This window comes from Dongia sp. (assembly GCF_041906375.1).
GTDB lineage: Bacteria > Pseudomonadota > Alphaproteobacteria > Dongiales > Dongiaceae > Dongia.
On record NZ_JAYRJJ010000003.1, the window covers coordinates 1 to 115343 of the forward strand.

Sequence of the window (115343 nt, forward strand, 5' to 3'; positions counted from 1 at the left end):
TCATCTTCAGTTGCCATCATTTAGTTGGGCACTCTGAAGAAACTGCCGGTGACAAGCCGGAGGAAGGCGGGGATGACGTCAAGTCCTCATGGCCCTTACGGGTTGGGCTACACACGTGCTACAATGGTGGTGACAATGGGGAGCGAGGCCGCGAGGCCAAGCCAATCTCAAAAAGCCATCTCAGTTCGGATTGCACTCTGCAACTCGAGTGCATGAAGTTGGAATCGCTAGTAATCGCGCATCAGCATGGCGCGGTGAATACGTTCCCGGGCCTTGTACACACCGCCCGTCACACCATGGGAGTTGGCTTTACCCGAAGCAGGTGTGCTAACCGCAAGGAGGCAGCCTACCACGGTAAGGTCAGTGACTGGGGTGAAGTCGTAACAAGGTAGCCGTAGGGGAACCTGCGGCTGGATCACCTCCTTTCTAAGGAAGCTTAAGGGCAGGGGTCTCACAACCCTCTTTGAGCTTTACTTACAACTACTGAAAACCACTCAAGACACTTGGCTCTGCGGGAGCAATCCTGCGGATCCGCCGTCTGCGTATCCCTTCTCGAAGATAGATGCTTGGGCGTCGTCAGCATTGCTGATGAAGCCCGGCAGCGGAGTTTTACTCCGTCGGGGCCGTAGCTCAGTTGGGAGAGCGCTAGCTTTGCAAGCTTGAGGTCGTCGGTTCGATCCCGATCGGCTCCACCAGGAGCTTTGATGGGACGTCTATCTTCGGAAGAAATGGGCTAGTAGCTCAGCTGGTTAGAGCGCGCGCTTGATAAGCGTGAGGTCGGAAGTTCAAATCTTCCCTGGCCCACCATCGTTTGCGCGAGCCGCTTTAGCTGGTTCGAGCCGTATAAGTTTGAGGACGAGAGCACCGGGCTACGGTTTGGTGCATGTCTTTGAAAAGCTGTTTGTCATTGTAGATCTGATGCAAGCGACCACGGGCGGTCTTTCCGTATAAACCGCATGTGGGTGGCTGCGAAACTCACCTAAGCGTTGGCTTTGGCCAATGGTTGGGGGAGGGAAGCTGTCATCTACTTGAGCCTGTGGTCGTATAGATTACCAACTGAACTGCTGAGTGTGCCGAGGCCTTTGGTCTCAGCTTGTGAGATTGAAGGTGAGTATCAAGCGCGTTAAGGGCATTTGGTGGATGCCTTGGCATTGAGAGGCGATGAAGGACGTAGCACGTTGCGATAAGTCACGGGGAGCCGCGAGCAGGCTTTGATCCGTGAATTTCCGAATGGGGAAACCCCACCGTAAGGTGATCCTTATCTGAATACATAGGGTAAGGAGGCAAACCCAGGGAACTGAAACATCTCAGTACCTGGAGGAAAGGACATCAACAGAGACTCCGCTAGTAGTGGCGAGCGAACGCGGACCAGGCCAGTGGTATTTAGTCTTCGAACCAGAACCGTCTGGAAAGGCGGGCCATAGTGGGTGATAGCCCCGTATGGGTAGGAAGGCTTTATATCCTTGAGTAGGGCGGGACACGTGAAATCCTGTCTGAACATGGGGGGACCACCCTCCAAGCCTAAGTACTCCTCAATGACCGATAGTGAACCAGTACCGTGAGGGAAAGGTGAAAAGCACCCCGATGAGGGGAGTGAAATAGTACCTGAAACCGAATGCCTACAAGCAGTGGGAGCCTCCTTGCGGGGTGACCGCGTACCTCTTGTATAATGGGTCAGCGAGTTCGTCTTACGAGCGAGCTTAAGTCGATAGATGAAGGCGTAGCGAAAGCGAGTCTGAATAGGGCGACCATAGTTCGTAGGATGAGACCCGAAACCGGGTGATCTATCCATGGGCAGGCTGAAGGTCGGGTAACACCGACTGGAGGGCCGAACTCGTAACCGTTGAAAAGGTTTGGGATGACCTGTGGATAGGGGTGAAAGGCCAATCAAACTCGGAAATAGCTGGTTCTCCGCGAAATCTATTTAGGTAGAGCGCCGGATGTTCACCGTTGGGGGTAGAGCACTGGATGGGCTAGGGGGGAGCGATCCTTACCAAACCTAACCAAACTCCGAATACCAACGGGTTATAGTCCGGCAGACAGACGGCGGGTGCTAAGGTTCGTCGTCGAGAGGGGAAGAGCCCAGACCGCCAGCTAAGGTCCCCAAGTCATGGCTAAGTGGGAAAGGATGTGGGAAGGCCAAGACAGCCAGGAGGTTGGCTTAGAAGCAGCCATCCTTTAAAGAAAGCGTAATAGCTCACTGGTCTAGTTAAGCCGTCCTGCGCCGAAAATGTAACGGGGCTAAAGCCATGCACCGAAGCTGCGGGTGTGATCAAGGTAGCGTCCTTGATCACGCAGTAGCGGAGCGTTCCGCAAGCCTGTGAAGGTGTGGCGCGAGCCATGCTGGAGGTAACGGAAGCGAGAATGCTGACATGAGTAGCGATAAACAGTGTGAGAGACACTGTCGCCGTAAGTCCAAGGGTTCCTGCGCAAGGTTAATCCGCGCAGGGTGAGCCGGCCCCTAAGGCGAGGCCGAAAGGCGTAGTCGATGGGAACCTGGTTAATATTCCAGGGCCTGCTGGAAGTGACGAATGCCGTATGTTGTACCCGCTTATCGGATTGTGGGTGCAGCGAAGGTGTTCCGGGAAATAACTCCAGCGTATAGACCGTACCCTAAACCGACACAGGTGGACTGGTAGAGTATACCAAGGCGCTTGAGAGAATGGTGTTGAAGGAACTCGGCAAATTGCCCTCGTAACTTCGGGAGAAGAGGGCCCCATCTGCAGGCAACTGCGGGTGGGGGGCACAGAGCAGGGGGTGGCGACTGTTTAACAAAAACACAGGGCTCTGCGAAGTCCATAAGACGACGTATAGGGTCTGACGCCTGCCCGGTGCTGGAAGGTTAAGAGGAGGGGTGCAAGCTCTGAATCGAAGCCCCAGTAAACGGCGGCCGTAACTATAACGGTCCTAAGGTAGCGAAATTCCTTGTCGGGTAAGTTCCGACCTGCACGAATGGCGTAACGACTTCCCCACTGTCTCCAACACCAACTCAGCGAAATTGAATTCTCCGTGAAGATGCGGAGTACCCGCGGTTAGACGGAAAGACCCCATGCACCTTTACTATAGCTTTGCAGTGGTATTAGGGAATGAATGTGTAGGATAGGTGGGAGCCTATGAAGCGCCGGCGCCAGTCGGTGTGGAGGCAACGTTGAAATACCACCCTTTGGTTCTCTGATATCTAACCGCGTCCCGTTATCCGGGACCGGGACCCTGCATGGTGGGTAGTTTGACTGGGGCGGTCGCCTCCCAAAGAGTAACGGAGGCGCGCGATGGTGGGCTCAGGCTGGTCGGAAATCAGCTGTCGAGTGCAATGGCATAAGCCCGCCTGACTGCGAGACTGACAAGTCGAGCAGAGACGAAAGTCGGTCATAGTGATCCGGTGGTCCCACGTGGACGGGCCATCGCTCAACGGATAAAAGGTACGCTGGGGATAACAGGCTGATGACTCCCAAGAGTCCATATCGACGGAGTCGTTTGGCACCTCGATGTCGGCTCATCACATCCTGGGGCTGGAGCAGGTCCCAAGGGTATGGCTGTTCGCCATTTAAAGTGGTACGTGAGCTGGGTTCAGAACGTCGTGAGACAGTTCGGTCCCTATCTGCCGTGGGTGTTGGAGTATTGCGAGGATTTGCCCCTAGTACGAGAGGACCGGGGTGAACGTACCTCTGGTGTACCGGTTGTCGTGCCAACGGCATCGCCGGGTAGCTATGTACGGTCGGGATAACCGCTGAAAGCATCTAAGCGGGAAACCCACCTCAAAACTAATACTCCCTATGAGAGCCGTGAAAGACCATCACGTTGATAGGCCGGATGTGGACGTGCAGTAATGTACGGAGCTAACCGGTACTAATCGCTCCACTGGCTTGATTCTCATCTTCATACTTGCAATGCACACGAGACTGATCGGCCTCGGCACATTCAGCAGTTCAACTTTGGTAATCTAAACTCTGCCGCCTTCGCGGCAGGGGCATTCGGCCTTCGATGACCTGGTGGTTATGGCGAGGGGCCTGCACCCGATCCCATCCCGAACTCGGCCGTGAAAACCCTCAGCGCCAATGGTACTTCGTCTCAAGACGCGGGAGAGTAGGTCGCCGCCAGGTCTTCAAAGTCCGAATAGCAATCAGCATCAGATCAATCTCCCTACGCCAGGGCGTCGGGAGACAGGCAATCACAAACTCCAAAGGCGCGCTTCACACAAAGCGCGCCTTTGCTACTTCCAGCCGACTTAACGCGGGATGGAGCAGCCCGGTAGCTCGTCAGGCTCATAACCTGAAGGTCAGAGGTTCAAATCCTCTTCCCGCAACCATTAAAAGACGCCCCGCGCCCAAAACGCGGGGCGTTTCGATTCCAAGGTCCAGTGAGCGCTGAACGCGATAGCACGCTCAAACGACCATGCGTCATCATGACCGAAATACACAGACGGGGGCGGCCGACAGGTCGCCGGCCTTTAGGGCTCATTTCCCGGCCCATTGATGCAGGGCCAGGATTCTGGCGCTATCAATCCTGCGGGCAATTTCGTCTTGGCGTCACCACAGCTCTTGCTGAGTTGATCTTGCGTCATGCCATTCGCCAGAGAGAGGTCGGCTCCTTGGAGATCGGCCAGATACAGGTCAGTATTTCGCAGATTGGCGCCTTTGAGCAGCGCATTGCTGAGGTTGGCGCGTGCCAAATAGGCGTTCTGAAGATTGGCACCGCTCAAATCGGCGCCGACAAGAATGGCCCGTCCAAGTTCGGCCCCTTCCAGAAGGCTTCCTGTCAGCTTGGCATTCGTAAAGTCGACACGATGGAATTCAGCCTTGGAGAGATGGGCTGAACTGAGATCGGCTCCCCGCAAGTCGGCACGATCCAGCATCGCCTTGCTGAGATCGGCCCGGCTCAAATTTGCGCCAGAGAGCTTTGTTCTTACCAGAATGGCGTTGCTCAAATTGGCGCCGGTGAAGTCTGTGCCGGAAAGATTGCTCTTTGTGAAATTTGAACCGACCAGATTGGCACCGCGAAAGTCATCATTCGCCATCTGGCGGTTCAATTTGAGGCAGCCTGACCAATCCACGCCGGGGCCGGGCCGATCATTGCAATCGGCGAGACTGGGCGAGGCAATGACACAGCTCAGCAGCAGCGCCACCAGCTTGATCAGTACCGGACACCTTGTCTGTCCTGAAAACCCCATCGTCGATTTCCCGTCGCCGCGCCTGCTGCATTGCCTGATTTCCATGGGAAACCCCAGCTCTATACCCAGTGTAGCCATCACCGCGGCCGCCGGCAGCAGCAATTTGTCCCTGATGAGTACGACTTTATTACCAACCAGAAGCCCATCTCCCGGCATTCTGGCACCAGCAGGCGGGTGCCAGAATCCCGCCAGAAGATGATGTGAGGCCACCTTGTTTGCCCATGAACTGCCTGCCCAATCCACGACAGACAGACCCCAAATCGCCAAGATCAGCATCGTTATTTCCGCCTGCAACCGGCCAGCCCCCCTCAAGGAGGCGGTTGAAAGTGCATTGCATCAGACCTACCCGAACACCGAGGTGATTGTGATCGACGATTGTTCTTCAGTCGATCTGATGGCTGCTCTGGCTCCTTTTGAGGGCAGAATCGCCTATCACCGCAACACCCAGCGTTCCGGTCCGAGTGCTGCGCGCAATGTTGGCGTCAGGCTCGCCGACGGGGAATATGTCGCATTTCTCGACGACGATGATGTCTGGCTGCCGAATAAGCTCGAGGTGCAGCTGGCGGCCATGGGCGATCAAGATGCGTCGGTGACCGGTTTCTCTGTCCTAGAGACCGGGCGAGAGGTTGTGCGGCCAGTGACGCACATCGATACGGCCAAGCTGCTTTATGGCAACAAATTTGCGGGAACGACCGGATTCATGGCTAAACGGGCGAGGCTTCTCGCCGAGCCCTTCGACGAGGCACTGAGCTGGGGTGAAGATTGGGATATCTATCTTCGCTATGCGCAGCGGCAACCGCTTGTCTACGTTCCGCGCCCGCTCTTCCTGCGGCGAACCGGCAACAATGACAGTATTACCAAAAGTCTGAAAAAAGTTGCGACCGGCAAGGAAGAACTCTTCATCAAATCGCTGCAGAAGCATCGCGCCTTGCTGGGCGAGACGATTTTTCATCGCCGCGTTGCCGGCATCAAACTCTCAAATCTCAAGTTCAAGGATGACAAGGCTTCGATCATCTGGGATTGCATGAAGAGCGCCGGCGCGCTGCCCACGATCTGGTGGTTGGCCTATAAGACCATGCGCGGTGACGCACGTGTCTGATGCACGGATGCCAGATCGTCCAGGCGGCATTTCGGTCGTCATCCCTGCCAAGAACCGTGAGCACGTGCTGGCCAGAGCCATCGGAAGTGCTTTGGCGCAGAGCTGGCCGCCGCAGGAGATCATCGTTGTCGATGACGGGTCGAGCGATCGTACCTTCGACGTCGCGCGCGGCTTTGAAGGCCATGAAAAGATAGCGGTCCGCGTCATCAGGAATCTCGCGTCAGTGGGTGCGCCTGAGGCGCGGAACCTAGGCGCGCGCGCTGCCGGCGGGACGTATCTTGCCTTTCTGGACTCCGACGATGCCTGGGCCCCGAACAAGCTCGAAATGCAGATCCAGGTGATATCCCGCGACCCAGGAATCGTCGCCGTCTTCAGTGGGGTTGCATATCGTCGGGGCACCAGGGTTCGGCACAAGATCATCGAGCAGACGGTCATATCGCAACATCAGCTGATGCGGCACAATGTCATCGGGCCGACTTCTTCATGCCTCGTCGCCGCTGATGCCTTCCATGCGGTCGGTGGTTTCCGCAAGGATATGCCGAGCTGCCAGGATTGGGAGTTGTGGCTGCGCCTGTCGACGGCCGGTGCGTTGCACATGGTGCCGGAAGCATTGCTCCATTACTACTATGATGGCACAGGGCAGATCTCCGCCAACCCGGCCAAGGTAATGGCCGGGCACCGGATGGTGTTCGAGACGGTCTATGGCATGCTGTCAGGCCAAGACGCGGCAATTCGCGAACTTCGGGCGGAGCATGAGATGCTGCTTGCAAAGATCAACGCCATGACCTTCTACGATGCGGGTGCAACCTTCAGCCATTTGGCGCGGGCATTGGCGTCGTCGCTGGCGCCGCGGTTTATGGCGCGCGCCTGTCACTATGGGTTGCGGGTGACATACCACAAAGCCCGGCTGGCCCTTAAATCGGTCGACCGGCGCTGAGAGTGCAGCACCGGTCCCCGGACCTTCAACCGGCGACGACCAAGGCAGCTTCCTGATCACCCAGTAACACAGCTGGCGCAGCGTATTCGGCGGGTGCCTCGAAGCGTGCGAACGCCACAGGCGGCTCGTCTCCGATGATCGAAATGACCAGCTCGGCGCCGCCGGCAGCGCCATCCGCATCAACCCCACCGGGAACGTCAACATCGCCATCGGCATCGCGCGTGCCGTAGTGGAAGATGATGCTCGTATCCTCGGAAATGGCGCCCGGGGTGAACGAATAGCCGCCGGTGTCAAAATTGAAAGTCATACGGCCGGACTCGGTGTCAAATGACACCTCGCGACCGGAAATGGAGACATTGCTGCCGCCGACATTCTCCTGCGTGACCGTCGCGGCACTCCCGTCCCAGCTGAATGTCACGTCGTATCCATCATCGGGACTGTCATAGTTGAATGTATAGATGTGGGTGGCGCCGTCGCCGGAGACATCAGCCGCGCCGGGCGAGCCATTGTCGCCGAGACCGGACGTGTCGATCCCGCTCAGGACATTTCCGGTAATGGCCACTCCCTCGACCGTGCCAACCAACTCTGATCCGAGATCAAGCGGGTCGGTTACGTAGATGACTTCCCCGGCAGGGACATTGTTGCCATCGGGATTGGCGACATGCGTCAGGTCAGGATCAGGCAGGCTAACGCTGCCAATATCATCGCCGATGCCGACCGCGTAGACGTGATCGACGCCATTGCTGGGATTCTCGAGGAAATCGTTCCATTCCGCCCTATCGGTCGCGCTGAGATGGTTCCCGAATCCGCCACCCCAGGTCGGCTTGCCGTCGGACAGGAAGTAGACGACGTTGTCGACATCGCCATCCAATTTGCCTGGGGCCGTCCAGGCGGTTGCCGCCGCTTCAAGGGCGGCATCGTAATTGGTGACGCCGCCCGCGGTCAGTGCATCAATGGCGGCAATCGCGTCGGCCACGCTGCCCCAGTCGAAGGCAATTGACGCGCCGATACTGAAGGCAACGACGGTGACGCGGACATCACCCAGGGTTTCGTATGTATGCAGGAGATTGCTGAGAGCCGACTTGGCGATGCTGAGACGCGACTGCACGCCGGCCGCACTGGAATCCGCGTCTTCCTTCATCGAGCCCGACACGTCGAGCACGATCATGACATTTGTGTCGCGATAGCGATTTTCACGCCCGCTGTTGGCGTCGTTGTAGTTGATGGGCGCCAGATCCTCGGTGTCGTCGACAGTAAGCGGTGCCGCATCGTCTTGCGGATCGTAAAAAAGCTGAGCCCGTTCGACGACGGTATAACTCAACGCAGTGGGGTGGAGGCCACCTATGGCCTTGAAGCCATCGATTCCGGGAGCCGGATCGAAGGGAGAAAAGATACCCCCGTTGTTTTCCGGACTGTCCCCTGCATCGCCAGCTGCGGGGCCAGCTGCGGTTGCTATATCGAGATTGGGATCCGTCGCCGCGATCTCCGCGGCAACGTCAACCGGCACGCCATCTGACCCGACAATTTCAACGAGCCCGATCTCGCTGGCGTCGGTGTAGCCTTGCAGAATGATCGTTACGTCGCCCGATTTGATCGCGAGATTGCCATTATCGGTACCCAGGCGCGCGTCCAGGCCGTCGGCCGGGAAAGGGAGCTCAATCGTTTCGTTGGCGGTAACGGGAACGCGCACGACATTCTGTCCATCCGGTACCTCGACCTTCACGACGCCGGGCTCAGCGGATTGGGTGAGAAAAGCGCCCCCGATATCGCCTTCGTGAACGGTTGCTTCTGCGGCGGTACCGGAACCGGAACCGAGGTTTGAGTCCATGTTCATCGCTCGCTCCATGCCTGAATTTTGAGCTGCATTAAGGATCGCTGCACTGCGGAATCTTTATCGGCGACAAGCTAACCCGCGCACGCTCGGTTCAGTCAACGCTCTCTTACATAAAACAGGTAAGAATATCCGTCTTTTACATTTTAATACGTTAAGAGAATAAACTTGTCACAGCTTTATGATGTTTGGCGCCGTAAGTGCCATGTGCGGCATCGCTAGCTCTACACATCAGTGTCAGATTTCAATAAAGTCCGAAATATGCCGAATTATTATATATTTAACGACCTGTCGCGTTTGGTGTTAGCTCGACCAAACGCCGCAGAGCCCAACGATTTCCTCAATCTTCCCTGAGAGATGCGCGGCCGAGTGCGCCCGTAATACCGGAATATCACAGATGATAACGTGATTAGTCTAATAGCTGACTGGCCGATCACAGGGCAAAAGTCTAGCATCCTGCGGGCCGAAAAAATTCTTGCTGCGCTGCCGAAATGGCACACGTTGCGCCGCGCCAGATGCGGAAGACTTTGGTGAAGCCAGGCCGAGGACAAATGACAGAAGCCAAAAGCCAGAAGATGCGAATCTGCGTGACCGGATTGCGAGGTCTACCCGGCGTCATGGGTGGGATCGAATCACATTGCGAACAGATTTTTCCGCGTCTCGCCAAGTTGGGTGGCGATTTCGACATTACGATTGTCGGCCGCCGTCCCTATGTCGGCAACAAAGCCTATGATTGCCAGGGTATCCGGGTCGTGCCCTTGCCGGCGGCAAGAAACAAGTATCTCGAGGCGATCAGCAATACGACGCTGGCTGTCTTCTACGCCCGTTTCCTTCTTAAGGCGCATCTAGTCCACATCCATGGAATTGGCCCAGCCCTGCTGGGACCGTTGGTGCGCATACTAGGCATGAAACTGGTCGTCACACATCATGGCCAGGATTTTGCGCGCGCCAAATGGAACGCCCTGGCCAAATGGGTGTTGCGCCTTGGTGAGCGATGCGCGATCAAGGCTGCGCATCGTGTTATTGTCGTATCGAAATCAGTGACGGAGGAGTTGCGCCGCCGATATCAAGAGCGACAAGTGCGCATCTCCTACATTCCAAACGGGGCAACGGAATTGGCGGCCGATCCCGCCATAGGCGAAGAGATGGTGCAACTGCGCGCCCTGGGTCTGAAGCCGGGTGGCTATGTGCTCGCCGTCGGCCGACTGGTGCCAGAAAAGGCATTCCATCTCTTGATCGATGCGTTTCGCGCAGCCAAACCCGATTGCAAGCTCGCGATTGTCGGCCGCGCCGATCACGACGACGACTATTCGCGCAAGCTATTGGCTGAGGCCGGCGACGACGTGGTGTTTTGCGGATTCCAGAGGCATGGCGTTTTACGGATCCTCTACCGCAATGCAGGCCTGTTCGTTCTGCCATCCACCCATGAGGGACTGCCCATTGCGGCGTTGGAGGCGGCCAATTTCGGCGTGCCGATGATGCTGAGCGATATCCAGGCCAATCTCGACATTGGCCTTGGCCCCCAGAACTACTTTGCCAGCGGTCACGTTCATGCCTTGGCCGCGAAGTTACGCCAGGACTTCCGATCGTTCCAGATCGATGCCCAGGAGATTGGGCGACGCTTCGATTGGGACGCCATCACGGAGGCGACGCAGAAAGTCTATGCTGATCTTGCTGCCGCTTGATATGCAGGTGACCGGGAGTAACAACTGGCCATGCTGACCCAATCGGCCACAGCCAGATCCATATCCGTTGGCCGTGTCGCGCCGGGCGCTGGACCGTGGCTGCTTGCTGCCCTCAATTGTGGACTCATCGCCGCCGTCTTCCATCAGTCGATCGCAGCGACGCTCAGTACGTGGCTGCATTCGCCGGAGTACAATTACGGCCCGCTGGTGCCCTTCATTGCCGGCCTCATGATCTGGCGCGACCTTGTGCGCAGCGACCGGCATCGGCGTGGCGGCTGGCTGGGTGCCGGTCTGGTTGGCCTGGGGCTTATTCTTGGCCTGGTCGAGGCCTTAAGTCAGACGCGATTTCCCGGCCAGGTCGGGCTTTTCATGGCGCTGATAGGTATATTCATCGCCTGGCAAGGCGAGGGCCGCGCACGCGCCGTCTGGCCGGGATTGGTCTTTCTCATGTTCGGACTGCCCCTTGCCAATGGCATACAGGTGATACTGACCAGCGCATTGCAACTGGTCTCGTCGATCGGTGCAGTCGCCCTCATTCGCGCCGCAGACATTCCGGTCCTCCGCCAAGGCAATGTCATTGACCTCGGGGCAATTCAGTTGCAGGTGGCTGAAGCCTGCAGCGGCCTGCGCTATCTTTTCCCGCTGGCGACGTTCTCGTTCCTCTGTGCCTATCTCTTCGACGCCCATCCGCTGAAGCGACTTGCCATCTTCCTTTCCAGCATTCCCATAACCATTGCGATGAACATCGTACGCATTGGCGCTACAGGTCTGCTCGTCAATAATTTCGGCGTCGCGGCGGCGGAGGGGTTCTTTCATGACTTTGAAGGCTGGATTGTCTATTGCGCCAGCCTCGCGATCCTTTTCGCTGAGATGAAGCTGCTCTGCTATATCGGCGGACAAAGCCGGTCCTTGCTGACGCGATTGGATCTCGAATTTCCGGCGCTGAAGCGCAACGTGCCTCAGGCGCTCAAGAATGGGACGTCCACCGTCGACTGGGCCAGTATAACCGTCGCCGGACTCACGATAGCCACGCTGCTGCTCACCATAGGAATAGGCGGTCGCACCGAGTTCAACCCGTCTCGAACATCCTTTTCGCTCTTTCCCCGGCAGATCGGTGCTTGGCGTGGCTTGGAGGCACCAGTCGACGCACCATCATTGGCCGCCTTAAATGCCACCGATCACCTCAGCGTCAATTTCGTGCGCAATGACGCGGACTTGGTCAACGTCTGGTCGGCCTACTACCTTTCTCAATACAGCGGCAATGCGGCGCACTCGCCGCTGGTCTGCATCCCGGGCGGCGGCTGGCAGATCGAAGCCGTGGGACAGACCATGATCCCCTATGGCGCTGGCGCAACAAGTTCGGCGATTGCGATCAATCGACTGATCATCGCGCAGGGCAGTACACGGCAGCTGGTCTACTACTGGTTTGTCGAGGGTGGCATCGTTGAGACAGACGAATACCGCGCCAAGGCGCGCCTTTTCACCAATGCCGTATTGCACAATCGACGCGACGGGGCGCTGGTGCGACTGATCACGCCGATCAATGGCGGCGATATTGCGGCGGCGGACGAATTGCTGGGCAGTTTCGTCGGCGAAATGCTGCCGATGCTCCCGCAATTCATCCCGTGACGGCGGCGATGCGCATGTATGAAGTCAAGAAGAAAGTATAGGCGATATGGCCATGGAAGCGGATGACCGACTGATCAACATCGATTTGGTGGGCGCACTTCGTCGTCGCAAATGGTATGGCATCGCATGCGCAGCATTTGGCATGGTGGCCACCGTAGGCGTCGTCATGAATTTACCGGCGACCTACCGATCGACCGCCACAATCCTGATCGAAGAGCCAGACGTGCCGGCGGATCTCGTCAAGTCGACTGTATCGACTTTTGCCAATGACCGATTGCAGGTCATTCAGCAACGAGTGATGACCAGCCAGCATCTCAATGAGATTATCGAGCGTTTCGGGCTCTATCCGGAAATGCAGCAGAAGATGCCGCGCTCGGCCATTATCAACGGCATGCGCGGAAACGTGACGATGGAGGTGGTGAGCGCCGATCTGTCGGGGCAGCAGAACCGCAGCCGCCAGCAGAACCAGGCGACGATTGCTTTCAATCTCTCCTTCGATCACAACGATCCCAGCGTTGCTCAGCAGGTGACGAACCGGCTGACCGACATATATCTTGCCGAAAATGACAAGACCCGTCAGGAGAAAGCCGCAGGAACGACCGTCTTCCTGACCGAGCAAGCCGACAAACTCGCCGCCGATGTGCAGAATATCGAGAAGCGCCTGCTCGAGCTCAAGTCGAAATACAATGGCAGCCTGCCGGAACAGTTCAATTTCAATACCCAGCTGCTGAACCAGGCTCAAGCCCAACTGCTGCAGAGCCGCAGCGATCTGCAGGTACTGACCGATAAGAAGATCTTTCTCCAGAACCAGCTGGCAACGGTCAGCCCCTATACGCCGATGATGTCCGACGGACGCCCGGCGACGCCGCAGGCGCAGTTGCTCTCGCTCGAACTGCAATATAGCGACATGTCGGCTAAATATGGCGAGAAGCATCCCGATGTCGTGCGCCTTCAGCGCCAGATCGAATCGTTGAAGGGCCAATTGGGCCAAGTCGACAATGCAGCACTCGATCGCGCCAAATTCGATGCGTTGCAGAGCAAGTTGAATGAGGCTCTCCAGCGCTATGGGGAGCAGCATCCGGACGTACAGAAATTGCGGCGGCAACTTGCCGATCTCCAGGAAGCCGCTGCCACGGCGCCGAAGATCTCCAAGCTGACCGCGCCGCAAGGTCCCCCTGACAACCCGGTCTATATTCAGTTACAGAGTCAGCTGTCGGACGCCAACGCCCAGATAGGTGGTATCCAGGCGCGGATTGCAACGCTGGAAACCAATGTAGAGGATCTACAGAGCCGCATTCTGCAGACCCCGGCTATCGAAAGCGAATACAACTCGCTGCGAGACCAGCATCAGGCCGCGCTGACACGGTATCAGAGCTTCAAGGATAAGGAAGCGGATGCCCAGGTCGCCGAGAATATGGAGCAGCAAAGCAAAGGGGAGACGTTCTCCGTCATCGAGCCGCCGCAATTCCCCGACATGCCTATTTCGCCGAACCGGAAGCTGCTCTATTCCGCAGGCCTGCTGCTGTCGTTGATGATCAGCGCGGGTGTCATGCTGGCGCTGGATCTGCTCGACTCACGCATCTATGACGGCCGCAATCTCCTGTCCGTATTCGGCGAAATGCCGTTGGTGTCCGTTCCCTATATCAAGACCCACGCCGAAATCAGTGCCCGCAGGTGGAAGTATGCGGGCATGGCCAGCCTCAGCCTGCTTTGCGCCATTGGCGTGACGTCATTCCTCTACATCAAATATCAGCCGCCGCTTTGATTGCATCAACGCGCGGACAAGGAGGTCATTTTAGATGAGCGCTGGCACGAGCATTTCAGCAGACGGCAAATTGTCTCCGGGCGATGCAGCGGCTCGGCCGACCCCCGGTACAATCGATGATCTAGCCAGGCCGCATACAGCCGGCTGCGCCCGCAGCCTTTCGGAGCTGAAGCGGTGGCTGAAAGCGGATCTCTATCGATATGCCGGAAACGCCACGCTGAAATCCTTCCTCCGGCATTTCCTCTTTACGCCTGGATTCAAGTATACGGTCTGGATGCGTACCTGCGGCTACTTCCGGGTCAAGCCGTGGGCAAAACTGCTGCTGCTATATCCGCTCTCCAAATGGATCCTGCTTCGGTGCCGCTATAAATACGGAATCGTCATCCCTGAATACACAATTGTTGGGCCTGGACTGTTCATCAATCGCTTCGGCGGCATTTATGTGAATGGTGATGCGGTGATTGGCTCCAATGTGAACTTCACCCACGGCATCATGTTGGGACAAGCCAATCGGGGCAAATATATGGGATCGCCGGTCGTGGGCGATCGTGTCTTCCTTGCCTCTGGTGCCAAGGTCATCGGCCGCGTGCACCTGGGAGACGGTGCGGTTGTTGGCGCAAACGCCGTCGTTACCAAAGATGTACCGGAGAATGGGGTCGTCGGTGGTATTCCAGCCAAGGTGCTGTCGATGCAAGGATCGGCCGACTATGTCAATCGTGTAGCGCCCTTATCGTGAGTCATGCATCATCGCACGGTATTCTTGTCGAGGTGATAGGTTTCGGTCCGCAACTCGCCGTTCACGGCAACGTCATGCAATTCGACCGTGCCCGTGGCGTTGGTCCTGGCGAGTCCGGCTTCGCCGGCAAGCTGGATAGAACCACCATGCAGACGAACGATCGGTGGCTCCCCGCGTTTCAGCCTGTTCAGTCCGAGGGCAAACGTGCCGTCTCCAGCCTGCAGCTTGGTATCGACGACGTCACACTGACCGGACACCTGAATGCAGCAACCCTCTGTCGCAGCCCGCGTCACGGGGCGGATGAATGTGCAATTGCGAATGAGGTTCTTGCCCGCGGACCACACTCTCGCGCCGAATTTACAGTCTTCGGACGAGCTGTCTTCGATGGTCACGTCGACAGTCTTGAGGTCGAAGGCGGCATCCCCCATAGAACTGCCATGGCAGTTCCGGATTCTGACGCGCTTGGTCCCCTTCTCACAAACAATTCCATCGCCCTGGGTGTATCCGGGAGACCCGTCTGGCAAGGTCTTGGTGCTGATTGCGTTCTTCAACAGGATGTTCTCGAAGAGAATATCGGCACCCTTCTCGACGGCGATGAGCTGGCATACGTTCTTGGCACCAGCATCCAGATGGTTGGCGTCGAGATCAAGGTCGCGCAAGGTCGATTGCGACAGATTGTGAAAGCGTGCGAAACCGCGAATAATGCCGAAGGCGCGGCAGTTGCGCACGGTGATATTGGTGAGCCGAGACCCTTCGTCCGCTTCGATCACGCGGCCGACACTGACGGCGTCGACGTCGGAGAAGGTTATGTCGTCGAAATCGGCCGATCTGATCTTACCAGACCTGAACTTGAAGAATCCATCTGCCGAGGTGCCTTCCATACGGAACCCAGCCAGGAGGATATGCGAGGCGTCGTTTTCTATGCCAATGAAGAAGGGTGGGCCTTTCGTCTTGCCGAATGTCTTGACGGACCAGGGCGCCACGCTCCGGAATTGCATGTCATCGCCGGCAACACTTGGCAGGTTAAGCCCTTCGACGCCTGCGGTTGCGCCAGCCGCGATAATGATTGGTGCATCATTGCTACCGGACTTGCGCACAAAGACCTGGGGCTTCTTCCGGCCGAGCTCGTAAACAAAGGGCTTCGCCGGATCGACGCCTATGAGAAGTGCGTTGCCCGGCATGACAAGTGCCTGAGATTTCGACAGCCTCTCGATCGGCATGGCATTTTGCCAGCTGCGCCCGTCATGGGCGCCGGCACCCCATCGGGTGAAATACATCGCCGACCTCGCGCCGTTGATGGCTTTGGTGGTCTCCGTGGAGAAGCCATCGGCCCGCGCCGCCTGCGCCGTTTTAGGGCCGAAGGCGAGCAGACTCGCCGCCAAAAATCCACCGACGAATTGCCGCCGACCAGGTCGAAGGCTGCCTGTGTTTTGCGGCCATTGATGATCGCCCTCGGTTTCGTTCATCCCGCCCATGCCATGCCTTCCATATGTTCTATCTTTCGAGAAGACTGGGGGCCGTGCCCACCCCTGTCAACGCATCGGGCGGGGCAATTCCGTGACAAGGCACGAAAGCGGGTAAACGGGCAGAGGCGCCGCCGCGCCTTTCGATATGCTGACGCGACACTTATGTCTCCGGCGGGCAATGCTGCAATGTGGATCAGGTGGTGCGTCTGAGATGACTGAAGGTCTTGCATTTGGCGCGACGCTACCAGCGTGGCTTCTCTACCCAGCCACCTTGGCAATTCTACTTGTGCTGTGTGTCCGGCTTTGGCGTGTTCCCAGCGTGATTGCGGCGTTTGCCTGCTTCGCCCTGGCCTTTCGCTATCTTGCGTCAGCCCATCACACATTTACGTTCAGCGCCTCACCAATCGGTCTTTCGTGGAATGCACTTGGATCATCGGCGATATTCCTGCTGGGACTGGTGCTGATCAGAAGCCGGCATCTGCTGCTCAAGCAGCTCGTGCCGTGCTACCTGCTGATTGCCATTGTTGTTCTCAGTGGCCTTGCCAATCATACAATTCCAAAGATCATCGATGTTGGGGTTAAGTTCGGCTATCTCGTGATCATGACGATCAGTGTCTACGAGGGCCTGCAATCCCTCGGCGAGAAACGGATGACAAACCTGCTATTGTGGGCCTTCATAACCCCCTTGGGTTTTCAGGCGCTCTCGATCCTGTTCCATATCGTAAAGGCAAGTGAAGGCGACGGGTCGGTCAGCTATATTGGCGGCTACAATCACGAAGCCGCTTTCTCGATCGTCCTTGCCACGGGACTGGTAATTGCCTGCTTTGCAAACGGGATGCCGTTATGGCGAAGGTCATTGCTGTTGATTGTTTTTATGGGCGGGATTGTGGCGGCGAACTACCGCACCGCGATTCTGGCCTTTGCCCCGCTCATCGTCACTCAGTTCAATCTGGATATAATTGGCCGCTTCTCGCCGCGTCAGCGCAGTATCATCGGCATTGCGGTGCTGGCTTTAAGTGCGGTTGCTGTTTTAGGCATTGCCTGGGTGTTCCGGGAACGCTTTCAAGATGTCGCCACGGTGCTGGAATCGGTTGACGATCTCATCAAGCCGCAGGCGGAATATACAATAGAGCAGAAACAACTCCTTTCAGCTCGCCCCTATATTTGGAGCGCATATATCGAGGCCTATATCAACGGCACTCTACGCAATCACGTTGTAGGATTTGGTCCGGATGCCTGGATCGGCACCATGTCGGTCTATGCCCACAACACTCTCATTTCTGCGATCTACGAGTATGGAATCCTGGGTGTTGTGGTCTTTTGTGCGCTTTGGGCAACGATGTTCTATACGGCTTTACGCACGCCAGCGGGCGTGCGCGGGCGGTTGATCGCTGCACATCTGAGCTTTCTGCTATTGAACATGGCAACCATGCCGCATTGGATGCTGGAAGGCGACATTCTATATGGCGTGCTTTGCGGCTACACGCTCTACATGTTGCGCCGATCTGCCGATCAGAAGGCTCACGATCGAAGAGAAGGGGGACTCGAGGCAAAGGGCCGGCAAGCGGGGGCGACGATGGGTGTCCTCGCACGACCACGTCCCAACATCCTTAAGCCCTAGTTCCGGGCGAGGCCTGCAGACAGTACTTTCGCATCATCAAGGCCCCGGAAGTCGGGTTGGCCGGCCAAGGCATTACCCAGCACAAGCCTGGCTCTTTCATTGAGCTTTTTGCGCGAGAGCGCGACCGCGTAGTGATAAAGCATCTGTTGATCTTTGGGGGTGAGCGAGGTCGCTTTTTCCAGCAAGATTGTGGCGTCGTCGATATTGTCGAGACGCAGTTGGACCCAGCCGAGTGTGTCGATCAGTGTTGCATTGTTGCTGTCGCGGAAAACCTCAACAAGAAGCCTCGCCCGATCCAGGAGAACTTTGTCGGTCGGCCAGATGTCTGCGATGAGCAGGGCAAGATTGTTAGAGGCAACTATGTTGCCGGGCCACCTTGCCAATATGGCTTCGTAGGAAGTTCTCGCGCCTTCAAAGTCCCCTGCGAGCTCTTGCGCAATGGCGAGGCTCTCGGCGACGAGGCTGTCGTTGGGAAAGATCTGCGCTGTCTTTCTCAGGAGGCCAAGGGTGCCGACCTTATCGCCACGTTGCTTCAGTATGAGGGAAAGATGCAGGTATGCAGCCCGGTTGTGGGGCGCCGCCGCGATGGCACGCCGCAACAGATCTTCGGCTGTGTCGATGTCGCCATCGCGTTGACGCAGGTCAGCCAGGAGAATGAGTGCGTCTGCATCCTGAGGAGTCTTCGTGATACGACCGGCCAAGAGAGTCTCGGCTGCGTCATTTCCCGCGGTATCGACGTCGCCGCCGCTTCCGGCTCGGCGTTGGGCGTCTATCAAGGTGGGTCCAATGATGGCGAAATCTCGGCCGAGATCGAGAGCTGCCTTCAGTTCTCTTACCGCCGACTGATAGTCTTGGCGCGCGAGTGCCGCCTCTCCCAGAATTTGATGGCCTATTGCCGCCGTATTGGAATCGGCGAGGAGCGAACGCCCAATGACTTCACCTTTATCCCCGTGCCTGGAATAGGTCAGAATCTGCGCCTTGCTGAGCTGTAGATCTGTCATGTCCGGGCGCAACAGGAGCGCAGCGTCAAGATGTTGAACAGCTTCATCCGGCGATTTTGAGGCAAGCAATCCGGCAAGCTTCACATGTGCGTCGACGCTATCGGGTGCAACGTTGACAAGGGTGCGCAAAGTGGCCACCGCCAACTCGCGCTCATTCGCGGCAAGATAGGATTGTGCCAGGAGGCCCAGGGCAATCGAAGAGGTCGGCTCAGCGCTCAACACAGACCTGGCGTCAGCAATCGTGCTGTCGTATTTAGCCTGGGTAAATTGGATGGTGGCGCGCAGCAGCAATGCGTTACGGTTGCCGCTGTCTTCCTTGAGGATCGCGGCAAGCTGGCTGAGCGCATCCTCAGTGTTGCCGCGCATTTGCGCGACATGGGCCAATTCGACGCGGATCTCAAGCTGGTCAGTGAGGTTGGGCGATCGATCAATCAGCGAATCGAGCAGTTGTTCCGCTTCATCCAATTGTCCTGCCTTCATATGCAAGCGTGCCAGAAGTAGATCGTAAGTCCTGTTTCCTGGAGCGGCGGCGATGGCCGCTTTCGTCGCATCGATAGCTTTCTCTGCGCCTACCGTGCGCTCCAGGAATGCAGCATAGGCCTCGATCAATGAATCAGGCGACTTGCTCTTGTGAATCGCATCGACGAACACATGCTGAGCTTCGCTCGTCTTGCCGTCGCTATCGAGGCTCTTAGCCAGGTCCAGAACGAAACGAGGGTTGTCAGGAGCAATTTCGATCAACTTGCGCAGGGTGTCAGTTACGCCTGCCTCATTCCCCTGATCACGGAGCAATGCGAGCCTCATGCTCCAAAGCGGAATACTGGCAGGTGCTGTCAGTAGGCCGCCATCGATCAGAGTCAAGGCTTGATCGAATTGCTTCTGGCGAGCACGCTGGCTGGCGAGTACCGCAAGCGCATCCGGATCATTCGGTTTCAAGGCAAGGGCCGCGGTTGCTTCCATATCCGCCTCCGCGAGTTTGCCATCCATCAAGAGTGCCGCGGCGCGCATCGTGTGTCCATCCGCGTCGGAAGGCGAGAGCGCTATAAGCTTGTCGGCATGAAGCAAAGCCCTTTCGGGATTGGCGCCCAGCAGCGCGTGCTGGCCCAGTTTCAGATGGGCGTCACGATTCCCGGGATCCTGCATGGATACCTCTTGGAATGCAGATATCGCTGCTGGGAAATTGCCCTGACGTTCGAGAATCAGGCCCACATAGTATCGGGCCTCCGTGCCGGTCGGGTTGATTTGGAGAGCGTTCCGAAACTCGAGCATCGCCTTCACCAAATCCCCGTTGGCATAGAGTGCCTTGCCATTTTGGAGATGAGCGGCCTCTCGCTCCTGTGGTGATCCGCAAGCCGCTAGCAGGATAGTGACTGCGATGACGATCAAGCGAAGAGTACTTGCGGCAGGTATCATGAAGGTCTCTTTTCGCAAACGTCGTGACACGCGCCGTAAGAAGTCGGAGAATTTGTCCATTGCACGTGTCCATAGCGGTACGCTTCGCATCAGCACAAGAATCAGCACAAGATGGGACAGAAACAGACGACAACAGTCCCCAAGCAAGAGCGGACGCGAGCACACGGTGCAGCAAAATCGTGCGGTGCCTGCGGAGAGTCAAGATACGGGAAATTGTCGCTTCGGAAATTGTCACAGCAAAGGTGCAGAGACGCCACAACAGTCAATAGCAGCTAGTGTTAGGGTGTGGCGTAGTAGATCCCTGAACGTCGTCTGATCGGTTGGCGATTGCGCGGGGTATTGATCGACATTGGCAGGGAAACACATTGGCAGGGATACTATGAAAAAGATAACCGCACTGCTCTTTGCTGCCGGCTTGTCGCTCGGCGTTGCTCAAACACCAGCCGCTGCGTCCAGTTTCGATCTGGGGACTCTTAGCACGTCCGCGAGTTCGACTGGCTTCGTTGCCAACTTTGGCAGCGGGATCAAGACATTTTCCGACACGATCTATTTCTCGCTCGCCAACGTCAGCAACACTCTGGTCGGCGAAATCACCGACCTCGGCACGATCTTCGGCCAGGTCGTGGACAGCGTGAACCTCACGCTCGACCTCTTCAGCACCGCTGATACGACAAGTTCGTTGGGCAACTATACCGATCCTTCCGGGACCGGCATCAGCTTCAACTATGCTGATCTCGCGGCCGGCGACTATTTCTTCCGGATTGCGGGCGATAGCGCTCCGACCGGCAACGCCTATAATTACGCCTTCAATGTCAAGGTCACGGAGACTCCAATACCGCCGGCGCTCCTGCTGTTCGGCACCGCCTTGGGTGGTATGGGCATTGCAGCTTACCGCAAGCGGAAGACCTCCTCCGCTGAGCAGGTTTAACTTAGTTCACCCAGCCAACGGTCTACAGGCGACACCCCCAGAGTGGCTCTGGGGGTTTTGCTTTGTGTTGTGCTGCGAATCGCCGCGACGGTACGGTGAAAGGAGAGAGATAGTCCATGCTTGTGTTGGTGACTGGCGCTGCCGGGTTTATCGGCTCCTATGTGGCGAGGGCGCTTTTGGATCGCGGGGATGAGGTCCTTGGGCTCGACAATCTCAATGCCTATTATGACGTCAATCTCAAGGAGTCGCGGCTTGCTAAACTGCGGGAGAACCCTCGATTTACGTTTGTCGCCGGCGATATCGCACGGCACCGAAGTGTGGACGAAGCGGTCGCCGCTCACCGCATGTCAATCTCTGGAATTGTCCATCTGGCAGCTCAGGCAGGCGTTCGACACTCGATCGATCAGCCGCTGGACTATTTGAGCGCAAATCTTGCGGGCCACCTCAATATGCTGGAACTTGCGCGAAACTTGCCTCGGCTTCAGCATATGGTCTATGCGAGTTCGAGCTCGGTCTACGGTGCGAGCCAGCGTGTCCCCTTCGCCCTTGATGATCCTGCCGATCAACCGGTGTCGCTTTATGCCGCGACAAAGCGCGCCGATGAGTTGATGAGCGGATCCTATGCCAGTCTCTATCGAATCCCCCTGACTGGGCTACGTTTCTTTACTGTCTACGGGCCAGCCGGGCGGCCTGACATGGCTTATTTCAGATTTACAGCGTCAATTCTCACCGGCCGGCCAATCGAGTTGAATGGCGATGGCACTCAAAGCCGCGACTTCACCTATATCGACGATATTGTAGCGGGCGTCATTGCGGCCCTTGATCGTCCGCCGTCAGGCACTGTACCGCATCGACTCTACAATCTTGGGAATGACCAGCCTGAGAAATTGTCGCATCTTCTGGCCTTGATCGAGAAGGCTTGTGGGCGTCCGGCCGAAATAAACTATTTGCCGTCCTCACCCGGTGACGTACCTGCAACGTGGGCCGACATATCTGCGAGCCGTACCGACCTGGGCTATCTGCCAAAGGTTGCTTTGTGCGAGGGTGTACCGCGCTTTGTGTCTTGGTATCGAGGCTTCGCAAGAATGTAGATGCCGCAAATCCAGAGCCTCACTTGTGATGACAAAGTCACAGGAGATCTCTCGGCGCAGAATGTTGTGCCACCACCATTCTGTATTTCCCGGAAAGACTTGTCGATGATGCTAAAAGATTCCGCATCGCTGCCCAATAGTCGAGCAGCGCGCTTAAGACGATTCAGATTTGTCTCTCCCCTCTGATACCTCCGCGCTTATCAGCGTATTCGCGCGAGGCTATAGTGCGGTTTCGCACATGCAGCAATCCTAAGCCGTTATTGGACGTCGTCATCAAGGGAGTCTTGAATGGAACAGATTGAAAAGGCGATGGCGCGTGCAAGAGAGTCGCGGTCCAGCAATCTGAAACAGCTCCGCCCCGCGAATGCCATCGGCCACCGTACTTCCATCAACGGCGTTACGCCGAGCTACACGGAGACAGCGATAGCGCCCCAGGACGGACGACGGATCCGTGAAGGACGCGTCGTTGCTGACGCGATTGGACATCCGGTATCGGATACCTACCGCCTGTTGCGTACCCAGGTTCTGCAGCGGATGCGCGCAAATGGCATGACGACGCTGGCGATCACGAGCCCGGAAAGTGGCGCCGGCGTAACAACAACCGCTGCCAACCTGGCCTTAGCTATCGCGCTCGATGTCAATCAGACAGTCCTTCTGGTCGATTTGAATCTGCGCGATCCCGGGGTGCACCGAGAATTCCATCTGACCCCTCAAGCCGGAATCGACGACTATCTACGCGGTGACGTAGAACTCAGGGATTGTCTGATCTGTCCGGGTGTCCCGCGCCTGGTTATTCTGCCAGCCCGCTTGCCGAACGGCGAAGCCGCCGAAGTGCTCAGTTCCCCTCGCATGGCGGCGCTCGCACGGGAGTTGCATAGTCGCTACCCGGACCGCATCATCATTTACGACATGCCGTCACTGATTCCATCAGGTGACACGCTTGGGTTCCTCCCAAATGTCGAGGCCGTTCTCCTCGTCGCGCGCAGTGGCAGGACCACTAAATCCGAGATCGAGAAATCCGCCAGCCTCCTCGGCGCAAAGCCGATTGTGGGAACATTGCTGAATGCGCGTTGAACTGATCGATAGCCAGCGGGCAGAATTCTGCCGGCGAAAGGGTAGCTGCGATGTATGAAGAGTTCTTCGGCCTGAATGAGAAGCCCTTCTCGCTTTTGCCAGATCCGGACTTTCTCTTCCTCAGCAGCAAGCATTCCATTGCCCTCAGCATGCTGGAGTATAGCTTGGCGGGGCAGGCAGGTTTCTGCGCAATTACCGGGGAAATTGGTTCTGGCAAGACAACATTGATTCGCACCTTGCTGCGGCGAATGGACCGTGGCGTCCGGCTCGGGCTTATTTCCAATACGCACAGTTCGTTGAGTGGCATCACGGCCTGGGCTTTGTCAGCTTTTGGCCACAATCCGAAAGGTAAGTCGAGCGCGGAAATTCACCAGGAACTGATGCTGTTGCTGATCGATGAATATGGCGCCGGCAAAAGGTCCGTGCTGATTGTCGATGAAGCGCAGAACCTGACGATGGATGCGCTGGAGGAGTTACGGCTGCTCTCGAACATCAACGCGGATAAGGATTTGCTACTGCAGATCATTCTCGTCGGCCAGCCGGAGCTCCTTGAAAAGCTCCGCAGTCCGGAATTGTACCAATTCGCACAGCGGATCAGTGTCTCCTACCATTTGGCCCCGCTTAGTTGCGCTGAAGCATTGCACTACATCACGCATCGGCTGCGCGTTGCAGGCGCGACCGCGCCAATTTTCAACGACATGGCTGTCGGTGGCATCCAATACTTCTCCGGCGGCGTCCCGCGCCTCATCAACTCAATCTGCGACATGGCCATGGTCTATGCCTATGCAGATCAACGGAGCGAAATCGACCTTGATCACGTATTCCGGGTCGTCGGGGATCGCATGGCGAACGGAGTCGCCGTCTTTGCCGGTATTGGCGGACCGGAGGATCCGACGGTGGTCAAGGAGATTACCGCCCTGATTCGCATTGCTGCCGAAGCGCGATCCAGCTTGCCGCCGGTTCCTTTGCCAGCGCTCCCACCAGAGCGGGTGGAGGCATCCCGCGCAACGCGCCCCCTGGCAGCGGCTGCCAATGACATCAGCGAAGATTACAGGAGAATTGCGCTGCCGGATGATATTCGTCGGTCCTGGTTCCGGCGCACCTTCCTACGGACGAACTAGTGCAATGCGGCCCCAGGAGCAAATCGAGGCAAATGGCGGTGGCGTTAGTCCTCGCAATACCGCGCGGAGAACAAAGATCATTGTCATCAGCATGCCAAATGCATTGGATCGACGGACACGATTCACTGAACGAGCTGAAGGCGGCGCTGTTCCTTGGGAGTTTTTTCAAGCCCATTCCGAACTGCATGCTTCGCTTACCTATGACGAGACAGAAGCTCTTCTATCCCACGGGCGGCTTTTACGGCCGGGAGAGCTCGGTTGCTATTCAAGCCACTATGCAGCCTGGGGCCAATTGCTTGCAGACGATGTCGATCAGTATGTGATTCTGGAAGATGACGTCATCGTGGACTGGGAATATCTGAGGAAAATCATCGAGAGTGATCTGACCAGCCTGAAGATCGACTATTTGCGGCTCTATTATAAATTCCCCGTCAGGCAAATCGTTGTCGTGAATGGATTTATCGATCGATCAAAATCTTTGGTCGAGTTGGCTGACCACGCCTACGGGACGCAAGGCTACCTCATTACAAAAGCGGCGGCATCGAAATTGCTGGCGCATTGCCGCATCGTCCGGCGACCCATCGACGATGAAATGGATCGAACCTGGGCGCATGGCGTGCGCAATCTTTGCGTATTCCCCTTTCCACTCATTGAGGAATCTGGAGCTTCGACGATCGGAGTCAGTCGCTTCGAACGCACCGTGCTTCCCGCCCGTCTCAGGTTGCGGCGGCGTATCCGTCGCTTCGTGGAAAGAATGCGCCTCAGAAAGGCCAAAGCACTCCTGCGGCTACGGCATGCGCTCGCACATTGACGATCATCGAAATGCCGAGCCAAGTCGGACTGGCGATGCCAAGCGAAATGGGCCGCCTATAGTGGGAGCCGAGAATGACAATCAAGGCTCATACGACAGCGAGCTGCGGCGCAAGACACGGGTGTCGATTCTGTGGGTTGCGGTGCGACTGGCGTCGAACCAGCTGTTCGCCTTCATCGTTTTTGTCGTTCTCGCGCGTATTCTGTCGCCGCACGATATCGGTACCTTTGCCATTGTGACGCTGTTCTCCGAATTTGGCCGAATTCTCGCCAACGGTGGACTTGTGAACTACATCGCACGGACCCGAACGCTTTCACCCGAGCTGCTCGATACGATATACTGGGCAAACATGGCCCTTGCCTGCGTCACCGCGGCGACCGTCATTCTGTTGGCTAACCCCGTTCTTGCTGCCTTAGGCCAACCATACGCCGCGCACCCGCTCATGGTTGTTGCGGCCCTCTTGCCTATCGTTGCCGCCGGCGCCTCGCACGCGGCGCTCTGCATGCGTCAGTTCAGCCACAAATCCCTGGCGATCCGTACCGCCATCAGCGGGACGTGCGGCGGCGGGGCGGCGATTGTGGCGGCCTATTTCGGATGGGGCATCTGGAGCCTGGTGGTGCAGCGCGTGGTGACCGAGATCCTCAATACCTTTGTGTCCTGGCAGGCCTATCGCTGGACCCCTGGCCGCAAATTCGACCTTGAGAAATTGAAGGAGGTCTGGGGCTTTGGCGCCAACATGGCCTTTGCCCAGGTCATTTTTCTATTCCTGGTGCGAATCCAGGATCTCATCATTGGTGCCACCATCGGTGCAGCCGCTGTGGGCATCTATCGTACCGCTTGGCGCATGACCGAACTTGTGACCAACGGCGCGATCCAGCCGTTTACCACGGTGGCCATCCAGACCTTCTCACGCTTGCAAGACAACCACGCGGATTTGGTAAAGGCATACCGCAGCATGATTTTGGCGAGCTCCATGGTGTCGTTTCCGGCTCTGGTCGGGTTCGGTGTCATTGCACCGGATGCCGTTCCGGTCATCTACGGCTCTCAGTGGGTGGAAGCCGGCGCGTTGGCTCAGATATTTGCATTGATGGTTGTTCCGTTTACGCTGAACTATTTCGCCTCGCCGATGCTGAGCGCTGTTGGGCGGGGGGCTGACATGCGAACCTTGTCGATCCTACAGCTTAGCCTCACCTTGGGCATGACCTGGATCGCCGCTCCCTATGGCATCGTCGCCGTGGCTTGCGCCTATGTGGCGCGGGCCTATCTTACCTTTCCTATCAATCTCTGGCTCTTGAAGAAGCGCGCTGGCATTGCCTACGCTGAGACAGTGCGGGCCAGTATGCCGCCCTTTCTCGCATCCTGTCTGATGGGAGCCGGGGTGTGGGTATTCATGCATTTTGCGCGTGCGCATTTTTCCAGTCCCCTGCAACTCGTGCTCGTCGCGGTCGTTTTCGGGTTTGTGCTCTATGCAAGCCTGTTGCCGGCAATTTCAGCAGATGCACGCCGAATGCTTATGCGTCGATTTGCCAAGCGCAGGTCAGGCGGCGGGGGCGATCAATGAAAGGAAATGACATGGAAGAGCCAATCGGCAACATGGAGTTGATCCGCAAGTTGCAGGCTCGCATCGACGAAGTCTTGCGTCCCCTGATTCCGGCCGGTCAGGTCGCTGTGGTGGATTTTCCCGACTATGCGAATGTGGGTGATTCAGCCATCTGGCTTGGGCAGATCGAATTTCTGCGCTCCCGTTTGGGGGTGGCACCATCCCATTGCAGTTCGATGAAGAGCTACGCAGCGGAGAAGTTGCGGGCTGAGGCACCCAATGGGCCAATACTCATTAATGGGGGCGGCAATTTCGGGACTCTCTGGCGCCATCATCACGCCTTTTTCCTGCGTCTGCTGCAAGATCATCCGGGTCGGCCGATAGTGCAATTGCCCCAGTCCATTTTCTTCGACCCACCGGAATCGGCCGATGAAACGGCGCGCGCGATTGCGCGACATGGCGCTTTCACTTTGGTGGTGAGGGATCAAAGATCCCTGGCCTTTGCCCGGGAGAAGTTCGATTGCCCGACCTATTTCTGCCCGGATATGGCCTTCTTCATCGGCGCTACTGAACCCACCAAGGCGCGGAAGAACTTTCTCTGCCTGATGCGGTCGGACAAGGAGAAGGTGGCTGGCCCTGACTTGCCCGCGATACCAGAGGGCAGCGAGGTGACGGATTGGCTTGTTGAATCACGTGGATCCCTGCGTCTTGCTCGCTGGACGGGGCGGCTGGACGGCATGTTGCACGGTGTCAACGCGACCGTGTCTGCGTTCAATGCGCTGGCCCGGAATCGTTTCCGGCGGGGTGTCGATATCCTGTCGCGCGGGCGCGTGATCATAACGGACCGGCTGCACGCGCATATCATGGCGACATTGCTTGATATCCCACATGTGGCTCTCGACAATTCATATGGAAAACTCGGCGGCTTTATCGATGCCTGGACGAGCGATTACGTGGGGTTGCGCCGCGCAGCGACCGTCGAGGATGCGCTGACGGAGGGGCGAGCGCTGCTTGCGACCATGGCGCAAAGTGCAGCGCGCTAAAGCGGTCAATTGCTGGTGAAGGGCCAGGGACAATGAAAAGTAGCCGAGTGGACGTAACGCTGTCGCGGCGCCACGTCATTTTCATCATCAACTCCTTGGCCGGCGGTGGCGCGGAACGGGTCATGAGCACATTGCTGCGCGCATCCGAAGACGAACGGCGGCAATCGGATATCACGCTTGTCCTGCTGGATCGTGAACCGGCAGCGTATGAGGTGCCCGGCTGGATCAATGTCGCACAGCTGGACTGCCGTGGCAGCCTCTGGCGCAGTGTCATTCAGCTCTTTCACTTGCTCCGCGAGATCGAGCCGGATGTTGTGTTGAGTTTCCTTACCCGGTCCAATATTGCCGCCGTGATCGCCTGTCGGGCGCTGAGTATTCCGGTGTTGATCAGTGAGCGCGTCAATACCAGCAGCCATCTGGGAAAGGGCGTCGGTGCACAAGTGGCGCGACTGCTGGTGCGCTATTGCTACCCGCTAGCGCGCCGCATTGTCGCTGTATCTCCGGGTGTGGCAGATGATCTCGCCAGCTCGTTCGGAGTAGCCCGCGAGAAGCTGGTCGTGATCGCCAATCCGATTGATCTCGACAACATTCGCGGACAGGGTAGAGCAACTCCTAGCATCGTACCCGAGCGTCCCTACATATTTGCGATGGGTCGTCTCGTGCGGAACAAGAATTTTTCCATGCTGATAGAGGCCTATGCACGCGCTGGCATGAGCGAAGATCTGCTGATTCTGGGTGAAGGGCCCGAACGCAGCAATCTATTGGCTTTGGTCGAGCGGTTGGGATTGCAGGGCAGGGTGCACATGCCGGGTTTCTGTGCCAATCCGTTTGCAGTATTGCAGCATGCAGAACTATTTGTCCTGCCATCCAGTGCCGAGGGGTTCCCCAATAGCCTGCTTGAGGCCATGGCACTCGGTGTTCCTGTCTTGTCGACCAATTGTCTGTCGGGGCCTGCAGAAGTGCTTGCGGAAAAGGCGCGGGAAGAAATTCCGGAGGGCGTAACGGATGCGGCACATGGCATCCTTGTGACGACAGACCATGTCGAGCATATGGCCGACGGCCTGCGGGCGATGTCGGATGCCAACCGGCGCCGCTGCTACGCGGAAAAGGCCGCCAAGCGTGCCGGGGATTTCAGCGTTGCACGCGCAAAGAACGCCTATTGGAATGTCATAAACGCAGCATTGCGCCCGACGGGAAGTGCAGCGGCCTCCGCCGTCAGCGCTCAGTAGCCGTCCCAGGCCCAGGTTGGCAGTTCATAGCGCAGCGTGAGAAATACCGAGTTGGACATCGCTGACTCATTGTTTTCATCATAGAGTTTGTAGCGGTAACGGTATTCCGCAACCAGGCTGACCTGGTCCGTTAGGGCCCAGGCCAATGAGGGGCGTATGGCAGCGTAGCGCGACTCATCCTCGTCCGTCCGACCACTGCTTTCGAGCCCGGCATAGTCATAGGTGTCAACATAGTCGAGGTTGAAGGCAAAGGTGGTGAGTGGCGTCAACTTGTGGCTGAGCCCGAGTGTCGCGCGATTGCGGGTGGTCTGTTCGCCGTCACTTGAAGGTTCCGAATCGTGGGACAGGGATATATGCCCGGATGTCCGCTCATTCAGTTCATACTTTGCGTTGAATTTAAGCCTGTAGCCGAGGCCACCGTCGCCATCATCTTCGGTCGAATCCGGCCCACTACCATTCTCGATGCTGTATCCGAGGCCGGCCGCGCCGGTGATTGTCAGGCGCTCCGATGGCGTATATCCATAACCGATCAGGCCACTCACCGTATCAGTGGTGGCGTCGCCCAATTCGTCCGGCACAAAGCGGAAATAGGAAATATTGGCCGTAACCTGATCGATTTCGCTTAAGCGATGCCGATAGTCGAGCGTACCGCCAAAATATTGATAGTCGGTCTTTTCAGAACTGTCATAGGTGACGGAACTATAGCTCCCGCCCAGCTTCATTTCGTCGACCGGAGACAGCAGATAGGTCCAATTCGGCCGTACTTCCCAGAAGGTAATGCCGATCTTCTTGTCGATGAACCGGTCGGTCTCTTCCTGTTCCGATTTGAGGGTCGTGTCGCGGATGAAGCTGCTATTAAGCCCCAGCGTACTCCGCTCCGTAACGGCTTTCTTGATGTTCAGCCGGATGCTTTGATCTTGAGAATTGAACTCTGAATGATCGAGATATTCGGTGAAATCGAAGCGGCCGCCAAGCGAAACGTCGAGCGTTGGCGACTGCCGCGTCAGTCTAAGCGCCGGCGTTGTGACGGAGCCGACTGTTTCAATTTCGTTGTCCCGCCCGAGCAACAGGTTGTCACTGTAGAGAAATTGCTGCGACAAGCTAGTGTCGAGCTTCCATTCCTGGGCCTGGGCAATGTCGCAGAGCCATGGCGACAATAGAAGAAATGCACTTGTGAGGGCCGGGCGTGGCATCTTCCACCGGCTTGTCGTGCGGCATGCCATCCCCACTAGAAGCCAAATCCGGCTTGCGGTACGACCACCACGTCGCCGCCTCGCAACAGGATGTTGCTTTCCAGGTTTTCGCCATCTTCGAGGGCCGAATAGTCAAACAGGATAGCTGATTGCTTCCCTGCAGCGTCGCGGCGCAGGATCTTGATGTCGTCCTTGCCAGCGAATGGCGTGAGGCCTCCGGCAAGGCTCAGTGCCTGCATGACGTCTAGCCGCGTGTCGAAGGCGAAGGTGCCGGGCTGCTTGACCTGGCCGATGACCGAGATGGAATTACCGATCGCCTTCAACATCGAAACGGTCACTTCGCTGTCGGTAAGATTGGGGAAAAACTGACTCTGGCGCAGGCTATCAGCGATTTTGGCCTGCAGCTCGCGCAAGGTAAGGTCGAGAGCATTGATGTTGCCGGCCAAGGGGAACGATAGCCAGCCATCCGGCTGGACGACGACGTCCTGATTCAAGTTTTGCTCGCCATAAACCGAGATGTGTAGTTGATCGCCGCCATTGATCCGATAGGCGGCGTCTTCGGCCACCGCTGAGCCAGTTACGGCAGCGAGGGAAATGAAAAGGGCGAAAAAGGGCAGCGCGATATGACGCAGCATCGACAACCTCTCAACGGATGTTGGTGCCCAACCGGGCGTATGTTGGCATGTCTTCCGGCGCCGCTCAAACAGGTGCATCACCAATTGTAGATCGAGGTCCCAAAGGTTAAAGGCGCGGGCTAATCGAATCGAGCGACACCGGAGCCACAATGAAAGTCGCGGACCCACATTCATGGCCTTTGGAGGCTGTTAAAGGTTGAGACATTTTGGGGATGTTTATGATCAGGGCTTATCCTTCTCGCCGCGGGAACGAAAGAACCTCAGCTGCGTTTGTGCTGGGTTTGCGTGATCGTGCCCATTGAGTCGACAGTCATGCGCAAAAACTGATCATCGTGCGGGTTGTGCTTCCAAGTAACTGTGCGTTTCCTGAAAATATTGCGGCAGAGTATTTCTCTAGCTGCGATTTTCTCTCAGGCTTGTAACACCCATTTCCATCGCCATCGAGCATCATCGCGGCCAAGTTGAATTCGAGTGCGACGGGTATTTGACACTTTGCTCACCTTCAACGCTGCGACAGCATCTGCTTGCATCTGCGATGAAGCGTCGGGCCATACCATGGGAGCTGTTGCATGGCTCCAGTCATCTTCAATGACCGACTGCAAATTGTGATGAAAAATACAAAAAAAAGAGCACCGGTTACAGCTTCACTGGGAAAGGGATCAGCCGTTCAGGGGAGAATGACAGGTGTCGCCATGCTACAACTGCACATTGCTCCGAACTTGCGTTCGAACCAGGCCATCGCTGCGCCCGCCAATGACGTGCGAGGCAACGGATTCAGCTCAGTCCGCTTAATTCCGCGCGATCCAAAGCTCGGCGGCGTCCTTCTGGCGATTTGTGATATTTCTGTGTTTTTCGCGACTATGGTCGCTATTACAGGCGCGTTACTGTCCGTCGGCACGGACATACTGCAAACGAACCTGCCACATTTCTTCGTGACCTCCGCCCTGAGCTTCTTTCTGGCACACGCCTTTGCTCAGTCTTACAAGGCGGAAAGCTTATCGCGTATTTCGAAGATCTCGCGGACGGAGTTCATTCTGAAACCGGCCATGTTAACCGGGGTTGCCGCCGCCATTGCCTTTGGTCTCGAGACGCTTCTTGGGCGCAGCATACCGCTCAATGAAACGCGCTTGCTTCTCGGTCAAATCCCGCTCGAGGTGCATTTCGCCCTGTTTGCAGCGCTCGCGGTTGCCTTGGAAAGGGGTGCTGCCTATGCCTTGCTCAGTCGTCTGCAGGCCGCCGGTTATCTGGCCACCAATATCGTCTTGTTCGGTGCAGATGCCATCGGCCAGCGCCTGATGCGGGTGGTTCGCGACGACTATGCCGATTCGGTCCAGGTGCGCGGCATTTTCGACGACCGCCTGCAGCGGGTGCCATTGGACCTGCATGGCATCCCCGTACGCGGTGGTATCGATCAATTGGTCGATCTGGTGCAGAACACGCCCACGATCGACAAGGTGCTGGTTGCCCTGCCGATGGGTGCTGAAGATCGCATTCTTCACCTGCTGGCACGGCTGCGACATCTGCCGGTCGATGTGGCCCTGGTGCCGGAATTCATCGGTGTCCGGGTCGACAAGCAGGTGATCCGGGACGCGCACCCGCCTTTTCTGAACCTCAGTCGCAGGCCCCAATCCGGGCTCGACCGAGTGGTGAAGCGCAGCTTCGACATGGTGGCTGCCGCCGCGGCCTTGATAGTCCTGTCGCCGCTGCTGCTGACCTCGGCGCTGGCGATCAAAGTCAGTAGTCCCGGCCCCGTCTTCTTCCGGCAGCCGCGCATGGGCTTCAACAATCGGAAGTTCAACGTATTGAAGTTCCGCTCGATGTATAGCGACTGTGCCGATCTTGAGGCACGCCAGCAAACCCGGCGCGACGATGCCCGCATCACGCGCGTGGGCGCCCTGCTGCGCAAGACCAGCATTGACGAATTGCCGCAGCTGATCAACGTGCTTAAGGGCGATATGTCACTGGTCGGCCCTCGGCCCCATGCTTTGGGTATGCAGGTCGGCAACCGCCTGTGTGACGAGATCGTGCGTGAATATGCCGTGCGGCACCGCATGAAGCCCGGTATCACTGGCTGGGCGCAGGTGCACGGCCTGCGCGGCGCGGTCGATGTGCCGGAAGTGCTTGAGGCACGCGTGCATCACGATATTTTCTACATCGACAATTGGTCCTTTATCTTTGACCTGCGCATTCTGCTGATGACGGTCATCGAGCTGGTCAGGCCGCGGAACGCCTTCTGATCCCTTTTCAATGGTGTCGAGCTTGTTCCGGCCGGGAATGGCGGAGGCAGGGGGCTGGCTCGGCTGTCGTCAAATTGCCTCTCCTCCGCTGCAATAATCTTCCGGGTGCCCGCAATCTTGCCACTTTTCCCCGAGAACCTGCTCCCGCGCATGTCGCGCATAAGAGAAAGTTGAGGAGCTATCGTGAGCACATTGTCTGCTGCCCTTGCCCTGCGGCCGGGGCCTTCCATCGAGCGACTTGCCACCATGGGCGGTGGCATCGCCGGGACCTTTCACGTCGCTATCATCATGGACGGTAATGGCCGCTGGGCCCGGCATCGCGGCCTGCCGCGCACCATGGGGCACTATTTCGGCGCGGAGGCGGCGCGGCGCATCGTGCGCGCGGCGGCGGGGGCGGGGGTCACCCATCTCACCCTGTTCGGCTTCTCGTCCGAGAATTGGCGCCGGCCGAAGGTGGAAGTCGACTATTTGATGGGCCTGCTGCGCGGATACCTGCGCAAGGATGTCGCCGGCCTGCATGAGAATAACGTGCGCCTCAGCGTCATTGGCACGCGGGAGGAGCTTGCGCCCGACATCGTCCGCCTGATGGAACAGGCGGAGGCGCTGACAGCGCGGAACACCGGTCTATACCTCACCATCGCCCTCAATTACGGCGGCCGGGCCGACATCGCCGCAGCCGCCCGCCATCTGGCGCAGGAAGCTGCCGCCGGCCGGCTCGACCCGGCGGCAATCGACGAGGCGACCGTGGCCGGTGCGCTGCCAAGCGCCCATCTTCCCGATCCCGACCTCCTGATCCGCACCAGCGGAGAGCAGCGGATCAGCAATTTCCTGTTGTGGCAGATGGCCTATGCGGAAATGCTCTTCGTCGACCGATATTGGCCGGATTTCACGGCCGAGGATCTTGCCGTGGCTCTGGCCGCGTTCAAAAGGCGGGATCGCCGCTTCGGCGGCAATGTGTGAATATGATATATGCAGAACGGGCCGGCGCGGATTGCCGACTCCTCAGGACAGGGTGAATAAATGAAGATTGCCGTCATTGGCACGGGCTATGTGGGTCTCGTCTCCGGCGCCTGCTTTTCGGAATTCGGCTTCGACGTGGTCTGCGTCGACCAGGATGCGGGCAAGATCGAGCAACTCAAGGCGGGCAAGATCCCGATCTACGAGCCCGAACTCGACACGCTGGTGAAGAACAATGTCGATCGAGGCCGGCTGTCCTTCACCACGAACCTCCCTGAAGCCATGGTCGGGGCGGCCGCGGTTTTCATCGCCGTCGGTACGCCGAGCCGGCGCGGCGACGGCCATGCCGATCTCACCTATGTCTATGCCGCAGCCGAGACCATCGCTAAAGAGATCAAGGATTACACGGTCATCGTCACCAAATCGACCGTGCCGGTGGGCACCGGCCGCAAGGTGGCGGAGATCATCCGCAAGACCAATCCGGCGGCGAAGTTTGACATGGCATCCAACCCGGAATTCCTGCGCGAAGGGTCGGCCATCAACGACTTCATGCGCCCCGATCGGGTCGTCATCGGCTGCGAGACCGATGCTGCCCGCGCGGTGATGCGCCAGCTTTATCGCCCGCTCTTCCTCATTGAGACGCCGATCCTCTTCACCAGCCTGGAAACGGCCGAACTCATCAAATACGCCGCCAACTCCTTCCTGGCCCTCAAGATATCCTTCATCAACCAGATATCGGACCTATGCGACCTGCTCGGCGCCAACGTGACCGATGTCTCGCGAGGGATAGGGCTCGATGGCCGCATCGGTTCCAAGTTCCTGCATCCGGGCCCCGGCTATGGCGGCTCATGCTTCCCCAAGGATACCTTGGCGCTGATGAAGACGGCGCGCGACGTGCATTCGCCGCTGTCCCTGGTTGAGGCGACGGTCAGCTACAATGACGCGCGCAAACTGCAGATGGTGGACCGTATCGCTGCTGCCCTGGGCGGTTCGGTTGTCGGCAAGACCATCTCGATCCTCGGCCTTACCTTCAAACCGAATACCGACGACATGCGCGATTCGCCCAGTCTCGTCATCATCCCCGAACTGATCGCCCGCGGCGCCAAGATCCGGGCCCACGACCCGGTCGGCATCGAGGAGGCGCGCAAGCATATGCCCGATATCGACTATCGGCAGGATGCTTATGACACGATGAGCGGCGCTGACGCCGTCGTCATTCTCACCGAATGGAACAGCTATCGCGCCCTCGACCTGGGGCGCGTCAAGACCTTGATGAAGGCGCCTGTGCTGGTCGATCTGCGCAACATCTATCGGCCGGACGAAATGGCGGCCTTCGGCTTCAACTACAGCAGCCTTGGCCGCCCGCGGGCACTTTGACCGACAAGGACGGAAAGCTGGCAAGGAGCGAAAGGATTTGGAGACAGTGAAAGTCCTGGTTACCGGCGGCGCCGGCTATATCGGCAGCCACACCTGCCTAGCACTTTCGACCATGGGTTTTGAGCCCGTGACGCTCGACAGTCTCGTCACCGGCCATGCCTGGGCGGTGCAATGGGGCAAGTTTGAAAAGGGCGATGTACGCGACCAGGATTTCGTCTCGGCGCTTCTCGACAAGCACGAGATTGAAGCTGTCCTCCACTTCGCGGCCCTGTCGCTGGTGGCGCAATCGGTGGTCGAGCCGCTGCGCTATTACGACAACAATGTCTCCGGCACGCTGGCTCTGCTCGCTGCAATGAAGCGCAGCGGTGTCCGCAAGTTGGTTTTCTCCAGCACTTGTGCCGTCTATGGCGTGCCGCCCGGATTGCCGATCCGGGAGGATATGCCGACGGCGCCGATCAATCCCTATGGCCGCACCAAGCTTGCCGCTGAAAATGCGATCATGGATGCGGCCCAGGCGGGTAGCCTTGACGCCGTCATCCTGCGCTATTTCAACGCTGCCGGGGCCGATGCCGAATTGCGCATCGGCGAGGCGCATGTGCATGAAAGCCATCTCATCCCGCTTGCCATCCACGCCGCCCGGCTGAAGGGCGAGCCGCTCAAAGTGTTCGGCACCGACTACGATACGCCCGACGGCACCTGCCTGCGCGATTATGTGCATGTGAGCGACCTCGCCGATGCCCATGTGGCGGCGCTCAATTTCATCATGGGGCATGCGCGTGGCCACCGATTTAACCTCGGCACCGGGAAGCCTGCTTCCGTGCGCGAGGTGCTGAAGGCCGTGGAGGCTGCCACGGGACATCCGGTCCCCTATAGCGAAGCGCCGCGACGGGACGGCGATCCGATGGCGCTCTATGCCGCCAACGACCTCGCCAGAGACCGGTTGGGCTGGCAGCCACGCCACCTGGACATCGTTGAGATCGTGAAGAGTGCCGTCGACTGGGATGCCAAATACGTGGATGGCCTGGCGGAATCGGCCTAGATGAGTGGCTGGCAACGCATATTATGCTTCGGCGCATGGCTGCTGGCCATCGCTGCCGTCATAGCAGGCTCTCTCTCGCCTGATCTGCGACCGCCATCGGGTGGCGTGATCGATAAATGCCAGCATGTCGGTGCCTATCTCGTGCTGTCGGGCCTGGCCATGACCGCTTTCGTCGGCCAGCGGCGCCGTGTCCTTGCGCTGGTGTTCCTCTTTCTGCTGGGCGGTGCCATCGAACTCGCCCAGGGCTATTTCGGCGGCCGCGAAGCGTCCGCTTTCGACCAACTGGCCAACAGCCTGGGTATCCTCCTGGGTGCGGTTGCCTTTACCTGGACCATCCGGCTGCGGCGCAGCGCTTTCTGAACCGCGATTGGCTATTGAAGTCTGCCCCCCACATCTAGGATGATCACCCCGCCGCGCCGGGATACGGTCGCTGGCCCAATCGCTCCTGGCCAACGGGGCGCACGTACCGGGGGAAATCATGCTGACCGACAGTTTCGAGGTGTTTGACGATCGTTTCCGTCGCTATGCCGGTGGCAATGTGCGTCTGGAAAAACTGTTCACCGGCTGCCGCTGGGCGGAAGGGCCGGCCTATTTCGCGGCCGGCCGCTACCTGATCTGGTCGGACATCCCCACCGACCGTATCATGCGCTGGGACGAAACCGACGGTTCGGTTTCGGTTTTCCGCAGTCCTGCCTATCACACCAACGGCCATACCGTGGACCGTGAAGGACGCCTGGTTTCCTGCGAACATCGCGGCCGCTGCGTGTCCCGCACGGAACATGACGGCTCGCGCACGGTTCTGGTTTCGCATTATCAGGGGAAACGCCTCAATTCCCCCAACGATCTGGTGGTGAAGTCCGACGGGACCATCTGGTTCACCGATCCCAGCTACGGCATCGACAGCGAATATGAGGGCGACGCCGCCCCATCCGAGATCGGCGCCTGCCACGTTTACCGCTATGATCCGGCGACCCAGGGCCTGACGGCGGTTGCAACGGATTTCGAGAAGCCGAACGGCCTGGCCTTTTCGCCTGACGAAAGCCTTCTCTACGTGGCGGATACGGGTGCCACCCATGTGCCCAACGGACCGCGCCATATCCGTCGCTTCAGCGTCTCTGGCGACGGCAAATCGCTCAGCGGCGGCGAGAAGTTCGCCGAGTGCCAGGTGGGGCTCTTCGACGGATTCCGCATCGACGTGCACGGCAACATCTGGACCAGCACCGGTGCCGGCGTCGATTGCTATGCACCCGATGGCACCTTGATCGGCCGCGTACGCGTGCCGGAAGTGGTCGCCAATGTCTGTTTCGGCGGTCCCAAGCGCAACCGCCTCTTCATCTGCGGCACGACTTCCCTCTATTCGATCTACGTCAACACGCAAGGCGCCCTTCGCCCCTAGCGCTGAGGCGAGAGCCGCCACGAGCTTTCCGAGCCGCGGGCCGAGATCTTCTCGCTCGCTATCAGTTGATCGCGGCCGATAGACAAGCGCGGCCGGCCCCGGCCGGCTATGCAACGTTTGTCTTACAAATGATCAGTAGACTCATGAAACCTCCCCGTATTAGCCTCTCTGTGGGAAATTTCCCGGGGGATGGGGCGGTCCGCCGGCGGTCAAAGTCGGCTGGCGCCCATATTTGATGGCGTCTTGGGATGAATATCCGCTCAGTCTTTGCGCGTTTGGATCAAGAAAAGATCGTCTTGGCGATCGCCGCAATCGTCTTTGTCGTGGCGGCCGTGGCTTTGCCGGGCTTCTTCACCACGGCAAACCTGGTCTCAATCGTCCGCAGCGTCTCGGTCCTCGGCATCCTGGCGGTTGGCATGGCCATCGTCATTATCGGCCGGGGCATCGATCTGTCGGCTGTCGCCATCATGGCCATGTCGGTCGCCTGGTATCTGCAGATGCTGGGTGACGGCACGCCAAGCCATATTGCGCTTCTTGTCGCGCTCGGTGCTGTCCTGCTGATCGGCCTCGCCAACGGCTTCCTGGTTGCCTATGCCGACGTCCCGCCGATTTTTGTCACCTTGGCCAGCGGCGCCTTCGTTTTCGGCTTCGTGCGGTCGCAGCTCATCACCCAGGATGCCGTGCCGGTGCCGCCGCAGCATTGGATCGAAATCCTCGGTCGCTCGCGCTGGCTCGGCATTCCGATCGAGGTCTTCCTCTTTTCGGCGATCGTCTTCCTCGCCTATCTCTTCCTGCGTTTCACCAAATGGGGGCGCTACGTCTATTTCGCCGGCGACAATCCGATGGCGGCCCGCAATCTCGGCATCCCTGTGCGGCCGATGATTCTGCTGCGCTACGTTCTTTCGGCCATCATCGCCTTCACGGCGGGCATTCTCACGGCTTCCAGTCTGCTGTCGATCAATACTCGTGTCGTCAATTCGACCCTGCTCTATGACATCGTCCTCGTGGCCGTCATCGGTGGGATCGGCCTTTCCGGCGGCAAGGGCGGCATGCGCAATGTCATCGTCGGCGCCTTGCTGATCGGCATCATGCTGAATGCCATGACCATTCTCGACATCTCCAATCTCTATCAGAACCTCATCAAATCGACGATTCTGCTTGTGGCGATCATCATCGATGGTGTGCTCAACCCCCGCGATGAGCAGACGGCGCAGCAGGGCGATATCTGAAGAAACTTGAACCAACCGACAGACAGGAAAGGTGCCAAATGATCAGCTTCAAGAAGACTCTCATCGCCGCGACGGCGTTGATGACCATCGCCTTCGGCAGCGTTGCCGTGGCCCAGGAAGATCCGGGCCCCGCAGCCTATGCCGCGGCGCTTAAGGACAAGCGCGTGGTCATGGTGCCGATGGCCATGGGCTTCGATCTGGCCCAGGGCTGGGCGGCCTATCTCAAGAAGGAAGTCGAAGCTTTCGGCGGTGTGTTCGAGACCCGTGACCCCAATTGGAGCATCGAAGCTGGCGCCCAGGCGATCACCGAGGCCATCTCCTCCGATCCCAAGCCGAATGTGCTGGTAGTTCATTCACCCGACCTCAACTCCTACGCCAAGCTGTTCAAGAAGGCGCAGAAGGAAGGTATCTACGTCGTTGCCATCGACAACCCGGTCAACTATCCGGTCGATGCCTTCATCGGCTCGGATTGGGATCGTCTTGGCCAACTTGAGGCCGAGGCAGCGATCAAGGCCTGCGGCGAAAACTCGTCGAAGCAGATCGGTCTGGTCCAGGGCGACCAGGTCAATGCGTCGAGCCTCTATCAATATGCCGGCATCATGAAGGTGTTGGAGAAGAACCCCGACTTCAAGGTGGTGGCCAAGCCCGATTCCAATTGGGATGCGACCACGGCGCGCAACGTCACCACGACCATGCTGCAGCAATTCCCGGATATCTGCGCCATCATCGACTTCTGGGATGGCGACGCGACAGGCACGGCTGCCGCGATCCGCGAAGCCGGCAAGCAGGACAAGATCGCCCTGGTAACGACCGGCGGCGGTGAAAAGGTCGATTGCGATGCGCTGGAGAACGGTACCTTCACCGCGGTCGTGATGACCGAACTCCACAACCAGTCGCGCGACATCAACGCGATCCTCAAATACCTGCTGCAGAGCGGGCAGGCTCCTGGTTCCGCGTCGACCTATATCTATACTTTGGAAAAGGCGACCACCAAAGCCGACCTCAAGCCGGCCACCTGCTGGGATCTGAAAGCCCTGCAAGCCGGTCAATAAGCGGCCACCTTGGGGCAACGCGGCCGGCCTTCATGCCGGCCGCGTTGTCGCATCAATTCCGGGAATATCCATGTCGTTACGGGAAACGCTGCAGCGCTGGCGCTACAATTTTATCCCCGATCATCTGATTGGCGAGATTCTGACCAAACGCTGGACCGACAGCGCCATCCCCTTTCTGGCCCTTGTCGTCACGGTAGCCGCATTCGGTACCGCCATATCCGGCTTCTTCAAACCCGCCTCCTTGAGCGATTCCACGCGGCAGCTCGGCGAATTCTCCATCGTCGTGACGGGCCTTACCATCGTCATGCTGGGTGGCGGCATCGACCTCTCGGTGGGATCGATCTTCGCCCTTGCCGCGTTTTCTGCGGTCTCATCGTTGTTCATTTTCGATCTGCCGGTCTGGGTCGCTCTCCTGGCGGCAATCGCAGTTGGTGGCGCCTTCGGTGCGCTCAACGGTTTCCTCATCGGCTATGTGCGCCTGCGCGCCTTTCTCACAACCCTGGTCACCTTCATCATCGGTCGTGCCGTCTACGATATTCTGGTGGTCAATTTCGCATCCAAGGTTCAGCTCTCCGACGTCACCTCGGATCTCTGGGATTTCATTGGCGATGGTACCGTGTTCGGTGTCGCCATCAGCGTCATCGTGGCACTTGTCATTGCCGTCATTGCGCACATCGCCCTGACCCGGTCGCGGCCCGGCTGGCATATCCTGGCCGTCGGCGGCTCGCGGCGCTCGGCGCACAATGCCGGTATCCGCGTGCGCGAGACGGTCTTCATGACCTATGTCATCTCCGGCATCTGCTGCGGCATTGCCGGCTTCCTCTTCGCCTGCCGCCTGAGCGGTGCCGGGCCGGGAACCGGCCTAAACCTTGAGATCATGGCGCTCACGGCAGCCGTTGTCGGCGGCAACAGCCTCGGCGGCGGACGCGGCTCGATCGTCAAGGGGTTGATGGGCGCCGTCATCGTCCTGGTGATGACCAACGGCCTCATTCGCCTAGGGTTCGGGACGGGCACCAATCAGATGGTGCTGGGCCTGATGCTGGCCGCCGCGGTGACGCTTGATATCCGCTGGCTGAAGAATCGCCACAAGGTCCTCAACGAGGTCTATGTGGCACCGATCTATCACCGCATGGGCGAAACGCAATCGGCCGAGCCGGATTCCGGCTCGCCCTACGCCCTCGATAACCGCCTTGCCGGCACCCAATATATCGGCCTTGGCGAACTCGAAGGCCCGGAGGATGTCATCCTTGACGAGGATGACAATCTCTATTGCGGCACGCGGCATGGCGAAATCATCCGCTTCTTCGCACCCGACTATAAGAAATCCGAGGTCTTCGCCCATACCGGCGGCTTCCCGCTCGGTCTCGCCTTCGACAAGGCCGGCAATCTGATTTCCTGCGTCGGCGCCATGGGGCTCTATTCAATCTCCAGGGACCGCGTCGTCACCAAGCTGACGGCGGAAACGCGGCGCAGCTGGACCTCGGTCGTCGACGATGCGCGGTTGCGCGATCCCAATGATTGTGACGTCGCTCCCGATGGTCGGATCTTCTTCACCGATTCCACCAAGCGCTACGACGCCCATGATTGGGCGCTGGATTCGATCGAAAGTCGCGCCACTGGCCGGCTGCTCTGTTACGACCCGAAGACCGGCAAGACGACGACCCTGCTCGACAACTATCTCTATGCCAACGGAGTCTGCATCGCCCATGACGGCAAGTCGCTGTTCTTTGCCGAATCCTGGGCCTGCCGCGTGCATCGTTATTGGTTCGACGGGCCCAAGGCGGGGCAGGTCGAATGTGTCATCAAGGACATGCCGGGCTATCCCGACAATATCAACCGTGCGTCGGACGGTACCTATTGGATGGCCTGGCTCGGCATGCGGACGCCGAGCTACGACCTGTCGCTGCGCCATCCCGGCATGCGCAAGCGCATGACCCGGCGCCTGCCGCAGGATGAATGGCTTTTCCCCAATATCAATACCGGCGGCATCGTCAAATTCGACGAGACCGGCCGGATTGTCGAGGCGCTGGGCGATCTTTCCGGCGTTTCGCACCCGATGGTGACATCCATGCGCGAGCATAAGGGGTCACTCTTCGTCGGCGGCATTCTCAACAACCGGGTGGGGCGCTACCGGATTCCGGGCGCCAATCCCGAATGGACCGGCATCCGCTCATATTGGGGAGGGGCCAAATGATCTTCGACCCGATCCTCGATCTCTTTCGCGGCAAGGCCGTCACCATCCCGCCCCTCGACGGTGCCTTCCGCCCGAACAATGCGCTGGATGAGGCAGACCTCAGCCTGCAGGTCACAGCACCGGACAATCTCACCGTCCATGGCAGCCGGTTGTTCTTCACCTCGGGTGGCGATCTCCTCGAACTGGTGCAGGGCGAGGCCACGGCGCAGGTGCGGGGAAGCTACGATTGCGACATCAGTGCCCTTGCCAGCTCGCCTGGCGGCCATCTCGCCGTAGCGCTCGATGACGGCAGGCTCTTCGTCGACCAGCGCGAAATCAAGCTGCCGCCGAGCGTCAAATGCCTGACCGCGATGAGCTTTGCCGATGCGACGACGCTCCTGCTCTGCAATGGCTCGGCCACGCATCGGCCGGGCGATTGGGCGGTCGATCTCATGACCCGCCAGGCCAGCGGATCGGTCTGGCGCTTCGATCTCGCCACCAACAACGCTGCCTTGCTGGCCGGTAATCTGGCTTTTCCAAATGGCGTGTTTGCGACCGATGGCGGGGTCATTGTTGCCGAAAGCTGGAAGCATCGACTCATTTGCCTCACCGATGGCAAGGTCTTGCCGCTGCTCGAAAAACTGCCGGGCTATCCAGCGCGGTTAACACCTGCCTTGGGGGGCGGTGCTTGGCTCAGCCTCTTTGCCCCGCGCAACCGGCTGGTCGAGTTCGTCCTGCAGGAAGAAGCCTATCGGCGCGACATGATCGCGTCGGTGCCACGCCCCTATTGGATTGCACCCAGCCTGACGTCGGGGGCGAGCTTCCTCGAGCCGTTGCAATGCGGCGGCATCAAGACCATGGGCATTCACAAGCCCTGGTCGCCGTCGCGCTCCTATGGCCTGGTGGCGCGCCTTGATACCGACCTGCGGCCGGTCGCTTCCTATCACAGCCGCGCCAATGGTGCGCGCCACGGTGTAACCAGTGTAGCCGAGTACGGTGGTTACGTCTGGGTTGGCGCCAAGGGCGGAAACGCGCTTCTCAGCCTGTCGCAGAAGGGGTGACAAATGGACCCGATCATTGAGATGCGACAGATCACCAAGGCCTATCGCGGCGTTCCTGCCGTGAAGGACATCGATTTCGACCTTTTCCGGGGCGAGATTCATGCCCTCCTGGGTGAAAACGGGGCGGGAAAATCGACCCTCACCAAGGTCATGGCGGGAGTCGTGGAAGCGACGAGCGGCGAGATGCGCTACCGGGGCAAGGTTGTCAAATTCGCCTCGCCGCACGAAGCCTTGCAGGACGGCATCGCCATGGTGTTTCAGGAAACCAGCCTGGTGCCCTCCATGACCGTGGCGCAGAACCTCTATCTCGGCGAGGAGAAATTCCTCAACCGCTTGCGCGGCATCTACATTTCCGCCCAGCAATTCCTGCAATCGCTGAATTTTCCGGTCGATCCGATGGCGGTTGTGGAAACGCTGGGTGCTGCGAAACGGCAGATGGTCGAAATCGCCCGCGCCGTCCATCACAAGGCGGAAGTGATCATCTTCGACGAGCCGACCGCCACCCTGACTCCGGAAGAGAAGCGCCATTTCTTCGCGCTGATGCAACGGCTTAAAAGCCGCGGTGTCTCCATCGTCTTCATCAGCCATGCGCTGGAGGAAGCTCTCGCCCACGCCGACCGCATCACCATCATGCGCGATGGCGAGCATGTCATCACGGGGAATGCCAAGGATTTCGACCGCGAAAAGATCGTCCGCGCCATGGTCGGCCGCGCTTTGTCGGACGAGCTTTACGGCAAGCAGCGCGATGCGGCAAAGCTCAGGAAGGCCGGCGCCAAGGTGCTGTCGGTCGAGGATATTTCCATGGGTGCCGTGGTCCGCAACAACTCGTTTTCGGTCTTTGAAGGGCAGATCACGGGCGTTTTCGGCCTTATCGGGTCGGGCCGGACGGAGACCTTCAAGATCATCTCCGGCATCTACAAGCGCAATTTCCTGCGCGGCGGCGAGGTGCAGCTGAACGGCGAACCGGTCCGCTATGTTGTGCCGCGCGAGGCGGTGAAGGACGGCATCGTCTATGTGACCGAGGATCGGAAAAGCGAAGGCTTCTTCGAGACCATGTCGATCGCCGAGAACCTCTTTTCCGGCCTGCTCGCTTCGGGCCGCGAGAAGCACAGCTATGTAAGCTTGCGCGAAATGCAGGAGCTGGCGGCGGAATGGAAAGGCACTCTCAACATTAAGGCCATCAACGACAATGCCCGCGTGGTTGAGCTTTCCGGCGGCAATCAGCAGAAGGTCGTGATCGGCAAGGGGCTGGTGCAGAAGCCCCGCATCATCATCTTCGACGAACCCACCCGTGGCGTCGATGTCGGCGCCATCGCCGAAATCCATCAATTGATCAACCGCCTGGCCGATCAGGGTCTCGCCGTGGTGGTGATCTCATCCTATCTGCCGGAAATCATGAATCTTTCCGACCGTATCCTGGTCTGTCGCCAGGGCCGCATCGTCGAAGAATTTTCGCCGATCGATGCGACGGAGGAGAAAATCATGTACGCCGCAGTGCATTGAAAAGGAACGCGAACCATGGCGACCGTAAAACTACCGACCATTGCCGAAGCCGAGAAAAATCCGGCGGTAAAGGAAGTCTATGACGACATCCGCGCGACGCGGAAATCGGACTTTATCAACAATATCTGGCGCGGGCTCGCCAACAGCCCGGATCTGCTGAAGCGGATCTGGTTGCAGATCAAGGCGGTCATGGCGACGCCGAGCGCGATCGACCCGCTGACCAAGGAAATGATCTATATCGCTGTCTCGACCGCCAATGCCTGTTCCTACTGCGTGCATTCGCACACAGCCGCCGCGCGTGCCAAGGGCATGACCGACGAACAGCATAGCGAATTGATGGCGATCATCAGCCTGGCCGGGCAGACCAATCATCTGGTGACGGCGATGCAGATTCCCCTGGATCCGGAATTCGAGGTCAAGTCCTAGCCCAGGCGCCTACGTGGCGGCGGTCGAAGGCGACTGATTTGATCACCGCATAGACCTCCTTGCCGGGGTGGAGTTCCAGGTGCCGGACCGATTTGGGCGTGACGCGCGCCAGGAAATGGCCGCCGTCATGGTCAAGCTCCACGTTCACCATGCCGCCGTCATCGTCGCGCAGCGCCACGATGCGGCAGGGGACGATGTTGAGGGCGCTGATGTCGGTGGGGCGGCTGAGGCTCAGCATCACGTCCCGCGCCTTGATCTGGATGCGCAGCGCCATGCCGATGGGCGCCGCCAGCGCCGGAATGCGTAATTCGCCGAGCGGTGAGACGAGGACACTGAGCTGATCCTCGACCTCATGACGGGCGATCGTTGCGTCGATCAGGGATCCGGCGCCGCTTTCGTCCTGGGCCGTGAAGGGCAGCAGGTCGAGGCGGCCGAGGATATCGGCCGCCGCTCCGCTGGCGATCGATTTGCCGTCGGCGAGCAGCACGACCGAGGTTGCAAGGCGTGCAATCTCGGAGACGGCATGAGTCACATAGATGATCGGCACCGCGGCATCGTCGCGCAGGCGCTCGAGATAGGGCAGAATCTCGCCCTTGCGGTCATCGTCGAGCGAGGCGAGGGGCTCGTCCATCAGCAGGATGTCGGGATTGGAGAGGAGCGCGCGGCCGATGGCGACGCGTTGCTTCTCACCGCCTGAAAGATTGAGCGGCCGGCGCGTCAGCAGGGCGCCAATCCCCAGCATCGACACCACGTGATCGAAATTTGCCGACCCGCGCAGCTTGGCGAACCAGGCACCGTAGAGCAGGTTCTGCTTGACGGTGAGATGTGGGAAAAGCCGCGCTTCCTGAAAGACGTAGCCGATGCGCCGTTGATGCGCCGGCAAATCGATTCCGGCCTCGCTGTCGAACAGAACGCGCGGCCCGATCTTGATACGGCCGGAATTCGCGCGCATCAGACCCGCCATCAGGTTGACCAGGGTGGTCTTGCCCGAACCTGAGCGGCCGAAAAGGGCCGTGATTCCGGCCCCGCTCACGAAATCGGCGGCGAGGTCGAAAGTGCCGATGTGGTGCCGGAGGCTGATCTCGATACTCATGCGCCCACCACCTTGCGGGCGATGCGGCGTGCCAGCAGTTCCGAGAGGATGAGCGCCCCCATGGATATGGCGATGGAGATGATGACCAGGCGCATGGCCGCCGTCTCGCCGCCGGGCACATTGGTATAGGTGTAGATGGCAGTCGGAATCGTCTGCGTCTCGCCGGGAATATTAGAGACGAAGGTGATGGTGGCGCCGAACTCGCCCAAGGCCTTGCCGAAGGAAAGGATGGTGCCGGCAATGACGCCGGGGAGGGCCAAAGGCAGAGTGATGGTGCAGAAAACCCAGATGGGTGAGGCCCCTAGCGTCGTCGCTGCCGCTTCCAGCCTTTGATCCACCAGTTCGATGGAGAGGCGGATGGCGCGCACCAGCAGCGGAAAGCCCATGATGCCGGCAGCCAGGGCCGCACCCGTCCAGCGGAAGGCGAACACGATGCCGAACCATTGGTCGAGAATTTCGCCGATCGGCCCCTTGCGGCCAAAGAGGAGCAAGAGAAGATAGCCGGTCACGACCGGCGGCAGGATGAGGGGCAGATGGACGAGGCCGTTAAGCAGCGTCTTCCCCCAGAAGTCTCGCCGCGCCAAGGCCCAGGCCACCAACAGCCCCGGCAGCAGGCTTGCCGCCGTGGCTGCCAGGGCGATCTTCAGGCTGAGATGGATCGCAACGAGTTCTTCCGGGGTGAATGACGGCACGAAACCTACTTCAGGATTTTGAAACCTGCCTTTTCGAACAGGGCCGTGGCAGCCGGTGACTTCAGGAAGCTGAGGAAGTCAGCCGCGAGCGGCGCCGTCGATCCGGTCAACTGAGCGATAGGATAGATGATCGGCTTGTGCGAGTCCTCCGGGAAAGTATCGATTACCTTCACCTTGGGATCGGCATTGGCATCGGTCTGGTAGACGATGCCGAAGGGCGCCTCGCCGGTCGCGACCAGGGCCAGGGCTGCCCGCACATTCTCGGCCTGCGCAACCTTGCCCTCGACATGGGCCCATACGCCCAGTTTTTCCAGCGAAGCCTTGCCGTATTTGCCGGCGGGGACGGCCTTCACATCGGCCATGGCGAGCTTGCCGTTGCCCACGGCACCGGCAAGATCGAAGCCCGGAGCGATCTTCAGCGCAGCCGCGCTGTCGGCCGGCGCCACCAGCACCAGCGTATTGCCCAGCCAGTTGCTGCGCGTTCCGTCCTTCACCTGCTTGGCTTTTTCGACATGATCCATCCAGTCGAGATCGGCCGAGATGAAGAGGTCGGCGGGTGCTCCGCTTTCGATCTGCTTGGCCAGCGCCGAACTGCCGGCATAGGAAATGGCGACGTCGCCGCCTTTCTCTGCCTTGAAGGCGGCGGCAGCATCGTCGAGCGGGCCTTTGAGGCTGGCGGCAGCGAAGACGATGATTTTGCCGTCTTCGGCCTTGGCCAATTGCGGCGTAGCGGCAAAGGCGGTGACGGCAATTGCCGCAGCAAGAAGCGAACGGCGTGTAAAGAAGGCGATCATGGATGGCTCCCCGGTGTTTCGTTGTAGTCAGCCGTATATATCGGATTTGCCCCTGCCGTCAAAGCCGATCTGATCGCCTTTCGCGTGACTTCTTGCGCCGCCTTGTCCTAAGATCGGTGCCGATTAGTCATTTGTTTCAAAAGGCTTGAGAGGAATTTGCGATGGCGCATGACGCACCGGCTGCGGCTTCAGGTCCCACCAGGCTGGCGATCCGCAATATCGGCCTGATCCTCAGCGGCGATATCGCCAACCCGATCCTCGCCGGGGATGCGGTGCTGGTCGAAAACGGCAGGATCAGCGCCGTCGGCCGCGAGAAGGATCTGCATCTGGACGGCGCCGATACGATCATCGATGCCCAGGGGACGGCCCTGGCGCCGGGCCTCATCGACAGCCATGTGCACCCGGTTGCTGGCGACTGGACGCCGCGCCAGAACCAGATCGGCTGGATCGATTCCTCGCTCCATGGCGGCGTCACCACCATGATCTCGGCCGGCGAGGTGCACATGCCGGGTAGGCCCAAGGATATTGTCGGCCTCAAAGCCATGGCGATCTTTCACCAGCGCTCCTTTGCCGCTTTCCGCCCCGGCGGGGTCAAGGTGCATGGCGGTGCGCCCGTCATCGAGCCAGGCATGACCGAGGAAGACTTCAAGGACCTGGCGACCGCCGGGGTGAAGCTGCTCGGCGAAATCGGCCTCGGCGGCGTCAAGGACGGCATCACGGGTCGCCAAATGGCTGAATGGGCGCGCAAATACGGAATCCAGTCGACCATCCATACCGGCGGGCCGTCGATCCCCGGTTCCGGCCTCATCGACAAGGACGTGGTGCTCGAAGTCGATGCCGATGTGGTGGGTCATATCAATGGCGGCCATACGGCCTTGCCCGACAGCCAGATCCGCTGCATCTGCGAGGGCTGCAAGCGCGGGTTGGAGATCGTGCATAACGGCAACGAGCGCGCCGCGCTCTATACGCTGCGTACGGCCAAGGAAATGGGTCAGCTGGAGCGCGTCATCCTCGGCACCGATGCGCCGGCGGGGTCCGGCGTGCAGCCGCTCGGCATCCTGCGCATGGTCTCGATGCTGTCGGCGCTGGGCGACATCCCGGCCGAGATCGCCTTCTGCTTTGCCACCGGCAACACGACCCGGATGCGGAAGCTCGATACCGGACTGATCGAAAAGGGCATGGCCGCCGACTTCGTCTTCCTCGACAAGGCGCAGCATTCGGCAGGCAAAGATCTGCTGGAATCCGTGCGTCTGGGCGATTTGCCCGGCGTCGGCATGGTCGTCATCGACGGCATCCCCCGTATCCAGCGGAGCCGCAATACGCCGCCAGCCACGAAGATCCCGGATCTGGTGAAGGGGAAGCTGGGGTAAGGTCGCGCCGTCGGCTAACTGATCGCCTTCAATAGTGCAATCACTTGCGCCCGCTGGTTTGCATCGAGCGGGGTCATCGTTTCTTCGGTGATGGCGGCGGCGATGGGGAAGCCGCGTTCGGCTTCCTTACGGCCGGTTTCGGTGAGTGCCACGAGAACGCGGCGGGCGTCGTCGGGGTCGGGACTGGTTTCGATATAGCCCCGCGTGCCCAGCCGGTCGACGACGCCTTTGATGGTGGCAGCGTCGAGAGCCACCAGGCGGCCCAGCTGGTTTTGCGAGGTGGGGCCAGTCTCATAGAGCTTGGCGAGTGTCGCCCATTGCGGGGCAGTGAGGTCGTTGCCGAAGGCGGCGGCGAAGATAGCGGTATGGCGCTGGCTCACCTTGCGGAGGATAAAGCCGATCTGGTCGTCCAGCGCGTAATGGCGGTCCGCATCCGGCATTTTCGGGCGTTGCGGGTTTGCCATCAGCGCAAACCGTCTTCGCCCTTGATCTGGTCCTTGGTGAGGCCACCCACGCGCGGCAGCGGCCGGCCGCTATCGGTCACGGCGACGGCCACCATGATTTCATTGGCGCGCGGCGCGTCGTTGACGCGCACTTCCATGCCGTCGAAATGGCTGCGCACAAAGGCAGCGTCCTTGTGGCCCAGCGGAATGTCGAGCACCACGCCAAGCCCGCCCCGCTTCTTGGAGGAAGGAATGAGGGCGGCGCCTTTGCCGAGCACCTTGCGCACGGGCGTGCCGAGCTTGGGATGCAGGATGGCGGCGGCATGCTCCAACTCGCCGTTCTCGCCGACGGCGGCAGCCTTCCCATAACTTTCGGCCTTGGCGCCGTCGATGCCGAGTGCCGCCACGGCCTTTTCAGCCAGCAAGGCGCCCAGTTCCTCACCGATATCCATCAGCGGCGTCAGATCCTCGACATATTTGCCGGCAAAGGGATTGGCGATGATGGCGACGGCCGCAGCGCGGCGGGTCGGCGGATTGATACCTTTCTCCATCTCGCGATGCGTTTCCTCGACGAAGGTGACGATCTTCCGGATCTCGGCTTTCATCTCAGTCCATCCTCTCCCTTGATCTCGCTGGCTTTGAGGCCGCCGACGCGCGCATGAATGCGGGGGCCGGTCGTCATAACCAGGGCCAACAGCAATTCGTCGGCGCGCGGCGCGTCATTGAGGCCGACTTCCATCGCATCGAAATGACTGCGCACATAGGATGCGTTGATATGCGTAACCGGTATGTCGAGCCGCGTTCCCGGCCCGCCGACCTTTTTCGTCGAGGCGACAATGGCCCTGGTATCGCCCAGCACTTCGCGCATGGCATAGCCGCCGGGGACGTGCCACAGGGCGGCGTGTTCCGCCTCGCCATTGGAGCCGGCGATGGCGCCTTTCCCATACCCCTCGACGATCTTCGGATCGCCGCCCAGGGCCGCCACCATGTCGCGCGCCATGGCGAGACCCAGCGGCTTCAGATCGTCCATGAAGCCAGCAATATCCTCGACATACCGGCCGGCGAAGGGATTGCGGATCACGGCGATGGCGGAAACGCGCTTCAATGGCTTGGCTGCGCGCGGGCCACCTTCGTGAAAGATCTCCTCGACGGAGATCAGGCGCTTGCGGATCTCAACTTGCGGCATGGGCTTCGACTTCCTTGGTTCGCCCGATGGTCGTCATCAGGCCGGGTGATGTATGAACCAGCCGGGTCTGGCCAGAAAGATGCAGGGCCGCGGCGTGGATCTGGCCGCTGGCCTGGAGACTATCGGCAAAGCGCACGCCACGGGCAAGGGCACGGGCGATTTCGGCCTTGCTCAGTGTCCCGACCGCGCGCGTCACCAGGCGCGGGCCCAGATCGCTGTCAGGCTGCAGGGAATCTGCCGGCACGCGGATGATGCCCGGATGGTTGGGGAGATCCACCGCATTGGCGATCATCGTGGCGGCTGCATCGGCGCAAGGGGCATCGGCGGCCAGGACCGTGACCGCATCGGCGATCCCCAATGAAAAGCTGCGCCCGTGGCGACCGCTGGTGGCGATGCCGCGAACCTTGTCGCTGTGCCTGATCGCAAGTTTGCCGAAGAGGCGCGGCTGGTCGGGCCGGTCGACCATGCCGATCTCGAAGGTAGCGCCTTCATCCAGATGCAGTGCGATATCGCCGCCATTGTTCACATAGGCACGCGCGAGGGGCGCTGCCGAAACCATGGCGTTGAGAACCGCCTCGGCCCCGGCGCCGGCAACGGCGACCATGGGCGTGATGAAATACTGGGCGGCATAGGGTTGAGCGGCTTCGGTCATGCGGCGCGCGACGGCACCTTGCGGTGACGCGCTGTCCTTGGTGAGGCGCTGGCGCAGTTGCGGCAGTTCGGCGCAAAGTTCATCGAGCAAGGTCGCAAATCGCTCGCAGGCCGCATCATAGGCGGCGTCGATCGCGGCCGGAGCACCGTCGGCCTGGATGATAAGGTCGATCGGCCCGTCCTGCAGATGCAGGCGGCGCCCGTCTGGCAGATATCGCGCCTGCTGCCGCTTGCTCATGCCGACCGGTCCGTGCGGCTATGGAAGGTGAGCGGCCACGGCGCTTCGCCATGCTGTGTCACCTGGTGGCGCTTCAGTCCGTCGGCGGAGAGCGCGGAGAGGCGCTGCACATGATCCATATGGCCGCCGAGCGCCGCGTAATCGTCGAGGCGCAGGGTGAATTCGATCGGCGCCACCAGGGCCGGCGTCGGTACATAGCCGAAGGCGTTCTGCGGCAGCAGGGTCACATCTACCATGAGCGTGATGCCGCCGCCCGGCCAGACATAGGCCGGTGCGCCGCCGCAGGTCACGAGGGTAAGGGCGCGTTTCACCGATTGCGTCAGGCGCACGGGGTTTTCGGTGACGCCCGCGCGCAAGCTCCCGCCGGCGCCGCCCATGAACAGCACGGTGGAAAGGGCCGGCTCGCAATTTTCCTTGATGCGTGCCACGGAATCCTGCAGCGGCCTGGGCAGATCGCGTTCGACCGGCTTCAGCGCTTCGTCGAGCACGAAGTAGGCGGCATGTTCTCCCGTGGTGCTGACCATCAGCATGCTGCTGCCTGGCCGCGCCACCTTGGGGTCGAAGGGCAGCAGGATCGAAAGCGGGTCGGAAATGTCCGTGCCGCCCCAGCCGGTGCCGGGCTCCGCCACCTGGAAATAGCGTCCCGGCGTCGATTTTCGGCCGCGCATCCTGATCCCGGTATCGGGAATCCCGAGCAGCTTGCCGGCCTGATGTTCGGAGAGAACGCCGGTGATATGGTCGTCGACCACCACCACCTCGTCGACCTTGCCCTGCCATTGCTTGGCGAACATGCCGATGGTGGCGGAGCCGCAACCGACACGCATGCGCTCCTCGGCCACGCCGTTGACGATCGGCGCCTTGCCGGCGGCGACGATGACGGTGGCACCGCCGTCGATGGTGAGTTCGACCGCTTCCTTGTTGCACAGGGCCAGCAGCGTGTCGCAGGTGACGCGGCCCTCCTTCTTCGATCCGCCGGTGAGGTGGTGGACGCCGCCCAGCGAGAGCATCTGCGAGCCATATTCGCCGGTCGTGACGTGGCCGACCGCCTCGCCCTGCGCGCGCACGGTCGATTGTTCCGGGCCCAGGAACCGATCGGTGTCGATTTTGATTTTGACTCCGCAATAGCTGAAGATGCCCTCGGTCACGACGGTGACCATGTCGATGCCGTCAACTTCCGCGGCAACGATGAAAGGCGCCGGCTTATAGTCCGGATAGGTCGTGCCGGCGCCGATGGCGGTGACGAAGGTGCCGCCGGCATGAAGAATGTCGCCGTCCCATTCGGCCATCTGTCCGCCGAAAGGCACCACGGCTTGGCCTTCGGACAGCGCCTGGCTCAGCAGGATATGCGGATCGACGCGGACAAGCTCGCCGGCCCTGTTGGCATAGCGGTCACAGGCGCCGGTCTGGCCGTCGCGGATATAGCAGAGCACGGGGCAGGCATCGCAGCGGATCTTGCCGTCGATGATCTTGGGTCCGACCTCGTTCGAGACGTCATTCATCGGGGCTTCGCTCATGGCTGGGCCTCCCTGATCGCGGCGCGGATGCGGTCGGGTGTCGCCGGCACGCGCGTCAAGCGGATTCCGGTCGCATCGGCGATCGCGTTGAGAATGGCGGGTGCCGTTGGAATAAGCGCCTGCTCGCCGATGCCCTTGGCGCCGAACGGACCGACCGGTGAGGCGTCCTCGATGAGGATCGATTCGACCGGCGGCACATCGCCGATGGTGGGAATGAGATAGTCATGCAGGTTTTCACCCCTGCCGGGATGGAATTCTTCCATCAAGGCCAGGCCGATCCCTTGCGCAATGCCGCCCTCGATCTGGCCTTCGATCAAGGTCGGGTTGACGGCGCGGCCGACATCATGGGCGGCGGTGATTTTGATGAGTTGCACGGTGCCGAGTTCGGTATCGACCGCAAGCTCCACCAGATGTGCGCCGAAGCCATAGACGGCATAGGGCACGCCCTGGCCGTCGGCGTCGAGCGGGCTGGTCGGCGGATCGAACGTTTCTTCGGCGGCCAGCACATAGCCGCGCGCATCGGGGGGCAAGGCGGCGAGATCGATCGGATGGGCGACGCTGCCATCCTCAACGGTGATGCGGCCTGGCGTGAAGTGCAGGGCCGCCTCCGGGCCCGCATTGGCGAGACGCAGGATTTGCCGGCGCAAAGCCTCGCCCGCCAGCTGCGCCGCCTTCCCCGTGACGAAGGTCTGGCGCGAGGCGGAGGTCTTGCCGCAATCGGGGGTGAGGTCGGTGTCTGCGCCAATGAGATCGAAATTCCCAAGCGGCGCGCCAAGTGCATCGGCGCAAAGCTGGGTGATGACGGTGTTCGAGCCCTGTCCGATATCGACGGCGCCCTGATGCAGGGCGAGACGACCGTCGGGCTTCAGGCCCAGTCGGATGGTGGAGGGGTTGGGCAGCGAGGTATTACCGCAGCCATACCACATGCCGGCGATTCCGACGCCGCGGCGAACATGCGTGGGACGCGCGTTGGCCGCCTTGGCATCAGCGTGCGCGCGCTGCCAATGCGGCTGCAGGCTTTCAAAACAGGCGCGTATGCCGGTGCCGGGACCGAGGATCTGGCCGGTGACGGTCGGCTGGTCCGGCCCCAAGGCGTTCTTCAGGCGGAAGTCGAGTTTGTCGATCCCCAACTTCTCGGCCAGCATGTCATAGAGCTGCTCCTGCGCGATGGCGGCCTGGGGCACGCCGAAGCCGCGAAAGGCGCCGGCGGGCACCGCATGCGTGTGGATGGCCCGCGTGCGTGCGCGGTAGTTCGGCACGAAATAGGGGCCTGAGGCGTGGACGGGAACGCGATTGGCGACAGTGGGACCCCAGGAGGCATAAGCGCCGGTGTTGAAATCGCCAGCGAAATCGAGCGCCGTGAGCTTGCCGTCCCGCGAAGCACCGACGCGCACATGCATGTGCCCGGGATGGCGCTTGGTGGTGGTGGCGATGGATTCGGGCCGTGAATAGACCATGCGCACGGGCCGTTTGAGATGCCAGGCCGCCACCGCGATGAAAGGCTGCACGGAGAGATCAAGCTTCGAGCCGAAGCCGCCACCGACCGCGGTCGGGATGATCCGCACCGCCTCCGGCGCGATGCCCAAAATCTTGGCGACGTCGTCGCGGTCCATGTAAGGGGATTGTGTGCAGGCCTGCACCTCGATGCGGTCACCCACGCGCCGCGCGATGCCGGCCTCGGGTTCGATATAGGCATGCTCGACGAAGCCGGTGTCGAAGACGCCTTCGACCATCGCGTCCGACGCGGCCAACGCCGCTTCGGCATCGCCGCGCTCGACGCGACCACGGACCAGGACATTGTCGGCGCGGTTCTCGTGCAGCAGCGGCGAATCTGCGGCCAGGGCCGCATCAAGGCTAAGGATTGCGGGCAGTTCCTCCCATGTCACGGGAAATTGCCTCAGATCAAGCGCCTCGATCGCCCGCGCATCACCGACGATGGCAGCGATGGCTTCACCCTTGAAGCGTGTTTGGGCCACGGCGAAAACCGGCTGGTCGGCGAAGGGCCCGATGACGCCATAGCAATTAGGTCCCGGCACGTCGGCTGCGGTGAAGATGCGGTGAATGCCCGGATGCGCCCGCTGATAGGCAGCCAGATCGCCCAGAGTGAAGCGGGCATGGTGATAGGGCGCGCGGATGGCGCGCAGCAACAGCGCTTCCGATTCATGCCCATCGGCGCCAAACATGTCGGCGCCGGAAACCTTGCGCATGCCATCCAGGCGGTCGATGCGCGCGCCCACGGCGGCACCAGATTCCGGCAGTGACGGTGCGGGATGGGTGGAGCCCACATCCATCACCGCGGCGATGATCTTGCGATAACCGGTGCAGCGGCACAGCACGCCGCCGAGCGCATCCTTCACGGCCGCCTCGTCCGGTGCCGGATTTTCCGCGAGCAGCGCGGTGGCTGCGATCAGCATGCCGGGCGTGCAGATGCCGCATTGTGCGGCGCCATGGCGCAAAAAGGACTGCTGCAGCTTCGCCGCCATGGGCGATCGGTCGGGCAGGCCTTCAATGGTGGTGACGCTACGACCGCTCACCTGGCCGGCCGCCATCAGGCAGGCGCAGACCGGTTTGCCGTCGAGCAGCACCGTACAGGCGCCGCAATCCCCCGCATCGCAGCCGATCTTGGTCCCGAACAGGCCCAGATCGTCCCGCAGCACATTGCTCAATCGCCGCTCCGCCGGGGTCGCCACCGCAATCTTGCGGCCGTTGAGCGTGAAGGGGATGGCTGCGCTGCTATCGTGCATGGTTCACGCCCCGCCGCTTTTGGCGAAGCAATCCTGAATGGCTCGCCGTACCAAGGTGGCGGCGGCATCGCGTCGATAGGTGGCTGTCGCGCGCACATCGTCGATCGGTGACAGAGCCGCCAGCCTGCCGGGTTTCACGGCGGCGGCAATCTCGCTGACCGTCCGGCAGCCGATGAGCACTTTTTCCAGGTCGCCCAGGCGCTGGGCCACCGCCGAGCAGGAACCGATAGCCACGCGCGCATCGGCTATGGCGCCGTCAGCGTCGCGCCGGAGGGCGATGGCGATCATGGCAATGGAGATGACGAGATAGCGCCGGGTGCCGAGCTTGAGAAAATATGTGGCGAGGTCGTCCGCGGCACGCGGCACTAGGATGGCCGTCACGATCTCATCCGTGGCGAGGTCGGTCTGCCGGTTGCCCCGAATGAAATCTGCCAGTGGCAGCGTGCGCAATCCCCGCGCCGAGGCGATTTCGATCCGCGCGTCGAGTGTCAGGAGGGGCGGCACGCTGTCGGCGGCCGGAGAGGCATTGCAGAGATTGCCGCCGATCGTGCCGCGATTCTGGATCTGGATGGAGCCGATTTCGCGAGCGGCCGCCTTCAGCGCATCGAAGCTGCCGGGCAAGGGGGCGGCCACGATCTCGCTCCAGGTCGCACCCGCCCCGATGCGGATCAGGTCGGGCCCGAGGGTAATCGCGGACAATTCGGCCAAATGCGCAATGTTGATGACTGGGCGCGTCTCGGGCGCTTGGGCAAGGCCCGGGAAGAAATCCGTGCCGCCGGCGATCAATCTGCCCCCATGCTGGGCAAGCAGGTCGATGGCTGCGTGGAGCGATGCCGGCTGCAAAAACATGGCGGGCGCAATGTCTCCGGGATTGGCTAATTCATTTGTATGCAAATGATTGTCCTGCCGAGCGGCTTTAGCGTCAAGAGGCTAAGTGGCCGAGATGCCGATTGCGCGGAATCGCCAAATCCCCAAAGAATGATGGCCCCTTTCGGATTGCAGTATGATTCCTGGCAGAGATTTTCCCGGCAAAACGGCCCTGGTGCTGCTCACTTCCCTCGCGGTGGTCATCAGCCCTGCGTTGGCCTTTGCCCATACCGGCGAAAGCGGCTTGGTGCTCCTGCTGCCGACTGACTATTACCTGCTGGGCGGGACGCTGGCGGTGCTGGCGTCCTTCTGTCTCATCTTCTTGTGGCCGGCCGCGCGCCTCGAACGGCTCTGCGCGGCGTCGCTGCCGATCGGCAGCTTGCGGGTTCCATCGCAAACCGCGATCAGCGCCATCGCCTGCCTGTTCCTGACAGCGCTCATTCTCAGCGGCCTGTTCGGTAGCCGCGACCCGCGCAGCAATCCCCTGCCGGTCACGATCTGGTCCGTCTGGTGGGGTAGTTTCGTGTTTGTCCAGGCGGCCTGCGGGGACCTGTGGTACTATCTCAATCCCAGCATTGCGCCCAGTCGCCTGGTTCGGTCGCTGTTGCGCCGGCCGGCGGCGCTGCTGCGGTACCCGGGCTGGCTCGGCCATTGGCCGGCGATCCTGAGCTTCGGCTTCTTTTCATGGCTGGAACTGGTCGACCTGGCGCCGGACGACCCAACAAGGCTCGCGCGCTTCGTCCTGCTCTATCTCGGAGTCACCATCGCGGGCATGGTGCTCTTCGGCGAGGACATCTGGCTGGCGCGGGGTGACCCGTTCAGCTTCTTCCTGCGCCTGTTGGCGCATCTCTCGCCGATCGATCCCCGGCCCATGCCGGCGGATCCGGCCCGGCGGCGGCTTTTTCTGGTCCTGCCGGGAAGTCGGCTGTTTCATCTGCCGGCCTTGACGCTCAGCGGCACGCTTTTTGTTCTGATGACCTTGAGTTCCGTGTCATTCGACGGCCTCAGCCGGACCTTTCGTTGGCTGAGCCTTGCCGGAATCAACCCGCTGGAATTCCCCGGCCGCAGTGCCGTACTGGCGTTCAATACAACCGGGTTGTTCGGCGTTTGGCTCGTCGTTGCCGCCGCCTATCTCGGTGTCATCGCCCTGGGACAATTGATCAATCCGACGTGGAGGTTGGTCCGGGCCGCCGGCCTGCTTGTCATCAGCATCGTGCCGATAGCACTCGCCTATCATTTCGCGCACTATCTCACGATCCTGCTGATGGAACTGCAATATGTGGTCCAGATCTATGGCGACCCGCTCGACCGAGGCTGGAATCCGCTTGGACTGCAGCCCAATTTCGTCACGGCCTCCTTTCTCAACGACTATCACGCCGTCAGCATCATCTGGAACCTGCAGGCGGGTGCTGTCGTGCTGGGACATCTCGTTGCCGTCGCGGTGGCGCATGTGCTGAACGCCCGCCTGGGTGGAACCGGCTGGCGCGCGGTGGTAGCGCAGGTGCCGCTCGCCATCCTGATGGTGCTCTACACGCTGTTCGGCTTATGGCTGCTGGCTGCACCCAATATCGGCTGACGCAGCCTTATTGAGTTTTGCGCCCTGCCGTGTTCTAGTTGGTGACATCATTTGTGTGCAAACGGTCGCCATAAGACCGGCACGCCGCATTGAACTGCCATATCGATTCTGGGTCCACTCACGACAGGGAGTAGTGCGATGAATCAGAAGACGCCGCGCTCCGGCGCAAAAAAAGGCCTGATCACAAGACGTTCCGCGCTGAAAACCATCGGCGCTGCCAGCGCCCTGGGCCTCGCCCCGGGTTATGTGCGCTATGCCCAGGCGCAGACCTCCGAGCCGCTGAAACTCGGTTTCCAGCTCCACAGCACCGGCATCGGCGCTGCCTATGGCCGCTGGTATGACCGCACCACCCAGGCGGCGGTAAAGCTCATCAACGAGGCTGGTGGCATCGCCGGGCGGCAGGTCGAGATCATCACGGAAGATGACGGCACCGATCCCAAGCGCGGCGCCGAAGTGGTCGAGAAATTTGCCAGCCAGCACAAGGTCGACATTGTCTTCGGGACCCTTTTCTCCCATGTCGTGATCGGATCGGCGCCCCGTGCCGGCGAGCTGAAAATGCCCTATTTCGTGGTGAGCGAGGGCTATCACGTCGCTTCTGGCGCCCTAAACCGCTATGTCTTCCAGCCCGGCATCACCGATGTGCGTTCGCAGGTCAGTTCCATGGCGCCGTGGATCGCCGGTAATCTGGGCAAGAAGGTCACCATGATCTTCCCCGACTACGCCTTTGGCCACGACCACCGGGACTTCTTCACCGCGGCCATCGAGAAGCAGGGCGGCAGCATCGCGGCACTCCTGCCGATCCCGCCGACGGAAACCTCCTATACGAAATATTTCCCGCAGATTCCGGCGGAAACCGAAGTGATCTATCACGTCATGGTCGGTCCAGGCGTGCTCACCTTCGTCAAGGAGATGGGGGAGCATTTCGGGTCGCAGCGGCCGCAGATTTTCGGCTTTGTCGACTCGCTGGAAGCGGTTGATCTCGCCAGCCCGGGCCTCGAATTCCTCGAGGGGACCTATTTCTGGGAATCCTACCCGCGCTATGTCGGTGCCAAGCAGGCGCCGGAAGACAAATTCTACCGTGAGCATGTCGGCGTCGATCGCAATGGCGCCAGCGTCGCCGACCCAAAGGATATTTCAACCTTCTCGCACATGTTCGGCTGCTGGGAGACGCTCTATGCCATCAAGCAGGCGGTCGAGGCCAGCGGCTATAAATCGCCGGCGGACAAGGCGGCTCTCATAGAGGCGACCGAGGCGATTACTGGCTTTGCTGCCGGCAACGATCATCCGCAAGGCGAGAAGACCTTCGATGGCAAGCGGCATCAATGCTATGGCCATCAGTTTATCTCCAAGGTCGAAGGGCAGAAGCTCAACGTCGTACACAAGACCTCGATTGAGGACGGCATGTACGAGAACGATACCGACTACACCAAGCAGCCGCTCTAGGCTGAGGTTTCGTGAGCGGGGGCGGCGATCGGCCGCTTCCGCCTTTTCTTTCGGAGTCTGCCGCCTTTGAGTCTGGGGCCGCATCTGCTGCTGGCATTGTTGGAAGGAACAGTCGCGGCCTTCGTTCTGGCCGTGACGGCGCTTGGCCTGTCGCTGGTTTTCGGCGTCATGCGCATTGTCAATGTGGCGCATGGAGAGTTCTTCATGTTGGGCGCCGTGCTTGCCTGGTGGATCACGTCGCTGGTACCTGAAGCCCCTTTCTGGGGCTTTCTGCTGGCTCTCGCGATGGCGCCGCTCGGTGTCGGCGCCATCGCCGTTCTGGCTGATAGATTCGTTCTGCGGCGCCTCAATTACCAACCCGAGGCAACCATCGTCGCCACGATCGGCCTGCTTTACATCCTGCAGCAGGCGGTGCTCAGCATTTACGGACCGGAGGCGCGGCCCGTGGTGGCGCCGATCAATTTCCGCATCGTCTTTCCCTGGTTCGGCTATTCCGGCTACAAGCTGGTTGTGGTCGGTGCCGCTACCTTGCTGCTGATCGCGGCCTGGTATGGGGTCACGCGCACCAAATTCGGCCTCATCATGCGCGCCACCCAATTCGATGGGGAAACGGCGCAGGCATTCGGCATCCCGGTTGCGCGTGTCTATGCCGCCGTCTTTGCCCTGGGCGCCATGCTCGCCGCCGCTGCCGGTGTCCTGGTGGTGCCGCTACAGCAGGCGCATTATTTGATGGGCCTTGATCCGTTACTGCTTTCTTTCATCGTCGTCATCATCGGGGGGCTCGACAGTCTCAAGGGCACGATTCTCGCCGCTTTTATCGTCGGCCTTTCCGACGGTATCATCTCGGTCTTCTTCTCGCCGACCCTGGCCAAGATCATCGCTACACTGGCCGTGTCGCTGGTGCTGGTCTTCAGGCCCCAAGGCCTGTTCGGGAGCAAGGCGCGATGAATGCGGCCACCAGGGCGCGTCGTATCCTCTTGCTCCATGGTGGGCTGCTGGCGCTCCTGTTCCTGTGCCAGTTCCTGTTGCCCGACTATCATCACACCAATTTCGTCAGCATCATGGTCCTGGCCGTCTATGCCATGGGCTACAATCTGCTGGTCGGCTATACCGGCCTCCTCAGCCTCGGTCATGCGATGTTCTTTGCCGCGGGCCTTTATGGCGCCGGCATGGGCGTCTACTATTTAGATCTGCATCCCGTGCTTGCCTTCATCATCGGTTCGGCGGCCGGACTGGTCCTTGCCGTCGCCATCGGTCTGGTGGCCTTGCGCACCACGGGTGTCGCTTTCATGATCGTCACGATGATGTTCGCCCAGGCCGCGTTCCTGGTGACGCTTTATTTCAACGACATCACCCATGGCGATGAAGGATTGACTCTGACCCAGGCAGCGCGTGGCTTTGCGCTGTTCGGGTTCACCATTGACCTTACCAATCCCGACCTCCGGTACAATCTTGCCTTGGCGCTCTTTGCCGGGGCGCTGGTGTTGACTTTGATGGTCGTCCTTTCGCCCGTCGGCCGCATTCTCATCGCCATCCGCGAAAACGAAGAGCGGACCAGGATGCTGGGCTATGACGTGCGCCGCTACAAGCTGGCGGCGTTGGGCATGTCCGGGCTGCTGTCGGGTGCCGCTGGTGCCGCCTACGTTCTCTTCTTCGGTTATGTCGGATCGAGTTTCGCCGCCATTCAGTATTCGATCTATCCGCTGCTCTGGGTGCTGCTGGGCGGTGTCGGTACGGTCATTGGCCCGATCATCGGGACGCTGCTGATGTTCTACCTGGTCGAAATCTCGCGCGACTATACCAGCAGCTACATGATCGTCGTCGGTGTCCTGCTGGTCCTGCTGGTATTGTTCTTTCCAAAGGGCATTGCCGGCACCCTGCGGGCGCGGGGGCGGAGCTGGATTCCATGAGCTTGCTTGAAACCAAGGGGCTGGCGCGAAGCTTCGGTGGTATCCAGGCCGTGGCCGGCATGGATATCGCCCTGGCGCCAGGCGAAATACGCGCTGTTATCGGGCCCAACGGCGCCGGCAAGACGACCTTCGTCTCGATGATCTCCGGCCGGGTCACCCCCAGCGCCGGCTCGATCACCTTCGAGGGCCGGGACATCACGGCGCTGAAATCCTGGGAGCGTGTCTTGCAGGGCATCGTCTATACATTTCAGATCACCAGCGTCTTTCGCAATCTGAGTTGTTTCGACAATGTGGCCCTGGCGGCGCAACGGCATTTGAGCCGCGATATTTCCTTTTGGCATCAGCCGGACCAAGCGACGGTCCGGGCCGACACGGAAAGCGCGTTGGCGCGGGTCGGCTTGACGACACGCATCGATGAATTGGCCGGCGAACTCTCCTATGGCCATCAGCGCCTCCTCGAAGTGGCGATGGGGCTCGCCTTGCAGCCCAAGCTGCTCATTCTCGACGAACCCACGCAAGGCCTCTCCGAGCAGGAAATCTCCGGTTTCTGTGCGCTGGTGAAAGAGATCGCCCGGGGCGCCACTATCCTGCTGATCGAGCACAATATGGATGTGGTGATGGAACTGGCCCACCGCATCACCGTCATGAATAACGGCACGCTGCTGGCCGAGGGAACCCCGGACGAGATCATGACGAATGCCGACGTGCAACGGGCCTATCTGGGAACTTGATGCTGAAGATCGATCGCATCAACTGCTTCTATGGCAATGTGCAGGTCCTGCGCGATTTTTCGCTCGACCTCGCACCGGGCGAGGTGCTGTGCCTGCTGGGACGCAATGGTGCCGGCAAGACGACGGCGCTGAAGGCCATCATGGGCCTGGTCAAGGCGCGCAGCGGCAGCATTATGCTGGATGGCATGGACCTGACACAGCTGCCGCCGCATGAGGTGCCGAAACAGGGGGTCGGCTATACGCCGCAAGGGCGACGGCTCTTCTCCGAACTGACGGTCGAGGAGAATCTGCAGATAGGCCTGATGACGCGCGACAAGGGCGGCGACACGCTGGCGCGGGTGCTGGACCTCTTTCCCTTGCTCAAGGAGCGGTTGCGCCAGCGATCCGGCACCTTGAGCGGCGGCGAGCAGCAGATGCTGGCAACAGCCCGGGCACTCTGCGTCGAACCCAAGGTGATGCTGCTCGACGAACCCACCGAAGGGCTGATGCCGATCATGATCGGCAAGATATTGGAGATCGTGGCGAAGTTGAAAGAATCCGGCGTTGCCACCATTCTGGTCGAGCAGCGGGTTGAATCGGCTCTCCATGTGGCCGACCGCGTCGCTTTCATCGAGAATGGTCGGTCAGCCGAGATCGTTTCGCCGGATCATCTGCGGGCTGATCCGTCCTTGCTGCACCACTATGTCGGCGTCGGGGTGCGACGTTGACGGCGCGCATCGTCATGCTCAACGGCGTCGGTAGCGCCGGAAAAAGCTCAATCGCCAAGGCGCTGCAGGAAATCACTGAGACACCTTTTCTGCATGTCTCGATGGATGTCTTCTGCGAGATGCTGCCGCCGGGCTATTTCGATCATCCGGAGGGTTTTCGCTTCATCAACGGGGAAGAATCGGGCAAGCCGTCGGTGGCTATCGAGACGGGTCCGGTCGGCGCGCGTTTGATGGATGGCATGCGGCACGCTATCGCGGCCCTTGCAGAGCGCGGCAACGATCTCATTGTCGACGACGTCATGCTGGCGGACGAGCCCATCGAATACCGGCGCCTGCTGGCGCCCTATCGCGTACATTGGGTGGGCATCCTGGCGAGCCTGGAAGTGCTGGAGGCGCGCGAGCGTAGCCGGGGCGATCGCCTGATCGGTCTGGCGCGCTGGCAATTCAACCGGGTCCATGCCGGCCGGCGCTACGACTTGGAGATTGATACCGACACACTGTCCGTGGTGGCCGGCGCGCGCATGATCAAGGATCGCTTTGGTCTCTAGCCGTCAGGCCTTCAGCTCTTACGCCGCGAGCTTGACGCCGGCTTCCTTCATCTGTGTCAGCGCATTCTGCAGGGAACCGCCGAGATCGATGGCGCGGCACGCGTCGAGGATGACGCTGGTCTCGAAACCCAGCCGCCGCGCATCGAGCGCCGAATAGGCCACGCAATAATCGGTGGCAAGGCCGACCAAGCTGAGCTTCGAGAGGCCGCGTTCGCGCAGATAGCCGGCAAGGCCCGTGGGTGTCTTGCGGTCATTCTCGAAGAAGGCCGAATAGCTGTCGATGGCTGGGCGGAAGCCCTTGCGGATGACTAGTTCCGCCTTGGTCCAGGCAAGGCCGGCATGGAACTCGGCGCCTTTGGTGCCCTGCACGCAATGGTCCGGCCATAGCGTCTGCGGCCCATAGGTGAGATCGATGCTGCCGAAAGGGGCGGTGCCGGCATGGCTGCTGGCAAAGCTCGAATGGCCGGCCGGATGCCAGTCCTGGGTCAGCACCACATGCGCGTGGGAGTCGATCAGGCGATTGACCAGCGGTACGATCTCATCGCCGCCGTTGACGGCCAGAGCGCCGCCCGGGCAGAAATCATTCTGCACATCAATGACGATCAAGGCTTCGTTGTCCATCGCGACCCGTTCCCCCGGTTTTCCGTTTCCCGGCATCTTAAGCCAGCAGCTCAATTCACGGCAATATTGCCCGAATATGGGCCTGCGCGCACGGCCGGGGTCAGCACCTCCAACCACCTATCTCATCGACGTCTCGGCCGGTGAAAAGATCCCGCGCAAAGGTGGCTAAGGCGTCACGCGCTCATCCCGGAACCGGGCGACCTACCCAAGCGCAAGGAGCGCTTCGTCGAAGCCCTGCCGGCCTTGCAGGATTGGAGCTAGCCGCGCAAGACCTGGCCACCGTCGACAACCAAAGTCTGCCCCGTAATCCAGCTGGCCAGGGGCGAGGCAAGGAACAACGCGGCATTGGCGATTTCCTCCGGCTTGCCATAGCGGCCGAAGGGGATGGTGGCGCGAACTTCCTCATAGACCTTCGGCGTCTCAAGGCGGCAGCGATCCCAATGGCCGCCGGGAAAATCGATCGAACCGGGGGCTATGCAATTGACGCGGATCTTTTGCGGCGCCAGGCGCACGGCTTCCGAGCTGGTGAAGTTGATCAGCGCTGCCTTGGCCGCGGCATAGGCTGGGCTGTCCGCCGAGGGCATCATGCCGGAAATGGACGAGATGTTGATGATGGCACCGGCCGGCGATTTCGCGAGATAGCTTTCCGCCGTGGTCGCCGCGCGTACCGCTGCCATGACGTCGACATTGAAACAGTCTGCCCAGCTGTCACTGCCATTGTCGATGCCGGAGGCATTGCTCACCAGGATATCGACCCCGCCCAACGCGGTCGCGGCGGCATTGATATAGGCCTTGATGGCATCGGCATTGCCGAGATCGCAGGTCGCAGCATGAACCTTGTGACCGGTTGCCGCCAGCTCCTGCCTTGTCGCTTCCAATGCGGTGGCGCCGCGTGCGCAGATCGAGACGTTGGCACCGGCCTTGGCGAAGGCGAGGGCCATGGCGCGGCCGATGCCCCGGCTGCCGCCGGTGACGATGATGCGTCGGTTCTGGAAATCAAAGCTCATATTTTGCTCCTCACCCTGCGGCCAGCAATGCTTCGATCAGTTCGGCAACAGCCAAGCCTTCGGCAAAGGTGGCGAGTTGGTGTGGCTTGCCATCCAGCATATCGGCCAGGGCATCGAGCTGCGAGGTCGGCGGCAAAGATGGGCCGGCATCGCCAGCGTAGTCCAGCCCGCTCCAATCGACGATTGAGATTTCGCCGGTGCGGCCCTTGACCGTGAAGCGGTTGTCATCGTCCCGCTTGCCACCAATTCCGGCATCGATGGTGAAGCGGATCGCGGAATATTGGATGGTCGCCACCAATTTGGTTTCCGTGCCGGCCGCACCCCGTTCTATGTCGCAGGAGATGATCTTGCCGGATCCGAACAGCCGGTTCGCCAGGAAGACGAAATGCGAAATGACCTCGCGGGTGAAGCCGCCTTCGGCCGGTTGAGCCAGCCAAGCGCCCGCCCCGGACTGCCATCCGCGCGGCCAGCTGCCGAAGCGGACATGAAGGTGCACGCTCTGCGGTGTGCCGATCTTGCCGCTTTTCACGACCTGCGTCAGGCGCACAGCCACATCGCGCGCGGCATAGGAGAAGTTGACGGCAGCAGGAATCCCGGCTGCCGCTACCAACGCGCAGCAATGGCGCGCCGAGGGGATCGTGGACGAAAGCGGCTTTTCACACAGGATGGGCTTCTTCGCCGCCGCTGCAAGGCGGACGATCTCTTCGTGGTAGCCCGGCGGTGTCGCCGTATAGACCGCCTCGACCCGGGAGTCCGCGACCACGGCGGCGGCACCGCCCAGCAGCGGGAAGGTCACCTGCGGTCGCTGCGGATCGAAACCGGCGACGACCTGGAAGCGTGGATGTGCATCCAGCAGTTCCGCCATTTCGCGCCCCATGACACCGAGGCCGATGATACCGATACCGTAGCGTTTCATGGACAAGCCTTCAGAGAAGTGAATAGAACATGCGCAGCGACGTCAGCAGCAGAAAGCCCGCAAAACAGCGCCGCAGCACGATCTGGGGAATCGTGTGTGCGACCTTTGCGCCGATCGGCGCGAAGATCAAGCTGCTGGGGACCAGGGCCGCAACGGCGACCAGATTGACATACCCGACCGAGGCCATGGGCAATCCCGTTTCACCGAAGCCGGTCACCATGAACGTGATGGTGCCGGGGACAGCGATGATGAGGCCAATGGCCGACGCCGTCCCGACGGCGCGCCGGATCGGATAGGAGCAGAGGGTCATGGCGGGGACCGACAGGCTGCCGCCGCCGATACCCATCATGGCGGAGACTCCACCGATGAACAGGCAGATCGCTTGGCGAATTGGTGTCCCGGGCAGTTTATCGGTGATATGGAAATCGGCGCGGCCGATCGCGAGATAACTGGCGACTAGCAGGCTCATGATGGCGAAAATGAGGGTCAAGGTGGCGCCGCGAACGTCGCTGGCGATGATCGACCCCAGAATGACGCCAGCCGCCACCCAGGGCGCCCACTGCCTCAGCAGGCCCCAATCGACGGCGCCGCGCTTGTTATGGGCGCGCAAGGAGATGATCGAGGTCGGTACGATGGAGCCTAGCGAGGTGCCGACCGCGATATGCATGCGCAAGTCGAGTGGCACGTCGAACGCGGCCAAGACATGAAACAGGGCCGGCACGACGACAATACCGCCGCCCACCCCCAGCATGCCGGCCAGAAAGCCGGACCCGCACCCGGCCAGCGCCAGGATGCCGATCAGAAACCACGTCTCGCCGCTAAAAATACTCGAAAGATCCATTATCCCTGGAGCACGTTGAACTTGGTGAAGTTCAAGCTTACCCGCTGTCCCTTTGCAATCTGCGCCCCTGCGCTTTCCGGCGGCAAGGTTACGTCAAGGGAGACGTGGGTATCAACCAATTGCACCTCCACGCGGGGCAATGGGCTGGCGCGGAACACATGCTGCACGATCGCCGGGACGCCGCCGGCATCGGCTTGGCCAAGGATGACCTCGTCCGGCCGCACATAAGCGATGCCGCTGCCATCCCGCATCGTGCCTTCAGAGGGAATGGCGGTGCCGGCTACGCTGGCGATACCGTTCCTGACCTCGCAGGGGACCCGGTTGGCGCCTCCCAGGAATTCGTAGACGAAGGCCGTTTCCGGCTTGTGGTAGACCGCTTCCGGTGACCCGACCTGCTCGATCAGGCCATTGTTCATGATGACGACCTTATCGGCCAGCTCCAGCGCCTCTTCCTGGTCGTGGGTGACGAAGATGCTGGTGAGCTGCATGCTCTCATGGAGGCGCCGCAGCCAGCGGCGCAGTTCCTTGCGTACCTTGGCATCAAGCGCACCGAAGGGTTCATCAAGCAGCAGGACCGAGGGTTCGATAGCGAGTGCACGGGCCAATGCCACGCGCTGGCGCTGGCCGCCGGAAAGCTGGCTGGGATAGCGGTCGCCGAGGCGCTCGAGTTGCACAAGATGCAGCAATTCGTCGACCCGGGCCTTGATGTCGGCGCCACTCGGTCGCTGGTCGCGCGGTCGCACCTTGAGGCCGAAGCCGATATTTTCGGCGACAGTCATATGCTTGAAGAGCGCGTAATGCTGAAAGACGAAGCCCACGCGTCGCTCGCGCAGCTTGCGACCGCTCATGTCCTCGTCATTGAAAAGGACTTGGCCTTCATCCTGCGCATCGAGGCCGGCGAGGATACGCAGCAACGTGGTCTTGCCGGAGCCCGACGGCCCCAGCAGCGCCACGAATTCGCCGCGCGCGATATTGAGGTCGATCCCGCCCAGCGCCTTGAAGGTGCCGAAGGTCTTGACGATACCCTGTGCTTGCAAACCCATGATGTTCTCCTTTGGCGTCAATGCGCGCGGCCGCCACTGAGGCGGTCGCCATAGCGCCATTCGAGGAAGGATTTGGCCGCCAGCGTCACCAGCGCCAGCAAAGCCAGCAGCGAGGCGACGGCAAAGGCGCCGACGAAGTCATACTCGTTGTAGAGAATTTCAACATGCAGCGGCATCGTATTGGTCTGGCCGCGGATATGGCCCGAAACGACTGAGACGGCTCCGAATTCGCCCATGGCGCGCGCATTGCACAGCAACACGCCGTAAAGCAGGCCCCAGGCGACGTTCGGCAACGTCACCAGGCGGAAGGTCTGCCAGCCGCTGGCTCCGAGCGAGATGGCGGCTTCTTCCTCTTCCGTGCCTTGTTCCTGCATCAAGGGAATGAGCTCGCGCGCGACGAACGGGAAGGTGACGAAGATTGTCGCCATGACCAGGCCGGCGACATTGAAGATCACTTTGATGCCGAGTTCCTGCAGGGTCGGTCCGAACCAGCCATGCGCGCCGTAGAGCAGCACATAGATAAGGCCGGATATGACCGGCGAGACCGAGAAGGGCAGGTCGACCAAAGTGAGCAGCAGGCTCTTGCCGCGGAATTCGAACTTGGCGATCGCCCAGGCGCCGGCGAGGCCGAAGACGATGTTGAGCGGGACGGCGATGGCGGCTACTTCCAGCGTCAGCAAAATAGCGGCGCGTGCATCCGGTTCGATGATCGCCGCGAAGTAGGCTGCAAAGCCATGACGCAATGCTTCAAGGAAGACCAGGACCAGCGGCAGGAACAGTACCAGGGCGACGAAGGCAAGTGCTACGCCGATCAGGCCCCAGCGCACCGGCGCCGGATCCTGCAGCGCCAGCTTCTTGTTATAGCCGACCGAATTGCCGCTCATCGCGCCTGGTCCTCGTGACGGCGGGCCCAGCGCTGGATGAGATTGAGCACCAGCAGCATGACGAAGGAAATCGCCAGCATCACGACGGCAATGGCCGCCGCTCCGGCATAATCGAACTGTTCCAGTTTGCTGACGATGAGCAGCGGCGCGATTTCGGATTTCATCGGCATGTTGCCGGCGATGAAGATGACCGAACCGTATTCGCCGACGGCGCGCGCGAAGGCGAGGGCTGCACCGGTCAGCAGCGCCGGCAGGATCGACGGCAGAATGACGAGAACAAAGACCTGAATTCGGCTGGCGCCGAGGCTCGCCGACGCTTCTTCCAACTCCGGTTCGAAATCCTGCAGCACCGGCTGCACGGTCCGCACCACGAAGGGCAGGCCGATGAAGATGAGCGCCACGACAATGCCGAGTGGCGTGAAGGCGACCTTGATCCCCAATGGCACCAGCAACGCGCCGATCCAGCCGTTGGGGGCATAGAGCGTGGTGAGGGCGATGCCGGCCACTGCAGTCGGCAAGGCGAAAGGCAGGTCGACGAAGGCGTCGATGAGGCGCTTGCCCGGAAATTCATAGCGCACCAGCACCCAGGCGATGATCAGTCCGAACACGCCGTTGATGAGGGCGGCGATGGCTGCCGTGCCGAAACTCACGCGCAAGGCTGCGAGCACGCGCGGCGTGGTGACGGTGTCGAAGAAACCAGCAAGACCAAGTTCGGCCGGCCGCATGATGAGCGCTGCCAGCGGCAGCAGCACGATGATGCCGAGATAGAAGAGGGCATAGCCCAGCGTCAGCCCGAATCCGGGCAGCACGCTCGGCCGCTTCCAACTTCTCAAAGTTCCGACTTGTTGAGACATCGCTCACCCTGATATCGCGGCCCATTCAGCCAGCAGGCCAGTCAAGGCGACCTTATATATTTATCTATTTGTTTGTGTAATTGGATAATAATAGTGTGAAATAGGCGTTTCGCCCTAGATCCCATCGCCCATGATCAACTCACCCGCACGGCCGTCGAGAACATCGGACAGGCTGGTGCGGTCGAGTATGCTGGAGGACGCGTCACGCACCTGCTTGAGGATCCGGCGGATGACGCAGGTCGCCTCATCCTCGCAATCGACGCAGCGCCGGTAGGCGGTGAGGCTGGCGCAGGGCAGGGCGGCCAGTGGCCCGTCGATCAGGCGAATGACCTCACCGAAATGGATCTCCTCCGGTGCCTTCGCCAGCGCATAACCGCCATGCTTGCCGCGAAAGCTCTGCACGAAGCCATTCCGCTTCAATTCCAGCAGGATAAGCTCCAGGAACTTGCGTGGGACGGCTTGTTTGGCGGCGATTTCTGCGATTCCGACCGGTTCGGCGGACTGGGCCTTGGCGAGATAGAGCAAGGCGCGCATGGCGTATTTGGCTTTTTGCGACAGCATACTTAAAATCTCTATAGGGTAACTAGAGAATAAGACATTGCGCCCGAATGTCAAGCATTCGGCTACAGCCTTTTTCGCTCCATTTCCCAGCTTATCGGCGAAGACTCGGTGTGAGTTCGCCAAAGAATGATGAAAGCAGTCCTAACCCTGCCACAGGATCGCTGCCCATGGCAATCGTCGTTGCCAAGCCAATGCCGGAGGAAACCGGATTATGGCTACCGCTGCCGGCGCGCAGGTTCATCACCAGGGTGGGGCACAGGAAAAGCGCCAATTGGACAATCCGCCGCCAATCCGGCGGCAGCATGCCGCGTGCCGCGAGTTCATCCAGCAGCGGCCGCCACAGCAAGTCGCGTTTGGCGGCGAGCAACCCCCATCGCACAGGGCTCGGCTGCCAATCGGTCTCGATATGGAGCGTGTCGCCGATCTGCCGGGCACTCGCCTGGTAACGCGTTGCCGCCGCCGCCGGATCGTAGAGCCAGAGCGGGTGCGCAAAAATGTTGTGGAACGTGGTCTTCACCTCGGCCAGCAATGCCGGCACATGCCGGCCGGCAAAAGCCGGGTCGAACATCACCAGTCGCGGCCCCGCGCCGGTTTCCTCGTACCAGACATTGGCGTTATGGGCGTCGCCATGGGCGGTGACACCACCACTGCCGCCGAAATTCGCCGGCGCCAGCAATGTGAAAGCTTCGGCGAACAACGCGCCCAGCGTGTCGCCATACCGCACCCCGTTGACCTCGAAAGTGAGGCGCTGCAATTCCTCCCAGCCGAGGGTCAGGCCGGGGAAGGCGAAGATTTGGCCGCGATAGAAGCTGTCGAACCGGCCGCCGATGATGCCCGGTCGATCCGCATCGACAAGGCGCGCGTGGAACAGCCGATGGATCGGTTCGGCCGCCGATTGCGCCGCGTCGATCGGGTGCAAAGTGCGCCGGTAGACTGCCATCAACTCATCATTGAGGTGTCGCTCCGCGGCGACAGCGCGGTCGATGGCGCCCTGATCCGTGCTGAAATCCAGTTCCTTCAGCACATCGGCAAAGCGGCGATCCTGGCGCCGGCGATAGACCAGAATCTGCTCGCCGGGCTCAGTCGAAACATGCAGCGGCTGGTCGACAGGCAGGCCTGCCTCGGCCAGCAGGCCGGCGCGGTAATATTCGCCGGCCATCGCCTCTTCATTTTCTTCCTGATGGAACTTGAAAAAGAACTCTTCGCCTGCGGCCGTGAAGAAACCGTTGAGGGAATTGAGGCTATAGATGTCGACATTGATGCGGATGCCGCTCGCCTCCAGCCCGAATTTGGCCCGCAGCAGGGCTCCGATGATGACGGCAGCGCCCGCCAGGTCACCCGATTTGGCCCGGGCGCGGGCTTCTGCGGTCAAGGATGGGGCGTGCTCGGACATGACAAGGCGATCTTTTCGGTTATGCTGCGCGGCAGATCACCGATATCTAGCGTGAGCCCGCCATGACTGTCGATCTTTCCCGTTTCAGCCTTGCCGGCAAGCGTGCGCTGGTGACCGGCGCCAGCCGCGGCATCGGCCAGGCAATCGCCATCGGCCTCGTGCAAGCCGGTGCACAAGTGGCCGTCAGCGCAAGATCGGTCGATGGGCTTCAGGAAACGCTGAGGCAATTGGGTGGGGCGGGCGTTGCCGTTGCCATGGATGTGGCTGACGTTGCCGCCTGTGCACAAGGCGTCGAAGCGGCGGCGCAAGCGCTGGGCGGGCTCGATATTCTCATCAACAATGCCGGGATGGAACAGGTCTGCCCCTCGCTCGATGTGTCCGAAGAGTTGTGGGACCGCATTCTCGACACCAACCTAAAAGGCGCTTTCTTCTGTGCCCAGGCCGCCGCGAAAGTGATGCGTCGCGACGGGCATGGCGGCTCGATCCTCAACATGTGCTCGCTCACCTCCGAAGTGGGCGTGCCCACCGCCGTTCCCTATGGATCATCGAAAACCGGTCTCCTCGGCATGACGCGTGCGTTGGCGGCCGAATGGGCGCCGTTGGGTATCCGCGTGAACAGCCTGGGACCGGGTTACTTCCGCACCGCCCTTACCGACATCTTCTATGAAAATGCCGCCTGGTCCGAGGCCATGTTGGCCAAGATTCCTCTCCAGCGCTTCGGCAAGCTCGACGATCTGGTCGGTGCGGCAATTTTCCTGAGCTCCGAGGCCTCCGCCTACGTCACCGGAATTTACATGCCGGTCGACGGTGGCTATCTTGCCTCGATCTGACTTCCACACATTCTGACCATAAGAGGAATGCCATGTCTGGTGGCGTTAACCTGCACGATCTCGCACGCCTGGGCGCCGAGGCCCGCGCCAATCTGCTGAAACGCAGCGAGGCGGATCTTGGCAGCTTTCTCGAGCGCGTGAAGCCGATCATCGCCGCCGTGAAGGAAGAGGGCGATGTCGCTCTGGCGCGATTTGCCAACGAATTCGACAAGTCGCCTGTGAAGCCCGGTGAGATCGCTGCGACCAGGGCAGATTTCGACGCCGCCTTCAAGGCGGTAGAGCCCGAGGTGATCGCCGCCATCGAATTCGCCGTCGAGAACATCCGCAAGTTCCATTCCGACCAGAAACCGGAGGAGATGTGGTTGCACGAGATGCGCCCCGGTGCCTTTGCCGGCGACCGCTTCCGGCCCATTCCGTCGGTTGCCTGCTATGTGCCGCGCGGCAAGGGCTCGTTCCCCAGCGTCGTGATGATGACGACCATTCCCGCCGTGGTCGCGGGCGTGAAGGATATCTGCGTCGTCACCCCGCCGGGCCCGGATGGCAAGATCGATGCGGCGACCCTGGTCGCGGCGCGCCTCGCAGGGGTCGACAAGGTCTTCAAATGCGGTGGCGCCCAGGGTGTCGCGGCGGCCGCTTACGGAACCCAGACCGTGCCAAAATGCGCGAAGATTGTCGGCCCGGGCAGCCCCTTCGTGGTGGCAGCCAAGCGCCTCCTCGCCGACGTCATCGATCCCGGCATCCCGGCCGGCCCCAGCGAATCCATCATCTTTGCCGACGAGACGGTCGACGGCCGCCTCGCCGCACTCGACCTCCTGGTCGAAGCCGAACATGGGCCGGACTCGTCGGCCTATCTGGTGACACCCAGCGCCAAGGTTGCCGAAGAAGCAATCAAGGCCCTGCCTGATTATTGGGCAAGGATGAGCGAACAGCGCGTCGCCTTTTCCTCCGCCGTGCTCAAGGGACCGCGCGGTGGCGTGGTGCTGACGCCGGATGTCGATGCGGCGATGGCCTTCATCAACGATTATGCCCCCGAGCATCTGGAAATCCTGTCGGATGAACCCTTTGCCTATCTCGGTCGCATCGAGAATGCGGGCGAGGTTCTGCTCGGCAAGCATACGCCTGTGACGCTCGGCAACTTCGTGCTGGGGCCCAATGCCGTGCTGCCGACCAGCCGCGCCGCCATGACCCATTCGCCGCTGTCCGTCTTCGACTTCATGAAGCGCATCTCGGTGGGCTATGTCACTTCGGTCGGCTACCCGACGCTTGCCAAGCATGCCCGGGTGCTTGCGACCTATGAGGGATTTGATGCCCACGCCAACGCGGTTTCCGAGATTCGGGACCGGCTGCTGAAGCATTGAGGGTCGATTTCTTGACAAGCCTCCGGCCCGGCCATCACTATCGCCGCCGGATTGAGAACATTTCAGTGAGAGAGGGAGCATCACGATGAACTGGACACCGAACCGCCGCCAGATCCTGCAGGCCGGCGCCGCCACTCTGGCCATGAGCGGCCTTGCCAAGGCCGCTTTTGCACAATCCATTCCGACCACGCCCGAAGAAGGCGCCATCAAGATGGCGATCGAGCCGTGGTTGGGCTACGGCCAGTGGCATATCGCGGCCAAGAAGGGCCTTTTTGCCAAGGCGGGCCTGGCGGACGTCGAAGTGATCAACTTCAACACCGATGCCGACCTCAACGCAGCGCTTGCCGCCGGCCAGGTCCAGTGCGGCAACATCGCCACGCATACGGCGATGGCCTTCGCCGCTGCGGGCCTGCCGATCAAGATCATTGCCCTGCTCGACGTCTCGATGACGGCTGATGCCATGATCACCGACGGCTCGATCGCCTCGGTCGCCGATCTAAAAGGCAAGCAGGTGGCGTTCGAGGAAGGCACCACCAGCCACATTCTGTTGAACTATGCGCTGGCCCAGAACGGCATGACGCTTGACGACGTGCAGAAGGTGCCGATGCCGGCTTCCGACGCCGGCTCCGCGCTCATCGCCGGCAGGGTTCCGGTCGCCGTCACCTACGAGCCGTACCTCACGCTCGCCATGCAGCAGAATGCCAAGGTGAAGATGCTGTACTCCGCCGGCGAAAACCCGGGCCTCATCTCCGACGTCTTCGTCGTGCGCGAGGACTTCCTCGCCGAGAAGCCGGGCCAGGTGCTGGCGCTGCTCAAAGCCTGGGACGCCTCGCTGGCCGACTACAAGGCCGATACGGCTGGCGGGCGTGCCATCATCTCCGAAGCCGTCGGCGCCAAGCCGGAAGAATTGGCGACCGCCTTCGACGGCGTTACCTACTACACGATGGCCGAGAACAAGACCCAGCTGACCGGCGATTTCGTCAACAAGGTTGTCCCGGAAGTGAAGAAGGCGGCGACCTCGGCCGGCCTCCTTTCGAAGGATGTCGACCTTGCCAAGCTGATCGACACCCGCTTCGTCGAAGCGCTCTGAACGCATGCCGGAGGAGAAGACACCGCAAGTCTCTCCTCCGGCTGCCGTTTCTCGTCCCATGTTTTCTTTGACCGCCGCCGTCTCGGGACGGCAATTCATCACGATCGCCATTCTCGTCTTCCTGGTGCTGGGCCTCCTGTGGTGGGCCGTCACCGCGACGGGCTTGGTGACGCCGTTGTTCCTGCCCTCGCCGGAAATGGTGGTGGCGCGGCTGAAGGAACTCGCCCTTGGCGGCCAGCTGGTCGACGATACACTCATCAGCATCTATCGGATTTCGCTGGGCTTCCTCATCTCCACCGCCTTCGCGCTGCCCATTGGCATTCTCATCGGCTCCTACCGTGCCTGGGAAGCGACGATAGAGCCGCTGGTCGATTTCATCCGTTACATGCCAGTCGTGGCCTTCGTGCCGTTGACCATTCTGTGGACCGGTACGGGGGACGCGCAGAAATTCCTCATCATCTTCATCGGCACCTTCTTCCAGCAGGTGTTGCTGGTGATGGACAATGTCAAATCCGTGCCGCGTGACTTCATCAATCTCGGCCGCACCTTGCAGATGCCGGAACGCCGAATTCTGATGCGCATCATCCTGCCCTCGGCCATGCCGGCCATCTGGGATTCGATGCGCATCAGCCTGGGCTGGGCATGGACTTGGCTGGTGGTGGCGGAATTGGTGGCGGCCACGTCTGGCCTTGGCTATCGCATTACGACGGCACAGCGTTTCTTCCAGACCGACACCATTTTCGGTTATCTGCTGCTGCTCGGTATTCTCGGCCTTGCCACCGACCAGGCCATGAAATGGGCCAGCCGCAAGCTGTTTCGTTATTTGAGGACGCAACGATGAGTGCGCCTAAACTGGTCATCTCGGGGTTGAGCAAGACCTTTCGCGGCGACCGCGGCGATGTCGTGGCCCTCAACGGTGTCGATCTCACCATCGGCGACAACGAGTTCGTCTCCCTGGTCGGCACATCCGGCTGCGGCAAGTCGACCCTGCTTTCGATTGTTGCCGGGCTTGAAAGCCATGATGATGGCATTGTCGCCTTGTCCGGGCGGCCGATCACCGGCCCCGGTCTCGACCGTGGCGTCGTGTTCCAGAGCTATACGCTGCTGCCCTGGCTCACCACTTTGGGCAATGTCGAGTTCGCCCTGCTTGCCGCTGGAAAATCGCGCAAGGAAGCGCGCGACATCGCCTGCGCGCATCTCGCTTTGGTCGGTCTCGACGGTTTTGCCGATCGCTTCCCCTCCGAACTCTCCGGCGGCATGAAGCAGCGTGTAGCCATCGCCCGAGCGTTGTCCTATCGACCCAACATGCTGCTGATGGACGAACCCTTCGGAGCGCTCGATGCACTGACCCGTCATCATATGCAGGAACTGTTGGCCCGCATCTGGGAACAGCATCGCTTGACGGTGCTGTTCGTCACGCATGACGTCGAAGAGGCCGTCTACATGTCCGACCGGGTCGCCGTCATGTCCAACCGGCCCGGGCGCATCAAGCGCATCATCCCGATCGACCTGCCGCGCCCGCGCACCTATGAGATGATGGGCTCGGCCGAGTTCACGCGCCTGCAGCGTGAAGTGCTGGCTGAAATCCGCGCCGAATCCATCGCCATCGCGGCGCTGGGTGACGCGCTGACCTGATTCCCGCATGAACCGCGCCGATTATCTCGCCCAGGATGGGGTCGGCCTTGCCGATCTGATACGCCGCCGTCAGGTCTCGGCAGGCGAGGTATTGGAAGCGGCGCGTGATGTCATTGTCGCCGCCAATCCGCAAACCAACGCCATCATCGATCAATTTTCGCATCCGGCCGAGGTGCCGACCGAAGCGTCGATGCCCTTTCTCGGCGTGCCCTTCCTATTGAAGGATATCGGCGGGGCATTGAAGGGCGCACGCACGACCGGCGCCAGCCGATATCTGGCGAAACTGCCGCCGGTCGAAACGGACGACGAACTGACGGCGCGGTTCAAGCGCGCTGGCTTGCGCATTCTCGGCAAGACAAATCTGCCGGAACTGGGCTTCAACGTCACGACTGAATCGGCAATGTTCGGGCCGAGCCGCAACCCGTGGAACCTCGCGCATTCGACCGGCGGTTCGTCGGGTGGATCTGCGGCCGCGGTCGCCGCGGGCATGGTGCCGATGGCGCATGCGACCGATGGCGCCGGGTCGATCCGCATTCCTGCCGCCGCCTGCGGCCTCGTCGGGCTGAAGCCATCACGTGGCGCCTTGCCGCAAGGCCCCGCCCATGCCGACATCTATGCCGGCTTGGTGAGCGAAGGTGTGGTGAGCCGCACCGTGCGCGACAGCGCCGCCGCATTGTATGCCATCTACGGCGCGGATGCCGGCGCTCCCTATGGCGCCCCAACATCACCGGCTGCAGGCTTCCTCGATGCCCTCTCCCGCCCGGGGCCGCGGCTGCGGATCGGCATCAATCATCAGCATCTGGAGGACGTTGTCCTCGCGCCGGAGGCATTGTTGGCGCTGGAGGACGCGGCTAGGCTGCTGGCCGATCTTGGCCATCACGTGGCGCCGATCGCGTTGCCGATCACCGAGGATGATCTCAACGTCCCGCGCCGTGTCTATCTTGGCCAGGTTTGCGCGCAGGCTGCCGCCGATGCGATTGAACTTGGCCGTCTCATCGGTCAGGCGCCGAATTCGGCCGAGATGGAGTTGATCAATCTTGCTGCCCTGGAAGCAGGCCGGCGCATGACAGCGGCCGACTATCTGGCCGGCATTCGTGCGGGGCAGGCCTTCACGCGTCAAATGGCATTGCTGTGGGATGACGTCGACGTGCTGTTGACCCCGGCTTTGGCGGGGCCAGCACCCAAACTCGGCGCTTTCCCGACGGACCATGACGATGTCGAGTTGCATGTCGCCCGCATGCTGCGCTTCTCGCCCTTTACCGCGACCTACAATGTGACCGGTGAACCTGCCATCACCGTACCGGTGCTGCAATCAGCGGCAGGACTTCCGGTGGGGATTCAACTCGCCACAGTACTTGGCAATGACGTGGTGTTGCTGCAACTGGCGCAAGAGATCGAAGCAGCCAGACCATTTGCGCGCTCGCCGCTGCTGCGGCAACTGGCCTGATCGAAAGAAGGCCCCACTAGGATCGCTGTTCGACCGGCTCCTGCGGGAAGGCATAGGTATAGATATGCCGCTGGATGTCGCTCAAATGCCGGTACATGCACTCATAGGCGCGCTCGGAATTGCGGGCGGCGATGGCCTCGTAAATCTCTTCATGCGAAGCGGCATGGACGGCCTGGCGCTTGAAGCAATGTGCATTTTCGCTGAGGCGCCGCCAGGTGGCGTCGCGCCGGCTGGCACCGAAAGTGTCGAAGAGCGAAAGGAAAAGGGCGTTGCGCGCTGCTTCCGCGATGATGCGATGGAACTTCTCGTCGGCCTTCTCATAGACCAGCGGGTCGGAAGCGTTCTTGGTCTCGGCCAGCGCCAGTTCCAGGCGACGGATATCCGCCTGGGAGGCGCGCAGGGCTGCAAGGCGCGCGATCACCGGTTCGACGGCGAGACGCACTTCCGAGACTTCGATCGGGTTGGTGAACTCCAGGATGCGGTCGAAGGGAATGGCGGCAAAGGCGGCACCGATGGCCATGTCGCCGGCATGGACCGCCTGGTGGCCATTGCGCGGCAGGGCCGGTGTGTGCCCGTTGCCATTGCTGCCGATATTCCTGGTCACTGGAGGCACGCGATTGCTGTTGGCGTGAACGAAGGTGCCACGCCCCTGTTCACGCGTGATGTGGCCTTCCTGCTCCAAAATATCCAAGGCCCGGCGCAGCGAGCGCCGGCCGACACCCAGTTCATCAGCGAGATGCCGCTCCGGCGGCATGCGGCCATCCGCACCAATGGTTCCATCGGCAATCAGGCGCCGCAAGGTGTTCAAGGTTTGGTCGACGTTCTGGAGCATGTCCTAGGTTCCGCTGGATAGTCTGGTTCGCCGGGTTCTAGCCTGATGGTTCATCATGGTTCAAGGGCGATCAGCGCGTATTCGAGTCGCATCATGCGCCGCGCATAGGCTAAAGTAAAGGTTGTCGCGTGCCCCGTCGGCCTCGACCAATGGAAAATGGTTCGCGTGGCGAACCAAACAGGGGCAGCGGGAATCACAGAGGCTGCGATGCAATGGTTCGGCGAATGGATCGCTGTTGACGACATTCGGCCGCATTGGTTACGGTTAGCGCCAGATGACGGCGTAAGTTGAACCAAATTGGCGCGCATTCGGGAAATTGGTCCAGTCAAGGACCGGCCGGGATGCGAGGGAGGGGCAAATGAGCACGCAATCGAAAATGGACGGCTCCAATCTTCAGGCGGCGCTTGATAAGCTCCATGCCGATGTCGCCAGTCACAACATGGCGCCCTATTGGGTGGTCGACCGCACCGTCAAGAATGACGAAGACAGCCGCATCCGCGATACCCGCAAAGCCATCCCCTTCAACTGGACCTATAAGGAAGATATCGAGCCGCTGCTTTATCGCTCGGCCGAGTTGATCACGACCGAAAGCTCCGAGCGCCGCTCGCTGGTCCTGGTCAATCCGGGTCTGGCGCCCAAGCGCGCCGCCGTTTCCACGCTATACGTCGCCTATCGCCTCAACGACCCCAATGAAATCATGCCGCCGCACCGGCATTCGCCCAATGCGATCCGCCTGGGACTCACCGGCAAGCAGAATTTCACGGGCGTCGAGGGAGAGAACATCACCTTCGGCCCGGGCGATCTGGTACTCACCCCCCACGACACCTGGCACAATCACGGCAACAAGGGTGATGAGAACGCAATCAACCTCAGCGTCCTCGACCTGCCGCTGGTGGAAACGCTCTGCGCCATCTATTTCGAGCATGATTATACGGAAGAGGAAGAGGGCCAGAAGGTCCGCCGCATCATGCAATCGGCCCGTTTCCCAGACGACTATTCGCAGCAGATCTACGGGATCGGCGGCCTGAAGCCGCGCTTCGTCTCGCACCATCGCGGCACCGGTTTTGCCTCGCCGATGTATGTCTATCGCTGGGACATGATGCGCGAAGCGCTCGAGCGCGCACGCAATTTCGACGGCGACCCACATGAAGCGCTGATGATCGAATATGTCGACCCCACCACGGGTCAGGCGATCTTCAAGACCATGACCTTCTTCATGCAGATGCTACGCCCCGGCGAACGCACTTTGCCGTTGAAGCAGAATGCCAGCCTCACCATCTCGCCCTATGAGGGCAAGGGCTACAGCATTATCGGCGGCAAACGCATCGACTGGTCGCCCTTCGACACGTTGGCGGCCCCCGGCGGCGAATGGTGCGAGCATGTCAATACCTCGGACAAGGATCCGGCCATTCTCTTCGTTGCCAGTGACGAGCCGACCTTGAAGGCGCTGGCGTTCTATCAGAAACACGGCAAGACCAAGACCGGCGAAATCGTCCGCCTCGCCTGACAAGGAACTCGCAGCAAGATGGCCAAGAGCAGGAACACTAAGCTGATCGGCCATATCGACTGCCCCGGTGGCGGTCAGGTCTGGGTCGAGAACCGCATCCTTTATATCGGCCATATGCGCCAGCCGACGGGCACCACCATTGTCGACGTGGCCGACCCGCGCAACCCGAAGCAATTGGCGCGCCTTGAAATGCCCAATGGCTGGCACTCGCACAAGGTGCGTGTCGCCAACGACATCATGATCGTCAATCACGAGCGGCAGGGCATGGAGGGTGACGCCGAATTCGGCGGCGGCCTCGGCATCTACGACGTTTCAAAACCGGCGGAGCCTAAGCTCATCAGCAAATGGCGCACTCACGGCAAGGGTGTGCATCGCTACGATTTCGACGGCCGCTACGCCTATATCTCGCCGACGGCGGAGGGCTATATCGGTAATATCGCCATGATCCTTGACCTCAAGGATCCAGCCAAGCCCGAGGAAGTCGGCCGCTGGTGGATTCCCGGCCAATGGAAGGCCGGCGGCGAGGAATATCCGTGGGACAATTGGACCCCGCCGCGCTGCCATCATCCGCTGCGCGTCGGCAACCGGCTCTATGTGAGCTATTGGCATCACGGCTTCTTCATCCTCGATATCGAGGATATGTCGAAGCCGCAGCTCATTTCGGCCGTCAATACCTCGCCGACCTTTCCACATCCCACCCATACCTGCCTGCGCATGAAGCAGAAATTGAAGGGTCGCGACATCATGATCGTGGCCGATGAGGATGTGGCGAAGCTCTGGCCCGCAGCACCGGCCTTCACCTGGGTCTATGACATCACCAACGAACATTGCCCGATCCCGATTTCGACCTTCCAGGTCGAAGGCGTCGACAAGGATGGCGCGCCGCAGCCGCCGATGATGGGCTGTCATCAACCTTCCGAGCGCTTCAACGGCACCATCGTTCCCTTTGCCTGGTTCGCGCAGGGCATGCGCCTCATCGATTTCGCCGACCCGTTCCGGCCGGTCGAAGTGGGCTATTACGAGACCGATGCGCCGCAAGGTTTCGACTTGGCATCGTCGAACGACGTCACCATGGACGATCGCGGCCTCATCTATCTCATCGATCGGCAACGTGGCGTCGACATCATCGAAACCAGCGTCTTCTAGGGGAAATGGGATGAGCGACAAGATTCAACCGATCGGAAAGAAGAATCCCAATTTGCCGTTCCATCCGGCGGTGCGCGCCGGTGACTTCATCTTTGTATCGGGACAAGTTGCCAAGGATGAGAACGGCAATATGTGTGCAGGCAATATTGAAGAGGAAACCCGCTGGACGATTGAATCAGTCCGTCGCATTCTGGCGCTCGAAGGTGCTGAACTGTCGGACATCGTGAAGATGACGGTCTTTCTCGAAGATGCGCGCAATTTCGGGCGCTACAACAAGATCTTTGCCGAGTACTTCCCGGCCGGCGTGCTGGCGCGGACGACCGTCGAGGCGCGTGCGGTCATCGAATGCAAGATCGAGATGGACGCCATCGCCTACAAGCCAAAAGCCTGATCGCGTGTATCGATACAAAATGCGGCGTACGCAAGCGCCGACAGAGGGGAGAGCTGCAGCATGTTGAGACTTCTGGGCCGCAATACATCAGGCAATGTGCAGAAGGTGATCTTTCTGCTGGAGGAACTGGGACTGCCTTATGCGCGGGAAGACTATGGCCGCCAGTTCAACAACACGGCCGACGCCGCCTATCTCAGCCTGAATCCCAACGGCAAGGTCCCGACATTGGTCGATGACAAGGTCGTGATTTGGGAATCGAACACGATCCTGCGCTATCTTTGCAACAAGCAGAAAAGCACCGATCTCTATCCTGCCGACCCGGCGCAGCGCTCCGAGGTCGAGCGCTGGATGGATTGGATGCTGGCGGCCCTCAACCCCTCCTATCTGGGCATCTTCAAGGAGGCAAAGAAGGCGCCCAATGAACGTGCCGCCAGTTGGGAGGCGGATTCGAAAGATCTCAAAGCCCAGCTCGAGATTCTCGACGGTGCCTTGAAGGGCAAGACCTGGGCAGCTGGCGATACGTTCAGCCTGGCGGATATCGCGCTGGGTCCGGTCGTGCATCGCTGCCTCGACTTTCCGGTCGAGCTGCCCGAACTGACGGCGGCCAAGGCGTGGCGCAAGAAATTGACCGAACGGCCGGCGTTCCGCAAAGCCGTCGGTCTTTGAACAATTCGTGCAGCCGGCGAATAAGCCGGCGCATCAGGGACAGGCAAAGGTTCAACGAGGAGGGATCATGACCAAGGCAGCAATCGTCGGTTTGGGCACCATGGGGCCGGGCATTGCCCAGACCCTGCTGCGCGCCGGCATGCAGGTGACCGCATTCGATCTATCTGAGGATCAGCGCAAGAAGGCCGCGGCCGGGCTGACGCTGGCCAATACCGTGCTTACCAATCTCGGCACACCGGACCGCAGCAACGGTGCCACGGTAAAGATCGCCGACAGTCTCAAGGAATGCGTTGCCGGCGCCACGCTGGTGATCGAGACCGTACCGGAGAAATTCGAGATCAAGGCGCAGGCCTTCAAGGAGATCGATGCCCTGGTCGGTAAGAGCTGCATCATCGCCAGCAACACCTCCGGCATTCCGATCACCAAGCTGCAGGCCAATGTCTCGGCGCCTGAGCGCGTCGTCGGCATGCATTGGTCGAATCCGCCCCATGTCATCCCGATGATCGAGGTGATCGCCGGCGAGAAGACATCGAAAGCCACCTGCGATTGGATGGTCGAGACCATCAAGGGCTTAGGGTTGCTGCCGGTCGTCGTGCAGAAGGATGTTCCGGGCTTCGTCGAGAACCGGGTGCTCTATGCCCTGTTGCGCGAATGCGTCGATCTCGTGGACCAGGGCGTCATTGATGCCGAAGGGCTCGACACCTGCGTCTCCTGGGGCATCGGCTACAAACTATCTGTTATCGGCCCGATGGCGCTCCTGGACGTGGCCGGTCTCGATATCTATCAGGCGGTCGGTTCCTATCTCAACAAGGAGCTTTGCAACCGCGACACGTTGAGCCCCTTCGTGACCGAGCGCACCGCCGCCGGCAAACTGGGCATCAAGACCGGCGGTGGCGTCTTCAGCTACACGCCGGAGAAGATCGCGGCACTACAACAGCAGCGCGCGAAACGGCTGGTCGCCGTTCGCAAGGCACTGGAGAGCTGACGGCGCCGAGCCCCAAGAATTTGGCGTCCAACAAGAAGAAACCGCATCGCATCTCTAACATGATCGATATCCTGGTGCTGGGAAGGGCCGGATGTCTGAAAAACAGGAGAGGAACCATGACGAAGACCAAATGGATCAAATGGGCGCAGGTTTCGACACTGGCCTTGACGCTGGCCCTGGTGGCAGTCGGTGGAGCCGCGTTGGCGCCGGCGGAGGCCAAGGACGTGAAGAAGCTCGCTATCCTGACACCGGAAGACCCGACCGATTTCGGCTGGAATCAGCAGGGCTTCGACGCCGCCAAGGCCGTGGCCGAAAAGGAAGGCCTGGAATTCATGCCGGCCACCGGTCTCGGTTATGGCGACGTGCATCCCACCTTGCGCGAACTGGCCGATGACGGCGCCAGCCTGATGATCGCCCATGCCAGCGGCTACAATACCGCGGCACCGGAAATCGGCGCCGAAAAGGGTGTGGCTGTCGCGATCGTCGACAAGCCGGATGCCATCAAGGAAGGTGCCGTCACCGACTATACCCTGAGTGGTCATGAGGGCGCCTATCTTGCTGGCGTGCTCGCGGCCAAGACGTCGACCACGAAGTCGGTCGGCATCGTCGTCTCCGGTGAGCCGCCCTCATGGAACTCGCAATCGGCTGCCTTCGCGCAGGGCGTCAAGGCGACCGATCCGGCGGTGAAGATCCTTTACGCTGTCATCGGCCCGGCCGCCTATTCGGACGCTGCTGGCGGTCGCCGTGTTACTGAGTCCGTCATCGGCGCCGGCGCCGATGTCATCTTCGGCCAGGGTGACGGCGCCACCTTCGGCATGCTGCAGGCGGTCGAGACGACCAAATCGACCGGCGGTGGCAATGTGTGGTTCATCGACGTCATCGGCGACAAGACCTCGATCGACAAGGGCCATCTGCTCTCGTCGGTCGTCTGGAACCTGGTCCCGGTCTTCACGGCGATGGTCGAGGATCTGAAGGCCGACAAGTTCGGCACCAAGCCTTACTCGATCCAGCTTTCGGATGATTCCGTCCAGCTCCTGAAGACCAAGCACATTCCGGACGATGTCTGGGCCTCGGTCAGCGAGACGCGCAAGCAGATCGTTGACGGGTCCCTGAAGATCGAGCCGGTCTGGGAAGCGGAAAAGGTCCGTGCCCTGATGAGCTCGGTCACCGACGCGCCGGCCCAATAAACCGGCTCGGATCGGCTCATGAAGATGGACTCGCTACCTAGCCCATTGCAAAGTGGCGAGATGATGAACACGGACCTGATGTCGGAGACGAAAACGGTGGTGGGCGACCGGCCCGCCACCGTTGCATCCGTTCCGGCGGCGTCAGTCCGTCATGTCACCAAGCGTTTCCCGGGCGTGCTCGCCAATGACGATATCTCGCTCGACTTCAGGTCGGGCGAAATTCACGTGCTGCTGGGCGAAAACGGCGCCGGCAAATCGACCCTGATCGGTATCCTCGCCGGCATGCAGCAGCCGGACGAAGGCGAAATCCTGATCGACGGCAGCCCGGTTCGCATCGGTTCGCCGCGGCAGAGCCTCGATCTCGGCATCGGCACGGTATTCCAACATGTGCTGCTGGTTCCGAGCCTCACTGTGATCGAAAACCTGATGCTGGGTGGCTCCTGGTGGCAGAAGCTGGCGCGGCCTGCGGCCCTTGCACGCTTCCGCCAGCTTTCGGCACTGCTCGGCGTGTCGCTCGACCCCGATGCCCTCATCGGCAAGCTCTCGCTGGGCGAACAGCAGCAGGTCGAAATCATGCGCGCCCTGTGGCGCGGTGAAAAAATCCTCATCCTGGACGAACCCACCTCCATGCTGACACCGCAGGGCGTCAAGGATCTGGGCGACGTCATGCGACGCCTGCGGGAGAAGGGCGTCGCCCTTATCCTCATCACCCACAAATTGGCCGAGGCCTATGAACTCGGTGACCGCATTTCGGTTCTGCGCCTTGGCCGTGTGGTCGGCGCCATCGCTCCCGACGAACGCCGTGACATGAGCGAACAGCAGATGACCGACCGGGTCATAGCGATGATGTTCGGTGCTGCCGGCGGTGCCGCAGCGTCGGAAAAGGAAATTCTGGTCGGCCGCGGCCACGCCCAGCGGCACAATATCGACCGCACCCGATCGCCGCGTCTCCGGATTGCGCATGCTTCGACTGCCGCCGAGCGTGGTGCCTGCCCGCTGGTGGATGTCGATTTCGATCTGTGGCCGGGCGAGGTGCTGGGCATCGCGGGCATCGACGGCAATGGGCAAAAGCATCTGGCCGAAATGCTGGCGGGTCAACGCGCCTTGACGGCCGGCAGTATCACGCTCGACGGCAGGGATATCAGTGCCGCGGGTGTTCCGGCGCGCCGCCAGGCCGGGATTCGCTATGTGACCGACGAACGCTTGGGCGAGGGCACGGTTGGTGCCTTCTCGGTGGCCACCAACCTGCTGCTGAAGGAGATCGGCACAGCGCCCTTCTGGCGGCGTGGCCTCACCGATTGGGGCCGCATCCATGACCATGCCCGCGATCGGATCCGCCATCATGACATCCGCACGCCCTCCGAGAAGACGCCGATCGGCAAGCTCTCCGGCGGCAACATCCAGAAGGTGCTGCTGGCACGCGAACTCGGCCAGGATGCGTCGGTCGTGGTTTTCAACAAGCCGACCTACGGCCTTGACCTGCAGAATACGCGCCTCGCTCACGAACGCATCCGCGAGAGTGCCGAAGCCGGCCTTGGCACCATCGTCATCTCGACCGATCTCGACGAATTGCTGGCTCTGAGTGACCGCATCGCCGTCATGTATCAGGGCCGCTTGGTGGGCGTGGTCGACAACGGCCCGCAGGCGGAGATCGCTATCGGCAAATTGATGACGGGCACGAGGGCGGCATGAGCATCGCGGAGCTCAGCGGTCCAAGCCGGTCGCGGGATGCCTGGCGTGAGCAGGCGGCGAATGTGGCGCGCATCCTCATTCCCATTCTCCTCGCACTTGCCGTCGGGGGGGGCATTCTGCTCATTCTCGGCAAGAACCCGTTCACCTACTATGGCTATATCGTCCAGCGCGGCCTGTTGAGCTGGGGCGGCCTGCAGGAAACTTTCACCCGCATGGCGCCGCTGCTGCTGATCGCCGCCGGCCTCATCGTTGCCTTCCGTGCCGGCATCTGGAATCTGGGCGGCGACGGACAATATCTTCTGGCGGCGGTCGTGACGGCGGCCCTGGCGCCGGCCCTCATCGAAACGCTGCCGCGTGGCCTCACCCTCATCATCTGCATGGTCGTATCGATGATCGTGGCGGCGCTCTGGTCACTCATTCCGGCAATCCTCAAGGCGCGCTACGGCATCAACGAGATCATCACGTCGCTGATGATGAGTTTCCTCGGCACGTCTTTCGCCAATGTGCTGGTGAAGCTCTTCTTTCGCGATCCTACGACCACCGTGCCGCAGACGCGCTCGCTGGAAGTGGCGGACCGCTTGCCGCGCATCTTCGGCACCAATGTCCATGCCGGCATCCTCATTGCTCTTGCCGTGGTCATCCTCGTCCACCTGATGATGACGCGAACCGCCTTCGGCCTGCGCCTGCAGATCGTCGGCGCGAATCCGGCGGCTGCCATCCATGCCGGGCTCAAGGTGGGCTGGCTCACCATCGCCACCTTTGCCATCAGCGCCGGCCTTATTGGTCTTGCAGGTTCCGTCGAGATTCTCGGCGTCTGGGGTACGGTGCGCGCCGATTGGAACCCGGCCTATGGCCTCCTCGTCGTGCCGCTGGTCTTCCTGGCCCGCTTCAATGGCATTGCCGTCATCGGTTTTGCGCTGTTCTTTTCGGTATTGATGATCGGCGGCGAAAGTGCCTCGCGCCGCATCGGTGTGCCGCAGGATTTTGTCCTCATGCTGGTCGGCCTGCTGCTGATCTTCCTTGCCCTGGTCGAATATCTCGACCATCTCCGGCGCAAGCGGGCAGGGGTATGAGGCGATGAGCGAACTTTTCACCCAACCCTTCCTCGTCTCATTGCTGTTCGGCGCCGTTACCGCCGGCATTCCGCTGCTTCTGGCGGGGCTCGGCGAACAGATCTCCGAAAAATCCGGTGTTCTCAACATCGGTATCGAAGGCATGATGCTGTTCGGCGCCTATACCGGCTTCGTCGCCGCCTATTATTCCGGTTCCTTCTGGCTGGGCTTCCTTGCCGGTGGCCTCGGCGGCATGGCTGTGGCTTTCTTCGTTGTCCTCTTCTGCATCCGCCAGGGCCTCAATCAGATCGTCATCGGCATCGCGCTGACCATCGGTGTCGAAGGTCTGACCGCGCTGTTACATTTCTTTCAGTTCAGCAAGACCTATCCGCGTCTGGACAAGGCGCCGATCCTCGCCATCCCGCTGCTCGCCGACATTCCGGTGCTCGGTCCGGCGCTTTTCAGCCACAACATCGTCGTCTATGTCGCGGTGGCGTTGGTATTCCTCTTTGCCTGGATGTTCCGCAAGACCTATATCGGCCTCAGTCTCGAAGCGGCCGGTGCCAAGCCGGCAGCGCTCGATGCGGCCGGCATCAGTGTCGTCGCCACACGCTCGGCGGCTGTCCTTTCGACCGGATTTCTCGCCGGCCTCGGTGGTGCCTATCTCGCCAATGTGGGGGCCGGGCTCTTCGTGCCCTTCATGACTCATGGCGCCGGCTTCATCGGTATCGTGCTGGCCATGCTGGCGCGCGGCAATCCGGTGTGGGTGCTGCTCGGCGCGTCGCTTTTCGGTGTCAGCCTCGCCATGACGACGGCCTTGCAGGTTGCCGGTGTCAATGTGCCGACCGATGTCGTGCAGATGCTGCCCTTTGCCATGGTCATGCTGGTGCTGGTGATCTTCGCGCGCCATTCGGTGCTGCCGTCGGCCTTGGGTCTCCCTTATGTGCGGGGCGACCGATAGAATAAATCACCAGTCTGAAGGGGAGGGTTCAACATGTCCGATACGAAAGTCTATCTGCTGGATGGTGGTACCTTGGTCATCGACGGCTACCACGCCTTCTGGAATCGCGGTCCGGGCGGTGAACTCCGCTTCCCCTGCTATTCGGTTCTTATCGACCATGCCGATGGACGCTACATCTTCGACACCGGCTACGATTTCGACCATGTCATGCGCGTGTTGCCCTTTGAAAAGCCGATCCAGGAAAAGGACCAGACTTTGCCGGGGCAATTGGCCAAGATCGGCTTCAAGCCCGATGACATCAACTATGTCATCAACTCCCACTATCATTTCGACCATTGCGGCGGGAACAAATACTTCACCAAGGCCTGCACCATCTGTCACGGTGCTGAGCTAGACGCCTGCTCGCACCACCAGCCCTTTGAGCATCTGGGCTATTCGGATCTCTCCTTCGCGCCGGAAATCGCCAAGGCTACCGGCAAGACCCTGCCGGCCGACCCTGTGCTCGACATGTACACGCCGAAATTCGAACCGCTGAAAGGCGACCAGGAACTGGCCAAGGGCCTGTGGCTGTTCGAGACGCCGGGCCACACGGCTGGGCACTATTCCTTGATGGTGGAATTGAAAGGCCGGCGCCCGATGCTGTTCACGGCGGATGCCTGCTACAGCCAGAAGAATATGGACATGATGTGCATCTCGAGCTTCCACCTCGACCCGGTGGCAAGCCTCAAGTCGATGCAACGCCTCAAGGACCTCGCCGCCAAATACGACGCCGAGCTCTTCTATTCGCACGACCCGGACAGTTTCAAGCACTACCAGACGGGCGGGAACTTCTACGCCTGATATATCTCGAGTCTCAATTTTCGTTCTATAAAATCGTCATCCCCGGGCTTGACCCGGGGATCCACACTGCCAACCGCACCAGTGGATGGCCGGGTCTTTGCCCGGCCATGACGACTTGGTTTCGTTCGACCTACCACCGGACCATGCCGGCATCGACCGCCAGCGTCTGACCCGTGATCCAATGTGCCTCGTCCGAAGCGAGGAAGGCCACCGCCGGCACAACGTCTTCCGGCTGGCCGTGGCCCTTGATCGCCTGCAGCATCTCGACGAATCCGAAGGCTTCCTTGTGCTGGCTGGCCTGCACGCTTTCCGAATTCACAAGGCCAGGTGCCACGCAATTGACCGTGATCTTGTTGCCGCCGAGCTCGGTCGCCAGAGCCCGGCTGAAGGTCATGACGCCGCCCTTGGAGGCGACGTAATGCGCCATGTTCGGCGTCCCGGCAAAGATCGAATTGGAGCAGAAATTGACGATGCGGCCGTAATTGGCCTTGCGCATGATGTCAGAGCCCGCCTTGCACATCAGGAAAAGGCCATCGAGGTTGACACGCATGATGCGGCGCCATTCGGCAAAATCGATCTTGTCCCACGGTGTGAAGGGCACGATCGCCGCCGCATTGACCTGGATATCGAGCTTGCCGAACTTGGCGACCTCTGCGAACAGCCGGGCCACAGCCGCTTCGTCGCCGATATCGCAGGCCATGCCGATCGACTTGCCGCCGATCTCCTTGGCGGTCTTCTCGGCCCCGGCACCGTTGATGTCGGCAGCGATGACCGTGGCGCCTTCATTCCCCAAGCGCAAGGCGACTGCCTTGCCCATACCTTGCGCCGCACCCGAAACGACCGCGACGCGGCCTTGAAACCTCTGCATATCCCCTCTCCCTGTTGGCTGAATTGTTCGATTATTGGAAATGTCAGGCGCGTTCGATCACCTGCAGCGCCGCATTGACACCGGCGCTGACGTCGATCTTCTTGCCCAGCTTGCGCAAGGCACCGCCCAGGGCCGTGGTGGCCACCACCGCATAGACCGGCTCGGCCACCAGGCCCATATGGCCGATGCGGAGCAGCTTGCCCATTGTGTCGTTGCGCCCGGTCGAGAAGACGACGCCGAACAGTTCGCGCGCCGCGGCGATGATCGCCGAATCGGTGACCCCCTCCGGAATGCGCACCGCCGTGGTGGTCGGAGAGGCGATGCCCTCAGTCTTCGCCCAAAGCTGCAGACCCATGGCCTGTATTCCGGCGCGGGTGGCGGCGGCGGTCAACGCATGCCGCTTCCATACCTTCTCCGGACCCTCGTCCAGATACTGGTCGAGCACGGCATCGAAGCCGTTCACCTCGGCGACCGAGGGGGTAAAGGGGAAGGGCCGGTCATGGCGCCAGGCTTCCTTCCAGTCGAGATAGGAAAGGATCGAGGCCCGCGGCGCCTTGGGGTTGGCTTCCATATGCGCCCAGGCCCGGTCGGAGACCGCGATGAAGGTGATGCCGGGGGCACCGCCTAAGCACTTGCCCGGGCCGGTGATGAAGACGTCCGCCTCGCAATCGCCGGGGTGGATATCCATGCCGCCGAAGGAGGAGACCGCGTCGACCAGCAGCAACGCCCCATGGGCCCGCACAATCTTGCCGATCTCCCGGGCGGGATTGATGGTGCCCGAGGGGGTGTCGTGATGAACCAGCGAAACCACCTTGATATTCGGGCGTTTCTTGAAGGCCGCTTCGACCGCGGCCGGGTCGATCGCCTCGTTGAACGGCACCTCGATCTCGACCATGTCCTTATGGTACCGGGCGGACCAATAGCCGAAACCCTTGCCGTAAACGCCGGAAGCGAGGTTGAGCACGGTGTCATTGGGCCCGATCAGCGAGGCAGCGGCCGCCTCGATCGCCGCAGCCGGCTCCACATGGAGGATCAGCGCCGGATCCTTCACCTTCAGCGCCTTCGCCGCCTTCTTGGTGACGCCTTCGTAGAAATGCTGGAAATACGGGTCATAGTCATAAGGAATGGGCTTGGCCATGGCGCGCAGGACGCGCGGATAGGCGGCCACCGGGCCAGCGGACAAAGTAACGACAGGTTCCTTGAGTTCAGCGACGCCCATGATCTCGTAGCTCCCCTTTGGTTCGGCGTGGTGTTTTTGGTTCAGGACATTCTAGACTCTGGTTCGGAAAAGTGAAAACAATATCCGCTGCAATGATGGATTGGTCCGGCACCTCATGACATCCTCCACGGCCGATTGGTTCGACTATCTGATAATTGGTGCAGGTACCGCCGGTGCCGTCCTCGCCGCACGCCTCAGCGCCGACCCAAGCCTGAAAGTGGGGCTCATCGAGGCCGGCGGCCCAGCGCGCAATCCGCTCATCGCCGAGCCCGGCAAATGGCCGCTGCTGCAAGGGAGCGAGGTCGATTGGGCCTATCGCACCGTTCCGCAGAAAGGGACCGCCGACCGCATCCATGACTGGCCGCGCGGCAAGGTGCTGGGCGGGTCGACCGCCATCAATGCCATGGCCCATGTGCGCGGGCACCCATCCGATTTCGACCGCTGGAACTGCCCGGGCTGGGGCCACGCCGATCTGCTGCCCTATTTCGAGTTGAGTGAGCAGGGCCCGCTCCATCTCATCCGTCCGCTTGAGGCGAGCCCCGTTACGCGCGCCTATCTCGCTGCCGGCGTGGAACGGGGCTTTGCGCCCATCGCCGACCACAATGCCCCGGGCATGGCCGGCCCCACGCTCAACACGCTCACCATCAAAGACGGCAAGCGCCAGACCATCGCCGACGCCTATCTGCCGCTCACCGCAGACCGCGCCAATTTCACGCTGCTCGCCAATACCCAGGTGCTGTCGCTGATCCTGGCCAAGCAGCATTGCATCGGCGTATTGGTCGACAGCCCCACCGGCCCCCGCGAGATCCGCGCGGAAAGGGGCGTCATCCTGGCCGCCGGCGCCATCGCCTCGCCGGTGCTGCTGCTGCGCTCAGGCATTGGCCCCGCTGACGAACTCCTCCATATCGGCATCCCACCGCGCCACGATCTCCCCGGTGTGGGGCGCAATCTCCACGACCATCTTCTCTCCGGCGGCAATGTCTATCGATCGAAACGCCCGGTGCCGCCGTCGAAATACCAGAATTCCGAGGCCCTTATGTATCTGCCGCGCCCGGGCTCCGCGTCGCCGGCGCCGGAACTGGTGCTGGCCTGTGTCACGGCGCCCGTGGTGACCGAATGCTTCGAGGCGCCGCCTATGGGATCGGCCTATACTTTGATGTTCGGCTTCACCCATCCCAGGAGCCGCGGCTCCATCCGCCTCGCCTCCGGCGATCCCGGGGCGATGCCGCTGATCGACCCCGCTTATCTCACCGACCCTTACGACCGCGCTGCTTATCTTGATGCCCTCACCATGGCCCAGGAGATCGGCGGCGCGGCCGCGCTCAAGGATTGGCGCGATGCGGAGATCCTGCCCGGTTCCACACACCAGGACCGAATGCGCTTCCTCGAACGGGCCGCCTTCACCCACCATCACCCGACCGGTACCTGTCGCATGGGGCAGGGGACAGAGGCGGTCGTCGGGCTGGACCTCAAGCTCCATGGGCTCGATAGGCTCTATGTCTGCGATGCCTCGGTGCTGCCCAGCATCACCACCGGGCCGATCAACGCCGCCATCATCGCCATCGCCGAACGGGCCTCCGACCTGCTATTGGGTAAGGCACCGCTTGCTCCTGCCGGAATGTGACGATGAAACTGCCCACCTTCCTCCTTTTGCCTCTCCTCGCCGCCTGTGCCGCCGCACCGACCGACCGGCTGGTCAATCTGCAGCTCACCAATACGGGGGCCGAAATCCTTTCCTGCAAGATCATCTACGGCCACTGGGTCGAGCGCGATCTGGGCCCCCTTGCACCCGGCACCACTTTCGACATCGCCCTGCGCCAGCAGATCTCGGACCATGCGCTCTTCGTCAATCGCGACGACATGGCGCGGCGCATGATGATCGAGAACATCGTCTGCGGCCGCGTGCAGAATTGGCGCGATACCACGGGCCAGATCGATCTCACGCGACCCCGCCAGCAACCCGTCGCCTATCTGGAAGCCACTTGCGCGGCCGCCATTGGGCCGGGCAGGGTGGAATGCGACCTCACCGACATCGCCCCATAAGGAATGCGCATCATGACCGCCACCAATGTTCCCGCCTTGCTGAAAGGCAGCCCGCAAGCCGACGCCATCGGCGCGCCCGAGCGGCGCAGCATGACTCGTGGCGAGCTCAACGCGCTCGTGCAGAAGATCGGCGGCGCGCTGCGCGCCATCGGCATTGGGCAGAAGGATGCCGTCGCCATCGTCATGCCGAACGGGCCGGAAATGGCGGCGATGTTTGTCGGCGTCGTCAGCTATGCCGTCGCGGCCCCCTTGAACGCGGCCTACCGCGCCGACGAATTCGATTTCTACCTCGGCGATCTCGACGCCAAGGCGCTGGTCATTCTCGGCGGCCCGGATTCGCCTGCGCGCGACGTGGCGGCGAAGCGGGGCATCCGCGTCATCGATGTGACGCCCGATCTCAATAGTCCCGCCGGCACCCTCACACTCTCCGTGCCCTTTGCCGATCACGGCGCGCCCAATCCGTCGCCGGATGACGTGGCGCTGGTACTGCATACCTCCGGCACCACGTCGCGTCCGAAGATCGTGCCGCTGACCCACCGCAATCTCGCGACCTCGGCCGGCAATATCGTGCGGACGCTGTCGCTGACGCCGGATGATCGCTCGCTGGTGGTGATGCCGCTCTTCCACATTCACGGCCTCATCGCAGCCTTGCTGTCTTCCTTCGCGGCCGGCGCCTCGGTGCATGTGCCGCCGGGCTTCAACGCGTTGAAATTCTTCGCCCAGCTCGATGAATCCCGCGCCACCTGGTACACGGCCGTTCCCACCATGCACCAGACCGTGCTGGCGCGCGCCGACCGCAACCAGGATGTGCTGGCGCGGCGCAAATTGCGCTTCATCCGGTCGTCTTCCGCGAGTCTCCCGCCCCAGGTGATGAAACAGCTCGAGGAGACCTTCGGCTGCCCCGTCATTGAAGCCTATGGCATGACCGAGGCCGCGCATCAGATGGCCAGCAACCCGCTGCCGCCGCGCCCGCGCAAACCCGGCTCGGTCGGGCTCGCCGCCGGTCCGGAGGTCGCCATCATGGGGCCGGACGGCAAGCTGCTCCCGCCCGGCGAGGTGGGCGAGATTGTCATCAGGGGCGCCAATGTGACGCCGGGCTACGCCAACAACCCGAAGGCCAATGAAGAAGGCTTTCGCGACGGCTGGTTCCGCACCGGCGACCAGGGCACGATGGACGGCGAGGGCTATCTGCGCCTTACCGGTCGCCTGAAGGAAATCATCAACCGCGGCGGCGAAAAGATTTCGCCGCGCGAAGTCGACGACATTCTGATGGACCATCCGGCCGTGGCGCAGATCGTCACCTTCGGCATCCCGCACGAGAAGCTCGGCGAGGAAGTCGGCGCCGCGATCGTCCTCAAGGAGGGGCAGAGCGCCAGCGAGCAGGACATCCGCAGCTTCGCCGCATCGCGCCTCGCCGATTTCAAGGTGCCGAAGAAGATCGTGTTCCTGGCCGAGATCCCGAAGGGTGCGACCGGCAAGCTGCAGCGCATCGGCCTCGCCCAGAAGCTCGGCCTCGTATCATGAAGGTTGCGATCTACGGCGCCGGCGCCATCGGCGGGTTGATCGGCGGTCATCTGGCGCGAACGGGCCAGGACGTCACCCTCATCGCGCGCGGGCCGCATCTTGCAGCCCTCAAGGAGAAGGGCCTGCACATCCATGGCTTGAGCGGTGACTTCACCGTGCACCCCAAAGCCACCGAACATGCCATCGAAGCCGGACCGCAGGATTTCGTTATCGTGGCGCTCAAGGCCAACGCCGTTCCCGGCATCGCCGATAAGCTGGCACCGCTCCTGGGGCCGAACACCGGCGTCGTCATGGCGGTCAATGGCATGCCGTGGTGGTATTTCTACGGTGCCGAAGGGGTGCTCAAGGATGCGCGCATCCCCGCTGTCGACCCTGAGGGCAAGCTCTGGGACCTCGTCGGTCCCCAGCGCGTCATCGGCTGCGTCGTCTATCCGGCCGCCGAGGTCGTGGCGCCCGGCGAAATCAAGCATGTCGAGAATGACCGCTTCTCCCTGGGCGAAGCCAGCGGCGAGAAGACCGAGCGCGTGCAGGCGCTCTCCGCCGCCTTCTTCGCGGCCGGCTTCAAGGCGCCGGTCAAGACCGACATCCGCACCGAGATCTGGGTGAAGCTCTGGGGCAATGTCGCCTTCAATCCCCTCTCGGCATTGACCGGCGGCACGCTCGCCAGGATCTGCAGCGATCCCGACACCCGCGCCGTCGCCAAGGCCATCATGGGTGAGGCGGAGGCGATCGCCAATGCCCTCGGCGTCAAGATGCCGATCGATGTCGAGAAGCGCATCAATGGCGCTGCCGGCGTCGGCGAGCACAAGACCTCGATGCTGCAGGACATCGAACGCGGCCGCCCGATCGAGTTAGAGGCCATCGTCGGCGCCGTCCGTGACCTCGGCCGGCTCGTCCACGTGCCGACACCGATGATCAACACGATCTACGCCCTGGTGAAGCAGAAGGCGGGGCTGCTGGAGTTGTTGTAATTTCTGGAGATAAAGGAATGAGATATCGCCGTTATCAGTTGGGGAGAGCGATATTCCGCACCCTGCCGCACCTGCTCATCGCAATGGCGTCGATCTCAGTCGCACACGCAGAGGACGCCGTTCCCGGCGCCTGTTTGCCTGACTACAGCGAAAGCACACTTGGCAAGATGATCAGTAACAGAGAAAGTGAATCCGGTTTTTCAAGAAATTCGAGGATCGGGGAGTGCCAAGGAAATCAGTTGGAGATGAGCTACTGCATTAATTACAAGTATCTTGTTTCAGAGAGCGAGATGCGGCTGGCGCTTAAAAGCCTGAACGCGATGTTAAGCGATTCTCCGGCCTCTCAGGCCCTTTTGCGGTCTCAGGGCGATTGGTGTAGTCGGCGTGACAAGAGTTGTGACGAAGTTGCCGCGAACTTCGAAGGTGGAAGCGCCAAAGGATCGTTTCTTGACGACTGCCTGATCAAGCACAACCGTGGGCGCACGGACCAATTGCTCGACGCCTTGGCGCGCGTCAGAGATCGTGCTGATGTCGAGACACTAAATACCATTCTGAGCGCCCCGTAATTGGCCAAAAGAAAAACCCTCCCCGTGAGGGGAGGGCAAGGTAAGGGGACGTTGTTTGCGACAGGTCCCCGGCTATCTCGTCAGCGTTACATCGTGGCGCCGATCTGCCACGGCACGAATTCGTTGTCGCCATATCCCAGCTGTTCCGACTTCGACTGCTCGCCGGATGCCACGCGCAGGATCAGGTCGAAAATCTCCTGGCCCTTCTCCTGCACGGTGACGCCGTCCAGAATGTCGCCGCAATTGATGTCCATGTCCTCGACCATGCGCTGATACATCGGCGTGTTGGTGGCAAGCTTGATGGAGGGTGTCGGCTTGCAGCCATAGGCCGAGCCGCGGCCGGTGGTGAAGCAGAGGATATTGGCGCCGCCCGCCACCTGGCCCGTGGCCGAAACCGGGTCATAACCTGGCGTGTCCATGAAGACAAAGCCCTTCGCCGTCACGGCTTCCGCATATTCATAAACGGCGGTGAGGTTGGTGGTACCGCCCTTGGCAGCGGCGCCCAGGGATTTTTCCAGGATGGTAGTAAGGCCGCCGGCCTTGTTGCCGGGGGAGGGGTTGTTGTTCATTTCGCCGCCATTGCGCGCGGCATAGGCTTCCCACCATCTGATACGTGAGACCAGCTTTTCGCCCACCTCGCGGTTGACGGCGCGGCGGGTCAGCAGATGCTCGGCGCCGTAAATTTCCGGTGTCTCGGAAAGAATGCCCGTGCCGCCATGCTTGACGAGGAGATCGACCGTGGCACCCAGCGCCGGATTGGCGGTGATGCCGGAATAGCCGTCCGACCCGCCGCATTGCAAAGCCAGGATCAGCTCGGAAGCGGAGATGGTTTCGCGTTTCACGTTATTGGCTTTGGGGAGCATCTCCTTGATCGCCGCGACCCCGGCTTCGATGGTCTTTCGCGTGCCGCCCGTATCCTGGATGGTCATGGTGCGGAACGTATCGCTCTCGACGATGTTGTAGAGCTCCTTCATGCGGCTGATCTGGAACACCTCGCAGCCCAGCCCCACCAGCAGCACGCCGGCAAGGTTGGGGTTGGTGGCATAGCCCCATTGCGTGCGCTTCAGGATATCGAAGCCTTCGCCCTTCGACGCCATACCGCAGCCGGTGCCGTGGACGAAGGGAATGATGCCGTCGATGTTCGGATACTGCGCCAGGATGCCGGATCTGGTGACGGCCTCCGCCATGAAGCGCGCCACGGAGGCCGAGCAGTTCACGGAGGTGAGGATGCCGATATAGTTCCGCGTCCCCGACTTGCCATTGGCGCGGCGATAACCCTGGAAGGTCGCGCGTTGTTCGACCGGCAGGATTTCGTCATTGCGGGCGCCGGCCGCGAAGGCATAGTCGCGCTCGAATTCGCCCATGCTGGTGTTGTGCTCATGCACCCAATCACCGGGTACGATCTCTTCCGTCGCAAAGCCGATGATCTGGCCGAATTTCAGCACCGGCTGGCCGGGGGCGATCGGCGTCACCGCCATCTTGTGGCCGCGGGTGATGCGCGCATTGGCGGCGATGCCGCCGGCCGCCAGCTTGCCCTTCTCGATCTCGTCGACGGCGACGACGACATTGTCGCGTGGCGACAGGCGAATGGAGCGGGGCTCGGTGGCGACGACGCTGATCTGGCTCATGATGCTTCTGCTGGGTGAAAAAGAGGTTGCGTTTCGTGGATGACATTCTAACATGTTAGTATGAATGTGAAAGCGGAATCCTACGCGTTTCTGGGCGATGTCAGCGCATCCGCGCGCGGCGGCACCACGGCGCGCGTGGTCGGCGCCTTGCGCGAAGCCATTGTTTCGCTTGAACTTCCGCCAGGAACGCAGCTCGACAAGAATGCGCTCTGCGAGCGGCTGGGTGTCTCGCGTTTCCCCGTTTCGGAGGCGCTGTCGCGGCTCCAGGCGGAAGGCCTGGTCGAAATCCGCCCGCAGAGCGGCACCACCGTCTCGCTCATTCGTCTGGGCGATGTGCGCGAAAACCTCTTCATGCGCCGTGCCTTGGAAGCGGAAGCCGTGCGCTCGCTCGCCCGTGACCTGGCACCCGATGTGCTTGCCGCCCTGCAGCGGAATATCCGCTATCAGAAGGCCGCGGCCGGGGCCGGCGATCCCGTGGGCTTCCACAAGCTCGATCTGGAATTCCACGAGATCATCTTTTCGGCGCTCGGCTTTCCCCGCGCGCGGGCGGCGGTGGAAAGCGCCCGCCTCGGCCTCGACCGCATCCGCCGACTGCTGGCGTCGAAGCGACGGCACAAGCTGACCTATGACGAACATGCCAGGATCGTCGCGGCGCTTGAAAAAGGCGACGGCGACACGGCGGCCACCGCGATGATCGATCACCTCGATGCGGTGATGGAAGAATTGCTGAGCCTTGCCGAGAAGCAACCCGAAATCTTCGCCGACCGGGCAGCACGGCCCGTACGCCGCGCGGCCCTGGCCGCGAAGCCGCAGGCGAAGAAGCGGGGAAAGTGATGCGTCATTCTCGTTGGAAACCCTCGCCCCCTTCGGGGGAGAGGGTAGGGTGAGGGGGTGTTCGGGCGAGATTCGGTGTCGCGCCCCTCACCCCAACCCTCTCCCCGCTATCGCGGGGCGAGGGGGCAGCCACAATGCTCAAGCCAAGAACAAAAATGCCAAGCCAGGGGAGTGACATGAAATCGAAGATATTCAAGGCGCCATCGGGCGCTGAAATCCCGTTCACCGAACTTGGTTTCGGCACCGCCCCCTTGGGCAATCTCTTCCGCGCGCTGCCGGAGGAAGAAGCGCAGGCCACCTGTCAAGCGGCCTGGGATGCCGGCATCCGCTATATCGACACGGCGCCACTTTATGGCCTGGGGCTCTCCGAAACCCGCATCAACCATTTCCTGCGCGGCAAGCCGCGCGATTCATACGTGCTCTCCACCAAGGTCGGGCGGCTGCTGGAAGTCTGTCCGCCGGATCAGCGCACCGGCATCGGCAAGTTCTTCGACACGCCGTCGCGACGCGAGGTTTATGATTACAGCCATGACGGCATCATGCGCTCGATCGAGGCGTCGCTCGAACGCCTGGGGCTGGACCGTATCGATATTCTCTTCGTCCATGACATCGACGTCTTCAATCATAAGACGGCTGCCGCCCGCGATGAGAAGGTCGCCGAGCTGATGAAGAGCGGCTATGGCGCGCTGGTGAAGCTGCGCGATCAGGGAATCATCAAGGCCTTCGGCGCCGGCGTCAATGAATGGGAAGTGTGCGAGGTCCTCGCCAAGCAGGGGGATTTCGACCTCTTCCTGCTGGCCGGCCGCTACACGCTGCTGGAGCAGGAAGCACTCAATTCCTTCCTGCCGCTCTGCGAGCAGCGCAAGATCGGCATCGTCATCGGCGGCGCCTACAATTCCGGCATCCTCGCCACCGGCGCCAAGCCCGGCGCCTTCTATAATTACGACCCGGCGCCGCAAGACATCCTCGATCGTGTTGCGGGCATCGAGAAGATCGTAGCCGGCCACGGCGTCAAGCTGGTCGAGGCTGCCTTACGCTTCCCACTGGTGCACCCAGCCGTGGTCAGTGTCATTCCCGGCGCCAGCCGACCGCAGGAAGTGGCGCTCAACATGCACACGCTGGGCGCCGACATTCCCTCTGCCCTCTGGGCCGAGTTGAAGGCGAAAGGATTCATCCGCGCCGAGGCGCCCGTGCCGCATGGTCTCGAGCGGGGCGGCAAGTGAGGATCGACGCTCATCAGCATTTCTGGGTGCGTGCCCGCGGCGATTACGGCTGGCTGGAAACGATCGAGGCGGTGAAGCCGATCCGCCAGGATTACTATCCGGCCGATTTTGAAAGCTTCCGCGCCCGGCACGGCATTGACCGCACGGTTCTGGTGCAGGCCGCTCCCAGCATCGAAGAAACCGAATACATGCTGGGCCTCGCCGATGCGACGGCCTGGATCGCCAAGGTCGTCGGCTGGGTCGATTTCGAAAATGCCACGCACCGCCGGCATCTCGAACGTTGGTCCCGCCACGCCAAATTCTCCGGCGTGCGGCCGATGATCCAGGACATTGCCGATACCGATTGGATGCTGCGGCCCGATGTGCAATGGGGCTATGCCGCCGTTTGCGCGCTCGACCTCACCTTCGATGCCTTGGGCCTGCCGCGCCATCTCGATAATTTCCAGCGCCTGTTCGACCGCTATCCGAAGATGCGTGTCGTCATTGACCATTGCCTGAAGCCCGAGATCCGCAATGATGCCTTCGACGACTGGGCTGCCAAGATGGCGACGATCGCCGACAAGACCGGCGCCTATTGCAAGCTCTCCGGCCTCGGTACCGAAGCGAAGCCGGGCTGGGACGCAGCTGTGCTGAAGCCCTATGCCGATCACATCATCGCGTGCTTCGGCGCCAACCGCGTCATGTGGGGCTCCGACTGGCCCGTGATCAATCTCAACGGCAGCTATGATGCGTGGACGAAGGCCGCTGAAGAAATCGTGAAACCCGCCGATGCCGCCCGCATCTTCGGTGGCACTGCGGCAGAGTTTTATCGGATTGCTTGATGCATCGAACTTGAACGTCGTTGCCGCGTTGTACATTTCCCCCTCTCCCCTCGCGGGAGAGGGTTGGGGTGAGGGGGCCTCTCAACGAGTCGGTCGCCGCAACCCCCTCACCGCTCGCTGACGCTCGCCGCCTCTCCCGCGAGGGGAGAGGCTAAGGAAAAGGGAATAGAAAAGTGACCAACAGACTTTCCGGCAAGACCGCCCTCGTCACCGCCGCCGCGCAAGGCATCGGCGAGGCGTCGGCGCGTGCTTTCGCGGCCGAAGGGGCAGAGGTGATTGCGACCGACATCTCCGCCGCCAATCTCGAAAAGCTCAAATCCGTCCCCGGCATCCGCACGCGTTTGCTGGATGTCACGAAACAAGACGCCGTCGACGCCCTGGTGAAGGACGAGCCCAAGATTGACGTGCTCTTCAACTGCGCCGGCTTCGTCCACAGCGGCACGATCCTGGACTGCACAGAAAAGGACTGGGATTTCAGCTTCGACCTCAATGTGAAGGCAATGTATCGCCTGATCCGCGCCATCCTGCCGGGCATGCTGGATCGGGGGAAAGGCTCGATCGTCAACATGGCTTCGGTCGCCTCCTCGATGATCGCTGTCCCCAATCGTTTCGTTTACGGCGCCAGCAAGGCTGCCGTGATCGGCCTTACCAAGGCTGTGGCGGCTGATTTCGTGACCAAGGGCATCCGCTGCAACGCCATCTGCCCCGGCACGGTGGAATCTCCTTCCCTGCAGGACCGCATGCGCGCGGTCGGTGAAACGATGGGGGGCGACTATGACAAGGCCCGCGCCGCCTTTATCGCCCGGCAGCCCATGGGCCGGCTGGGCACGCCGGAGGAAATTGCCGCCGCAGCGGTCTTTCTTGCCAGCGACGAATCTGCTTTGATGACTGGAACCGCTCTGGCCGTCGATGGCGGCTGGACGAATATCTGAGGAATATGATGAAACTTTTGCGTTACGGCGCTCGTGGTGCCGAAAAGCCGGGCCTCCTCGACAAGGACGGCAAGATCCGCGACCTCTCGCAGCACGTGGCCGACATTGCCGATGCCGTCCTGTTGCCGGACAGCCTCGCCCGCCTTGGCAAGATCGATCCGGCGACCCTGCCGCTGGTCGACGGCAATCCGCGCTACGGCGCCTGCGTGGGCCAAATCGGCAAGTTCATCTGCGTGGGCCTCAATTATTCCGACCACGCCAAGGAGACCGGCGCCGAACCGCCCAAGGAACCGATCCTGTTCATGAAGGCCACCAGCGCCGTGGTCGGTCCCAATGACAATGTCATGATCCCTAGGAATTCGGTGAAGACCGATTGGGAAGTCGAACTCGGCGTCGTCATCGGCCGCGAGGCGCGCTATGTCGACGAGAAGAACGCGCTCGACCATGTCGCTGGATATTGTGTCATCAACGACGTTTCCGAACGCGCCTTCCAGACCGAGCGCGGGGGGCAATGGGTGAAGGGCAAGTCGGCCGATACTTTCGGTCCCACCGGCCCCTGGCTGGTGACCAAGGACGAGGTGCCGGACCCGCAGAACCTCGCCATGTGGCTCGATGTCGACGAGAAGCGCTACCAGAACGGCTCCACCAAGACGATGATCTTCGGTGTCGCCCATCTGGTGCACTACATCTCGCAATTCATGAGCCTGCAGCCGGGCGATGTGATCTCGACCGGGACGCCGCCGGGCGTCGGTCTCGGCCAGAAGCCCAATCCGATCTATCTGAAAGCGGGTCAGGTCATGCGGCTTGGCATTGCTGGCCTCGGCGAGCAGCGCCAGCAGGTCATCGCGACCCCGTAAGATGTTCCTGTCCTGCGGTTCAGCACTGTTTGATTGCTTTTCGTTGCCGACGGATGGCCCGGCCACCGTGCGCTTGGAAGGGCGGGCCGGCGGCTCGCCCCTCAATGTCGCGATTGGCTTGGCACGCTTGGGCAGGCCGGTCGGATTCTTCACCAAGAACTCGACCGATCTCTTCGGCCGCCGCATCCTCGGCTATCTGCAGAAAGAAGGCGTCGATACCAGCTTGATGGTGCCGGCTGCCAATAACACCACGCTGGCGATGGTCGAATTGGATGCGGCCGGTAGCGCTAGTTATGCCTTCTATACTGGCGGCACCGCGGACCGGTCGCTCACAATGGGAGAACTGCCAGCGACTTTGCCGGCAGCGATCCGTGCCATCCATATGGGCTGCTATACCAGCGTCACCGAGCCGACGGCGTCCAGTCTCGTTGCCTTGGTTAAACGCGAACGCGAGCGCTGTTTCATCTCCTATGATCCCAATGTGCGGCCCTCTATTGAACCCGACCTTGATGTCTGGCGCGGGCGCATCAATTCGTTGATGGGCACGGCGCATCTTCTGAAGCTGAGTTCGGAAGACGCTGAACGTCTTTATCCAAAGCAGTCATTTGAAAATCTCGCCCAGGATTGGATCCGCCGTGGCGTGCGCCTTGTCATTGTCACGCGGGGCAGCGAGGGGGCCGTGGCCTTCGCGGCTCATGGCTGCAGTGCTGCTGTGCCGGGGGTTCATGTGAACGTGGTCGATACCGTCGGTGCCGGTGACACTTTCACTGCCGCGACGCTGACCTGGCTGGAAAAGCACGACGCGCTGGCCGGGGCTGCTGCGGCGGACCTTGACTCTGACGCCTTGCGGTCGCTTCTTTCCTTCGGCGCCCGTGCTGCGGCCATTACCTGCAGCCGTCGCGGCGCCGATCTGCCATTCGCGGCCGAGCTCAAGGATTTCTCATGACCTACCGCCTCTTCATCGACAGTGCCAATGCAGGCGACTGGAAGATCGGCCGCAGCCGTGGCTGGCTGCACGGTGTCACCACCAACCCGCTCATCATTTCGCGCGCGGGCAAGAAGGTCGATCTGCCGACCGCCGCGCAATTGGTCGCGGATGCGCGCGAAGCGGGCCTTGCCGAAATCCAGCTGCAGGTGACCGGCCATAGCGCCGCCGAGCTCCTTGCCAGCGGCCGCGCCTTGCGCAATCTGTGGCATGGCGTGACGGTCAAGGTTCCAGCGACGGGCCCTGGTTTCGAGGCAGCCTCGGCACTTTGCCGCGATGGTGTGCCGGTGACGATCACCGCCTGCTACACAGCCCATCAGACCATGCTCGCCGCCAGTATCGGCGCGCATTATGTGGCACCCTATTACGGCCGCATGCTCGATGCCGGCATCGATGCCGACGGCTGCCTGGACGCCATGTTGTCGATCGCCGGCCGTCTCGGCAATCTGCGCGTCCTCGTCGCCAGCATCCGCTCGATCGACCAACTGGACTCCCTCACCGCGCGGGGCTTCGACACCTTCACCGTCACCCCGGCGTTGGCCGGTGCGATGGGCCAGGATGCCCAGAGCGATGCAGCTGCCGCCGATTTCATGAAGGCCGCCGAAACCAGCCTGAAATAATCCGTGCTTGAAGCTGAATATTCGTTCAACTTTTGAACGGATATTCAGGCAACCAGTGGGCGCGGCCAGTGTTCCTGATTACCCGCCAAGTGATCGGAAATCAGGTGAAGCGATTCTTCCAGATTCTGCTCGGCCTCCTGCTCTTCCTCCTGCTGCTGGTGGGGGGCGGGATGCTGTGGCTGACCCATGCCGGTCTCAAGGACCTTGCCGCGAAGGTGGCGAGCGATGCGCTGGACCGGCCGGTGCTGGCGCAGAGTCTCACTGTCGCCTGGGGTAATCCGCTGCATCTTGAGCTGACCAATCTCCGCATCGCCAACGCCGCCTGGGGCAGCACACCGCACATGATCACGCTGGCGCGCTTCAGCGCGGATATCGACCTGTCGTCCTTGTGGATCGGCAAGCCGATCTATGATCATCTGCGCGCCGAAGGACTGACAGTCGTGTTGGAGCGCGACCCAAAGGGTAAGGGCAATTGGAAATTCGGTGACGGCAGCGCGCAAGGCGGCGGCTTCGCCCTCATCCCGAAGAACCGCACGCAGTTCCCGACCCTACTCGACATGGCGCTCAAGGATGCGCTTATCACCTATCGCACCTATAGCGGCAATGTGCTGCGCATCGAACTCGACAATGTCACCATCGTCTCGGCCGGCGAGGACGTGCCGGTCACGTTGAAGGCGGCCGGCGCCTACAACAACACGCCGCTGGCGCTGGATGCCCGGACCGAGTCATTCGATAAACTGCGCGAAGCTACGATTCCCTTCGGCACGGCCTTTGCGTTGTTCGGCAAGACGGCGCGGCTCGAATTCGACGGAACGATGCTGGAACCGCTCGATTTCGAGGGTGTCGACGGCGCCCTGAAATTGACCGCGGAAGAACTGGATAATCTGCTGGCAAGCTTCAATGCGGATATGACGGCGGCTTACCCACTAATCGTCAATGGGCGTCTGACGCGCAAGGGCGATCACTGGGAACTGACGAAGGCCGTGGGCAAACTGGATCAGGGATCATTCGATGGGCAATTGATTCTAGATGAAGGCAGCAAGGGTGCCCCGGATCGCATCGCTGCCGATCTCTCCTTCGACAAGCTGGATTTCGATCGGCTGCTCGTGGCGGATAAGACGGCCGCCTCCAAGCCGATCAGTCTCACGGCGCCGAACGATCCCGGCATCATTCTCGATGCCAAAATCAAAACGCAGCAGTTCCTCTATGACGAGATCCGGCTGAGCGATGTGACGGTTGCGGGCCGTGTGGCACCGGGGAAGATGGCGCTCACCGATCTGCGCTTCCCTTATGCGGGTGGCCGCATCTCGGCATCCGCGGTGGTCGCCGATGAGGTCGTGGCCGAAGCTTCCGTCGAGGACATCAGCGCCGACCGTCTGGCACGCGAATTTGGCGCCGCAGCCGGCGACGTCACCGGCAAGCTGGACGGTCGCCTCGTGGTGACGATGCGCGGCGAGACAATCGACACGGCGCTTCAGCACAGCAGCGGTGCGGCGGTCTTCTCCATGACCGATGGCAGCATCAAGCGTGCGATCATCGAGCAGGTCTCGACCGATATCCGATCCCTGTTCCGCAGGAAGGAAGGATCGGCGCCGATCAAATGCCTGGGCGGCATTCTTGTTCTCAAGGATGGCATTGCCACCCTGGCGCCCTTTCGGCTCCAAGCCAAGGGCGCCAGCGTGCAAGGCGGCGGCACAATCGATCTGCGGCAAGGCAAACTCGACCTCACGGCAAAATCGGACCGGAAATCGACCGGTTTCTTCGCTCTCGACCTCCCGGTGCGGGTCAGCGGCACCTTCGACAATATCACGGCGGGCATCGCCTCTGACGCGGAAGCGACATGGGCACCGCCGGCAGCGCCAAGTCCCGCCACAATGGCCGCACCTATCCGCGATCTCGCGGCGCGCAATCCCTGCCTGAATTAGCGGAAAATGCGGCTTATTGTCATAGAGCCGGTCATGGACTTTGCCTCGCGCCAAGGCTAAAAGCACCGCTCGCAGGCCGTGCGAAGCTGGAGTGAAGTCTGATGTCGAATGCGTTGCTGAATGGGCGCGAAGTCGCCGAAACCATGTTGGTGCAGACCCGCGCGCAGGTGGCGGAATTGAAGGCTTCCGGTTGGGCGCCACGGCTCTGCTCAATTTCCGTGGGTGACGTGAGCGCGGTGCATCTTTACGTGCGCAACCAGAAGCGCACTGCCGAGAAGGCAGATATCCAGTTCGACGAGATGCATGTCCCGGAAAATATCCAGCAGGAGCAATTGCTGGCCGCGATTCACGGCATGAATGCCGATCCGCGCGTCACCGGCATCATCCTGCAGCGGCCGGTGCCGTCGCATCTTTCCATCAAGCAATTGCAGGGCGCCATCCATCCGCTGAAGGATGTCGAGGGCATGCACCCGGCCTCGATCGGCAACATCGTCTATAACGAGCTGGAACTGGGGCCGTGTACGGCGATGGCCTCGGTCGAACTGCTGCGGCAGACGGGCCTCGGCCTCGCCGGGCTCGAGGTCGTGGTGGTCGGCCATTCCGAGATCGTGGGCAAGCCCATCGCCTTTCTGCTGATGGCGGAGGGCGCCACGGTGACCGTGTGTCACCACATGACCCGCAACCTGTCGGTCCACAGCCGCCGCGCCGATGCGCTCTTCGTTGCCGTCGGCAAACCCGGCCTCATCAATGCCGAGATGGTGAAGCCGGGCGCAGCCGTGATCGATATCGGCATCAACCAGATCACGCTGCCTGACGGATCGACCAAAGTCGTGGGCGATGTCGATTTTGCCTCCGTCTCGCAGATCGCCGGCTGGATCACGCCGGTGCCGGGCGGCGTCGGCCCGGTGACCGTGGCCGTGCTGATGCGCAACGCTGTCATCGGGGCCACGCGGCAGAAGAAGCATTACGAAAGCCTGTTCGGCCCCGCTCACCAACTGGCTGAGTAGATCGTCCGGTGAAGTCACCCTGCATCGATATCTGCAAGTTCGACGGACGCACCGGCTGGTGCGTCGCCTGCGGCCGCACCAAGGATGAATGCCGCTCCTGGAAAAAGGCGCCCCGCCCACGCCAGATGTCGCTCAGCGCCGAACTGCCGCGCCGTCTTGCCAAGCTCGCAGCGCGGAACCCTACCTAGTCTTTTCTTTGCCGCCGTCGCATGCTCTAAAAGCTTCGAAGCGGAGCGCGAGGGCGGGATGAGTTATGGACTTTATATCGGCAAGAACCTGACGGCGGATGGGCTCGGCTATCTTGCCGGTTATGGCGATGAGCCGTCGAGCCATTGGCTGGAGATCGTGCCGCGCGCGCATCATGCGGACGGTACCGCGATCACGGTCGGGGTGACGCCGCAGGCCGAGATGCGGGGTGTGCTCAGCGAGATACCGCAGGTAGCGGAGACGGCGCGCAATATCCGCGTCAGCTATTCCTATTATCTCGGCGTGCCGGCGCCGCTCACCAATGGCGGCCTCAACGAATATGGCGTTGCCGTGCGCGATATCTGGTCGACCTCGCGCGATGCGCTGATTGCCATGACGCCCAGGGACCAGACCGGCCCGAATTACAGCGACCTGGCGCGCATCGTGCTGGAGCGGGCGCGAACGGCGCAGGAGGGTGTCGAGATCATCGCCGATCTGATCGCGCGTCATGGCTATGCCGATTACGGCGGCAATTCGCATCTCATCGCCGATGCGGATGAGGCCTGGGTGGTGATCGAGTGTTCTGGCGGCAAGGGGTTGTGGGCGGCGGAACTGCTTGGTCCCGACAGCATCCGCGCCTCGCGGCCCGGCTATATCGGTGTCATTCCGGTGGATCAGTCGGACCATCCGGACTTTCTCTATTCTCCCAATCTGGTTTCCTTTGCGGTTCAACAGGGTTGGTTCGATGCCGCGGCAGGCCAACCCTTCGACTTCAACAAGATCTACGGTGACGGCAAGGGGCCCTGGGCCGGCGCGCAATGGATCGAGGGCGAGATGGCAAGGCGCGCAAAACGGCCGGAGAAAATCGGCATTGCCGACATCTTCTGGGCCGTGCGCACCGAGAAGCTCACCGGCGATACGGCCGGCTACGGGCAGGTCGTGCCGCTCTATGGCGAGGTTCCGACTGACTTGCGCATGCTATGGCATACGCAGGTCGGTGCCGTCGCAGCGCCTTTTGCCCCGGTTTTCATGGGCGTCACGCAAGTGCCGGAGGAATATCGACAGCATCGCTATCTGACGGCAGGCGAGTCGGCGCGCTTTGTCGATCTGCGGCACGGGCAGGCGGTCCTTTCCGCCGTGCCGCAGGGGATCGAAGCCACGCGTTCGGCGACGGCGGTCTTCAAGCGGCTGCTCTATCTGGTGGCCCAGCACGACGATCTGTTCCGGCCGGAAGTGACGGCAGTCTGGGAGGCGATCGAACGCAAGCTGGTGGCCGATTGCCCCGCCATCATCGATACGGCGCAGACCTTGATCGATGCCCGGAAGCCGGAACGCGCAGCGGCCTTCCTCACCTATTACTGCCGCACCGAATTGCTGGCGGCCCTCGACCTCGGCGAGACGCTGGCACGCAGCATCGAAGCCCGCACCCGGGCGCTGTTCGGCATCAATACCGATATGATGCCGAAATCCGCCGCGCAGATCTGGTAAGGGGCGTTACTCCGCTACCGCGATCTGTGCGGGCTTGGCCTGCTTCTTGACCGTGATCACCAGGATGGAGGCAACGATGCACAATGCCCCGGCGGTGAAGAAGGCCGGCAGATAGGTGTCGAGCTCGGTTCGTGACCAGCCGGCACCTTTGGTAGCAGCCGCAGCGCCCAATTGATGGGCGGCGAAGACCCAGCCGAAGATCAGGGTCGCGCGCTCGCGGCCGAAGCGTTCGGCGCAGAGCTTTACCGTCGGCGGCACGGTCGCGATCCAGTCGAGGCCGTAGAACACGGCAAAGATGGAGAGGCCCACGAAGGTGAAATCCGACGCCGGCAGATAGAGCAGCGACAGGCCGCGCAAGCCATAATACCAGAACAGCAGCCAGCGATTGTCGAAGCGGTCGGAGAGCCAGCCACTGGCCACGGTGCCGATGAAATCGAAGATGCCCATCATGGCGAGAAGATTGGCGCTGGTTTGCGTCGGCACGCCGAAATCGAGGCAGAACGGCACCAGATGCGGCTGGATTAGGCCGTTGGTGCTGGTGCCGCAGATGAAGAAGGTGAAAGCCAGCACCCAGAACACCCAGGAGCGCGACGCTGATTTCAAGGCATGCAAGGCGGCGAAGGCGATGGAGGTCGACGCCGCGGCGTTTTGCGCGGCAATTGCACCCGCCACCGAACTGCCGTCATCGCCATAGGGCAACAGCCCGATATCCGACGGCCGATTGCGCATGATGGCGGCAACGATCAGCGCCACCGCGGCGAGTGCGACGCAAAGCAGGCCAATCGACCAGCGCCAGCCGGTGGTTTCGGCGATGTGGTTGAAGAGCGGGATGAAGACGAGCTGCCCGGTTGCCGAACTGGCGGTGAGCAGGCCGATGACCAGCCCACGACGCTGGGTGAACCAGCGCGTTGCCACCGTGGCACCCAGCACGATCGCCGTCATGCCGGTGCCAAGGCCCAGCACCACGCCCCAGAGCAGGGTCAATTGCCAGAGCTGCGTCATCGCCAGCGAGGCGGTCAGGCCGATGACGATGAAGGCGAGCGAGGTGAGGATCATGCGCCGCACGCCGAACTTGTTCATGAGGGCCGCCGTGAAGGGACCCATCAATCCATAAAGAGCCACGCGCACCGAAAGTGCTGTCGAGATGTCGGAGTTGGTCCAGCCGAATTCATCCTGCAGGCGAACGAGCAGCACCGCCGGACCGCCCATGGCGCCCGCCGTCACCAGCATGGTGAGGAAGGTTGTCCCGGCGACGGCCCAGCCGTAATGGATCTGCCGGCGCGCCAGCGCTGCGGCAAGAACGTTGGAGATCATGGCGGCTTCCTGCTATTTGAACGCTCGCAAAGTAGGGTGATAGATATCGGGGTCGAGCAAGTACGCCAAACGTACTTATTAGATACGAGCTTTGCAAATAAACATGATGATCGTCATGATAGCCATGGCGCCGTCAGGGTATTCGCCACCGTCTTGGTGAGGATAGTGCGATGAAGGTCACGCGGGAAAAGGCGGCGGAACACCGTGCCGCGATCGTGCAGGCAGCGGCCAATCTGTTCCGCGCCCGAGGCCTCAGCGGTGTTGGCGTCGCCGAGATCATGCAGGCGGCCGGCCTCACGCATGGCGGATTTTACGGCCATTTCAAATCGAAGGACGCGTTGGCGGCCGAAGCTTGCTCGGCGGCCTTCAACGAAGGATTGGCGCGGGTCGAGGCAGATTCCGATCTTGCCGGCTATGTCGCGCGCTATTTCACCAAGGCGCATCGCGACCGGCGCGACGGCGGTTGCCCGATGGTGGCGCTGGGCAGCGAGATCACGCATCAGGAAAGGGAAGTGCAGGCCAAGTTCGCCGAGGGGATCGCATCCTATATCGCCGGTATCGAGGGCCTGCTGCGCCGGACGGCGCCCGCGGCAGATGCCGAAACCGTCCGCGCGGAAGCCATCATCACCGTGGCGACGCTGGTGGGGGGCATGATCCTGGCCCGTGCCACTGCCGAGACGCAGCCGGACCTCTCGACCGAAATCCTGGATACCTTGCCGGCCGCCATCGCACATTGAGGCGTCATTGCAAATAATAGGATTTAGATCCTCTTCTTTCTTCCTTTGACTAACAGGTGGCCTTATCCGGCGCCAGATTGTATACAATCCGGCGCGACTCGCATTGATAAGGAGATACCATCTTGAACGGCAATGTGTTCCGGGGCTGCATCCCGGCTTTGATGACCCCCTGCAAGCCTGACCGGACCCCGGATTTCGCGGCCCTGGTGAAGAAAGCCCAGGAACTGATCAAGACCGGCATGTCGGCCGTGGTCTATTGCGGTTCGATGGGTGACTGGCCGCTGCTGACCGACGAGCAGCGCATGGAAGGCGTTGAGAAGCTAGTCGCGGCCGGTATTCCGGTCATCGTCGGTACGGGCGCCCAGAACCCGGCCCGCGCCGCCGCGCTCGCGGCGCATGCCAAAAAGGTCGGTGCCAAGGGCCTGATGATCATCCCGCGCGTGCTGTCGCGCGGACCCGTCACGGCGGCGCAGCGCGCGCATTTCGCCGGCATCCTTGAGGCGGCGGTCGATTTGCCGGCCGTCATCTATAACAGCCCCTATTACGGCTTCGAGACCAAGGCCGATCTCTTCTTCGACCTGCAGGCCAAGTACCCGCACCTGGTCGGCTTCAAGGAATTCGGCGGGGCGGATTCGCTCAGCTACGCCGCCCAGCACATCACCAGCCGCGACAAGTCGCTGACACTCATGGTCGGTGTCGACACGCAGGTCTTCCACGGCTTCGTCAATTGCGGTGCGGCCGGTGCCATCACCGGCATCGGCAACGTGCTGCCCAAGCATGTGCTGCATCTCGTCGAACTGTGCGAGAAGGCAGCGACGGGCGATGCCAAGGCGCGCAACCAGGCCCTGGAGCTGGAACGTGCGCTCATGGTCCTGTCGACCTTCGACGAGGGGCCCGATCTGGTCCTTTTCTACAAATACATGATGGTGCTGGAAGGCAGCCCGGAATTCACGCTGCATTTCAACGCCAGCGATGAGCTTTCGGCCAGCCAGAAGCATTTCGCCGAAAGCCAGCTGAAGCTGTTCAAGGCCTGGTACGCCAACTGGGAAGGCAGGAAGTAAGCGCGACACTTCTTCTCAGCCGACATGCGATGAAGGACAGTGCCGTGCCGGCACTGTCCTTTTTGCTTTTGGCGCTCTGCATTTTGAGCGCGGTCGCACGCCCTATTTTCGGATCACTTCCGAATAGATGATGACCTTGTCGACCGTTTCGCCGTCGCTCGAGAGCGGCAGCAGCAGCCCCTCCGGCTCGCGGAGCCAGCCATCGGGGGAGGGTAGCGGGTCCCAATCGTAGACCAGTGTCTTGTCCTCGATGGCGAGGCGGTAGTTCTCCAGCACATCCTCCAGCGACGCGCCGATAAAGCCCTCCTCGACGGTCATGCCCGTGACGTCGCGACCGCGCAGTTCGATGAGCTTGGTGCCGACCAGGCGGTAGACGAGCCGGCGCGGGTTGTGGAAGACATCGATCAGCGTAATCCCCGGCAGCCACGGCTTCATCTCGATCGGATCGAGATCCGCGCGGGACGGCATCTTCCGACCCTGCCGCTTGTTGTCCCAATAGCGATAGAAGGAAGCGACCCGCGGTGAGCAATGCTCGAGGAAATCGAGCGACGTCTTTCTGGGATAGTTCGGCGATCGACCTATGGCTGACATGAGGCGCCCTGGAGACATGGTGCAGATCTGACGGTTCGCTCACCCGCCACCATTGTCAGCATACGCAATCGGATGGAAAAGAGAGCGTAGCAATTGGTCGCTATCCGCGGCCGTAAGGCTTTCATTAACTATAGTGGGGAAGCGCGTTGCCCGGGCGCGATTCCTGGGCGGAATAGGGCGTGTCTTCAGGGAAAAATGGTGGGCGCGACAGGGATTGAACCTGTGACCCCTACCATGTCAAGGTAGTGCTCTCCCGCTGAGCTACGCGCCCGCCTGACCTGCGCCCTTGCCCGCCTGGATTCCGGGGGTGGTGCGCGCGAACGGGCTGCGTTTGGGAAGGCCCGTTCGATCGGCGGCCCGGCAAATAGCATCCTCGTACCGGGAATGCAAGCCTTGGCCGTGGGGTGATGATTTCCGCAGGTAAATAAAGAGGATGGGGCGGCTCGCTCCAAGGGCGGCCGAGCTCGGAAAAGAGCACGGATATCGCGCTTTTTGCCGTCGGCGCCCGTGACAGCGGGTGGAAAAATCACTAAAGCTTGGTGGGATGCCAAACGGTGACTTTCATCGCGAGCCGGCCGGCGCCGAGACGGAGTTCGATTCCGTCGCTGCCGGCCAAGCCATCCTGAATCTGGTCCGTCCCCAAGTGTGGCGGGCCCCGCTGATCATCGCCTCGCCGCATTCGGGCCAACACTATCCGCCGGACTTCCTGGCCAGCACCGGACTGACGCGGGAGGAATTGCGTCTTTCGGAAGATTGTTATGTAGACGAACTGGTTGCGGCGGCGCCCGGGCATGGCGTGCCGCTGCTGGCGGCGTTGTTTCCGCGCAGCTTCTGCGACGTCAACCGCGAGCCGCTGGAGCTCGACCCGGCGATGTTCAGCGACCGCCTGCCGGCCGGCGCCAATACCGCCTCGCCCCGGGTCGCGGCCGGCCTCGGCGTGGTGCCACGGCTCGGCGCCAATGACCGCGAGATCTATCGCCGGAAGCTGGCCTTTGCCGAGGCTGAGGCGCGCCTTGCCGGCTATTACCGGCCCTATCACGCCGCCCTCAATGCGCTGTGCAACGAGGCCGTGGCGGCATTCGGTGCCTGCCTCATCCTGGATTGCCATTCCATGCCGTCGGTCGGCGGCACGGCCGATCATCGCTATGCCGCCACGGGTCTGGGCTCGGGCAGCGGTCGGGTCGATTATGTGCTGGGCGATTGCTTCGGCGCGTCCTGCGCGCCGGCGATCACGTCGGCGGTCGATGCCTTCCTGCGCGCCGGCGGGGCCAATATGCGGCGCAACAGCCCCTATTCGGGTGGTTACGTGACGCAGCATTACGGCCGGCCGGCGACGGGGATCCATGTGCTGCAGCTGGAAATCAACCGCGCGCTCTATGTCAACGAGCGCTCGCTGGAGCGCAGCGCCGGGTTTGCCATGGTGCAGGCGACGATGAGCGGGCTCATTGCGATGCTGAGCGACAAGGTGGCGGAGCTGCTGAAGACATGAGCCAGTTTTCGATCCGGCCGGCGGTCGCAGCTGACCTCGACGCGATCCAGCGCATCTACGCCCATCATGTCCGTACCGGCCTTGCCAGTTTCGAGGAGACGCCGCCGGACCTTGCCGAGATGACCCGCCGCTGGCAGGCCATCGCCGAGGCGGGATTGCCCTATGTCGTGGCGAAGGGCGCTTCCGGGGAGATTGCCGGCTATGCCTATGCCGGCGCCTACCGCCCACGGACCGCCTATCGGTTCACGGTCGAGGATTCGATCTATCTCGACCCGCGATTTGTTGGGAAAGGGCTGGGCCGGGCCTTGCTTGCACGGCTGATCGAGGACGCCACCGCGCTTGGCAAGCGGCAGATGATCGCCGTCATCGGCGATTCGGCGAATCACGCCTCGATCGGGGTGCACAGGGCGATGGGATTCGAGATGACGGGCACCTTCAAGGCGGTCGGCCTCAAATTCGGCCGCTGGGTCGACAGCGTGCTAATGCAGCGAAGCCTCGGGCCCGGCGCCAGCAATACTCCGACAAATTAACGATTTGGCCAGCGTTTCCGCGGATTTAGATCGGCGGCAGAAAAAAAGGCCGTGCCAAACGGCACGGCCCAAGTTCTGGGAGGAAACGCCCATGAGGGGCGCCTTGCGACAACGCCTGTCAGGGGAGAAATGCGTTGTCGCAAGGCAAAGATGGCGATTTTGCAGTGCAATGTCAAGTATTCAGGCACTGGTTAATTAAGCGTCATCGTGCTG

102 protein-coding genes, 4 tRNA genes and 3 rRNA genes are annotated in these 115343 nt (G+C 61.1%); 77 read left to right on the forward strand and 32 right to left on the reverse strand.

Annotated features, from left to right (window positions below):
• The 6 genes from ACE3OA_RS11465 to ACE3OA_RS11490 form a co-directional block, all read left to right on the forward strand.
• A 16S ribosomal RNA gene (locus tag ACE3OA_RS11465) occupies positions 1-426 on the forward strand; the annotation flags it as partial.
• A 193-nt stretch (positions 427-619) separates the two neighbouring features.
• Positions 620-695, forward strand: a tRNA-Ala gene (locus ACE3OA_RS11470).
• Between the two features lie 35 nt (positions 696-730).
• Positions 731-807: transfer RNA gene (locus tag ACE3OA_RS11475), tRNA-Ile, on the forward strand.
• A gap of 305 nt (positions 808-1112) precedes the next feature.
• A 23S ribosomal RNA gene (locus ACE3OA_RS11480) occupies positions 1113-3871 on the forward strand.
• A gap of 114 nt (positions 3872-3985) precedes the next feature.
• Positions 3986-4100 (forward strand): 5S ribosomal RNA (rrf, locus tag ACE3OA_RS11485).
• Positions 4101-4229: 129 nt separating this feature from the next.
• Positions 4230-4306: transfer RNA gene (locus ACE3OA_RS11490), tRNA-Met, on the forward strand.
• Between the two features lie 141 nt (positions 4307-4447).
• Here the strand turns inward: ACE3OA_RS11490 and ACE3OA_RS11495 are convergent.
• Positions 4448-5443, reverse strand: a complete 996-nt coding sequence (locus ACE3OA_RS11495) for a pentapeptide repeat-containing protein (RefSeq protein ID WP_374310909.1) — start codon at positions 5441-5443, stop codon at positions 4448-4450.
• On the opposite strand from ACE3OA_RS11495, the gene ACE3OA_RS11500 reads away from it, so the two are divergent.
• Together ACE3OA_RS11500 and ACE3OA_RS11505 are read left to right on the forward strand one after the other, a co-directional pair.
• Entirely contained in the window at positions 5379-6266 is an 888-nt protein-coding gene (locus tag ACE3OA_RS11500; protein WP_374310910.1) for a glycosyltransferase family 2 protein, read from the forward strand. The genes ACE3OA_RS11495 and ACE3OA_RS11500 overlap by 65 nt on opposite strands.
• A gap of 7 nt (positions 6267-6273) precedes the next feature.
• On the forward strand, positions 6274-7203 hold the full coding sequence (locus tag ACE3OA_RS11505; RefSeq protein ID WP_374310911.1) for a glycosyltransferase family 2 protein: 930 nt from the start codon (positions 6274-6276) through the stop codon (positions 7201-7203).
• Positions 7204-7228: 25 nt separating this feature from the next.
• On the opposite strand, the gene ACE3OA_RS11510 is transcribed toward ACE3OA_RS11505, so the two are convergent.
• Complete coding sequence (locus tag ACE3OA_RS11510; protein ID WP_374310912.1) at positions 7229-9037, reverse strand: VWA domain-containing protein; 1809 nt, start codon at positions 9035-9037, stop codon at positions 7229-7231.
• A gap of 527 nt (positions 9038-9564) precedes the next feature.
• On the opposite strand from ACE3OA_RS11510, the gene ACE3OA_RS11515 reads away from it, so the two are divergent.
• From ACE3OA_RS11515 to ACE3OA_RS11530, 4 genes are read left to right on the forward strand one after another with little or no spacing between them, the layout of a single operon-like run.
• Complete coding sequence (locus tag ACE3OA_RS11515; RefSeq protein WP_374311636.1) at positions 9565-10719, forward strand: glycosyltransferase family 4 protein; 1155 nt, start codon at positions 9565-9567, stop codon at positions 10717-10719.
• A gap of 30 nt (positions 10720-10749) precedes the next feature.
• Positions 10750-12348 (forward strand): VPLPA-CTERM-specific exosortase XrtD, encoded by a 1599-nt coding sequence (xrtD, locus tag ACE3OA_RS11520; protein WP_374310913.1) that lies wholly within the window; start codon positions 10750-10752, stop codon positions 12346-12348.
• A 52-nt stretch (positions 12349-12400) separates the two neighbouring features.
• A complete protein-coding gene (locus tag ACE3OA_RS11525) occupies positions 12401-14113 on the forward strand; it encodes a GumC family protein (RefSeq protein WP_374310914.1) in 1713 nt (570 codons plus the stop codon).
• A 34-nt stretch (positions 14114-14147) separates the two neighbouring features.
• Positions 14148-14849 (forward strand): serine O-acetyltransferase, encoded by a 702-nt coding sequence (locus tag ACE3OA_RS11530; protein WP_374310915.1) that lies wholly within the window; start codon positions 14148-14150, stop codon positions 14847-14849.
• An 8-nt stretch (positions 14850-14857) separates the two neighbouring features.
• Here the strand turns inward: ACE3OA_RS11530 and ACE3OA_RS11535 are convergent, their stop codons facing one another.
• Positions 14858-16324 (reverse strand): right-handed parallel beta-helix repeat-containing protein, encoded by a 1467-nt coding sequence (locus tag ACE3OA_RS11535; protein ID WP_374310916.1) that lies wholly within the window; start codon positions 16322-16324, stop codon positions 14858-14860.
• Between the two features lie 202 nt (positions 16325-16526).
• Here ACE3OA_RS11535 and ACE3OA_RS11540 point away from each other — a divergent pair, with 202 nt between their 5' ends.
• Complete coding sequence (locus ACE3OA_RS11540; protein WP_374310917.1) at positions 16527-17936, forward strand: O-antigen ligase family protein; 1410 nt, start codon at positions 16527-16529, stop codon at positions 17934-17936.
• Here the strand turns inward: ACE3OA_RS11540 and ACE3OA_RS11545 are convergent.
• Positions 17933-20410, reverse strand: coding sequence for a tetratricopeptide repeat protein (locus ACE3OA_RS11545; RefSeq protein ID WP_374310918.1), 2478 nt, complete (start codon positions 20408-20410; stop codon positions 17933-17935). The genes ACE3OA_RS11540 and ACE3OA_RS11545 overlap by 4 nt on opposite strands.
• A gap of 319 nt (positions 20411-20729) precedes the next feature.
• Here ACE3OA_RS11545 and ACE3OA_RS11550 point away from each other — a divergent pair, with 319 nt between their 5' ends.
• The 8 genes from ACE3OA_RS11550 to ACE3OA_RS11585 all read left to right on the forward strand — a co-directional run bounded on the left by ACE3OA_RS11550 (position 20730) and on the right by ACE3OA_RS11585 (position 29187).
• A complete protein-coding gene (locus ACE3OA_RS11550; protein WP_374310919.1) occupies positions 20730-21278 on the forward strand; it encodes a hypothetical protein in 549 nt (182 codons plus the stop codon).
• Positions 21279-21394: 116 nt separating this feature from the next.
• Positions 21395-22369, forward strand: a complete 975-nt coding sequence (locus tag ACE3OA_RS11555; protein WP_374310920.1) for an SDR family NAD(P)-dependent oxidoreductase — start codon at positions 21395-21397, stop codon at positions 22367-22369.
• Between the two features lie 288 nt (positions 22370-22657).
• Complete coding sequence (locus ACE3OA_RS11560) at positions 22658-23443, forward strand: CpsD/CapB family tyrosine-protein kinase (RefSeq protein ID WP_374310921.1); 786 nt, start codon at positions 22658-22660, stop codon at positions 23441-23443.
• A gap of 50 nt (positions 23444-23493) precedes the next feature.
• Complete coding sequence (locus ACE3OA_RS11565; RefSeq protein ID WP_374310922.1) at positions 23494-24564, forward strand: ExeA family protein; 1071 nt, start codon at positions 23494-23496, stop codon at positions 24562-24564.
• Between the two features lie 4 nt (positions 24565-24568).
• On the forward strand, positions 24569-25375 hold the full coding sequence (locus tag ACE3OA_RS11570; protein WP_374310923.1) for a glycosyltransferase family 25 protein: 807 nt from the start codon (positions 24569-24571) through the stop codon (positions 25373-25375).
• Complete coding sequence (locus ACE3OA_RS11575; protein WP_374310924.1) at positions 25359-26936, forward strand: lipopolysaccharide biosynthesis protein; 1578 nt, start codon at positions 25359-25361, stop codon at positions 26934-26936. The genes ACE3OA_RS11570 and ACE3OA_RS11575 overlap by 17 nt, the downstream gene beginning before the upstream one ends.
• A gap of 32 nt (positions 26937-26968) precedes the next feature.
• Positions 26969-27958: a polysaccharide pyruvyl transferase family protein gene (locus ACE3OA_RS11580; protein ID WP_374310925.1), complete on the forward strand. Its 990-nt coding sequence runs from the start codon at positions 26969-26971 to the stop codon at positions 27956-27958.
• Between the two features lie 47 nt (positions 27959-28005).
• On the forward strand, positions 28006-29187 hold the full coding sequence (locus ACE3OA_RS11585; protein ID WP_374310926.1) for a glycosyltransferase: 1182 nt from the start codon (positions 28006-28008) through the stop codon (positions 29185-29187).
• Here ACE3OA_RS11585 and ACE3OA_RS11590 read toward each other — a convergent pair.
• The gene (locus tag ACE3OA_RS11590; RefSeq protein WP_374310927.1) at positions 29181-30287 is read right to left on the reverse strand and encodes an outer membrane beta-barrel protein; all 1107 of its coding nucleotides are present in this window, start codon (positions 30285-30287) and stop codon (positions 29181-29183) included. The two genes, ACE3OA_RS11585 and ACE3OA_RS11590, sit on opposite strands and share 7 nt — an antisense overlap.
• A 128-nt stretch (positions 30288-30415) precedes the next feature.
• A complete protein-coding gene (locus ACE3OA_RS11595) occupies positions 30416-31093 on the reverse strand; it encodes a polysaccharide biosynthesis/export family protein (protein WP_374311638.1) in 678 nt (225 codons plus the stop codon).
• A gap of 491 nt (positions 31094-31584) precedes the next feature.
• On the opposite strand from ACE3OA_RS11595, the gene ACE3OA_RS11600 reads away from it, so the two are divergent.
• The 12 genes from ACE3OA_RS11600 to ACE3OA_RS11655 all read left to right on the forward strand — a co-directional run bounded on the left by ACE3OA_RS11600 (position 31585) and on the right by ACE3OA_RS11655 (position 45465).
• Positions 31585-33252: an undecaprenyl-phosphate glucose phosphotransferase gene (locus ACE3OA_RS11600; RefSeq protein WP_374310928.1), complete on the forward strand. Its 1668-nt coding sequence runs from the start codon at positions 31585-31587 to the stop codon at positions 33250-33252.
• A gap of 246 nt (positions 33253-33498) precedes the next feature.
• On the forward strand, positions 33499-34212 hold the full coding sequence (locus tag ACE3OA_RS11605; protein ID WP_374311640.1) for an isoprenyl transferase: 714 nt from the start codon (positions 33499-33501) through the stop codon (positions 34210-34212).
• A 60-nt stretch (positions 34213-34272) separates the two neighbouring features.
• Positions 34273-35586, forward strand: coding sequence for a UDP-glucose/GDP-mannose dehydrogenase family protein (locus ACE3OA_RS11610; RefSeq protein WP_374310929.1), 1314 nt, complete (start codon positions 34273-34275; stop codon positions 35584-35586).
• 46 nt (positions 35587-35632) lie between these two features.
• The gene (gene galE / locus ACE3OA_RS11615; protein WP_374310930.1) at positions 35633-36625 is read left to right on the forward strand and encodes a UDP-glucose 4-epimerase GalE; all 993 of its coding nucleotides are present in this window, start codon (positions 35633-35635) and stop codon (positions 36623-36625) included.
• Positions 36626-36985, forward strand: coding sequence for a VanZ family protein (locus ACE3OA_RS11620; protein ID WP_374310931.1), 360 nt, complete (start codon positions 36626-36628; stop codon positions 36983-36985). It abuts the gene before it with no gap.
• A 118-nt stretch (positions 36986-37103) separates the two neighbouring features.
• A complete protein-coding gene (locus tag ACE3OA_RS11625; protein ID WP_374310932.1) occupies positions 37104-38021 on the forward strand; it encodes an SMP-30/gluconolactonase/LRE family protein in 918 nt (305 codons plus the stop codon).
• Between the two features lie 296 nt (positions 38022-38317).
• Positions 38318-39250, forward strand: coding sequence for an ABC transporter permease (locus ACE3OA_RS11630; RefSeq protein ID WP_374310933.1), 933 nt, complete (start codon positions 38318-38320; stop codon positions 39248-39250).
• A gap of 38 nt (positions 39251-39288) precedes the next feature.
• The gene (locus tag ACE3OA_RS11635; RefSeq protein ID WP_374310934.1) at positions 39289-40302 is read left to right on the forward strand and encodes a sugar ABC transporter substrate-binding protein; all 1014 of its coding nucleotides are present in this window, start codon (positions 39289-39291) and stop codon (positions 40300-40302) included.
• A 70-nt stretch (positions 40303-40372) separates the two neighbouring features.
• On the forward strand, positions 40373-42496 hold the full coding sequence (locus ACE3OA_RS11640) for an ABC transporter permease (protein WP_374310935.1): 2124 nt from the start codon (positions 40373-40375) through the stop codon (positions 42494-42496).
• A complete protein-coding gene (locus ACE3OA_RS11645) occupies positions 42493-43536 on the forward strand; it encodes a hypothetical protein (RefSeq protein ID WP_374310936.1) in 1044 nt (347 codons plus the stop codon). The genes ACE3OA_RS11640 and ACE3OA_RS11645 overlap by 4 nt, the downstream gene beginning before the upstream one ends.
• Before the next feature lie 3 nt (positions 43537-43539).
• Positions 43540-45039 carry a sugar ABC transporter ATP-binding protein gene (locus ACE3OA_RS11650; RefSeq protein WP_374310937.1) on the forward strand — a complete coding sequence of 500 codons (1500 nt, stop codon included), beginning with the start codon at positions 43540-43542 and terminating at the stop codon, positions 45037-45039.
• Between the two features lie 15 nt (positions 45040-45054).
• Positions 45055-45465, forward strand: a complete 411-nt coding sequence (locus ACE3OA_RS11655) for a carboxymuconolactone decarboxylase family protein (protein WP_374310938.1) — start codon at positions 45055-45057, stop codon at positions 45463-45465.
• Here the strand turns inward: ACE3OA_RS11655 and modC are convergent.
• The 3 genes from modC to modA are packed head-to-tail and all read right to left on the reverse strand — an operon-like array spanning position 45455 to position 48044.
• A complete protein-coding gene (modC, locus tag ACE3OA_RS11660) occupies positions 45455-46558 on the reverse strand; it encodes a molybdenum ABC transporter ATP-binding protein (RefSeq protein WP_374310939.1) in 1104 nt (367 codons plus the stop codon). The genes ACE3OA_RS11655 and modC overlap by 11 nt on opposite strands.
• A complete protein-coding gene (gene modB / locus ACE3OA_RS11665; protein WP_374310940.1) occupies positions 46555-47250 on the reverse strand; it encodes a molybdate ABC transporter permease subunit in 696 nt (231 codons plus the stop codon). Before modB ends, modC begins: the two co-directional genes overlap by 4 nt.
• Positions 47251-47255: 5 nt before the next feature.
• Positions 47256-48044 carry a molybdate ABC transporter substrate-binding protein gene (gene modA / locus ACE3OA_RS11670; RefSeq protein ID WP_374310942.1) on the reverse strand — a complete coding sequence of 263 codons (789 nt, stop codon included), beginning with the start codon at positions 48042-48044 and terminating at the stop codon, positions 47256-47258.
• Positions 48045-48205: 161 nt separating this feature from the next.
• Here modA and ACE3OA_RS11675 point away from each other — a divergent pair, with 161 nt between their 5' ends.
• Positions 48206-49414: an Enamidase gene (locus ACE3OA_RS11675; RefSeq protein WP_374310944.1), complete on the forward strand. Its 1209-nt coding sequence runs from the start codon at positions 48206-48208 to the stop codon at positions 49412-49414.
• Positions 49415-49428: 14 nt separating this feature from the next.
• Here the strand turns inward: ACE3OA_RS11675 and ACE3OA_RS11680 are convergent, their stop codons facing one another.
• From ACE3OA_RS11680 to ACE3OA_RS11710, 7 genes are read right to left on the reverse strand one after another with little or no spacing between them, the layout of a single operon-like run.
• Positions 49429-49878, reverse strand: a complete 450-nt coding sequence (locus ACE3OA_RS11680) for a MarR family winged helix-turn-helix transcriptional regulator (RefSeq protein WP_374310945.1) — start codon at positions 49876-49878, stop codon at positions 49429-49431.
• Positions 49878-50462 (reverse strand): amino acid synthesis family protein, encoded by a 585-nt coding sequence (locus ACE3OA_RS11685; RefSeq protein WP_374310947.1) that lies wholly within the window; start codon positions 50460-50462, stop codon positions 49878-49880. Before ACE3OA_RS11685 ends, ACE3OA_RS11680 begins: the two co-directional genes overlap by 1 nt.
• Positions 50459-51043 (reverse strand): amino acid synthesis family protein, encoded by a 585-nt coding sequence (locus ACE3OA_RS11690; RefSeq protein WP_374310948.1) that lies wholly within the window; start codon positions 51041-51043, stop codon positions 50459-50461. Before ACE3OA_RS11690 ends, ACE3OA_RS11685 begins: the two co-directional genes overlap by 4 nt.
• Complete coding sequence (locus ACE3OA_RS11695) at positions 51030-51932, reverse strand: UPF0280 family protein (protein WP_374310949.1); 903 nt, start codon at positions 51930-51932, stop codon at positions 51030-51032. Before ACE3OA_RS11695 ends, ACE3OA_RS11690 begins: the two co-directional genes overlap by 14 nt.
• On the reverse strand, positions 51929-53446 hold the full coding sequence (locus ACE3OA_RS11700; protein ID WP_374310950.1) for a 6-hydroxynicotinate reductase: 1518 nt from the start codon (positions 53444-53446) through the stop codon (positions 51929-51931). Before ACE3OA_RS11700 ends, ACE3OA_RS11695 begins: the two co-directional genes overlap by 4 nt.
• A complete protein-coding gene (locus ACE3OA_RS11705; RefSeq protein ID WP_374310951.1) occupies positions 53443-56190 on the reverse strand; it encodes a molybdopterin-dependent oxidoreductase in 2748 nt (915 codons plus the stop codon). Before ACE3OA_RS11705 ends, ACE3OA_RS11700 begins: the two co-directional genes overlap by 4 nt.
• Before the next feature lie 3 nt (positions 56191-56193).
• Positions 56194-57039 (reverse strand): xanthine dehydrogenase family protein subunit M, encoded by an 846-nt coding sequence (locus ACE3OA_RS11710; protein ID WP_374310952.1) that lies wholly within the window; start codon positions 57037-57039, stop codon positions 56194-56196.
• 154 nt (positions 57040-57193) lie between these two features.
• Here ACE3OA_RS11710 and ACE3OA_RS11715 point away from each other — a divergent pair, with 154 nt between their 5' ends.
• The 7 genes from ACE3OA_RS11715 (at position 57194) to ACE3OA_RS11745 (ending at position 63972) form a co-directional block, all read left to right on the forward strand.
• Positions 57194-58633, forward strand: a complete 1440-nt coding sequence (locus ACE3OA_RS11715) for a hypothetical protein (protein ID WP_374310953.1) — start codon at positions 57194-57196, stop codon at positions 58631-58633.
• A 138-nt stretch (positions 58634-58771) separates the two neighbouring features.
• Complete coding sequence (locus tag ACE3OA_RS11720; protein WP_374310954.1) at positions 58772-60076, forward strand: ABC transporter substrate-binding protein; 1305 nt, start codon at positions 58772-58774, stop codon at positions 60074-60076.
• A 66-nt stretch (positions 60077-60142) separates the two neighbouring features.
• Positions 60143-61024, forward strand: coding sequence for a branched-chain amino acid ABC transporter permease (locus ACE3OA_RS11725; protein WP_374310955.1), 882 nt, complete (start codon positions 60143-60145; stop codon positions 61022-61024).
• Positions 61021-61986, forward strand: coding sequence for a branched-chain amino acid ABC transporter permease (locus ACE3OA_RS11730; protein ID WP_374310956.1), 966 nt, complete (start codon positions 61021-61023; stop codon positions 61984-61986). Before ACE3OA_RS11725 ends, ACE3OA_RS11730 begins: the two co-directional genes overlap by 4 nt.
• Positions 61983-62717, forward strand: a complete 735-nt coding sequence (locus tag ACE3OA_RS11735) for an ABC transporter ATP-binding protein (protein ID WP_374310957.1) — start codon at positions 61983-61985, stop codon at positions 62715-62717. The genes ACE3OA_RS11730 and ACE3OA_RS11735 overlap by 4 nt, the downstream gene beginning before the upstream one ends.
• Complete coding sequence (locus tag ACE3OA_RS11740) at positions 62717-63424, forward strand: ABC transporter ATP-binding protein (protein WP_374310958.1); 708 nt, start codon at positions 62717-62719, stop codon at positions 63422-63424. The genes ACE3OA_RS11735 and ACE3OA_RS11740 overlap by 1 nt, the downstream gene beginning before the upstream one ends.
• Positions 63421-63972, forward strand: coding sequence for a chloramphenicol phosphotransferase CPT family protein (locus tag ACE3OA_RS11745; protein ID WP_374310959.1), 552 nt, complete (start codon positions 63421-63423; stop codon positions 63970-63972). Before ACE3OA_RS11740 ends, ACE3OA_RS11745 begins: the two co-directional genes overlap by 4 nt.
• Before the next feature lie 18 nt (positions 63973-63990).
• Here ACE3OA_RS11745 and pncA read toward each other — a convergent pair whose 3' ends face one another.
• The 9 genes from pncA to ACE3OA_RS11790 form a co-directional block, all read right to left on the reverse strand.
• On the reverse strand, positions 63991-64593 hold the full coding sequence (pncA, locus tag ACE3OA_RS11750; protein WP_374310960.1) for a bifunctional nicotinamidase/pyrazinamidase: 603 nt from the start codon (positions 64591-64593) through the stop codon (positions 63991-63993).
• A 257-nt stretch (positions 64594-64850) separates the two neighbouring features.
• The gene (locus ACE3OA_RS11755; RefSeq protein WP_374310961.1) at positions 64851-65600 is read right to left on the reverse strand and encodes an SDR family NAD(P)-dependent oxidoreductase; all 750 of its coding nucleotides are present in this window, start codon (positions 65598-65600) and stop codon (positions 64851-64853) included.
• Between the two features lie 10 nt (positions 65601-65610).
• Positions 65611-66516 (reverse strand): Gfo/Idh/MocA family protein, encoded by a 906-nt coding sequence (locus ACE3OA_RS11760; protein WP_374310962.1) that lies wholly within the window; start codon positions 66514-66516, stop codon positions 65611-65613.
• Between the two features lie 10 nt (positions 66517-66526).
• Positions 66527-67357: a sulfite exporter TauE/SafE family protein gene (locus ACE3OA_RS11765; protein WP_374310963.1), complete on the reverse strand. Its 831-nt coding sequence runs from the start codon at positions 67355-67357 to the stop codon at positions 66527-66529.
• Entirely contained in the window at positions 67357-68400 is a 1044-nt protein-coding gene (locus ACE3OA_RS11770) for a sulfate/molybdate ABC transporter ATP-binding protein (RefSeq protein ID WP_374310964.1), read from the reverse strand. Before ACE3OA_RS11770 ends, ACE3OA_RS11765 begins: the two co-directional genes overlap by 1 nt.
• Before the next feature lie 17 nt (positions 68401-68417).
• Positions 68418-69284, reverse strand: a complete 867-nt coding sequence (cysW, locus tag ACE3OA_RS11775) for a sulfate ABC transporter permease subunit CysW (protein ID WP_374310965.1) — start codon at positions 69282-69284, stop codon at positions 68418-68420.
• Positions 69281-70138 (reverse strand): sulfate ABC transporter permease subunit CysT, encoded by an 858-nt coding sequence (gene cysT / locus ACE3OA_RS11780; protein WP_374310966.1) that lies wholly within the window; start codon positions 70136-70138, stop codon positions 69281-69283. Before cysT ends, cysW begins: the two co-directional genes overlap by 4 nt.
• Before the next feature lie 114 nt (positions 70139-70252).
• Positions 70253-70699 carry an Rrf2 family transcriptional regulator gene (locus ACE3OA_RS11785; protein ID WP_374310967.1) on the reverse strand — a complete coding sequence of 149 codons (447 nt, stop codon included), beginning with the start codon at positions 70697-70699 and terminating at the stop codon, positions 70253-70255.
• Positions 70700-70790: 91 nt separating this feature from the next.
• Positions 70791-72092 (reverse strand): hypothetical protein, encoded by a 1302-nt coding sequence (locus ACE3OA_RS11790; RefSeq protein ID WP_374310968.1) that lies wholly within the window; start codon positions 72090-72092, stop codon positions 70791-70793.
• A gap of 62 nt (positions 72093-72154) precedes the next feature.
• Here ACE3OA_RS11790 and ACE3OA_RS11795 point away from each other — a divergent pair, with 62 nt between their 5' ends.
• The 6 genes from ACE3OA_RS11795 to ACE3OA_RS11820 all read left to right on the forward strand — a co-directional run bounded on the left by ACE3OA_RS11795 (position 72155) and on the right by ACE3OA_RS11820 (position 78452).
• Complete coding sequence (locus tag ACE3OA_RS11795) at positions 72155-72922, forward strand: SDR family NAD(P)-dependent oxidoreductase (RefSeq protein WP_374310969.1); 768 nt, start codon at positions 72155-72157, stop codon at positions 72920-72922.
• Between the two features lie 32 nt (positions 72923-72954).
• Positions 72955-74280, forward strand: a complete 1326-nt coding sequence (hisD, locus tag ACE3OA_RS11800) for a histidinol dehydrogenase (protein ID WP_374310970.1) — start codon at positions 72955-72957, stop codon at positions 74278-74280.
• Positions 74281-74365: 85 nt separating this feature from the next.
• A complete protein-coding gene (locus tag ACE3OA_RS11805) occupies positions 74366-75370 on the forward strand; it encodes an ABC transporter substrate-binding protein (protein WP_374310971.1) in 1005 nt (334 codons plus the stop codon).
• A gap of 58 nt (positions 75371-75428) precedes the next feature.
• Positions 75429-76211 carry an ABC transporter permease gene (locus tag ACE3OA_RS11810; RefSeq protein ID WP_374310972.1) on the forward strand — a complete coding sequence of 261 codons (783 nt, stop codon included), beginning with the start codon at positions 75429-75431 and terminating at the stop codon, positions 76209-76211.
• Positions 76208-77005, forward strand: a complete 798-nt coding sequence (locus ACE3OA_RS11815) for an ABC transporter ATP-binding protein (RefSeq protein WP_374310973.1) — start codon at positions 76208-76210, stop codon at positions 77003-77005. The genes ACE3OA_RS11810 and ACE3OA_RS11815 overlap by 4 nt, the downstream gene beginning before the upstream one ends.
• A gap of 7 nt (positions 77006-77012) precedes the next feature.
• Complete coding sequence (locus tag ACE3OA_RS11820; RefSeq protein ID WP_374310974.1) at positions 77013-78452, forward strand: amidase; 1440 nt, start codon at positions 77013-77015, stop codon at positions 78450-78452.
• A gap of 16 nt (positions 78453-78468) precedes the next feature.
• On the opposite strand, the gene ACE3OA_RS11825 is transcribed toward ACE3OA_RS11820, so the two are convergent.
• Positions 78469-79284 carry a FadR/GntR family transcriptional regulator gene (locus ACE3OA_RS11825; protein ID WP_374310975.1) on the reverse strand — a complete coding sequence of 272 codons (816 nt, stop codon included), beginning with the start codon at positions 79282-79284 and terminating at the stop codon, positions 78469-78471.
• A 358-nt stretch (positions 79285-79642) separates the two neighbouring features.
• On the opposite strand from ACE3OA_RS11825, the gene ACE3OA_RS11830 reads away from it, so the two are divergent.
• The 10 genes from ACE3OA_RS11830 to ACE3OA_RS11875 all read left to right on the forward strand — a co-directional run bounded on the left by ACE3OA_RS11830 (position 79643) and on the right by ACE3OA_RS11875 (position 89711).
• A complete protein-coding gene (locus ACE3OA_RS11830; RefSeq protein ID WP_374310976.1) occupies positions 79643-80791 on the forward strand; it encodes a cupin domain-containing protein in 1149 nt (382 codons plus the stop codon).
• Between the two features lie 18 nt (positions 80792-80809).
• On the forward strand, positions 80810-81937 hold the full coding sequence (locus ACE3OA_RS11835; RefSeq protein WP_374310977.1) for an LVIVD repeat-containing protein: 1128 nt from the start codon (positions 80810-80812) through the stop codon (positions 81935-81937).
• Positions 81938-81947: 10 nt separating this feature from the next.
• Positions 81948-82328, forward strand: a complete 381-nt coding sequence (locus ACE3OA_RS11840; RefSeq protein ID WP_374310978.1) for a RidA family protein — start codon at positions 81948-81950, stop codon at positions 82326-82328.
• A gap of 60 nt (positions 82329-82388) precedes the next feature.
• Positions 82389-82994, forward strand: a complete 606-nt coding sequence (locus ACE3OA_RS11845; protein ID WP_374310979.1) for a glutathione S-transferase family protein — start codon at positions 82389-82391, stop codon at positions 82992-82994.
• A gap of 67 nt (positions 82995-83061) precedes the next feature.
• Entirely contained in the window at positions 83062-83979 is a 918-nt protein-coding gene (gene fhmpcd1, locus ACE3OA_RS11850) for a 5-formyl-3-hydroxy-2-methylpyridine 4-carboxylate 5-dehydrogenase (RefSeq protein ID WP_374310980.1), read from the forward strand.
• 116 nt (positions 83980-84095) lie between these two features.
• Entirely contained in the window at positions 84096-85166 is a 1071-nt protein-coding gene (locus ACE3OA_RS11855; protein ID WP_374310981.1) for a BMP family protein, read from the forward strand.
• Between the two features lie 78 nt (positions 85167-85244).
• Positions 85245-86858, forward strand: a complete 1614-nt coding sequence (locus tag ACE3OA_RS11860) for an ABC transporter ATP-binding protein (RefSeq protein WP_374310982.1) — start codon at positions 85245-85247, stop codon at positions 86856-86858.
• On the forward strand, positions 86855-87931 hold the full coding sequence (locus ACE3OA_RS11865; RefSeq protein ID WP_374310983.1) for an ABC transporter permease: 1077 nt from the start codon (positions 86855-86857) through the stop codon (positions 87929-87931). Before ACE3OA_RS11860 ends, ACE3OA_RS11865 begins: the two co-directional genes overlap by 4 nt.
• Positions 87932-87935: 4 nt before the next feature.
• On the forward strand, positions 87936-88871 hold the full coding sequence (locus tag ACE3OA_RS11870) for an ABC transporter permease (protein ID WP_374310984.1): 936 nt from the start codon (positions 87936-87938) through the stop codon (positions 88869-88871).
• Positions 88872-88904: 33 nt separating this feature from the next.
• Entirely contained in the window at positions 88905-89711 is an 807-nt protein-coding gene (locus ACE3OA_RS11875) for an N-acyl homoserine lactonase family protein (RefSeq protein WP_374310985.1), read from the forward strand.
• Between the two features lie 130 nt (positions 89712-89841).
• Here ACE3OA_RS11875 and ACE3OA_RS11880 read toward each other — a convergent pair whose 3' ends face one another.
• Both ACE3OA_RS11880 and ppaT read right to left on the reverse strand, forming a co-directional pair.
• On the reverse strand, positions 89842-90579 hold the full coding sequence (locus tag ACE3OA_RS11880; protein WP_374310987.1) for an SDR family NAD(P)-dependent oxidoreductase: 738 nt from the start codon (positions 90577-90579) through the stop codon (positions 89842-89844).
• A gap of 43 nt (positions 90580-90622) precedes the next feature.
• Positions 90623-91798 (reverse strand): pyridoxamine--pyruvate transaminase, encoded by a 1176-nt coding sequence (ppaT, locus tag ACE3OA_RS11885; protein ID WP_374310988.1) that lies wholly within the window; start codon positions 91796-91798, stop codon positions 90623-90625.
• 115 nt (positions 91799-91913) lie between these two features.
• Between ppaT and ACE3OA_RS11890 the strand changes: the two genes are divergently transcribed.
• The 5 genes from ACE3OA_RS11890 to ACE3OA_RS11910 are packed head-to-tail and all read left to right on the forward strand — an operon-like array spanning position 91914 to position 96902.
• On the forward strand, positions 91914-93422 hold the full coding sequence (locus ACE3OA_RS11890) for a GMC family oxidoreductase (RefSeq protein WP_374310989.1): 1509 nt from the start codon (positions 91914-91916) through the stop codon (positions 93420-93422).
• 2 nt (positions 93423-93424) lie between these two features.
• Positions 93425-93841 carry a hypothetical protein gene (locus ACE3OA_RS11895; RefSeq protein WP_374310990.1) on the forward strand — a complete coding sequence of 139 codons (417 nt, stop codon included), beginning with the start codon at positions 93425-93427 and terminating at the stop codon, positions 93839-93841.
• A gap of 12 nt (positions 93842-93853) precedes the next feature.
• Positions 93854-95365, forward strand: coding sequence for an acyl--CoA ligase (locus tag ACE3OA_RS11900; protein WP_374310991.1), 1512 nt, complete (start codon positions 93854-93856; stop codon positions 95363-95365).
• The gene (locus tag ACE3OA_RS11905) at positions 95362-96336 is read left to right on the forward strand and encodes a 2-dehydropantoate 2-reductase (RefSeq protein WP_374310992.1); all 975 of its coding nucleotides are present in this window, start codon (positions 95362-95364) and stop codon (positions 96334-96336) included. Before ACE3OA_RS11900 ends, ACE3OA_RS11905 begins: the two co-directional genes overlap by 4 nt.
• Positions 96337-96353: 17 nt before the next feature.
• Positions 96354-96902, forward strand: coding sequence for a lysozyme inhibitor LprI family protein (locus ACE3OA_RS11910; RefSeq protein WP_374310993.1), 549 nt, complete (start codon positions 96354-96356; stop codon positions 96900-96902).
• Positions 96903-96988: 86 nt separating this feature from the next.
• Here ACE3OA_RS11910 and ACE3OA_RS11915 read toward each other — a convergent pair whose 3' ends face one another.
• Positions 96989-98530, reverse strand: coding sequence for a UxaA family hydrolase (locus ACE3OA_RS11915; protein WP_374310994.1), 1542 nt, complete (start codon positions 98528-98530; stop codon positions 96989-96991).
• Positions 98531-98590: 60 nt separating this feature from the next.
• On the opposite strand from ACE3OA_RS11915, the gene ACE3OA_RS11920 reads away from it, so the two are divergent.
• The 11 genes from ACE3OA_RS11920 (at position 98591) to ACE3OA_RS11970 (ending at position 109408) form a co-directional block, all read left to right on the forward strand.
• Positions 98591-99364 carry a GntR family transcriptional regulator gene (locus tag ACE3OA_RS11920; protein ID WP_374310995.1) on the forward strand — a complete coding sequence of 258 codons (774 nt, stop codon included), beginning with the start codon at positions 98591-98593 and terminating at the stop codon, positions 99362-99364.
• A gap of 176 nt (positions 99365-99540) precedes the next feature.
• A complete protein-coding gene (locus ACE3OA_RS11925; protein WP_374310996.1) occupies positions 99541-100587 on the forward strand; it encodes an aldo/keto reductase in 1047 nt (348 codons plus the stop codon).
• Positions 100584-101408, forward strand: a complete 825-nt coding sequence (locus tag ACE3OA_RS11930; protein WP_374310997.1) for an amidohydrolase — start codon at positions 100584-100586, stop codon at positions 101406-101408. The genes ACE3OA_RS11925 and ACE3OA_RS11930 overlap by 4 nt, the downstream gene beginning before the upstream one ends.
• A gap of 173 nt (positions 101409-101581) precedes the next feature.
• On the forward strand, positions 101582-102340 hold the full coding sequence (locus ACE3OA_RS11935) for an SDR family oxidoreductase (protein ID WP_374310998.1): 759 nt from the start codon (positions 101582-101584) through the stop codon (positions 102338-102340).
• An 8-nt stretch (positions 102341-102348) separates the two neighbouring features.
• On the forward strand, positions 102349-103197 hold the full coding sequence (locus tag ACE3OA_RS11940) for a fumarylacetoacetate hydrolase family protein (RefSeq protein WP_374311642.1): 849 nt from the start codon (positions 102349-102351) through the stop codon (positions 103195-103197).
• Between the two features lie 43 nt (positions 103198-103240).
• A complete protein-coding gene (locus ACE3OA_RS11945) occupies positions 103241-104143 on the forward strand; it encodes a carbohydrate kinase (RefSeq protein ID WP_374310999.1) in 903 nt (300 codons plus the stop codon).
• Positions 104140-104802, forward strand: a complete 663-nt coding sequence (locus tag ACE3OA_RS11950; RefSeq protein WP_374311000.1) for a transaldolase family protein — start codon at positions 104140-104142, stop codon at positions 104800-104802. The genes ACE3OA_RS11945 and ACE3OA_RS11950 overlap by 4 nt, the downstream gene beginning before the upstream one ends.
• Positions 104803-104906: 104 nt before the next feature.
• Positions 104907-106727 carry an AsmA family protein gene (locus tag ACE3OA_RS11955; RefSeq protein WP_374311001.1) on the forward strand — a complete coding sequence of 607 codons (1821 nt, stop codon included), beginning with the start codon at positions 104907-104909 and terminating at the stop codon, positions 106725-106727.
• Between the two features lie 101 nt (positions 106728-106828).
• Positions 106829-107734 carry a bifunctional 5,10-methylenetetrahydrofolate dehydrogenase/5,10-methenyltetrahydrofolate cyclohydrolase gene (locus tag ACE3OA_RS11960; RefSeq protein ID WP_374311002.1) on the forward strand — a complete coding sequence of 302 codons (906 nt, stop codon included), beginning with the start codon at positions 106829-106831 and terminating at the stop codon, positions 107732-107734.
• An 8-nt stretch (positions 107735-107742) separates the two neighbouring features.
• Complete coding sequence (locus tag ACE3OA_RS11965; protein ID WP_374311003.1) at positions 107743-107922, forward strand: DUF1289 domain-containing protein; 180 nt, start codon at positions 107743-107745, stop codon at positions 107920-107922.
• 58 nt (positions 107923-107980) lie between these two features.
• Entirely contained in the window at positions 107981-109408 is a 1428-nt protein-coding gene (locus tag ACE3OA_RS11970) for a C69 family dipeptidase (protein ID WP_374311005.1), read from the forward strand.
• 6 nt (positions 109409-109414) lie between these two features.
• Here ACE3OA_RS11970 and ACE3OA_RS11975 read toward each other — a convergent pair whose 3' ends face one another.
• On the reverse strand, positions 109415-110722 hold the full coding sequence (locus ACE3OA_RS11975; RefSeq protein ID WP_374311006.1) for an MFS transporter: 1308 nt from the start codon (positions 110720-110722) through the stop codon (positions 109415-109417).
• 170 nt (positions 110723-110892) lie between these two features.
• On the opposite strand from ACE3OA_RS11975, the gene ACE3OA_RS11980 reads away from it, so the two are divergent.
• The gene (locus ACE3OA_RS11980; RefSeq protein WP_374311007.1) at positions 110893-111459 is read left to right on the forward strand and encodes a TetR/AcrR family transcriptional regulator; all 567 of its coding nucleotides are present in this window, start codon (positions 110893-110895) and stop codon (positions 111457-111459) included.
• Between the two features lie 122 nt (positions 111460-111581).
• On the forward strand, positions 111582-112520 hold the full coding sequence (locus ACE3OA_RS11985; RefSeq protein ID WP_374311008.1) for a dihydrodipicolinate synthase family protein: 939 nt from the start codon (positions 111582-111584) through the stop codon (positions 112518-112520).
• Between the two features lie 102 nt (positions 112521-112622).
• Here ACE3OA_RS11985 and ACE3OA_RS11990 read toward each other — a convergent pair whose 3' ends face one another.
• Together ACE3OA_RS11990 and ACE3OA_RS11995 are read right to left on the reverse strand one after the other, a co-directional pair.
• Positions 112623-113111, reverse strand: coding sequence for a PAS domain-containing protein (locus ACE3OA_RS11990; RefSeq protein ID WP_374311009.1), 489 nt, complete (start codon positions 113109-113111; stop codon positions 112623-112625).
• 196 nt (positions 113112-113307) lie between these two features.
• Positions 113308-113382 (reverse strand) — tRNA-Val (locus ACE3OA_RS11995).
• A gap of 273 nt (positions 113383-113655) precedes the next feature.
• Here ACE3OA_RS11995 and ACE3OA_RS12000 point away from each other — a divergent pair.
• Complete coding sequence (locus ACE3OA_RS12000; protein ID WP_374311010.1) at positions 113656-114600, forward strand: N-formylglutamate amidohydrolase; 945 nt, start codon at positions 113656-113658, stop codon at positions 114598-114600.
• On the forward strand, positions 114597-115130 hold the full coding sequence (locus ACE3OA_RS12005; protein WP_374311011.1) for an N-acetyltransferase family protein: 534 nt from the start codon (positions 114597-114599) through the stop codon (positions 115128-115130). The genes ACE3OA_RS12000 and ACE3OA_RS12005 overlap by 4 nt, the downstream gene beginning before the upstream one ends.
• The last annotated feature ends 213 nt before the right edge of the window (positions 115131-115343 follow it).

Coding starts and splice junctions, on each gene's coding strand:
- ACE3OA_RS11495 (WP_374310909.1), bottom strand. CDS start 5,443: ATGCTGATCTTGGCGATTTGGGGTCTGTCTGTCGTGGATTGGGCAGGC.
- ACE3OA_RS11505 (WP_374310911.1), top strand. CDS start 6,274: ATGCCAGATCGTCCAGGCGGCATTTCGGTCGTCATCCCTGCCAAGAAC.
- ACE3OA_RS11510 (WP_374310912.1), bottom strand. CDS start 9,037: ATGAACATGGACTCAAACCTCGGTTCCGGTTCCGGTACCGCCGCAGAA.
- xrtD (WP_374310913.1), top strand. CDS start 10,750: ATGCTGACCCAATCGGCCACAGCCAGATCCATATCCGTTGGCCGTGTC.
- ACE3OA_RS11525 (WP_374310914.1), top strand. CDS start 12,401: ATGGAAGCGGATGACCGACTGATCAACATCGATTTGGTGGGCGCACTT.
- ACE3OA_RS11530 (WP_374310915.1), top strand. CDS start 14,148: ATGAGCGCTGGCACGAGCATTTCAGCAGACGGCAAATTGTCTCCGGGC.
- ACE3OA_RS11535 (WP_374310916.1), bottom strand. CDS start 16,324: ATGGGCGGGATGAACGAAACCGAGGGCGATCATCAATGGCCGCAAAAC.
- ACE3OA_RS11540 (WP_374310917.1), top strand. CDS start 16,527: ATGACTGAAGGTCTTGCATTTGGCGCGACGCTACCAGCGTGGCTTCTC.
- ACE3OA_RS11545 (WP_374310918.1), bottom strand. CDS start 20,410: ATGGACAAATTCTCCGACTTCTTACGGCGCGTGTCACGACGTTTGCGA.
- ACE3OA_RS11550 (WP_374310919.1), top strand. CDS start 20,730: ATGAAAAAGATAACCGCACTGCTCTTTGCTGCCGGCTTGTCGCTCGGC.
- ACE3OA_RS11555 (WP_374310920.1), top strand. CDS start 21,395: ATGCTTGTGTTGGTGACTGGCGCTGCCGGGTTTATCGGCTCCTATGTG.
- ACE3OA_RS11560 (WP_374310921.1), top strand. CDS start 22,658: ATGGAACAGATTGAAAAGGCGATGGCGCGTGCAAGAGAGTCGCGGTCC.
- ACE3OA_RS11565 (WP_374310922.1), top strand. CDS start 23,494: ATGTATGAAGAGTTCTTCGGCCTGAATGAGAAGCCCTTCTCGCTTTTG.
- ACE3OA_RS11570 (WP_374310923.1), top strand. CDS start 24,569: ATGCGGCCCCAGGAGCAAATCGAGGCAAATGGCGGTGGCGTTAGTCCT.
- ACE3OA_RS11575 (WP_374310924.1), top strand. CDS start 25,359: ATGCGCTCGCACATTGACGATCATCGAAATGCCGAGCCAAGTCGGACT.
- ACE3OA_RS11580 (WP_374310925.1), top strand. CDS start 26,969: ATGGAGTTGATCCGCAAGTTGCAGGCTCGCATCGACGAAGTCTTGCGT.
- ACE3OA_RS11595 (WP_374311638.1), bottom strand. CDS start 31,093: ATGCACCTGTTTGAGCGGCGCCGGAAGACATGCCAACATACGCCCGGT.
- ACE3OA_RS11600 (WP_374310928.1), top strand. CDS start 31,585: ATGGCTCCAGTCATCTTCAATGACCGACTGCAAATTGTGATGAAAAAT.
- ACE3OA_RS11605 (WP_374311640.1), top strand. CDS start 33,499: ATGGGCGGTGGCATCGCCGGGACCTTTCACGTCGCTATCATCATGGAC.
- ACE3OA_RS11610 (WP_374310929.1), top strand. CDS start 34,273: ATGAAGATTGCCGTCATTGGCACGGGCTATGTGGGTCTCGTCTCCGGC.
- ACE3OA_RS11620 (WP_374310931.1), top strand. CDS start 36,626: ATGAGTGGCTGGCAACGCATATTATGCTTCGGCGCATGGCTGCTGGCC.
- ACE3OA_RS11625 (WP_374310932.1), top strand. CDS start 37,104: ATGCTGACCGACAGTTTCGAGGTGTTTGACGATCGTTTCCGTCGCTAT.
- ACE3OA_RS11635 (WP_374310934.1), top strand. CDS start 39,289: ATGATCAGCTTCAAGAAGACTCTCATCGCCGCGACGGCGTTGATGACC.
- ACE3OA_RS11640 (WP_374310935.1), top strand. CDS start 40,373: ATGTCGTTACGGGAAACGCTGCAGCGCTGGCGCTACAATTTTATCCCC.
- ACE3OA_RS11645 (WP_374310936.1), top strand. CDS start 42,493: ATGATCTTCGACCCGATCCTCGATCTCTTTCGCGGCAAGGCCGTCACC.
- ACE3OA_RS11650 (WP_374310937.1), top strand. CDS start 43,540: ATGGACCCGATCATTGAGATGCGACAGATCACCAAGGCCTATCGCGGC.
- ACE3OA_RS11655 (WP_374310938.1), top strand. CDS start 45,055: ATGGCGACCGTAAAACTACCGACCATTGCCGAAGCCGAGAAAAATCCG.
- modC (WP_374310939.1), bottom strand. CDS start 46,558: ATGAGTATCGAGATCAGCCTCCGGCACCACATCGGCACTTTCGACCTC.
- modA (WP_374310942.1), bottom strand. CDS start 48,044: ATGATCGCCTTCTTTACACGCCGTTCGCTTCTTGCTGCGGCAATTGCC.
- ACE3OA_RS11675 (WP_374310944.1), top strand. CDS start 48,206: ATGGCGCATGACGCACCGGCTGCGGCTTCAGGTCCCACCAGGCTGGCG.
- ACE3OA_RS11680 (WP_374310945.1), bottom strand. CDS start 49,878: ATGGCAAACCCGCAACGCCCGAAAATGCCGGATGCGGACCGCCATTAC.
- ACE3OA_RS11685 (WP_374310947.1), bottom strand. CDS start 50,462: ATGAAAGCCGAGATCCGGAAGATCGTCACCTTCGTCGAGGAAACGCAT.
- ACE3OA_RS11690 (WP_374310948.1), bottom strand. CDS start 51,043: ATGCCGCAAGTTGAGATCCGCAAGCGCCTGATCTCCGTCGAGGAGATC.
- ACE3OA_RS11695 (WP_374310949.1), bottom strand. CDS start 51,932: ATGAGCAAGCGGCAGCAGGCGCGATATCTGCCAGACGGGCGCCGCCTG.
- ACE3OA_RS11700 (WP_374310950.1), bottom strand. CDS start 53,446: ATGAGCGAAGCCCCGATGAATGACGTCTCGAACGAGGTCGGACCCAAG.
- ACE3OA_RS11705 (WP_374310951.1), bottom strand. CDS start 56,190: ATGCACGATAGCAGCGCAGCCATCCCCTTCACGCTCAACGGCCGCAAG.
- ACE3OA_RS11710 (WP_374310952.1), bottom strand. CDS start 57,039: ATGTTTTTGCAGCCGGCATCGCTCCACGCAGCCATCGACCTGCTTGCC.
- ACE3OA_RS11715 (WP_374310953.1), top strand. CDS start 57,194: ATGATTCCTGGCAGAGATTTTCCCGGCAAAACGGCCCTGGTGCTGCTC.
- ACE3OA_RS11720 (WP_374310954.1), top strand. CDS start 58,772: ATGAATCAGAAGACGCCGCGCTCCGGCGCAAAAAAAGGCCTGATCACA.
- ACE3OA_RS11730 (WP_374310956.1), top strand. CDS start 61,021: ATGAATGCGGCCACCAGGGCGCGTCGTATCCTCTTGCTCCATGGTGGG.
- ACE3OA_RS11735 (WP_374310957.1), top strand. CDS start 61,983: ATGAGCTTGCTTGAAACCAAGGGGCTGGCGCGAAGCTTCGGTGGTATC.
- ACE3OA_RS11740 (WP_374310958.1), top strand. CDS start 62,717: ATGCTGAAGATCGATCGCATCAACTGCTTCTATGGCAATGTGCAGGTC.
- pncA (WP_374310960.1), bottom strand. CDS start 64,593: ATGGACAACGAAGCCTTGATCGTCATTGATGTGCAGAATGATTTCTGC.
- ACE3OA_RS11755 (WP_374310961.1), bottom strand. CDS start 65,600: ATGAGCTTTGATTTCCAGAACCGACGCATCATCGTCACCGGCGGCAGC.
- ACE3OA_RS11760 (WP_374310962.1), bottom strand. CDS start 66,516: ATGAAACGCTACGGTATCGGTATCATCGGCCTCGGTGTCATGGGGCGC.
- ACE3OA_RS11765 (WP_374310963.1), bottom strand. CDS start 67,357: ATGGATCTTTCGAGTATTTTTAGCGGCGAGACGTGGTTTCTGATCGGC.
- ACE3OA_RS11770 (WP_374310964.1), bottom strand. CDS start 68,400: ATGGGTTTGCAAGCACAGGGTATCGTCAAGACCTTCGGCACCTTCAAG.
- cysW (WP_374310965.1), bottom strand. CDS start 69,284: ATGAGCGGCAATTCGGTCGGCTATAACAAGAAGCTGGCGCTGCAGGAT.
- cysT (WP_374310966.1), bottom strand. CDS start 70,138: ATGTCTCAACAAGTCGGAACTTTGAGAAGTTGGAAGCGGCCGAGCGTG.
- ACE3OA_RS11785 (WP_374310967.1), bottom strand. CDS start 70,699: ATGCTGTCGCAAAAAGCCAAATACGCCATGCGCGCCTTGCTCTATCTC.
- ACE3OA_RS11790 (WP_374310968.1), bottom strand. CDS start 72,092: ATGTCCGAGCACGCCCCATCCTTGACCGCAGAAGCCCGCGCCCGGGCC.
- ACE3OA_RS11795 (WP_374310969.1), top strand. CDS start 72,155: ATGACTGTCGATCTTTCCCGTTTCAGCCTTGCCGGCAAGCGTGCGCTG.
- hisD (WP_374310970.1), top strand. CDS start 72,955: ATGTCTGGTGGCGTTAACCTGCACGATCTCGCACGCCTGGGCGCCGAG.
- ACE3OA_RS11805 (WP_374310971.1), top strand. CDS start 74,366: ATGAACTGGACACCGAACCGCCGCCAGATCCTGCAGGCCGGCGCCGCC.
- ACE3OA_RS11810 (WP_374310972.1), top strand. CDS start 75,429: ATGTTTTCTTTGACCGCCGCCGTCTCGGGACGGCAATTCATCACGATC.
- ACE3OA_RS11815 (WP_374310973.1), top strand. CDS start 76,208: ATGAGTGCGCCTAAACTGGTCATCTCGGGGTTGAGCAAGACCTTTCGC.
- ACE3OA_RS11820 (WP_374310974.1), top strand. CDS start 77,013: ATGAACCGCGCCGATTATCTCGCCCAGGATGGGGTCGGCCTTGCCGAT.
- ACE3OA_RS11825 (WP_374310975.1), bottom strand. CDS start 79,284: ATGCTCCAGAACGTCGACCAAACCTTGAACACCTTGCGGCGCCTGATT.
- ACE3OA_RS11830 (WP_374310976.1), top strand. CDS start 79,643: ATGAGCACGCAATCGAAAATGGACGGCTCCAATCTTCAGGCGGCGCTT.
- ACE3OA_RS11835 (WP_374310977.1), top strand. CDS start 80,810: ATGGCCAAGAGCAGGAACACTAAGCTGATCGGCCATATCGACTGCCCC.
- ACE3OA_RS11840 (WP_374310978.1), top strand. CDS start 81,948: ATGAGCGACAAGATTCAACCGATCGGAAAGAAGAATCCCAATTTGCCG.
- ACE3OA_RS11845 (WP_374310979.1), top strand. CDS start 82,389: ATGTTGAGACTTCTGGGCCGCAATACATCAGGCAATGTGCAGAAGGTG.
- fhmpcd1 (WP_374310980.1), top strand. CDS start 83,062: ATGACCAAGGCAGCAATCGTCGGTTTGGGCACCATGGGGCCGGGCATT.
- ACE3OA_RS11855 (WP_374310981.1), top strand. CDS start 84,096: ATGACGAAGACCAAATGGATCAAATGGGCGCAGGTTTCGACACTGGCC.
- ACE3OA_RS11860 (WP_374310982.1), top strand. CDS start 85,245: ATGTCGGAGACGAAAACGGTGGTGGGCGACCGGCCCGCCACCGTTGCA.
- ACE3OA_RS11865 (WP_374310983.1), top strand. CDS start 86,855: ATGAGCATCGCGGAGCTCAGCGGTCCAAGCCGGTCGCGGGATGCCTGG.
- ACE3OA_RS11870 (WP_374310984.1), top strand. CDS start 87,936: ATGAGCGAACTTTTCACCCAACCCTTCCTCGTCTCATTGCTGTTCGGC.
- ACE3OA_RS11875 (WP_374310985.1), top strand. CDS start 88,905: ATGTCCGATACGAAAGTCTATCTGCTGGATGGTGGTACCTTGGTCATC.
- ACE3OA_RS11880 (WP_374310987.1), bottom strand. CDS start 90,579: ATGCAGAGGTTTCAAGGCCGCGTCGCGGTCGTTTCGGGTGCGGCGCAA.
- ppaT (WP_374310988.1), bottom strand. CDS start 91,798: ATGGGCGTCGCTGAACTCAAGGAACCTGTCGTTACTTTGTCCGCTGGC.
- ACE3OA_RS11890 (WP_374310989.1), top strand. CDS start 91,914: ATGACATCCTCCACGGCCGATTGGTTCGACTATCTGATAATTGGTGCA.
- ACE3OA_RS11895 (WP_374310990.1), top strand. CDS start 93,425: ATGAAACTGCCCACCTTCCTCCTTTTGCCTCTCCTCGCCGCCTGTGCC.
- ACE3OA_RS11900 (WP_374310991.1), top strand. CDS start 93,854: ATGACCGCCACCAATGTTCCCGCCTTGCTGAAAGGCAGCCCGCAAGCC.
- ACE3OA_RS11905 (WP_374310992.1), top strand. CDS start 95,362: ATGAAGGTTGCGATCTACGGCGCCGGCGCCATCGGCGGGTTGATCGGC.
- ACE3OA_RS11910 (WP_374310993.1), top strand. CDS start 96,354: ATGAGATATCGCCGTTATCAGTTGGGGAGAGCGATATTCCGCACCCTG.
- ACE3OA_RS11915 (WP_374310994.1), bottom strand. CDS start 98,530: ATGAGCCAGATCAGCGTCGTCGCCACCGAGCCCCGCTCCATTCGCCTG.
- ACE3OA_RS11920 (WP_374310995.1), top strand. CDS start 98,591: ATGAATGTGAAAGCGGAATCCTACGCGTTTCTGGGCGATGTCAGCGCA.
- ACE3OA_RS11925 (WP_374310996.1), top strand. CDS start 99,541: ATGAAATCGAAGATATTCAAGGCGCCATCGGGCGCTGAAATCCCGTTC.
- ACE3OA_RS11940 (WP_374311642.1), top strand. CDS start 102,349: ATGAAACTTTTGCGTTACGGCGCTCGTGGTGCCGAAAAGCCGGGCCTC.
- ACE3OA_RS11950 (WP_374311000.1), top strand. CDS start 104,140: ATGACCTACCGCCTCTTCATCGACAGTGCCAATGCAGGCGACTGGAAG.
- ACE3OA_RS11960 (WP_374311002.1), top strand. CDS start 106,829: ATGTCGAATGCGTTGCTGAATGGGCGCGAAGTCGCCGAAACCATGTTG.
- ACE3OA_RS11970 (WP_374311005.1), top strand. CDS start 107,981: ATGAGTTATGGACTTTATATCGGCAAGAACCTGACGGCGGATGGGCTC.
- ACE3OA_RS11975 (WP_374311006.1), bottom strand. CDS start 110,722: ATGATCTCCAACGTTCTTGCCGCAGCGCTGGCGCGCCGGCAGATCCAT.
- ACE3OA_RS11980 (WP_374311007.1), top strand. CDS start 110,893: ATGAAGGTCACGCGGGAAAAGGCGGCGGAACACCGTGCCGCGATCGTG.
- ACE3OA_RS11990 (WP_374311009.1), bottom strand. CDS start 113,111: ATGTCAGCCATAGGTCGATCGCCGAACTATCCCAGAAAGACGTCGCTC.
- ACE3OA_RS12000 (WP_374311010.1), top strand. CDS start 113,656: ATGCCAAACGGTGACTTTCATCGCGAGCCGGCCGGCGCCGAGACGGAG.
- ACE3OA_RS12005 (WP_374311011.1), top strand. CDS start 114,597: ATGAGCCAGTTTTCGATCCGGCCGGCGGTCGCAGCTGACCTCGACGCG.